The organism is Streptomyces sp. Root1310, from assembly GCF_001426425.1.
Taxonomy (GTDB): Bacteria; Actinomycetota; Actinomycetes; order Streptomycetales; family Streptomycetaceae; genus Streptomyces.
In genome coordinates this window covers 288083-403425 of record NZ_LMEQ01000032.1, presented here as the reverse complement: position 1 = coordinate 403425, position 115343 = coordinate 288083, and the positions used below count along the sequence as shown (strand labels likewise).

The 115343-nt window shown below is 72.0% G+C and carries 98 protein-coding genes and 3 pseudogenes (2 of these 101 running past the window's edge); 50 read left to right on the top strand and 51 right to left on the bottom strand.

Features of this window, described 5'->3' with window-relative positions; translation table 11 throughout:
- The 3 genes from ASD48_RS34990 to ASD48_RS34980 all read right to left on the bottom strand — a co-directional run.
- Positions 1 to 351, bottom strand: partial view of a TIGR03086 family metal-binding protein gene (locus tag ASD48_RS34990; RefSeq protein ID WP_057605886.1) — the 5' portion only. The gene continues 249 nt to the left of window position 1, outside the view; the window shows 351 of its 600 coding nt (coding positions 1-351); its start codon is at positions 349 to 351; its stop codon lies off the left edge, out of view.
- Between the two features lie 26 nt (positions 352 to 377).
- Entirely contained in the window at positions 378 to 1412 is a 1035-nt protein-coding gene (locus tag ASD48_RS34985) for a 2-dehydropantoate 2-reductase N-terminal domain-containing protein (RefSeq protein WP_057605885.1), read from the bottom strand.
- Positions 1413 to 1818: 406 nt separating this feature from the next.
- Complete coding sequence (locus ASD48_RS34980) at positions 1819 to 2367, bottom strand: DUF1697 domain-containing protein (protein WP_057605884.1); 549 nt, start codon at positions 2365 to 2367, stop codon at positions 1819 to 1821.
- 498 nt (positions 2368 to 2865) lie between these two features.
- Between ASD48_RS34980 and ASD48_RS34975 the strand changes: the two genes are divergently transcribed.
- Entirely contained in the window at positions 2866 to 5133 is a 2268-nt protein-coding gene (locus tag ASD48_RS34975) for an MMPL family transporter (protein WP_057605883.1), read from the top strand.
- 280 nt (positions 5134 to 5413) lie between these two features.
- Here ASD48_RS34975 and mgt read toward each other — a convergent pair.
- A pseudogene (gene mgt, locus ASD48_RS34970) lies at positions 5414 to 6662 on the bottom strand (macrolide-inactivating glycosyltransferase).
- A gap of 68 nt (positions 6663 to 6730) precedes the next feature.
- A complete protein-coding gene (locus tag ASD48_RS34965; protein ID WP_057606108.1) occupies positions 6731 to 7468 on the bottom strand; it encodes an SDR family oxidoreductase in 738 nt (245 codons plus the stop codon).
- 92 nt (positions 7469 to 7560) lie between these two features.
- Here ASD48_RS34965 and ASD48_RS34960 point away from each other — a divergent pair, with 92 nt between their 5' ends.
- Positions 7561 to 8424, top strand: a complete 864-nt coding sequence (locus tag ASD48_RS34960) for a LysR family transcriptional regulator (RefSeq protein ID WP_057606107.1) — start codon at positions 7561 to 7563, stop codon at positions 8422 to 8424.
- A gap of 242 nt (positions 8425 to 8666) precedes the next feature.
- On the opposite strand, the gene ASD48_RS34955 is transcribed toward ASD48_RS34960, so the two are convergent.
- Genes ASD48_RS34955 through ASD48_RS34945 form a run of 3 tightly spaced genes read right to left on the bottom strand, consistent with a single transcriptional unit; the run spans position 8667 to position 11649 of the window.
- Positions 8667 to 9368 carry a hypothetical protein gene (locus ASD48_RS34955; protein ID WP_063887535.1) on the bottom strand — a complete coding sequence of 234 codons (702 nt, stop codon included), beginning with the start codon at positions 9366 to 9368 and terminating at the stop codon, positions 8667 to 8669.
- Positions 9365 to 10960, bottom strand: coding sequence for a HAMP domain-containing sensor histidine kinase (locus ASD48_RS34950; RefSeq protein ID WP_242432822.1), 1596 nt, complete (start codon positions 10958 to 10960; stop codon positions 9365 to 9367). The genes ASD48_RS34955 and ASD48_RS34950 overlap by 4 nt, the downstream gene beginning before the upstream one ends.
- A complete protein-coding gene (locus ASD48_RS34945) occupies positions 10957 to 11649 on the bottom strand; it encodes a response regulator transcription factor (protein WP_057605879.1) in 693 nt (230 codons plus the stop codon). Before ASD48_RS34945 ends, ASD48_RS34950 begins: the two co-directional genes overlap by 4 nt.
- A gap of 140 nt (positions 11650 to 11789) precedes the next feature.
- On the opposite strand from ASD48_RS34945, the gene ASD48_RS34940 reads away from it, so the two are divergent.
- A complete protein-coding gene (locus ASD48_RS34940; protein WP_242432821.1) occupies positions 11790 to 12809 on the top strand; it encodes a DUF3152 domain-containing protein in 1020 nt (339 codons plus the stop codon).
- A gap of 114 nt (positions 12810 to 12923) precedes the next feature.
- Here ASD48_RS34940 and ASD48_RS34935 read toward each other — a convergent pair whose 3' ends face one another.
- Genes ASD48_RS34935 through ASD48_RS34925 form a run of 3 tightly spaced genes read right to left on the bottom strand, consistent with a single transcriptional unit; the run spans position 12924 to position 15933 of the window.
- Positions 12924 to 14198, bottom strand: coding sequence for an extracellular solute-binding protein (locus tag ASD48_RS34935; RefSeq protein ID WP_057605878.1), 1275 nt, complete (start codon positions 14196 to 14198; stop codon positions 12924 to 12926).
- On the bottom strand, positions 14198 to 15031 hold the full coding sequence (locus tag ASD48_RS34930) for a carbohydrate ABC transporter permease (RefSeq protein ID WP_057605877.1): 834 nt from the start codon (positions 15029 to 15031) through the stop codon (positions 14198 to 14200). The genes ASD48_RS34935 and ASD48_RS34930 overlap by 1 nt, the downstream gene beginning before the upstream one ends.
- A complete protein-coding gene (locus ASD48_RS34925; protein WP_242432820.1) occupies positions 15028 to 15933 on the bottom strand; it encodes a sugar ABC transporter permease in 906 nt (301 codons plus the stop codon). Before ASD48_RS34925 ends, ASD48_RS34930 begins: the two co-directional genes overlap by 4 nt.
- A gap of 206 nt (positions 15934 to 16139) precedes the next feature.
- Between ASD48_RS34925 and ASD48_RS34920 the strand changes: the two genes are divergently transcribed.
- Positions 16140 to 17003 (top strand): aminoglycoside phosphotransferase family protein, encoded by an 864-nt coding sequence (locus ASD48_RS34920; RefSeq protein WP_057605875.1) that lies wholly within the window; start codon positions 16140 to 16142, stop codon positions 17001 to 17003.
- A 168-nt stretch (positions 17004 to 17171) separates the two neighbouring features.
- Here the strand turns inward: ASD48_RS34920 and ASD48_RS34915 are convergent, their stop codons facing one another.
- The 4 genes from ASD48_RS34915 to ASD48_RS34900 form a co-directional block, all read right to left on the bottom strand.
- Positions 17172 to 17894 carry a 3'-5' exonuclease gene (locus ASD48_RS34915; protein WP_057605874.1) on the bottom strand — a complete coding sequence of 241 codons (723 nt, stop codon included), beginning with the start codon at positions 17892 to 17894 and terminating at the stop codon, positions 17172 to 17174.
- 109 nt (positions 17895 to 18003) lie between these two features.
- Positions 18004 to 19272 carry an SAV2148 family HEPN domain-containing protein gene (locus tag ASD48_RS34910; protein ID WP_079074162.1) on the bottom strand — a complete coding sequence of 423 codons (1269 nt, stop codon included), beginning with the start codon at positions 19270 to 19272 and terminating at the stop codon, positions 18004 to 18006.
- A 71-nt stretch (positions 19273 to 19343) separates the two neighbouring features.
- On the bottom strand, positions 19344 to 20690 hold the full coding sequence (locus ASD48_RS34905) for a copper amine oxidase (protein WP_057605872.1): 1347 nt from the start codon (positions 20688 to 20690) through the stop codon (positions 19344 to 19346).
- Positions 20691 to 20790: 100 nt separating this feature from the next.
- Positions 20791 to 21612 (bottom strand): hypothetical protein, encoded by an 822-nt coding sequence (locus ASD48_RS34900; RefSeq protein WP_057605871.1) that lies wholly within the window; start codon positions 21610 to 21612, stop codon positions 20791 to 20793.
- Between the two features lie 197 nt (positions 21613 to 21809).
- Here ASD48_RS34900 and glgX point away from each other — a divergent pair, with 197 nt between their 5' ends.
- The 4 genes from glgX (at position 21810) to ASD48_RS34880 (ending at position 29310) form a co-directional block, all read left to right on the top strand.
- The gene (gene glgX, locus ASD48_RS34895) at positions 21810 to 23918 is read left to right on the top strand and encodes a glycogen debranching protein GlgX (protein ID WP_057605870.1); all 2109 of its coding nucleotides are present in this window, start codon (positions 21810 to 21812) and stop codon (positions 23916 to 23918) included.
- 81 nt (positions 23919 to 23999) lie between these two features.
- On the top strand, positions 24000 to 26351 hold the full coding sequence (treY, locus tag ASD48_RS34890) for a malto-oligosyltrehalose synthase (RefSeq protein ID WP_057605869.1): 2352 nt from the start codon (positions 24000 to 24002) through the stop codon (positions 26349 to 26351).
- A 635-nt stretch (positions 26352 to 26986) separates the two neighbouring features.
- Positions 26987 to 27928 (top strand): nitroreductase/quinone reductase family protein, encoded by a 942-nt coding sequence (locus tag ASD48_RS34885; RefSeq protein ID WP_057605868.1) that lies wholly within the window; start codon positions 26987 to 26989, stop codon positions 27926 to 27928.
- Positions 27929 to 28059: 131 nt separating this feature from the next.
- Entirely contained in the window at positions 28060 to 29310 is a 1251-nt protein-coding gene (locus ASD48_RS34880) for a M14 family zinc carboxypeptidase (RefSeq protein WP_057605867.1), read from the top strand.
- Positions 29311 to 29467: 157 nt separating this feature from the next.
- On the opposite strand, the gene ASD48_RS34875 is transcribed toward ASD48_RS34880, so the two are convergent.
- The 3 genes from ASD48_RS34875 to ASD48_RS34865 form a co-directional block, all read right to left on the bottom strand.
- Positions 29468 to 29923, bottom strand: coding sequence for an SSI family serine proteinase inhibitor (locus tag ASD48_RS34875; RefSeq protein ID WP_057605866.1), 456 nt, complete (start codon positions 29921 to 29923; stop codon positions 29468 to 29470).
- Positions 29920 to 31248: a M14 family zinc carboxypeptidase gene (locus tag ASD48_RS34870; RefSeq protein ID WP_199876111.1), complete on the bottom strand. Its 1329-nt coding sequence runs from the start codon at positions 31246 to 31248 to the stop codon at positions 29920 to 29922. The genes ASD48_RS34875 and ASD48_RS34870 overlap by 4 nt, the downstream gene beginning before the upstream one ends.
- 582 nt (positions 31249 to 31830) lie before the next feature.
- Positions 31831 to 32382 carry a DUF1707 and FHA domain-containing protein gene (locus ASD48_RS34865; RefSeq protein WP_057605864.1) on the bottom strand — a complete coding sequence of 184 codons (552 nt, stop codon included), beginning with the start codon at positions 32380 to 32382 and terminating at the stop codon, positions 31831 to 31833.
- Between the two features lie 165 nt (positions 32383 to 32547).
- On the opposite strand from ASD48_RS34865, the gene treZ reads away from it, so the two are divergent.
- Positions 32548 to 34293: a malto-oligosyltrehalose trehalohydrolase gene (gene treZ, locus ASD48_RS34860; protein WP_057605863.1), complete on the top strand. Its 1746-nt coding sequence runs from the start codon at positions 32548 to 32550 to the stop codon at positions 34291 to 34293.
- Positions 34294 to 34412: 119 nt separating this feature from the next.
- On the opposite strand, the gene ASD48_RS34855 is transcribed toward treZ, so the two are convergent.
- The 5 genes and pseudogenes from ASD48_RS34855 to ASD48_RS34840 form a co-directional block, all read right to left on the bottom strand.
- Entirely contained in the window at positions 34413 to 35381 is a 969-nt protein-coding gene (locus ASD48_RS34855; protein ID WP_057605862.1) for an aminoglycoside phosphotransferase family protein, read from the bottom strand.
- A 49-nt stretch (positions 35382 to 35430) separates the two neighbouring features.
- Complete coding sequence (locus ASD48_RS34850; protein WP_057605861.1) at positions 35431 to 36558, bottom strand: aminopeptidase P family protein; 1128 nt, start codon at positions 36556 to 36558, stop codon at positions 35431 to 35433.
- Between the two features lie 149 nt (positions 36559 to 36707).
- Positions 36708 to 36869 (bottom strand): annotated as a pseudogene (locus ASD48_RS45805) (LysE family translocator); the annotation flags it as partial.
- Positions 36870 to 37055: 186 nt separating this feature from the next.
- On the bottom strand, positions 37056 to 37664 hold the full coding sequence (locus tag ASD48_RS34845) for a PDZ domain-containing protein (RefSeq protein WP_057605860.1): 609 nt from the start codon (positions 37662 to 37664) through the stop codon (positions 37056 to 37058).
- Between the two features lie 107 nt (positions 37665 to 37771).
- Entirely contained in the window at positions 37772 to 38638 is an 867-nt protein-coding gene (locus ASD48_RS34840) for a LysR family transcriptional regulator (RefSeq protein WP_057605859.1), read from the bottom strand.
- Positions 38639 to 38732: 94 nt separating this feature from the next.
- Here ASD48_RS34840 and ASD48_RS34835 point away from each other — a divergent pair, with 94 nt between their 5' ends.
- Positions 38733 to 39464, top strand: a complete 732-nt coding sequence (locus tag ASD48_RS34835) for a hypothetical protein (RefSeq protein ID WP_057605858.1) — start codon at positions 38733 to 38735, stop codon at positions 39462 to 39464.
- A 25-nt stretch (positions 39465 to 39489) separates the two neighbouring features.
- On the opposite strand, the gene cyc2 is transcribed toward ASD48_RS34835, so the two are convergent.
- The 4 genes from cyc2 to ASD48_RS34810 all read right to left on the bottom strand — a co-directional run bounded on the left by cyc2 (position 39490) and on the right by ASD48_RS34810 (position 46474).
- Positions 39490 to 41676 (bottom strand): germacradienol/geosmin synthase Cyc2, encoded by a 2187-nt coding sequence (gene cyc2 / locus ASD48_RS34830; protein ID WP_057605857.1) that lies wholly within the window; start codon positions 41674 to 41676, stop codon positions 39490 to 39492.
- Between the two features lie 358 nt (positions 41677 to 42034).
- Entirely contained in the window at positions 42035 to 43336 is a 1302-nt protein-coding gene (locus tag ASD48_RS34820) for a damage-control phosphatase ARMT1 family protein (protein WP_057605855.1), read from the bottom strand.
- Positions 43337 to 43414: 78 nt separating this feature from the next.
- A complete protein-coding gene (locus ASD48_RS34815; RefSeq protein WP_057605854.1) occupies positions 43415 to 44065 on the bottom strand; it encodes a ScbR family autoregulator-binding transcription factor in 651 nt (216 codons plus the stop codon).
- Between the two features lie 600 nt (positions 44066 to 44665).
- Entirely contained in the window at positions 44666 to 46474 is a 1809-nt protein-coding gene (locus ASD48_RS34810; RefSeq protein WP_057605853.1) for a S8 family serine peptidase, read from the bottom strand.
- 366 nt (positions 46475 to 46840) lie between these two features.
- On the opposite strand from ASD48_RS34810, the gene ASD48_RS34805 reads away from it, so the two are divergent.
- Positions 46841 to 47776, top strand: a complete 936-nt coding sequence (locus ASD48_RS34805; protein WP_057605852.1) for a lytic polysaccharide monooxygenase — start codon at positions 46841 to 46843, stop codon at positions 47774 to 47776.
- Positions 47777 to 47852: 76 nt separating this feature from the next.
- On the opposite strand, the gene ASD48_RS34800 is transcribed toward ASD48_RS34805, so the two are convergent.
- Complete coding sequence (locus ASD48_RS34800; protein ID WP_057606105.1) at positions 47853 to 48488, bottom strand: hypothetical protein; 636 nt, start codon at positions 48486 to 48488, stop codon at positions 47853 to 47855.
- A 687-nt stretch (positions 48489 to 49175) separates the two neighbouring features.
- Here ASD48_RS34800 and ASD48_RS34795 point away from each other — a divergent pair.
- The 8 genes from ASD48_RS34795 to ASD48_RS34760 all read left to right on the top strand — a co-directional run bounded on the left by ASD48_RS34795 (position 49176) and on the right by ASD48_RS34760 (position 57103).
- Positions 49176 to 49841, top strand: coding sequence for a DUF6230 family protein (locus ASD48_RS34795; RefSeq protein WP_057606104.1), 666 nt, complete (start codon positions 49176 to 49178; stop codon positions 49839 to 49841).
- Positions 49841 to 50302, top strand: a complete 462-nt coding sequence (locus ASD48_RS34790) for a DUF6114 domain-containing protein (protein ID WP_057605851.1) — start codon at positions 49841 to 49843, stop codon at positions 50300 to 50302. The genes ASD48_RS34795 and ASD48_RS34790 overlap by 1 nt, the downstream gene beginning before the upstream one ends.
- Before the next feature lie 407 nt (positions 50303 to 50709).
- Complete coding sequence (locus ASD48_RS34785; RefSeq protein WP_057605850.1) at positions 50710 to 51573, top strand: SAM-dependent methyltransferase; 864 nt, start codon at positions 50710 to 50712, stop codon at positions 51571 to 51573.
- A 246-nt stretch (positions 51574 to 51819) separates the two neighbouring features.
- Positions 51820 to 52836, top strand: coding sequence for a substrate-binding domain-containing protein (locus tag ASD48_RS34780; protein WP_057605849.1), 1017 nt, complete (start codon positions 51820 to 51822; stop codon positions 52834 to 52836).
- A 90-nt stretch (positions 52837 to 52926) separates the two neighbouring features.
- Positions 52927 to 55695 carry a nitrate- and nitrite sensing domain-containing protein gene (locus ASD48_RS34775; RefSeq protein ID WP_057605848.1) on the top strand — a complete coding sequence of 923 codons (2769 nt, stop codon included), beginning with the start codon at positions 52927 to 52929 and terminating at the stop codon, positions 55693 to 55695.
- Positions 55696 to 55706: 11 nt separating this feature from the next.
- Positions 55707 to 56141 (top strand): roadblock/LC7 domain-containing protein, encoded by a 435-nt coding sequence (locus ASD48_RS34770; protein ID WP_020125285.1) that lies wholly within the window; start codon positions 55707 to 55709, stop codon positions 56139 to 56141.
- A gap of 1 nt (position 56142) precedes the next feature.
- Positions 56143 to 56499 (top strand): DUF742 domain-containing protein, encoded by a 357-nt coding sequence (locus ASD48_RS34765; protein WP_057605847.1) that lies wholly within the window; start codon positions 56143 to 56145, stop codon positions 56497 to 56499.
- Positions 56486 to 57103 carry an ATP/GTP-binding protein gene (locus ASD48_RS34760; RefSeq protein ID WP_057605846.1) on the top strand — a complete coding sequence of 206 codons (618 nt, stop codon included), beginning with the start codon at positions 56486 to 56488 and terminating at the stop codon, positions 57101 to 57103. The genes ASD48_RS34765 and ASD48_RS34760 overlap by 14 nt, the downstream gene beginning before the upstream one ends.
- Positions 57104 to 57256: 153 nt before the next feature.
- On the opposite strand, the gene ASD48_RS34755 is transcribed toward ASD48_RS34760, so the two are convergent.
- Positions 57257 to 57673 carry an ankyrin repeat domain-containing protein gene (locus ASD48_RS34755; RefSeq protein ID WP_057605845.1) on the bottom strand — a complete coding sequence of 139 codons (417 nt, stop codon included), beginning with the start codon at positions 57671 to 57673 and terminating at the stop codon, positions 57257 to 57259.
- A 207-nt stretch (positions 57674 to 57880) separates the two neighbouring features.
- Here ASD48_RS34755 and ASD48_RS34750 point away from each other — a divergent pair, with 207 nt between their 5' ends.
- Positions 57881 to 59251, top strand: a complete 1371-nt coding sequence (locus ASD48_RS34750) for a glycoside hydrolase family 43 protein (protein WP_057605844.1) — start codon at positions 57881 to 57883, stop codon at positions 59249 to 59251.
- Between the two features lie 75 nt (positions 59252 to 59326).
- Here the strand turns inward: ASD48_RS34750 and ASD48_RS34745 are convergent, their stop codons facing one another.
- A complete protein-coding gene (locus ASD48_RS34745; protein WP_057605843.1) occupies positions 59327 to 61207 on the bottom strand; it encodes an aromatic amino acid lyase in 1881 nt (626 codons plus the stop codon).
- Between the two features lie 24 nt (positions 61208 to 61231).
- Positions 61232 to 62188 (bottom strand): ABC transporter substrate-binding protein, encoded by a 957-nt coding sequence (locus ASD48_RS34740; protein ID WP_057605842.1) that lies wholly within the window; start codon positions 62186 to 62188, stop codon positions 61232 to 61234.
- 401 nt (positions 62189 to 62589) lie between these two features.
- Between ASD48_RS34740 and ASD48_RS34735 the strand changes: the two genes are divergently transcribed.
- The 5 genes and pseudogenes from ASD48_RS34735 to ASD48_RS42815 form a co-directional block, all read left to right on the top strand.
- Entirely contained in the window at positions 62590 to 65916 is a 3327-nt protein-coding gene (locus ASD48_RS34735; RefSeq protein WP_057605841.1) for a HAMP domain-containing sensor histidine kinase, read from the top strand.
- The gene (locus tag ASD48_RS34730) at positions 65913 to 66389 is read left to right on the top strand and encodes a roadblock/LC7 domain-containing protein (RefSeq protein WP_020125273.1); all 477 of its coding nucleotides are present in this window, start codon (positions 65913 to 65915) and stop codon (positions 66387 to 66389) included. Before ASD48_RS34735 ends, ASD48_RS34730 begins: the two co-directional genes overlap by 4 nt.
- Before the next feature lie 31 nt (positions 66390 to 66420).
- Positions 66421 to 66864, top strand: a complete 444-nt coding sequence (locus ASD48_RS34725) for a DUF742 domain-containing protein (protein WP_057605840.1) — start codon at positions 66421 to 66423, stop codon at positions 66862 to 66864.
- Positions 66851 to 67450 carry an ATP/GTP-binding protein gene (locus tag ASD48_RS34720; RefSeq protein WP_020125271.1) on the top strand — a complete coding sequence of 200 codons (600 nt, stop codon included), beginning with the start codon at positions 66851 to 66853 and terminating at the stop codon, positions 67448 to 67450. The genes ASD48_RS34725 and ASD48_RS34720 overlap by 14 nt, the downstream gene beginning before the upstream one ends.
- 236 nt (positions 67451 to 67686) lie before the next feature.
- Positions 67687 to 67827: pseudogene (locus ASD48_RS42815) on the top strand (RidA family protein); the annotation flags it as partial.
- Here ASD48_RS42815 and ASD48_RS34715 read toward each other — a convergent pair.
- The 4 genes from ASD48_RS34715 to ASD48_RS34700 all read right to left on the bottom strand — a co-directional run bounded on the left by ASD48_RS34715 (position 67824) and on the right by ASD48_RS34700 (position 70837).
- The gene (locus ASD48_RS34715; RefSeq protein WP_057605839.1) at positions 67824 to 68492 is read right to left on the bottom strand and encodes an ABC transporter permease; all 669 of its coding nucleotides are present in this window, start codon (positions 68490 to 68492) and stop codon (positions 67824 to 67826) included. The pseudogene ASD48_RS42815 and the gene ASD48_RS34715 sit on opposite strands and share 4 nt — an antisense overlap.
- A complete protein-coding gene (locus ASD48_RS34710; RefSeq protein WP_057605838.1) occupies positions 68489 to 69205 on the bottom strand; it encodes an ABC transporter permease subunit in 717 nt (238 codons plus the stop codon). The genes ASD48_RS34715 and ASD48_RS34710 overlap by 4 nt, the downstream gene beginning before the upstream one ends.
- Entirely contained in the window at positions 69202 to 70356 is a 1155-nt protein-coding gene (locus tag ASD48_RS34705; protein WP_079074161.1) for an ABC transporter ATP-binding protein, read from the bottom strand. The genes ASD48_RS34710 and ASD48_RS34705 overlap by 4 nt, the downstream gene beginning before the upstream one ends.
- Before the next feature lie 82 nt (positions 70357 to 70438).
- Positions 70439 to 70837: a hypothetical protein gene (locus tag ASD48_RS34700; RefSeq protein WP_057605836.1), complete on the bottom strand. Its 399-nt coding sequence runs from the start codon at positions 70835 to 70837 to the stop codon at positions 70439 to 70441.
- A 136-nt stretch (positions 70838 to 70973) separates the two neighbouring features.
- Between ASD48_RS34700 and ASD48_RS34695 the strand changes: the two genes are divergently transcribed.
- Positions 70974 to 71840 carry a glycosyltransferase gene (locus ASD48_RS34695; protein WP_057606103.1) on the top strand — a complete coding sequence of 289 codons (867 nt, stop codon included), beginning with the start codon at positions 70974 to 70976 and terminating at the stop codon, positions 71838 to 71840.
- On the top strand, positions 71837 to 74092 hold the full coding sequence (locus tag ASD48_RS34690) for a glycosyltransferase family 39 protein (RefSeq protein ID WP_242432819.1): 2256 nt from the start codon (positions 71837 to 71839) through the stop codon (positions 74090 to 74092). Before ASD48_RS34695 ends, ASD48_RS34690 begins: the two co-directional genes overlap by 4 nt.
- Before the next feature lie 202 nt (positions 74093 to 74294).
- On the opposite strand, the gene ASD48_RS34685 is transcribed toward ASD48_RS34690, so the two are convergent.
- From ASD48_RS34685 to ASD48_RS34675, 3 genes are read right to left on the bottom strand one after another with little or no spacing between them, the layout of a single operon-like run.
- Complete coding sequence (locus ASD48_RS34685; protein ID WP_057605835.1) at positions 74295 to 75029, bottom strand: FAD:protein FMN transferase; 735 nt, start codon at positions 75027 to 75029, stop codon at positions 74295 to 74297.
- Position 75030: 1 nt separating this feature from the next.
- The gene (locus tag ASD48_RS34680; protein ID WP_057605834.1) at positions 75031 to 75750 is read right to left on the bottom strand and encodes an FMN-binding protein; all 720 of its coding nucleotides are present in this window, start codon (positions 75748 to 75750) and stop codon (positions 75031 to 75033) included.
- A gap of 16 nt (positions 75751 to 75766) precedes the next feature.
- Positions 75767 to 77104 carry a ferredoxin reductase family protein gene (locus tag ASD48_RS34675; RefSeq protein ID WP_057605833.1) on the bottom strand — a complete coding sequence of 446 codons (1338 nt, stop codon included), beginning with the start codon at positions 77102 to 77104 and terminating at the stop codon, positions 75767 to 75769.
- A gap of 152 nt (positions 77105 to 77256) precedes the next feature.
- On the opposite strand from ASD48_RS34675, the gene ASD48_RS34670 reads away from it, so the two are divergent.
- The 3 genes from ASD48_RS34670 (at position 77257) to ASD48_RS34660 (ending at position 81047) form a co-directional block, all read left to right on the top strand.
- The gene (locus ASD48_RS34670; protein ID WP_079074192.1) at positions 77257 to 77949 is read left to right on the top strand and encodes a response regulator transcription factor; all 693 of its coding nucleotides are present in this window, start codon (positions 77257 to 77259) and stop codon (positions 77947 to 77949) included.
- On the top strand, positions 77946 to 79415 hold the full coding sequence (locus ASD48_RS34665; protein ID WP_057605831.1) for a HAMP domain-containing sensor histidine kinase: 1470 nt from the start codon (positions 77946 to 77948) through the stop codon (positions 79413 to 79415). The genes ASD48_RS34670 and ASD48_RS34665 overlap by 4 nt, the downstream gene beginning before the upstream one ends.
- A gap of 618 nt (positions 79416 to 80033) precedes the next feature.
- Positions 80034 to 81047: a lysylphosphatidylglycerol synthase domain-containing protein gene (locus ASD48_RS34660; RefSeq protein ID WP_057605830.1), complete on the top strand. Its 1014-nt coding sequence runs from the start codon at positions 80034 to 80036 to the stop codon at positions 81045 to 81047.
- 120 nt (positions 81048 to 81167) lie between these two features.
- Here the strand turns inward: ASD48_RS34660 and msrB are convergent, their stop codons facing one another.
- The 4 genes from msrB to ASD48_RS34640 form a co-directional block, all read right to left on the bottom strand.
- Positions 81168 to 81578 carry a peptide-methionine (R)-S-oxide reductase MsrB gene (gene msrB / locus ASD48_RS34655; RefSeq protein WP_057605829.1) on the bottom strand — a complete coding sequence of 137 codons (411 nt, stop codon included), beginning with the start codon at positions 81576 to 81578 and terminating at the stop codon, positions 81168 to 81170.
- 13 nt (positions 81579 to 81591) lie between these two features.
- Positions 81592 to 82977, bottom strand: coding sequence for a UDP-N-acetylmuramate--L-alanine ligase (gene murC, locus ASD48_RS34650; RefSeq protein ID WP_057605828.1), 1386 nt, complete (start codon positions 82975 to 82977; stop codon positions 81592 to 81594).
- A gap of 244 nt (positions 82978 to 83221) precedes the next feature.
- Entirely contained in the window at positions 83222 to 83695 is a 474-nt protein-coding gene (locus ASD48_RS34645) for an indole-3-glycerol phosphate synthase (protein WP_199876109.1), read from the bottom strand.
- 190 nt (positions 83696 to 83885) lie between these two features.
- Positions 83886 to 84725 carry a pyrimidine reductase family protein gene (locus ASD48_RS34640; protein WP_057605826.1) on the bottom strand — a complete coding sequence of 280 codons (840 nt, stop codon included), beginning with the start codon at positions 84723 to 84725 and terminating at the stop codon, positions 83886 to 83888.
- A gap of 37 nt (positions 84726 to 84762) precedes the next feature.
- Here ASD48_RS34640 and zapE point away from each other — a divergent pair, with 37 nt between their 5' ends.
- The 8 genes from zapE to ASD48_RS34600 all read left to right on the top strand — a co-directional run bounded on the left by zapE (position 84763) and on the right by ASD48_RS34600 (position 92586).
- Positions 84763 to 85869, top strand: coding sequence for a cell division protein ZapE (gene zapE, locus ASD48_RS34635; protein WP_057605825.1), 1107 nt, complete (start codon positions 84763 to 84765; stop codon positions 85867 to 85869).
- A gap of 183 nt (positions 85870 to 86052) precedes the next feature.
- Positions 86053 to 86466 (top strand): hypothetical protein, encoded by a 414-nt coding sequence (locus ASD48_RS34630; protein WP_057605824.1) that lies wholly within the window; start codon positions 86053 to 86055, stop codon positions 86464 to 86466.
- A 90-nt stretch (positions 86467 to 86556) separates the two neighbouring features.
- Positions 86557 to 87138 carry a carbonic anhydrase gene (locus ASD48_RS34625; protein ID WP_057605823.1) on the top strand — a complete coding sequence of 194 codons (582 nt, stop codon included), beginning with the start codon at positions 86557 to 86559 and terminating at the stop codon, positions 87136 to 87138.
- Positions 87135 to 88637, top strand: coding sequence for a SulP family inorganic anion transporter (locus tag ASD48_RS34620; protein WP_199876107.1), 1503 nt, complete (start codon positions 87135 to 87137; stop codon positions 88635 to 88637). The genes ASD48_RS34625 and ASD48_RS34620 overlap by 4 nt, the downstream gene beginning before the upstream one ends.
- Before the next feature lie 127 nt (positions 88638 to 88764).
- Positions 88765 to 89637 carry a slipin family protein gene (locus tag ASD48_RS34615; RefSeq protein WP_057605822.1) on the top strand — a complete coding sequence of 291 codons (873 nt, stop codon included), beginning with the start codon at positions 88765 to 88767 and terminating at the stop codon, positions 89635 to 89637.
- Between the two features lie 90 nt (positions 89638 to 89727).
- On the top strand, positions 89728 to 91101 hold the full coding sequence (locus ASD48_RS34610) for an alkaline phosphatase PhoX (protein WP_057605821.1): 1374 nt from the start codon (positions 89728 to 89730) through the stop codon (positions 91099 to 91101).
- Positions 91102 to 91432: 331 nt separating this feature from the next.
- On the top strand, positions 91433 to 92287 hold the full coding sequence (locus ASD48_RS34605) for a polysaccharide deacetylase family protein (protein ID WP_057606101.1): 855 nt from the start codon (positions 91433 to 91435) through the stop codon (positions 92285 to 92287).
- Positions 92288 to 92397: 110 nt separating this feature from the next.
- Entirely contained in the window at positions 92398 to 92586 is a 189-nt protein-coding gene (locus ASD48_RS34600; protein WP_057605820.1) for a hypothetical protein, read from the top strand.
- Between the two features lie 451 nt (positions 92587 to 93037).
- Here ASD48_RS34600 and ASD48_RS34595 read toward each other — a convergent pair whose 3' ends face one another.
- A complete protein-coding gene (locus ASD48_RS34595; RefSeq protein WP_057605819.1) occupies positions 93038 to 93709 on the bottom strand; it encodes a hypothetical protein in 672 nt (223 codons plus the stop codon).
- Entirely contained in the window at positions 93706 to 94566 is an 861-nt protein-coding gene (locus tag ASD48_RS34590) for an ATP-binding cassette domain-containing protein (protein WP_057605818.1), read from the bottom strand. Before ASD48_RS34590 ends, ASD48_RS34595 begins: the two co-directional genes overlap by 4 nt.
- A 57-nt stretch (positions 94567 to 94623) precedes the next feature.
- On the opposite strand from ASD48_RS34590, the gene ASD48_RS34585 reads away from it, so the two are divergent.
- From ASD48_RS34585 to ASD48_RS34565, 5 genes are all read left to right on the top strand, one after another.
- On the top strand, positions 94624 to 95346 hold the full coding sequence (locus tag ASD48_RS34585) for a peptidyl-tRNA hydrolase (protein WP_057605817.1): 723 nt from the start codon (positions 94624 to 94626) through the stop codon (positions 95344 to 95346).
- Between the two features lie 236 nt (positions 95347 to 95582).
- Entirely contained in the window at positions 95583 to 97025 is a 1443-nt protein-coding gene (locus ASD48_RS34580) for a DUF692 domain-containing protein (RefSeq protein ID WP_057605816.1), read from the top strand.
- 273 nt (positions 97026 to 97298) lie between these two features.
- Positions 97299 to 98075, top strand: a complete 777-nt coding sequence (locus ASD48_RS34575) for a DUF4142 domain-containing protein (protein ID WP_057605815.1) — start codon at positions 97299 to 97301, stop codon at positions 98073 to 98075.
- 125 nt (positions 98076 to 98200) lie between these two features.
- The gene (locus ASD48_RS34570; RefSeq protein ID WP_057605814.1) at positions 98201 to 98977 is read left to right on the top strand and encodes a TIGR04222 domain-containing membrane protein; all 777 of its coding nucleotides are present in this window, start codon (positions 98201 to 98203) and stop codon (positions 98975 to 98977) included.
- A 131-nt stretch (positions 98978 to 99108) separates the two neighbouring features.
- A complete protein-coding gene (locus ASD48_RS34565) occupies positions 99109 to 100719 on the top strand; it encodes an alpha/beta hydrolase (RefSeq protein WP_057605813.1) in 1611 nt (536 codons plus the stop codon).
- Here the strand turns inward: ASD48_RS34565 and hemQ are convergent, their stop codons facing one another.
- Positions 100720 to 101451, bottom strand: coding sequence for a hydrogen peroxide-dependent heme synthase (gene hemQ / locus ASD48_RS34560; protein WP_057605812.1), 732 nt, complete (start codon positions 101449 to 101451; stop codon positions 100720 to 100722).
- A 5-nt stretch (positions 101452 to 101456) separates the two neighbouring features.
- Positions 101457 to 102920: a protoporphyrinogen oxidase gene (hemG, locus tag ASD48_RS34555; protein ID WP_057605811.1), complete on the bottom strand. Its 1464-nt coding sequence runs from the start codon at positions 102918 to 102920 to the stop codon at positions 101457 to 101459.
- 161 nt (positions 102921 to 103081) lie between these two features.
- Between hemG and ASD48_RS34550 the strand changes: the two genes are divergently transcribed.
- Together ASD48_RS34550 and ASD48_RS34545 are read left to right on the top strand one after the other, a co-directional pair.
- Entirely contained in the window at positions 103082 to 104143 is a 1062-nt protein-coding gene (locus ASD48_RS34550; RefSeq protein ID WP_057605810.1) for a DUF4349 domain-containing protein, read from the top strand.
- Between the two features lie 27 nt (positions 104144 to 104170).
- On the top strand, positions 104171 to 105553 hold the full coding sequence (locus ASD48_RS34545) for an FAD-dependent oxidoreductase (protein ID WP_057605809.1): 1383 nt from the start codon (positions 104171 to 104173) through the stop codon (positions 105551 to 105553).
- A gap of 346 nt (positions 105554 to 105899) precedes the next feature.
- Here the strand turns inward: ASD48_RS34545 and ASD48_RS34540 are convergent, their stop codons facing one another.
- A complete protein-coding gene (locus tag ASD48_RS34540; RefSeq protein ID WP_079074157.1) occupies positions 105900 to 106169 on the bottom strand; it encodes a hypothetical protein in 270 nt (89 codons plus the stop codon).
- Positions 106170 to 106294: 125 nt separating this feature from the next.
- Between ASD48_RS34540 and ASD48_RS34535 the strand changes: the two genes are divergently transcribed.
- On the top strand, positions 106295 to 107107 hold the full coding sequence (locus tag ASD48_RS34535; RefSeq protein WP_057605807.1) for a rhomboid family intramembrane serine protease: 813 nt from the start codon (positions 106295 to 106297) through the stop codon (positions 107105 to 107107).
- 6 nt (positions 107108 to 107113) lie between these two features.
- Here the strand turns inward: ASD48_RS34535 and hemE are convergent, their stop codons facing one another.
- On the bottom strand, positions 107114 to 108181 hold the full coding sequence (hemE, locus tag ASD48_RS34530) for a uroporphyrinogen decarboxylase (protein WP_057605806.1): 1068 nt from the start codon (positions 108179 to 108181) through the stop codon (positions 107114 to 107116).
- Positions 108182 to 108388: 207 nt separating this feature from the next.
- Here hemE and ASD48_RS34525 point away from each other — a divergent pair, with 207 nt between their 5' ends.
- The 3 genes from ASD48_RS34525 (at position 108389) to ASD48_RS34515 (ending at position 111370) form a co-directional block, all read left to right on the top strand.
- Positions 108389 to 109057 carry a DUF3000 domain-containing protein gene (locus ASD48_RS34525; protein ID WP_079074156.1) on the top strand — a complete coding sequence of 223 codons (669 nt, stop codon included), beginning with the start codon at positions 108389 to 108391 and terminating at the stop codon, positions 109055 to 109057.
- A gap of 242 nt (positions 109058 to 109299) precedes the next feature.
- Positions 109300 to 109959, top strand: a complete 660-nt coding sequence (locus tag ASD48_RS34520; protein ID WP_020125228.1) for a response regulator transcription factor — start codon at positions 109300 to 109302, stop codon at positions 109957 to 109959.
- 109 nt (positions 109960 to 110068) lie between these two features.
- Positions 110069 to 111370, top strand: coding sequence for a ribonuclease D (locus ASD48_RS34515; protein WP_079074154.1), 1302 nt, complete (start codon positions 110069 to 110071; stop codon positions 111368 to 111370).
- Positions 111371 to 111469: 99 nt separating this feature from the next.
- Here the strand turns inward: ASD48_RS34515 and ASD48_RS34510 are convergent, their stop codons facing one another.
- Genes ASD48_RS34510 through ASD48_RS34500 form a run of 3 tightly spaced genes read right to left on the bottom strand, consistent with a single transcriptional unit; the run spans position 111470 to position 114590 of the window.
- Entirely contained in the window at positions 111470 to 112300 is an 831-nt protein-coding gene (locus ASD48_RS34510; RefSeq protein ID WP_057605803.1) for a carbohydrate ABC transporter permease, read from the bottom strand.
- Complete coding sequence (locus tag ASD48_RS34505) at positions 112297 to 113271, bottom strand: sugar ABC transporter permease (protein ID WP_057605802.1); 975 nt, start codon at positions 113269 to 113271, stop codon at positions 112297 to 112299. Before ASD48_RS34505 ends, ASD48_RS34510 begins: the two co-directional genes overlap by 4 nt.
- Entirely contained in the window at positions 113271 to 114590 is a 1320-nt protein-coding gene (locus ASD48_RS34500) for an ABC transporter substrate-binding protein (RefSeq protein ID WP_057605801.1), read from the bottom strand. The genes ASD48_RS34505 and ASD48_RS34500 overlap by 1 nt, the downstream gene beginning before the upstream one ends.
- A 200-nt stretch (positions 114591 to 114790) precedes the next feature.
- Between ASD48_RS34500 and ASD48_RS34495 the strand changes: the two genes are divergently transcribed.
- Positions 114791 to 115343, top strand: partial view of a glycoside hydrolase family 2 protein gene (locus ASD48_RS34495; protein WP_057605800.1) — the 5' end (the start) only. It continues 1856 nt past the right edge of the window; the window shows 553 of its 2409 coding nt (coding positions 1-553); its start codon is at positions 114791 to 114793; the stop codon falls past the right edge of the window.

Genomic DNA, 115343 nt, shown 5'->3' with positions numbered 1-115343 from the left:
GGCCAGCTCGACGGCGGGCATCGCGGCCATTCCCAGGTCCACCTCGCCCTCCCACACGGCCGGCTCCGCCCAGGCCGCGACCGCGCGCTCCAGCTGGTCGGCGTACGCCTCGGCCCACCGCGGGTCGGCGGTGAAGTCGCGGGCGACCAGGTCGTCGGGGAGCGGCTTGCGCAGGGCGCGGTGCTCGAGGCCGTGGGAGGTGTAGAGGACCCAGTGGTTGACCAGGGTGCGGACATCCCAGCCAGGGCAGTGCGTCGGGTCGTTCAACCGGGCCGCCGGGACACCGCGGGCGACGCGCGACGCCTCGGCGGCGCATGCGGACATGTACTGGTGCGTCTCGTCGTACTTCATGCGTCCCACGCTAGGCGGCGGCAGGCTCAGGACTCTTGAACAAACGCGACAGCGCCGGCGGACCGGTCCTCGGCCAGTCGGACGAGTTCCGGCAACGGCAGGGAACCGGGCGCCCTCCGTTCCCGGGCGAACTGGTTGGCAAGCCGTTGCAGCAACTCGTTCAGCGGGGTCGGCACACCGTGCAGACGGCCGAGGAGCGCGATCTCGCCGTTGAGGTGGTCGGCCTCGATGCTGCCCGCACCGCGGCTGAGGGACTGCCAGGAGGAGCCACCGCCGCGCGGGGTGCCCTCCAGCGGGACGAGGGTGACCTTGTCACCGCGCAGGGCCTGCTGTTCCCCGGTGCTCGCCCACACGATCCCGGCGGCGCGCAGCACGGCCTCGCCCTCGGCCCGCACCCTCGCGTACAGCGCCTCCGCCTCGGGGTCGCCCACCGGGCCGCTCACCGCTTCCAGGGCGTTTCCGAGGTTGGACAGCAGCTTCGCGTACTGCCAGCGGGAGACGTCGGGCACGACCGGCGCCTCGAAGTGCGCGTTGTCCAGGTCGGCGGCGATACGGCGGGCCGTGTCGTCGGTGCCGTGCGGGTACCGGCCGAGGTGGAGGATGCCGGTGAGCGGGGTGCCGGCGGCGGAGACGACACCCGGTTCGACATGGGTGGCGGGCAGCCAGACGCAGACGCCGTAGACGTGCCGGAAGCGGCGCAGGGCGAGGCGGGGGCTCTCCACGCCGTTCTGCGCGCAGACCAGGGGCAGTCGCTCCGCGGCCGTGCCGCCGCCCTCGACCGGGGCCGGGCCCCAGACCCGGAGTGCCGCCTCGGTGTCCTGGGTCTTGACGGCGAGGAAGAGGACGTCGTCGGGGCGCAGCGCGCCGAGCGCGTCCGGTCCGTCGACGACGGGCAGCCGGTACGTCAGTTCGCCCTGCGGAACCCTGAGCCGCAGTCCGCCCTCCGTGAGCGCCGCCCGGTGCGCGCCGCGTGCGACCAGCACGACCTCGTGCCCGGCCTGCGCCAGTCGTCCGCCGACGGTGCCGCCGATCGCCCCTGCCCCGATGATGATGTAACGCATGGGACGAGCCTCGCACAGTCGTGCGTACGCCCCGTCAAGAGCATGGGTGTACGCACCGTCTAGAGCATGGGAAACGGTTTCGTACGAGGTTGCCCTTGTACCTGGGGCAGGCCCGAGGGGCCGGGCGTGGACGACTTCTCCCTGCGGCAGACGCCGTGCAGCGACCCTGGCAGCCTGGATGTCTCCGATCCGCCCACCGATCCTCGCGAACCGCTTGCCTGGGACGGCTGGGGGCTGTCGTGGTTGCGGAAACACGACGCTCGCTCACCGGGGACGATCCGGCTCTCGTGGACGCCGTGGCCGCCGACCCGCACCCACGAGAAGCCCCGCCGGCTCTACGCCGGTCCGCGGCTCGTAGTGCCCCGCGAGATCCTCTCTCCGGCACCCTTCCACGGCCCGCGCACGGTCACGCTTGCGTCATCTCCACCAGTTTGACGACGGTGTTCCAGTTCCGGGTGGTGGCGATGAGGCCCTTGTTCACTCGCGGCTTCGACAGTTGCTCGGCGAGCTTGGACCGGCCGAGGCCCTCGGGGGCGTAGAGGTACAGGACGCGGTCGCCGAGGCGGAACTCCTCGGGGAGGTGGGCGGCCCGGTCGATCCCGGCGTAGCGCTCCGCTTCGACGGGGGTGGAGAAGTACGTGGCGTGGAGCTGCTTGGCCTCCAGCTCGGCGGCCGGGAACGGGCAGTCGTCGGCAACCGCTTTCAGATAGGCGTGGTCGCGAACGATCACGCCGACGGCGAAGCCGAAGTGTTTCTCGATCGCCGCCGTGAGCTCGGCGGCGAGGTGCTCCTCGTCCCCGTGCGCGGAGGAGAAGACGGCCTGGCCGCTCTGGAGGTAGGTGCGGACGTCTCCGAGACCGAGCCCCTCGAGCAGGGTGCGCAGGTCGGCCATCGGGACCTTCCTGCTGCCGCCCACGTTGATGCCGCGCAGCAGTGCCGCGTACGTCGTCGTCATCCGCTCACCTTAAGCGGCCGTCGTGCCCCGTGGGGGTGGGCACGACGGCCGCGGCGGGGGGTGGGGCCCCGGGCGAAACTCTGGCTGATCGGCGGGACGCTGAGCAACATCTGCCGGACATCTCCACAGCCTCGCGACTTGTTCAACAAACTTTCGTAATCGCCATTCGCCCTGACTCCCGGACTGCCCGTCGGCTGCCCTGGCCACGGACTCTCACCACCGACTCTCACCAGCGGCCCGGGCCGTCGGCCCGGCGTGGCGGCCTGTCCGCCAGGCCGCCTCACGGCCGCACCCTGATCGTCATCCCCGAGATCCACGGATAGATGTAGGGGACCACTGTCCTCCCCAGCGGTGAGACGGCGGGGTCCGACGGGAGGAGTCGGGTGTCCGGCACCTCACCGGGCAGCACGACGAGATGGCTTTATCCAGCCCATACCTTCGAATCGAAAGGTGGCGGCAGGGGGCTTCCACCGCATCACACAAGAGGGCAGGCCCGTCATGGGGAACGGAGATATACGGGTGCGGGGCATCGCCGCGCGGGCAGGCGGCTGGAGCGCCCGGCACCGATGGGCCGCCGTGGGCATCTGGGTGCTGTTCGTCGTCCTGGCCATGGGGATCGGCTCGGCGGCGGGCACGGTCGAGGTCAAGGAGAGCGACCAGCTCGGGGGCGAGACCCACACAGCCGCCCGCATCATCGAGGACGCCGGCATCGAGGAACCGGCCAGCGAGACGGTCCTCATCCAGTCGAAGGACGGCTCCGTCAAGGCCACGGACCCGGAGTTCAAGGCCGCCGTCGCCTCGGTCGTCGCTGCCGTGGAGAAGACCGGCAAGGTCACCGACGTGACCTCTCCGTACGACTCGGACACGATCTCCAAGGACGGCCGCAGCGCGCTCGTCCAGTTCGACATGCGCGGCGACTCCGACACCGCGGGCGAGCGGGTCGAGCCGGTTCTCGAGGCCGTCGAGGGGGTCCAGCAGGACCACTCCTCGGTGCGGATCGAGGAGATCGGCGGCGCCAGCATGATGAAGACCTTCGACGACGCGTTCGGCGACGACTTCCAGCAGGCGGAGTACTCCGCCGTGCCGGTGGCCCTGGGCATTCTGCTGATCGCGTTCGGCGCGCTGGTGGCGGCGCTGCTGCCGGTGGCGCTCGCGGTCACCGCGATCATGGCGACGATGGGTCTGATGAGCATCGTCAGCCACTTCCAGCCGATGGACGACACGGCGAGCTCCGTGATGCTGCTGGTCGGCCTGGCCGTCGGCGTCGACTACTGCCTGTTCTACCTGCGCCGGGAGCGCGAGGAGCGGGCCGCCGGACGTGATCCGGAAACCGCTCTCAGGATCGCCGCGGCGACCAGTGGCCGTGCCGTGATCGTCTCCGGTGTCACCGTGTGCGTGGCGATGGCGGGCATGCTGTTCACCGGGCTCGCGACGTTCGAGGCGATGGGCCTGGCATCCCTGATGGTGGTCGCGGTCGCCATGGTCGGTTCGGTGACCGTGCTGCCGGCGCTGCTGTCGCTGCTCGGCCGGCGGGTGGAGAAGGGCCGGATCCCGTTCCTGCACCCCGAGAAGCGCCGCAAGAACGGCAACGGCGGGCGCGCCGCCGAGGGCAGCCGGTTCTGGAGCGCCGTCCTCAAGGTCGTCCTCGCCAAGCCCGGTGTGTCGCTGGTCGTGGCGGCCGGCGTGCTGCTCGCGATCGCCGCTCCGGCGGTCGGCATGAAGACCCAGAACCTCACCCTGGACCAGGAGTTCGGCGACTCGCTGCCCATCGTGCAGACCTACAACCGGGTCAACGACGCCTTCCCGGGCGGCTCCGAGCCGGCCGAGGTGATCGTCAAGGCGGACGACATCAACGCCGCCGAGGTGAAGAGCGCGCTCGCGGACTTCAAGGAGCAGGCGGTCAGCTCGGGCGCCTCCCGCGGTCCGGTCGAGATCAAGCTGCACGACGCACAGAACATCGCCTACGTGTACGTCCCGCTGGTCGGCGGCTCCGACCTGGACAAGGCGGGTTCGAGCCTGGACAAGCTGCGCGACGAGGTGCGGCCCGCGACGCTGGGCAAGGTCGACGGCCTCCAGGCGCCGATCACCGGTCAGGTGGCCGGTTCGAAGGACTTCAACGACCAACTGGGCGGCGCCGTCGCCCCGGTGTTCGCCTTCGTCGTGGTCTTCGCCTTCCTGCTGATGCTGCTGTCGTTCCGGTCGCTGACGGTCGCGGTCACCTCGATCGTGCTCAACCTGCTGTCGGTGGGGGCCGCTTACGGCATCCTGGTCGCGGTCTTCCAGCACGGCTGGGGCGCGTCGCTGGTGGGTGCGGAGGGCGTCGGCGCCATCGTGACCTGGCTGCCGCTGTTCCTCTTCGTGATCCTGTTCGGTCTGTCGATGGACTACCACGTGTTCGTGGTCTCGCGGATCCGTGAGGCGCGGATGCGGGGCCGTTCGACGAACGAGGCCATCAAGCACGGTGTCGTCACCACGGCCGGTGTGGTCACCAGCGCCGCGGTCATCATGGTCGCCGTGTTCGCGATCTTCGGAACGCTGTCCATGCAGTCCATGAAGCAGATGGGCGTGGGCCTGGCGGCCGCGGTGCTGATCGACGCGACGATCATCCGGGGTGTGCTGCTCCCGGCCGTCATGGCCCTGCTGGGCGAGCGCAACTGGTACCTGCCGAAGTGGCTGCACTGGCTGCCCGACCTCACGCACGACGAGTCGCCCGAGGCGGTCGCATCGGTGACCCGGGACGACGAGGGCGAGCCGCTGCGGGTCTGACGCCGACCGAGGCCCTCCGAAGGGGCCTGAACCGAGAGGCCTGAACCAAGAGGCCTGAGCCGAGGGCCCGTTGACCTCCCGGGGGAGTCAACGGGCCCTCACTCATGCTCGGTTCGGCCTCCGGTCCGGTGTCCAGCGTCCGGTGGGGTGCCTTGCGTGCGGCCCGGCGCCCTGCGTCCGGTCCGGTGTCTTGCGTCCGGTTCGGTGTCGTGCGTGCGGTCCGGCGGCTGACCAGTGCGGCGGCCGCCGAGGGGAGGTTCGGGGGCATCGGGACGGTTGTTCAGGACCGCTGCCTCATCAGCTCGGCCTCGACGAGATCCGCCGCCCGGCGGGTGCCGCCCTCGTCCGCCATCTCCGCCCGGATCTCCTTGAGCCGACGGGCCACCTCCGGGTCGTCGACCAGCGCGAGGGCGGCTTCCCGCAGGGTCTCGGCCGTCGCCTCCGGCGTGGCGATCCGCCGGGCCACACCGAGTCCCCGGAGCATGTCCGCGTTGCCGAACTGGTCGACGGCCTGCGGTACGGCGATCATCGGGGTGGCCGTGGCCAGCCCCTCCTGGCTGCCGCCCGCCCCGGCGTGCGTGACGAACAGGTCGGCCTGCTTCAGGACGGTCAACTGCGTTACCCAGGAACGTACTTCGACGTTGTCGGGTACGGCGCCCAGCGCGGCGGGGTCGACGTGTCTGCCGATCTGGAGCACGAGGTGCCAGCCCGGCAGCCCGCCGAAGGCCCGCACGCACTCCCGGTAGAAGTCCGGCCGGTCGGTGAAGGCCGAGCCGAGCGAGACGAGGACGACCTTCTCCGCCCGCCCGGGGCGCGTCCACTCCCCCTCGGCGGCACGGTCGCCCTGGCAGGAGCCGACGAACGTGTAAACGCTTTCGTCGACCCGGTCTGCGTGCGGCTGGAGGGCCCTGGGGATCAGCACGAGGGAGCGGGCCGGGCGGCCGACGAAGGAGTCGGGGTGCTCGGTGATGCCGTTCTCCTCCAGCCAGGCGTGGAACCTTGCGTAGTAAGCCTTTCCGCGGTCCGTTTCCCTCGGCTCCGCCCACATCGGGTCGGCGACCTCCTCCTCGTACCCCTCCCAGGCCACCAGGTTGGGCGAGAGGGAGATCGCCGGCACCCCCCAGCGGTGCGCGAGGACGCGGGCGGGGTAGGAGGTGATGTCGTGCAGCACCAGGTCCGGCTCGTCCCCGTCGTACGCCCCTATCAGCTGGGGCAGGGCCTGGATCGCGTCGGCCAGGAAGGGCTCGACGTTGTCGAGGAGGGTGCTTCCCCAGGCGGAGGGGTCGTCGTCGGGCCCGGGCAGCGTCGAGTGCCACGGCTTGACCTCGGCGCCGGTACCGGCGACCTTCTCGGCGAAGACGGGTGGAATCGCGTACGTCACCCGGTGCCCGCGCGCGACGAGCTCGCGGATCACCTCGAGGCTCGGGTTCACGTGGCCGTGGGCGGCGATGGAGAACATGGCGATGTGGGCGGGGCGACTGGTCATACCGCCGACGGTAAGCGAGACGATACGTCTCGTGCAACCTCAATACGTCGCGCCGCCCGTCACGCGACTCGCCCGCAACCCGGGCACGTCGCCGGGCTCGTCGGCCCGGGGTCACCAGGGGATGACGCCGTCGTCCTCGAAGAACGAGCCGGTCGGGCCTCCGTCGGGCAGCGTGGCGAGCCGGATCGCCGTGGCCGCGCCCTGCTCGGGGGTGCGGGGGCCGTGGAAGCCGGTGAAGTCGGTCGCGACCAGGCCCGGGCAGGCGGCGTTGATCAGGATGTCCGTATCGGCCAGCTGCCTGGCGTACTGCACGGTGACGGCGTTGAGGAAAGACTTCGACGGCGCGTAGGCCGCCATGACGGGGCCGATCCCCACGTCCGGGTCCGCCTGCCGGGTCAGGGAGGCGACGGCACTGGAGACGTTGACGATGCGCGGCGACGCCGAGCGCCGCAGCAGCGGCAGCATCGCGTTGGTCACCCGGATGACGCCGATGACGTTGGTCTCCACGACCGCGCGGACCACGTCGAGGTCGAGCGTGGTCGGGTCCTGCACCCACCCCGGCCCCGTGTCGCCCGAGATACCCGCATTGTTGACCAGGACGTCCAGGCGCCCCGCCTGCCGTTCGATCAGTTCCGCGGCATCGGTGACGCTCCGGTCGCCGGTCACGTCCAGCGGCACGGCGAACGCGTCCACCCCGGCGGCGAGCAACTTCTCGACAGCGGTTTCGCGCCGGGTCTCCGCGCGGGCCCCCACGCCCACGCGGTAGCCGAGGGCACCCAGCCCGGCCGCGATTTCGTAACCGATTCCCTTGTTCGCGCCGGTCACCAGCGCGATCTTCGTTTCGCTCATGCCGTCGATGGTCACGCGCGGACCGGCGGCGCATCCAACACCGATCCGGTGCCCTGTCATACCCGGCGGGTATCACTGCGTACGCTGTGGACGTGGACGCCTTGGAAACACGCGAGTTGAGGTACTTCGTGGCCGTCGCCGAGGAACTGCACTTCGGCCGCGCCGCCGAGCGTCTCGGCATGTCCCAGCCGCCGCTGTCCCGGGCGATCCAGCAGCTCGAACGACGCCTCGGCGTACGCCTGCTGGAACGCGACCGCCGCGGCGTCTCCCTGACCGGCGCCGGAGAGGTGCTGCTGCACGAGGGCCGCGCGGCTCTCGAGGCGACCAGCGCCGCCGCGCGCCGCACCCGTCGCGCCGGCGGCGCCGACCGTCCGGGCGGTCCCCGCAACCGCCTGGTGCTGGCGGTGAAGGCCGCCGCGGCGCACGAACTGCTGCGCAAGCTCCTCGCCGCCTACGCGGCCGAGCCCGACGCCGCCGAGATCGAGGTGCTGCCGAGCGGCATGTGCGAGCAGGCCGAACTGCTGCGCGACGGCCGGGCCGATGTGGCGCTCATGCACGCGCCGTTCAACTCCCTCACCGGGTTCGACAGCGAGGAGCTGATGTCGGAGGAGCAGATCGCGATCCTGCCCGCCGGTCATCCCCTCGCCACGCGCGCGGCTCTGTCCCTGGCCGACATCAGCGACATCCCCGGTCTTCCGCTCGCCCGCTGGCCCCGCCACGGCACGTACCCGCCCGGCCCGGGCCCCGAGATCCACGACCAGACGCAGCTGGCCCAGCTGATCGCCCTCGGACGCACCGTGGCCGTCCTCCCGGACTCCGCCCGCTCCTGGCTGTGGGCCGAGCACGCCGCCGTCCCCCTGACCGACGCGCCCCTCGTCGTCACCCACATCGCCTGGCCCGCGCACAGCCGCTCCGTCGCCCTCGCCGGTCTGATCCGCACGGCCACCCGGCTGTGACCTCCCCCGGGGGCGTCACCGAGGCGCGCCCGGCGAAGCCACGGAGCCCGGGCGTCAAGCGCCGGACAGGTGCTCGACCGAGGAAGTCGTGGAAGGCCCGGTCGGCGCGGGTGGTGTCGCCGGTGGCGTCGAGGTCCATGAGGAGACCACGGATGACGGCGATCCGGGGCCTGCCGGCCTACGACGGCCGGCCAATCGGCGGGCTGCCGCGCGGCCGTGTCCGCGCCGCTTTCCGGCGAGTCCTACCGGCGCGTCGAAGGCGCGGACGCGGTCGGCGACCCGGCCTGTGTGGTGAGGCCGGCCGGACAGCGCTCGTCGGTCCCCTCGACGCTCCGCCCGCGCGCGTTCGTCACCTTCACGGTCACGGTCCCGACGCCGACGCCGGTGCCGGTGTCGGCGGTGCGCTGCGCCTCCGCTGCCGTGCAGATCAGCTGCGCCACCGCGAGATCGCTCAACTCGTCGGTGACATACCGCAGGTGGATCGACACGACGTCGCTTCGCGCGTTCACCGACACGGCGGCCGACGCCGCGGCCTCGGCGGCGGAACCGCCGGACGGACCGACGGTGGGAGCCAGGCTCGCGGTAGGAGCCATGCTCGCGGTGGAAGGCACGGCGACGGTGGAGGGCACGCTCGCCGCGGGCGTCGGGCCGGAGGTCGCGGCGGCCGTCAGCGGGGGCAGCAGCGTGGTCAGTCGCTGCAGCCGTTCCGTGTCCGTCGGACCGTCGAGCAGGTTCATCACCGCCGACTCGGCGTCTACCGCGCCGGCGGGTCTGCGGGGCACCGCGACCAGGGAACCGTTTTCGACGAAATAGACCCGCAGCATCGGCACGAGCCCGCGCGCGGGTCCGCCCGCCTCCACCACGCCGGTCGCCGGAATGCCGCAGGAGACCAGCGTCCACAGGGCCGGGACGCACAGCAGTACGGCTCGGCGTACGGCCCTCATGCCCACTCCCCCCATGCCCGCTCCTCCCGCGTCCGCTCGCCCGGCGCCCGGTCCCGTGTCGGCTCGTCCGGCGCCCGGTCCCGTGTCGGCTCGTCCGGCGTCGGCTCGTCCCGCCGCAGCGGGAGGTCCACCGTGAAGGCGGCGCCGCCCTCCGGCCGGTTCGCCGCCCGGACCGTGCCGCCGTGCATCCGGACGTTCTCCTCGGTGATCGCCAGTCCCAGTCCGCTGCCCTCGGTCCGGGACCGGGCGGCGTCCGACTTGTAGAAGCGTTCGAAGACATGGGGAAGCACGTCGTCCGGGATCCCGGGCCCGCTGTCCAGCACCTCGATGACGGCCCGCCGTCCGGCGCCGGGCCCCTCGCCCGCGCCGCCGCCCTCGCGCAGGCTCAGCCGCACCGGACGGGAACCGTGCCGCAGGGCGTTGCCGACGAGGTTGGCGACGACGACGTCGAGGCGGCGCGGGTCGACGCGTGCGCGCAGCGCGTCCGGCTCCGGCAGGCGGGCCTCCACCGTGCCGGTCCAGCCGCGGGCGGCGAGGGTGCGCCGCAGGGACTCGGCGAGGTCGATCTCGTCCAGGTGCAGCACGGCCGCGCCCGCGTCGAACCGGGAGATCTCCATCAGGTCGTCCACGAGCCGGGCCAGTTTCACGGTCTCCTCGCTGATCAGGCGGACCGCGGTGGCGGTGTCCGGGTCGAGGCCGGCGGCATCCTCGTCGAGAACGTCGGTGACGGCCGACATGGCCGCCAGCGGGGTGCGCAGCTCGTGCGAGACGTCCGCGGCGAAACGCCGGGCCCTGGCCTCCATGCCGCGCAGTTCGGCGACCGACTCCTCCAGGGCGGCGGCCGTCTCGTTGAACGTGTGCGACAGCTCGGCGAGTTCGTCGGAGCCGTCGACGGCGAGGCGGGTGTCCAGTCGGCCCTCGGCGATGCTGCGGGTGGCGTGGCGCAGCGCGCGCACCGGTCGCAGCACCCCGCGGGCGGCGAGCAGCGCGAGCAGGACGGCGAGGGCCAGGGCGGGGACGGCGGCCCGCTCCACGGCGGTCACCAGGGCGTCCACGTAAGCCTGTTCGGTGGTCTGCGGCACCGTCAGGAACACCTGGAGGCCGGACAGGGGCCAGCCGCTCGACGCGGTGGAGGTGAAGCCGACCGACATGCCGACGACGAGTGCGGTGTGGTCCGCGCGGTTCACCCGCTGGAAGACGGTGGCCGACCGGGAGTCCACCGCCTCGCGCAGGGCGGGCGTCAGCTCCTCGAACGGGTCGTCGGGAACGGACGTGGCCTGCAGCCCCCGGTAGACGACCAGCACGCGCCAGGAGCCCGACGGATCGGCGCCGGCCACCTCGGCGGCGAACCGGCGCAGTTCGTCCCGGCCGGCGGGCAGGACGAGCTCGGGGGCGAGCCGGGTGACGTGGGTGCGCAGCAGCTCGATCACGGCGTCCTGGCTCTGCTGGAGCACGCCGGTGCGCGCCTCCCGGAAGGTGAGCGCGCCGGTGGTGGTGGCGGTGACGGCGGCGACCAGCGCGAACGCCACCACCAGCCGCACGCGCAGACCACGCAGTCGGTGCGTCCCGACCCGGAGTCCCAGGGGCCTCACCGGGAGGCGAACCGGTAGCCGAAGCCGCGCACGGTGTGGATGTGGCGGGGCTCGCGCGGGGGTTCGCCCAGTTTGGCGCGCAGTCGTTTGACGCAGGCGTCCACCAGGCGCGCGTCGCCGTGGTAGCTGTGCTGCCAGACCGCCTCGAGGAGTTGCTGGCGGCTGAACACCTGGCCGGGCGAGGCCGACAGGGTCAGCAGCAGGCGCAGTTCGGAGGGGGCGAGGGCGACCGGCTCCCCCTGCCGGGTGACCGAGAGTCCGGCCCGGTCCACGGCCAGGTCGCCGTAGGTGTCGATCTTCGGTATGCCGCCGTCGGCGGGCGCGCCGGCCGCCCGTCGCAGGAGGGCGCGGATCCGGGCCTGGAGCACCCGGGCCGGCACGGGCTTGACCACGTAGTCGTCGGCGCCGGCTTCGAGGCCGACAACGATGTCCTCGTCGTCGCCCCGGGCGGTCGCCATGATGATCGGCAGTGTCTGGTCCAGGTCACGCATCCTGCGGCAGACGTCCAGGCCGGTCATGCCGGGCAGCATCAGGTCCAGCACCACCACGTCGGGCCGGAAGGACCGCAGCCGGTCCAGGCCGTCCTCCCCGGTCCCGGCGGCGGCGACCTCGTGGCCCTGACGGCGCAGCGCGAGGGCGACGCCGTCCCGCACGGCGCGGTCGTCCTCGATCAGCAGAACTCGTGACATGGGCTCAGTATCCGTACACGGTGGGCCCGTTCGGAGAACTGTTACCGGATGATCACATGAAACGGAACTGAATGAGTCGTTATCATTTTGTTATCGTCTGGGCCAGATCCGATCACATGGCGATCACAATCTGAACAACCATGACCGCGCACAAAGCAACTCCCTCCTCCGCCCGTCGCCGTCGGGGCGGCCCCGCGCATGCCTCCGGCCGACGCGTGCGGAAGGGTTCGGTGTGGGGCGGAACGGCGGCACTGGCCGTGCTGGGCGCCGCCGGTTTCGCGGCCGCGGGCTGGACGTCCGCCGACGCGGGCGGGGCCTCGGCCGGGGGCCGCGCCACGGTGTCCGCCGAGCCGGGCGGAGCCGGGGGGTCCGACCACGCGCCCACCGGGCCGACGGCCGGTTCCGGGGCAACAGCAGGCACCTCGGGCAGTCCGTCGGCCGGTTCGTCGGGCAGCCCGTCCCCCGGTGCTCCGTCCGCCGGTTCGTCGGGCACTCCGTCCGGCGGTTCGTCCGGTGGCTCGTCCGACGGTGCTTCCGGCGGCGCGTCGGGCGGAGCCTCGGGCGGTGCGACCGCCGGGACGTCCGGGCCGGACATCCCGGCCTCGGGTCCGGGCACCTTCACCACGGCCCCCGGCTCCAGCGCCAAGGTGGGCAGGGGCACGGCCCTGCGCTACCGGGTCGACGTCGAGGACGGACTCTCCCTGTCCGCCGCGGTGGTGGCCCGGCAGGTGGAGATCATCCTGGGCGACCGGCGCGGCTGGACGGCGGACGGTCACTCGGCGTTCCAGCGGGTCTCCGGCGGCACCACCGACTTCGTCGTACGGGTCGCGACACCCGGCACCGTGGACAAGATCTGCGGGCAGTACGGACTGGACACCGGCGGCGAGGTCAACTGCAACGTGGCCGACAACGTCATGGTCAACCTCAGGCGCTGGCTGCTGGCCACCCCCGTCTACGCCAAGGACGTCACCGCCTATCGCGCGCTGATCGTCAATCACGAGGTCGGCCACTTCCTGGGGCACGGCCACGTCGGCTGTCCCGGTCCGGGCAGGCCCGCCCCGGCGATGATGCAGCAGATCAAGGGCATGGACGGCTGTGCCCCCAACGTCTGGCCGTACGACGAGCAGGGACGGCAGGTCACCGGTCCCGCCGTGCCCTGAACCGGCCGCTCACCCCCGTCCGCAGCGCGCCTTCACCGCCTGCGGCGCGCCTTCACCGCCGGGAGCCCGCCGCCGCGTCGGCGTCACCTCGGGGAGCCCGCCGCCGCGTCGGCGTCACCTCTGGTAGCGCGCCAGCACCAGATTGCCGTCCTCCTCGAGCCGCTCGCGCAGTTCGCCCAGCCCGATCGCCCCGCTGTAGTACTCCTGGAACGCGGGGGTGGCGACCTTGTCCTTCCACTCGGCATAACCACGGACGGACTGGGCGGGCGCCGGGCGCAGGTGTGCGGCCAGGGCGGTGCCGGTCGCCCAGTCGTCCTTCGTCGTGTGCAGGGCCGGGTCGGCGAGGGCCCGCGTGCCGGTCGGCAGCATCCAGTCGCCCAGCGCGAGGCGCACCATGTTCCTCGGCCGGAGCAGGAAGTCGATGAACGCGACCGCCTCCTTCTTGTGCGGGCTGTCCTCGGCGACGGACAGCGTCTGCGGGCTGACCCCCTGGGCCAGTCCCTCGGCGCCCGCCGGGGCGGGCAGCACCTGCCAGTCGAATCCCTCGGGCGCCTGCTGCACGATCTGCTGACGGTAGGAGAAGCCGAGCGGGACCATCGCGTACCGGCCGCCGAAGAACCCCGGCAGAGTGTCCGAGCCGCCGCTGCCCAGTGTCGTGGGCGAGGCGCTGCGGTCGGTGCCGACCTGGTCGTGGACGGTGCGCGGTACGACCTCGTCGCCGGCCTCGAAGCGGACGGTGACCTTGCCGTCCGCTCCCCGGTGGAAGAGCTGTCCGCCCGTCGACAGGGAGAGGTTGAGGGTGGCGGAGACGGGCTCCTTCAGCGGCCAGGCCACGCCGTACCTGCCGTCGCCGCTGAGCCGCTCGGTGATCCGCCGGAACTCCGCCCAGCTCCAGGGGTGCTCGGGGGTCGGGAGGCGTACCCCGGAGCGCTTCAGCCAGGTCGCGTTGGCGACGAGGACGCGCGGCTCCTGGAGGAACGGCACGCCGTAGACGCCGTCGCCGAAGGTCGTCGTCTCCCAACTGCGCCGCGGGATGTCCGACATGAGACGGGCGGGCAGCAGACCGCTCAGGTCGGCGAGGTAGCCGCCGTAGGCGAAGTCCGCGAGGTCGTCGGAGGCGTCGTGGACGATGTCGGGGGCCTCGCCGCCCTCGAAGGAGGTGAGCAGCTGATCGTGGACGCTCGACCAACTGCCCTGCACGTACTCGACCTTGACGTCGGTGTGGGTGGCGTTCCACTCCTTCACCAGGTCCTTGTTGGCCTGGACGGACTCCTCCTGCCAGGCCAGGGACTGGAAGCGGAGGGTGACGGGACCGTCGTCGCCCCCGCCGTCGGCCGTGCAGCCCGCGAGGAGCAGCAGGGCGGCCACGATCAGTGCCCGGATCCGCATCAGCTCTTCACCGCCCCGGCGAGCATGCCGCCCGTGATCCGGCGCTGGACGAGCGCGAAGACGACCAGCGAGGGGAGGGTCGCGAGGAAGGCGGCGGCGGCCAGGGGGCCCAGGTCCGCGACGCCCTCCGTGCCGATGAAGTGGGTCAGGACGACCGGCAGGGTCTGCTTCTCCGGCGTCTTCAGCAGCACCAGCGCGAAGAAGAACTCGTTCCACGCCGTGACGAACGCGAACAGCCCCGTCGCCACGAGGCCGGGAGCGAGCAGCGGCGCCGTCACCGAGACCAGTGTCCGCAGCCGCCCGGCGCCGTCGATCGCGGCCGCCTCCTCCAGCTCGACGGGAACGGCCCGGACGTATCCGACGAGCATCCACAGCGCGAAGGGCAGCGACCACACCACGTACACCATCACCAGCCCCGGCACGGAGTCGATCAGCCGCAGGTTCTTCAGCACCAGGAACAGCGGGATGATCACCAGCACGAACGGGAAGGCCTGGCTGACCACCACCCAGCCGGAGGCGGCCCGCGCGAGCCGGGTGCGCTGCCGCGCCATGACGTACGCCATCGGTGTGGCGAGGACGACGGCGATCAGGGCGGCGCTCACCGCCGCGGTCAGGGAGTTGAAGGCGGCGTGCAGCAGGGGCTGTTCGTCGAACGCCTGGCGGAAGTTGGCCAGGGTGGGGTGCTTCGGGATCCAGGTGGGGTGCAGGCTGCCCAGTTCACGCGCGGGCTTGAAGGCGACGGAGAGCAGCCAGAGGAAGGGGAAGACGAGGAAGACGAGGTAGCCGAGCAGGGCCGTGTACTGGGCGGCCCGGGCCGCGGGGCGGGTCCTCACGCGTCGTCACCTCCGCTGATCCGGCCCACCAGGAACAGGGCAAGGAACACCGAGATCACCGCGACCATCACACATCCCATCGCCGCCGCGTAGCCGAACTGGCCGTAGCGGAAGGCCTCTTCGTAGGCGAAGAGCATGGGCAGCCGGGTGCGGCCGCCGGGTCCGCCGTTGGTCAGCACATAGACCAGGGCGAAGGAGTTGAAGTTCCAGATGAAGTTGAGGGCCGTGACGGCGAGGGCGACGGGCCGCAGGGCGGGCCAGGTGACCGTCCGAAAGCGGCGCCAGGAGCCCGCGCCGTCCACCGCGGCCGCCTCGTGCAGTTCCCTCGGGGTGTTCTGGAGGCCGGCGAGCAGGGCGACCGTCGTCTGCGGCATGCCCGCCCACACGCCCACGACGATCACTGCGGGCAGGGCGGTCGCCAGCCCGCTGAGCCAGTCCCGGCCGTCGCCCCAACCCAGGTCGCGCAGGGTCTCGTTGAGGATGCCGGCGTCCGGGTTGTAGACGAGCCGCCACATGACGCCGACCACGACCTCGGGCATCGCCCAGGGGATGATCGCGAGGGCGCGGGCCAGCCAGCGCAGCCGCAGGTCCTCGTTCAGGAGCAGGGCCAGGCCGAGGGCGAGCAGGAACTGCGGGACGGTCACGCCCACCGCCCAGACCAGGCCGATCCGGAACGACTCCCAGAACAGCGTGTCGTGCAGCAGGTCGGAGAAGTTGAGGACGCCGATCCAGCGGGTGGGCGCGGTGCGGCCCGACTGGGCGTCGGTGAACGCCAGCAGGATCCCGTACAGCAGCGGACCGACGCTCAGGACCAGCACGGGGATCAGGGCGGGGAGGACGAGGAACCACGCGCCGTGGCGCGTGGTGCCGCGCGGCGGGCCGGTGCCGGACGTGCGTCGCACGGTCCGTCTCTTCTCGGTCGCCAACGACACCGGATCGGCCCCCTTCCCGCGGCTGTGACGGGCCCCGCCATGGTCGTGAAGGTGCTGTACCCCGTCAAGAGACCGTGCGCACGACCCGATCTGTGCGAATGCGACACTGGCCGTCGGATGGCCGGATCGCGACGCCGCCCGGCAGGGCCGGGCGGCGCACCACACGGAGGCGGACGATGGACGAGGCACGGGCGCGGGACGTACTGGGCGCGGCGGACGTACTGCCGGGCCCGGTGGCGGACGCGCGGCTCCTCGCCCTGGGCGAGAACGCGGTGTTCGCCGCCGGTGACCTGGTGGTGAAGGTGGGCCGTGACGCCGAACTCCTCGGCCGGGCCCGGCGCGAGCTGGAGGTCGCCGCCTGGCTGGCCGGGGCGGGTGTCCCGGCGGTGCGGGCCGCCGAGCCGGAGCCGCTGCTCGTCGAGGGGCATCCGGTGACCCTGTGGCACCGGCTGCCCGACCCCGTGCGCCCGGCCGGCCCACGGGATCTGGCCGGACTCCTGCGTCTCGTGCACGCCCTGCCCACCCCCGGCTTCGGTCTGCCCGCGCGTGATCTGCTGTCGGGCGTCGAGCGCTGGCTGCGGCTCGCGGGCGACGCGATCGACCCGGCGGACGCGGCCTATCTGCGCGAGCGCCGCGACGGCTTCGCCACGGCCGCCGCCGCGCTCACCCCGCACCTGCCGCCCGGCCCGATCCACGGCGACGCGCTGCCCCGCAATGTGCACATCGGGCCCGACGGCCCGGTCCTGGTCGACCTGGAGACCGTCTCGGCCGATCTGCGCGAGCACGACCTGGTGGTCATGGCGCTCTCCCGCGACCGGTACGGGCTGCCCGCCGCGTCCTACGACGCCTTCACCGAGGCCTACGGCTGGGATGTGCGGGAGTGGGCGGGCTGCGCGGTCCTGCGGGGCGCCCGCGAGACCGCGAGCTGCGCCTGGGTCGCTCAGCACGCGCCCGCCGACCCCAAGGCGCTGGTGGAGTTCCGGCGCCGGGTGGCGTCGCTGCGGGACGGGGACGAGGCGGTGCGGTGGTATCCGTTCTGATCCGGGTGCTGCGGGCGTGGCGGGCGGCCGCCCGGCTCGGCAAGGACGGCTCTCCGTCCGAGAGTCCCCCGTCCGAGAGTCCCCCGTCCGACAGTTCCCCGTCCGACAGTTCCCCGTCCGACGGCAGGTGAAGGCGGTCGGGCCGGGGTGGGCGGGGCCGCGGGAGCGTCAGACGGTCTTCTCCGCCGGCTCCCGCACCGGCCAGGCGCCGTCGATCACCGCGTCCGTTTCTCCCTTGCGGCGCAGGAAGCTCTGGAAGTCCGCCGCCCACTCGGCGTACCACTCGATCTGGCGGCGGTGCAGCTCCGCCGGGCCGAGGGCCGCGACCTTGGGGTGGCGGCCGGCTATCGCGCGGGCCAGGCGGGCCGCCGCGAGGGCGTCGGCCGAGGCGTCGTGCGCGGAGTCGAGGCGCACGCCGTACTCGGCGCAGACCGCCTCGAGGTTGCGCTTGCCGCGCCGGTAGCGGTCGACCGAGCGGTCGATGGTGTACGGGTCGACGACCGGCGCCGGGTCCAGGCCGCCCAGCCGGTCGCGCAGCGAGGGCAGGCCGTGGCGGCGCAGTTCGGCGGAGAGCAGGGTCAGGTCGAAGGCGGCGTTGTAGGCGACGACCGGGACACCGGTGCGCCAGTAGCCCGCGAGGACGTCGGCTATCGCGTCCGCGACCCGGTCGGCGGGGGCGCCTTCGCCGGCGGCCCGCTCGTTGCTGATCCCGTGCACCGCGACGGCGTCCGCCGGGATCTCCACGCCCGGGTCCGCCAGCCATTCGCGGTGTCCCAGGACCTGCCCGTCCCTGACCTCGATCACGGCTGCCGTGACGATGCGCGCCTCGCGCGGGTCCGTCCCGGTCGTCTCCAGGTCGAAGCCGACAAGCAGCTCCCGGTACCAGGCCATGGTGGCCCCCCTTCTTGGTGGTGCTTTCCCCCAGTGGTCTCCACCCTCGCATGCACCACTGACAATCAGAGGATCGCGTTCCGCTTGCCCGCCGGCCGAAACGGCTGATTCAGGACACCGGGCGCGAGTCGGCCCAGGCCAACTCGAACTCCTCGCGATATGCGGAGAAAAGTCCGCCGTCGTCCACCTCGCCCGACTTGACCACCCGGTTGCCGTTGCGCAGCACCAGCACCGGCGCCTCCATGCCGCGCATCCGCCGCAGGTAGGACTGGATCACCGCGATGCCGTCGGTGCCGTCGCCGTCGACCAGGTAGGCGGTGAAGCGCGGCGTCTCGTCGTACACCTGGATCTGGAAGGCGCCCGGGTCGCGCAGCCGGGCCCGGACGCGGCGCATGTGCAGGATGTTCATCTCCACCGCGCGGCTCAGCTCGCCCCGCTTCATCCCGAGTTCGCGCTCGCGGCGCTTGACCGCGCTGGAGGCCGGGTTGAGGAACAGCAGCCGGACGCGGGCGCCGGCCTCGGCGAGGCGGACCAGGCGGCGGCCGGAGAAGTTCTGCACGAGCAGGTTGAGGCCGATGCCGATGGCGTCGAGGCGGCGGGCGCCGTCGAAGATGTCCTCGGCGGGGAACCGGCGCAGCAGCCGGACCCGGTCGGAGTGGACGGCGACCACGTCCGCGTACCGGTCGCCGACGAGGTCCTCGACGGCGTCGACGCGCAGCCGGCGGGCCGAGGGCACGTCGCCGCTGGTGCCCAGCATCTCCAGCAGGCGCGCGGAGGCCCGCTCGGCCTGGCCGAGGACGGCCTCGGACAGGGCCCGGTTGCGGGAGACGACGTTGCGGGTCACCTCCAGCTCGTCCAGGGCCAGTTCGACGTCCCGGCGGTCGTCGAAGTACGGCTCGAAGCACGGCCAGTGCTGCACCATCAGCTCGCGCAGCTGCGGCAGCGTGAGGAAGGAGATGACGTTGTCGTCGGCCGGGTCCAGCAAGTAGCCCTTGCGGCGGCTGACTTCGCGTACGGCGACCGCGCGCTGCACCCACTCCTGGCCGGCCGGTCCGGCCGCGGCGACCACCCACTCGTCGCCGTGGACGGGTTCGTAGATGGGCCGCAGCACGGCGGCCACGACGGCGCGCAGCCGCTGTTCCACGAGGTTCAGCCAGATGTAGGCCCGGCCGGCCCGCTGGGCGCGGGTGCGTACCTCGCGCCAGGCTTCGGCGTCCCAGTCCAGCTCCGGTCCGATGGCGTTCGTCTCCATCGGCCGGGCCAGGGACACCGTGCCGGGCGGGACGTCTGCGGAGCCCCCCTCGTGACCCTCGTCACCAGGGGGCAGCTCCAGCCCTCCCGAGCCCACCCGCGCACCGCCTTCCGCTCCCCCGAGCATCCCCGTCCCAACGATCAAGGAAGGGTACTCCGGGAGCGGCGGGCGGTGCAGCCGGATGGACAGGTCGTTTCTCAACTACCGCTGTTCGACTGTCCGTTCTGTCCCGCCAGGGCGGAAGGAGTGAGCGGATTCATAGCGGTGACGTCCCGGGGGACGAGGGAGAAGCCCTGCCAGTGGACCGGCATGGGCTGCTGGTCCTCGTCCCGGGCGATGTGGTGGAAGCCCACGTTCACCCAGGTCACGGGGTGGGTGAGGGTCTGGCCGTTCACCCACTTGTCGACGGAGGTGCCGTGCAGGGGGCTTCCGCAGTCGCGGAGGTTGTTGCTGGCGTACTGCTCGCACTGGTTGTACTGGGTGAAGTAGACGTCGTGCTGGGTGAACTTGCGCCCGGAGTACTTGGTGGTGGCGCCGGGGACGAGCTCGTAGGAGCGGGCGTGGCCGTCCTTGTTCTTGCCGGTCGCGCTGACCACCCGCCACCAGCGCATGTTCTGGGCGTCACCGGCGAGTTCCTTGGTGACGGGCGTGCGGGTGGTCTTGGCGGTCGGGCCCTGCTGGCCGCCCGCGGGCGGGCTGACCACCGAGTCGTACTGCTCCACCTTGGTGGCCGAGGAGCCGTCGAGGCCGAAGTCCAGCCGCCAGAAGACGTTGTGGCTGTGGCTGGTGGCGTAGGACTTGGCGCCCTTGCCTATCGGCCAGCCGCGGCCGTCGCCCGCGTCGTAGTCGAACGGCGAGAGGCTGCCGGTGGCGCCGACGTTCATGTTGACGGCGCCGTCGTCGGAGAAGCGCCACTCGGTGATGTACTCGTACCAGCCGACCTTGTTGACGGTGTAGATCAGCAGGTCCTTGCCCTGGGCCTGGAAGACCTTGTTGCCGGTGTCGGACTGCATGCGGTAGGCGTGGCCGCGCGAACGGGTCGTGGTGCACAGGCCCTTGACGTTCGGGTTCTCCGAGAAGGACTCCGGGACCTTCACCGTCCTGATGGTGCCGCCGGGGCACTCGGCGGGCGCCATGTTGACCAGGCCCGAGCCGAAGTTGTAGTCGGTGATGTCGTTGTACTCGTTCTTGCCGTCGTCGTACGGCACGTGGATCTGGGCGATCTTGGCGCTGTTGAGGACCCTGATCGGCTTGGCCTCGCCGGGCGGCTGGTAGGAGACCTTCTCCAGCACCAGGCCGGACTTGGCCTCGAAGCGCCAGCACATGCGCCAGGTCGTGCCGGTGGCGAGCTTCTGTTCGATGCGGTAGGCGGCGCTGCAGTCGGCGGCCGCCGCGGGGGCCGCCTTCGGCTGGGCGGCGGCCGGACCGGCTCCGGCGGCCGCGCCGGTGGCCAGCGCGGCCACGCAGAGGCCGACTGCCGCGCCCCTGCGGGCACGGCCGGCGCCCTGCGGCCGGAGGCCGTCGATCAGATTCGGAACACGCATGAGGACATGACTCCCTTTGCCTCCCGCTCCGGGAAGCAGGTCGGAAAACGGACGTGGAGGTGGGCCTGCTACGGCTTCGGCCGGTCAGCCGGTCAGCCGGTCAGCCGGTCAGCCGGGCGACCTTGCGGGTGCTGAGGTCGATCACCAGGGACCGGGCGTCGATCCACGGGCCGTTCCTGACCTTCGGCAGCAGCCGGACGCAGCGGTGTTCCCCGCACTTGTCGAGGACGGTGGGCTCGGCGCCCGGCACCGCCCGGTAGATCATGGAGGCGAGCTGCAGCTGGTCCGGGGAGGTGAGCTGTTTGCCGGTGGCGTCCTTGAAGTCGGCCTTCAGACCCGCGCCGAGCGGGTCGGCGATCAGCAGGCTCGCCGCCTCGGTCTGCTCGGCGGTGCTGAGCGGCGGCTGGACGCCGTGCTGGGTGCCGGTGCCCTCGACCTTGCCGGTGTCGAGGTTGACGGTCTTGGTTACGAGGGCGTCGTCCTTGTAGTCGTAGAACGACACCACCGCGCGCCGGGGCGCGTCGGGGTCGTCCACCTCGTCGGCCGCGGGCTCGGCGAGGTCCACGCCGAGGCGCTGCGGGCCGCGGTCGCCGTCCACGTCCTGACTCGCGTTGAACTGCTGCCGGCTGAGCGCGAGCCTCTCGACGCGCGTGATCTCGTCGTCGGTGAGCGGGTCGCGGCCCTCGCCCTTCGTGCCCTCGGCGGGCGCCTCCTCGACGACACCGGGCTGTACCGCGGCCGCCGCGTCGCCCTGCGACTGTCCGGCCGACTGCCGGGTGCTCTGCCCGTCCTTGCCGCCTCCCGTGTCGTCCGCCCCCGCCGTACCCGGCAGGGTGATCCCCACCATCACGGCCGTCGCGGCCACCGCGATGGCCGTACCCGCCACCACCTTGCCCAGGTGGCGGCGCACTGTCGTACGCACAAATTCCCCCTACTCCCCCTGTTGCCCGGGAGTACGTTTCTGCCCCGCTGGTTCGGCACAGGACGTGGGTCACCTGTCGTCCTGTGCACTGGTCGTCGGGTAAGAGGGGCGTAAGTCACAGGTGGTTCCCTCACTTTCCTGGAGACTCGACGCCAAGGCGGCCCCGACGGGGCGAGACACCTGAAAGAGTCGTGTCCATGCAGGTCTGGCCTGGAGAGGCGTATCCACTCGGTGCCACGTACGACGGCGCCGGCACGAACTTCGCGGTCTTCACGGAGGCCGCGGACCGAGTAGAGCTGTGTCTGCTGCACGACGACGGCTCGGAGACGGCGGTGGAACTCCGCGAGAGCGACGCGTTCGTCCGGCACGCGTACCTGCCGGGCGTCATGCCCGGACAGCGGTACGGATTCCGGATGCACGGCCCCTACGAACCCGCGCGCGGGCAGCGCTGCAACTCGGCGAAGCTGCTGCTCGACCCCTACGCGAAGGCGATCAGCGGCTCGGTCCGGTGGGGCGAGGAGGTGTACGGCTACCACTTCGACGCCCCCGAACGGCGCAACGACCTCGACTCGGCGCCCCACACGATGACGTCGGTCGTGGTCAACCCCTACTTCGACTGGGGCGACGACCGCAGGCCGCGTACCGAGTACCACCACACGGTGATCTACGAGGCCCACGTGAAGGGCCTGACGATGCGCCACCCGGGGCTGCCCGAGGAGCTGCGCGGGACCTACGCGGCCCTCGCGCACCCGGCGATCATCGAGCATCTGACGGAGCTCGGGGTGACGGCCCTGGAGCTGATGCCGGTGCACCAGTTCGTCAACGACCACCGGCTGGTCGACATGGGCCTCAACAACTACTGGGGCTACAACACGATCGGTTTCTTCGCCCCGCACAACGCGTACGCCTCCTGGGGCGACCGCGGTCAGCAGGTCCTGGAGTTCAAGTCGGCGGTGCGGGCGCTGCACGAGGCGGGGATCGAGGTCATCCTCGACGTGGTGTACAACCACACCGCCGAGGGCAACCACCTGGGCCCGACGCTGTCCTTCCGGGGCATCGACAACCAGTCGTACTACCGGCTGACGGACGACCCCCGCTACTACATGGACACCACGGGCACCGGCAACTCCCTGCTCATGCGGTCCCCGCACGTCCTCCAGATGATCATGGACTCGCTGCGGTACTGGGTGCTGGAGATGCACGTCGACGGGTTCAGGTTCGACCTCGCCGCGACGCTGGCGCGTCAGTTCCACGAGGTGGACCGGCTGTCGTCGTTCTTCGACCTGGTCCAGCAGGACCCGGTGGTCTCCCAGGTGAAGCTGATCGCGGAGCCGTGGGACGTGGGCGAGGGCGGCTACCAGGTGGGGAACTTCCCCCCGCTGTGGACCGAGTGGAACGGCAAGTACCGCGACACGGTGCGGGACGTGTGGCGGGGCGAGCCACGCGCGGTCGGCGAGTTCGCCTCCCGGCTGACCGGCTCCTCCGACCTCTACCAGGACGACGGCCGGCGCCCGCTGGCCTCGATCAACTTCGTGACCTGCCACGACGGCTTCACCCTGCACGACCTGGTGTCCTACAACAACAAGCACAACCAGGCCAACGGGGAGGACAACCGGGACGGCGAGAGCCACAACCGGTCCTGGAACTGCGGCGCGGAGGGCGCGACCGAGGATCCCGGGGTCCTGGAGCTGCGGGCCCGGCAGATGCGCAACTTCCTCGCCACGCTGATGTTCTCCCAGGGTGTGCCCATGATCAGCCACGGGGACGAGTTCGGGCGCACCCAGAAGGGCAACAACAACGCCTACTGCCAGGACAGCGAACTGGCCTGGGTCCAGTGGCCCGAGGAGGGCAGCGAGCTGCTGGACTTCACGCGCGCGCTGGTGCGGCTGCGCAAGGAGCATCCCGTCTTCCGGCGGCGCCGCTTCTTCCACGGCCGGCCGGTGGAGGGCACGCACGACGAGCTGTCGGACATCGCCTGGTTCACTCCCGAGGGCAAGGAGATGGCGCCCCGGGACTGGGACCGGGCGCAGGCGTCCGCGCTGTCGGTCTTCCTCAACGGCAACGCGATCTCCGAGCCGGGCGCGCGCGGCGAACGGATCACCGACGACTCCTTCCTGCTGATGTTCAACGCCTCCGCCAAGCCGATGGAGTTCGTGGTGCCGGTCGACCACGGCCGGCAGTGGCAGGTGGTCGTGGACACCGGGAACCCGGAGGCTCCGGCGCCGGGCGCGGGCCCGAAGGTGCAGGCCGGGGCACGGCTGACGCTGGTCGACCGGAGCATGACGGTGCTCCAGCGGCCGACCTAGCCGGTTCCGTGGTGGCACGGGAGCGACCCGCCTGGAGGGGGGTGTGACACGAAACGCGGCGGGACGGGTACGTAGGTTGTCATGACCCCTGAGCGACGTGACGCCTCCGTTCCCGTGCCGCCCACGGCCACCTACCGGTTGCAGCTCCAGCCCGAGTTCCCGTTCCGGGCGGCGGCGGCGGCCGTGCCGTACCTGGCCTCGCTCGGCGTCTCGCATCTGCACCTGTCCCCCGTCCTGGAGGCCGTGCCCGGCTCCCCGCACGGCTACGACGTCGTGGACCCCACCCGCGTGCGGGCGGAGCTGGGCGGGGAGGAGGGGCTGCGGGCGCTGGCGCGCACCGCGCGGGAGCACGGTCTCGGGCTGGTGGTGGACATCGTGCCCAACCACATGGCGATGGCCCCGCGTCACAACCACGCCCTGTGGGAGGTGCTGCGCGAGGGGCCGAAGTCGCCGTACGCGCGCTGGTTCGACATCGACTGGGCGGCGCAGGGCGGTCAGGTGCTGGTCCCGGTGCTCGGCGGGCCCGTCGGCTCGGAGCTGGCACACCTGCGGGTGGACGGCGCAGTACTGCGCTACCACGACCACGTCCTCCCGCTGCGCGAGGGGACCGAGGGGCTGCCGCTGCCGCGGCTGCTGGACGCCCAGTGGTACCGGCCGGTGTGGTGGCGGCTGGCCCGCACCGAGCTGAACTACCGGCGCTTCTTCAGCATCTCCGAGCTCATCGGGGTGCGGGTGGAGGACCCGGAGGTGTTCGAGGCCACCCACGGCACGATCCTGCGGCTGCTGCGCGAGGGCGTCGTCGGCGGGCTGCGGGTGGACCACCCGGACGGCCTCGCCGACCCCGACGCCTACCTGGAGCGGCTGCGCACGGCGAGCGGCGGCCGCTGGACGGTCGTCGAGAAGATCCTGGCCGACGGGGAGCGGCTGCCGGACTCCTGGCCCGTGGCCGGCACCACCGGCTACGACGCCCTGCGCCACGTCGACGGCCTCTTCACGGACCCCGAGGGGGCCGGGGAGCTGCTGGCCCACTACCGGCGTTTCGCGGCCCCGCAGACGGACCGGGGCGGCGTATGGGCGGACACGGTGCGCCGGGCGGCGTACAAGGTGCTCACGCACGAGCTGGCGGCCGAGACGGAGCGGCTGACGCGGGCGGCGTCCCGGGTGTGCGCCGCGTCGGCCGACCCCGGCCTGCGCGACCGGGCGCCCTGGGCGCTGCGCACGGCGCTGGAGGAACTGCTCGTACGCCTGGAGGTGTACCGGCCGTACACCTCGGGCGACCCGGCCGCCGTCGTCACCGAGGAGGCGGCCGCCGAGGCGCGGCAGGCGTTCGTCGTGCCGGAGGAGGCGGGCGCCGTCGACGTGGTGCGGAAACTGGTGCTCGGCGGGGAGGGGACGGCCGGGGCGGACTTCCGGGCACGGTTCGCGCAGACGGCGTCCGCGCTGCGCGCCAAGTCGGTGGAGGACACGGCGTTCTACCGGTACGTGCCGCTGGCGGCGGCGAACGAGGTGGGCGGCGACCCCGGCACCCCGGGGATGTCCCCGGCCGGCTTCCACGCCTACTGCGCGCGCGTGCAGCGCGACTGGCCGGACGGCGGGACGGTCGTGACGACCCACGACACCAAACGCAGCGCCGACGTGCGCGCCGCGCTCGCCGTGCTCACCGAGTGCCCGGGACGCTGGGCCGACGTCCTTCAGGAGGTCACCCGCGCGGAGGAGAACGTACCGGACGGACAGCTGGCGTGGGCGGCCTGGCAGACGGTCTTCGGACTCGGCCCGGCGGCCCCGGAGCGTGTGCAGGAGGCCCTGCTCAAGCACGTGCGCGAGGCGGGCCTGTACACCAGCTGGACCGAGCAGGAGCCTGCGTACGAGAAGGCGGTGGCCGCGTTCGTGGCGGCGGGTCCGTGCGGGCCGCCGGGTGAGCGGGTGGCCGCGCTGCGCGGCGCGCTGGAGCCGTACATCCGTGCGAACGTGCTGGGTACGGCGCTGGTGCATCTCACGATGCCCGGGGTGCCGGACGTCTACCAGGGCACGGAGAGCGAGTACCGGGCGCTGGTGGACCCGGACAACCGGCGCCCGGTGCGGTTCCCGCCGGAGGATCCCGGCTCCAAGGGCACGGTGACCGCCGCGGCGCTGCGGCTGCGCCGACGACGGCCGGAGGTCTTCGGGGACGCCGCCGGGTACGAGCCGTTGCCCGCCGAGGGAGCGGCCGCGGCGCACTGCCTGGCGTTCGCGCGCTCCGGCCGGGTCGTCACGGCCGTGACACGCCTGTCGCTGCGACTCGCGGAGGCGGGCGGCTGGCGCGAGACCCGGCTGGCGCTGCCCCCGGGGACATGGGTCGACGTCCTGGACCCCGGCCGGGAGTTCACGGGCCCGGCGCGCGTGGCGGAACTGTTCGAGCGGCTGCCGGTGGCACTGCTGGAGCGGGCGGAGTGAGGCGGCGGGGTGGTCTCCGGCGTCGGTATCCGGCGTCGGTATCCGTGCCGGTATCCGGCGTCGGTATCCGTGCCGGTTCCGTGCCGGTCCCCGGCGTCGATCTGCGTGCCGGTCTCCGGTGCTGATCTCCGACGCCGGCCTTCGGTGCTGATCCCGCGTTGGTTCCGGCGTCTTCAGGTGACGGTGAGCGGGCGGGGTGAGGCGGCGGGGTGATTCTCCGGCGTCGATCTCCGTGCCGGTCTCCGGCGCGCCCATCTCCGCTGCTGATCAACGGCGTTGACAGGGTGACGGTCGGTTGCATGTAATGGAGGCGGTGTCGCGTGACGCCGGCCAAAGAGCAGTGGGCCGGCCGGCGGTCGGGCGAACACCCTTCTTCGAGGGACACGCCATGAGTTCACACTCCACGCCCGGCGACTGACCCGGCACTGACGCGCATCGGCCGCGCGCTTCCCTTCCGCACCGGCTCCTCGCGCTCTCCGTGCGTTTCCTCCGCGCGTTTCCGCCTGGGCGCCCTTCGCCTGCGCCCTTCCTTCACCGTTCCCGGCACCTTCCTGCGTGCCCAGTGCCCTGTGCCGCGTGCCATGCGCCGAGTGCCGTGCGCACGCTCACCGTGACTTCCGGAGAGACACACCCGTATGCCCACGTCGTTCAATGAATCCGTCACCGAGCAGTTCCGCGCCGACGGCGGGAAGGCCGACAGGCCCTTCGAAGGGGGGAACCTGCTCCTGCTGACGACCACCGGCGCCGAGCCGGGGACCGAGCGGACCACTCCGCTCGGCTACGTCCGCCACGGCGACTCCCTCGTGGTCGTCGGATCCGGCCCCGGGGGCCCGAGCCTTCCCGACTGGTACCGCGACCTGCTCGCCCGCCCCGTGGTGCGGGTGGAACTCGGGACCGAGACCTTCCAGGCGCTCGCGGTCCCCGCAGAGGGGGCCCGTCGCGAGGAACTCCTCGAGCACGCCGCGCGGACCGCGCCCGGATACGGCGACGATGAGGCCCGCGCCGCCCGTTCCCTGCCCGTCGTCGTGCTGGAGCCCGCCGATCCCGACGGCTGGGAAGGCCCCCGCGAAGTACGCACCCTCGCCGACAAGATCATGGAGGTGCACACCTGGCTGCGCGGTCAGTTGCGTCAGGTGGCGGCGCAGGCCGACGCCCATTTCGCCGCCCGCGCGGCCCACGAGGGGCCCGGTGAGCCGCCCGCTCCGGCCCTCGGGCTGCAGATCCGGCAGCGGTGCCTGGCGTTCTGTCAGGCACTGCGGTTCCATCACGTCAGCGAGGACGCGCACGTGTTCCCCACGATGGCCCGCCACCACCCCGACCTGGCCGGCACCTTCACCCGGCTCACCGAGGAACACCGCGCGGTCGCGCGCATCCAGGACGAACTCGTGACCCTGCTGGCGGGCGTCGCGATCGCCGACCCCGAACGCTTCCGTACCGAACTGGAGGCCATGACAAGGGAGTTGAACGACCATCTCGACTTCGAGGAGGAGACGATCGTCCCCCTCCTCGCCGGGATCCCCTGGCCACCGGCGCCGCCCGCCCGGCCGGCCGGAGCCGGGAGGGAGCACGAGGAGTGAGGGCCGGACGGCCGTACCCTCCGCCGGAGCGCGCATCCGAGCGCCCCCGGGAGCCTCCCCCAGGCGTTCTTGACAGTTGACAGAGACCATGGGGTACTGCGGATGCGAAGGCCGGGCGGACCTATACGGGGGTGAGTCTCCTGCCGGAGCTGCGCTACCCCACGGTGACCGAACTGACGTCTTCCGTCCGGGCGCTGGCCGCGTTCCAGCCCGGGATGTGCGTGCTGCGGCAGGTAGGGGTCTCCCGTGCGGGCCGCCCCCTGCACCTGCTGTCCGTGGGACACGCCCGGCGGGCCGTGCTCGTCGTCGCGGGCGCCCACGCCAACGAGCCGACCGGGGGCTCGACACTGCTTGCCCTCGCCGAACGGGTGATACAGGAGCGGGAGTTGCGGGACGGAACGTCCTGGCACTTCCTGCTGTGCGCGGACCCCGACGGGGCGAGCCTGCATGTGACCCCGGCGCCGCGCAGCCTGCTGGAGTACCACCTCGGCTTCTTCCGGCCCGCCGGTCCGGAGCAGCCGGAGTGGTCCCCCGCCGTGCTGCCGCCGGACCGGCTGCCTCCCGAGACACGCGCGCTGACCCGGGTCATCGACGAACTGCGGCCCTACCTGCAGGTGACGTTGCACGGCACCGATCTGGGCGGCAGCTGGGTGCAGCTGACCAAGGACATCCCCGGTCTCGCCGAGCCGTTCGTCAAGTCCGCGGCCCAGTTGCACATCCCGGTGGAGACGGGCGCGTCCGACGCGGCGGGCTGGCCCGCGTCCGGGCCCGGCGTGCACGTGATGCCGGCCGTCGGGACAGGGGCGGCGTACCCGAGCATGCCCGACGACGCGCGGCACAGCACCTGGTACCACGCCCATCGCTACGGCGGTCTGACCGCGGTGGTGGAGGTGCCGATGTGGGCGAGCGACATGGTGGACGACCCCGCCCCGCATCCCGCCCCGGCCGCGGCGATACGGCGGCTGGCGCGGCGGCTGCTGCGGGACACCACGGAGGTGGAGCGGGTGCTCGTGGAGGCGCTGCCGCGGCTCGAGGGCGTCGACGGGCCGCTGCTGCGGGCGGCGAAGTGGGCGCTGGAGCTGGTGCCCGGGCTGGCCGCGGACTGGACGGACACCCCGCCCGCCGACACGACGATGGCGTACGTCGGCAGCGTGGACGCCTTCGCCCGCCGGCTGCCCCTGCGGGCTGCCGCGATGCTGTGGCGGGTCCTGCAGGAGAGCGACGACCACGCCGCCCCGCGTCTGGAACAGCTCGTCGAGACCTGGAGCGACGCCTTCGCCTGTCGCTTCCGGGCCCGCTGGGTGCCCTTGGAGCACCAGGTCGAGCACCAGTCCCGCACGGTCGTCGCGGCGGCCCTGCACGCGCGCGAACGGGCGGCCTGACGGGCGGCATCAGAGGCGGCATCGGGGCGGCATCAGGGACGGCATCAGGGGTGGCGGAACGGGCCGCGACGACGGACAGGCCGGTGGCGGCGGCGGTGGCCGCGGCGGTGGCGATGGCCGCGGGCCGGCGCGTGCGCCCGCGGCCGTCCCGGCCGGGTCAGACCTCGGGCACCTCCTGGTCGTCCAGGGCGAATACCGCCCCCGTCAGCGCTTCCCGCTCGCAGTCGTTGCCGAAGGTGCGCTCGTAGTCGACCGGGCGCCCGTTCCACCGGCCCTCCGCGCGGACCGTGACCGGCGCGTAGACGAGCGGGCAGATGCGGCTGCCGTCCCCGGTGAGGGCGCCGACGTCGCCGTCGGCCCGCGCCAGGACGTCGCAGGCCTCCGCGGCGCGGGAGTGACCCTGGGGCGGGTCGCACAGCAGCAGGGTGCCTCGGGTGTCGCTGGAGCGGGAGTCGCCGCGGGTGACGGTGAGCTGGAGCCAGTTGCCGGGAAGGGCGTCGTGGGAGACCGCGACGGCCGGGGCGGCGCCGACGGCGAGCAGGAGGGCGGCCGCGGCAGGGAGCGCGCGTCGTACGGCTTTCGCCGGCCGGAGACAGGTGCGGAAGTACGTCATTCCCGATGCATCGGCACGGTCGGCTGCGCACCCCAGTCCGACTCACCCGAACGGGCACCCGCGAGCTCGGCGGCCCGGCGTCCGGCCAGCTCGAACGCGGCGAACACGACCCGCGCCTGGTACTCCGCCTGGCGCGCGACGGGAATCCAGCGCGCCCCGCACTCCTCCTGGTAGTCGGCGCACCACGCGTCGATGAGCGCGTCCAGCTCCGGCAGCGCGCCGGCCGGATCCCTTCCGGTGCCGGTGACGAGCTGGTGCAGCAGTCCCGCCGTCCGGACGGCGATCCGGCGGCCCGCGATGCGCAGGGCCGTCAGATGCGCGGTGCTGAGCGAGGGCAGCGGGCGGGCGGAGTCGGCGGTGGCGGGGTCCCAGGCGTTCGCGAGACCGGGGCAGACCAGTAAATAGTCGTCGACCGGGGCGAGCAGACGGGCCGCGTCGGGGGCACCGGCGAGGTGGGGCCGCACCCGCGCGAGGATACGTTCCAGCAACTGTGCGTCATGGCGCAGGGCAGAGCTGACCGTACGGAGTACCGCGTCCCGGTCGGCGGGCGGGGAGCCGTCCTCGACGGCGGCGACGCCCCACATGGGCGCCTCGACGACCGCGGTGACCGTGCCGTGCCGGTGCGGGTGGTACCAGGTCGACTCGACGGCGGCCTCGGTGATGGCGGCGGCCAGATCACGCGGCCGCGGTGGCGGGATCCGGTAGACGGCGGGTCCCAGGCGCGGCCAGTACAGGGTGTCGTAGGGCCCGAGTTCGCGGGGGATGCCGAGCCGGGCGGCGGCGTGGGCGACCCGCCGGGAGAGTCCGGGCAGGTCGCGGGTGAGTTCCACGAAGGCTCCGCCGACGTCGACGCCGTGCAGCGAGCACTGGAAGAAAGGTTTCAGTTCGTCCTGGAGCCGGAGCAGCGCACGGGTCTCCGGCAGCGCGGCGGCGGCCGCGCCGTCGGGCAGCCATTCGGGCTGTTCCAGGAAGCCGGGCCGGAAGAAGTGACGGAAGTAGCGGCCGAGGCTGTAGGGGCCGGTCAGCCAGCCCTCGTTGCGGCGCAGGCCGTCGGGGTCGAGGCAGAGCAGCAGGTTCCAGGTGGCGTCGGCGCCGACGGTGAGCCGCGGGTCGGCGAGGACGCGTTCGGCCAGCCGCAGGACGGTGGCGCCACCGACGGGCTCGTTGGCGTGCGGTCCGGCGACGACCAGGGCCTGGCGGGCACCCCGGCCGACGGAGAGCAGCCACAGCGGCGAGCCCGCGCGCGAGACCCCGACGCGGCGCAGCCGGACGTCTCCGGAACCACGGACGGCGAGCGCGGCCGCACGGGCCGCGAGTTCGTCCACGGTCGGATAGCGGAGGAGGGGCGGCAGGGCACACCTCCCACAGGGCGGCGCCGTCGGTTCACCTGGTGTGTCTGGTGTACGCACAGTGAGTCATGAGCCGGGGGTACGTCAACACCGCGTGAGGTATGGGGACTTGAGCGAACGGTGGCGACCCGGGCGCCCTGGAGGGTCCTGTCGGCCCGCCGGGACACCACGGTTCGGCAGGCCGGATTCGGTCCGACGGATCGTCCGCGCCGACGGGTCGACGGCGCCCCGCGCGGAGTGGCTGTCCGGTGCGGGCAGCGGGCAACAGTCGGCAGTCGGCAGTCGGCAGTCGGCAGTCGGCAGTCGGCAGTCGGCAGTCGGCAGTCGGCAGTCGGCCCAGCATGTACGAGGTCGGCGGTCGGGGCGATCCGGTGGCACGGCAGGGCGAGCCGGTGCGGCAGAGCGCCGGCCGGGAGGAATCCGGCCCCTCGGCGGAACGCGGTCGGTCCGGCCCTTCTGCGGATCGCGGTCGGTCCGGCCCGTCGGCGGAACGGACCGCTCCGCGCAGCGAGCCGCCCGGCGGAGCACGCCGGCCGACGGGTCGGTGCAGTGGGTCGGTCAGTTCACCGAGAGGCGGAACGCCATACGGCCGAAGGCGACCTGGTCGCCCTCGCGGACCACGGCCGCACCGATGACCCGACGTCCGTTGACCGTGGTGCCGTTGGTGGAGCCGAGGTCGCGCAGCACCCACATCCCGCCCTGGCGGCGCAGTTCGGCGTGCACGCGCGAGACGCTGTCGTGGGTCAGCCTGAGACCGCTCGCGGGGTCGCGGCCGATGCGCAGCGCGCTCTCGGTGCCGGGGTGCGGCAGCAGCAGCTTGGGCAGCCGTTCGGCCTGCCAGGCCCTGCGCAGCCGGACCGAGAAGCCGGAGACCGCCTCGACGGTGCCGAAGACGGCCCGCGAGAGGCGGCTCTCCCGGGGCAGGTCGGCGGTGAGGACGGCCAGTTCGTCGGAGCGTCGGGCGACGAGAGCCAGCTCCATGCGCCGGATGAACGTGTCGTGCGACAGTCGCCCCATGGCGACGCCGTCACGCAGCACCTTCAGCGCCCGGTCGCGCTCCACGTCGGACAACCGCGCGGGGTACGTGTTGAACTCGAAAGACGACGTCACGGTGCCGATTCTCGGTCAGCGCGCCCCGGGTGTCCAGAAGAAGCGAAAACGCCCGGCCCGCCCGCGTGCCGCCAATGGGAGTGTTCCAAAAGCGGATTGATCTCCGGTGGAGCACGATGGACCCGACGCGCTACATCACGGTGAGCAGACGAAGGGGAACCGTCCGTGCAGTTCGAGGTGTGGGCACCGCAGGCCGAACGTGTGACGCTCCAGTGCGACGACATCACCCGCGCGTTGGAGCGCGATCCGGAGCGGGCGGGGTGGTGGACCGGTGAGGCGGAGGCCGCGGACGGCACGCGGTACGGATTCGCGGTGGACGGCGGTCCGGTCCGCCCCGACCCCCGCTCGCGCCGTCAGCCGGACGGCCCGGACGGGCTCAGCGCGGTCGTCGACCAGGCCCGGTACGAGTGGCGTACGCAGTGGTCCGGCCGACCGCTGCCGGGCGCGGTCCTGTACGAGCTGCACGTGGGCACCTACACCCCCGAGGGCACGCTGGACGCGGCCGCGGAGCGCCTGGGGCATCTCGCCGGACTCGGCGTCACCCACGTCGAGTTGATGCCGTTGTGCGCGTTTCCCGGCCGGCACGGCTGGGGGTACGACGGGGTGTCGCCGTGGGCGGTGCACGAGCCGTACGGCGGTCCCGAGGCGCTGAAGCGGTTCGTCGACCGGGCCCACGCGCTCGGCCTGGGCGTCGTCCTGGACGTGGTGCACAACCACCTGGGCCCGTCCGGCAATTACCTGCCCGTGTTCGGCCCGTACTTCACGGAGACGCACCACACGCCATGGGGCGCCGCGATCAACCTGGACGCGCCCGGCTCGGACGAGGTGCGCGCCTATCTGCTGGGCAGCGCGCTGGCCTGGCTGCGCGACTACCGGCTCGACGGGCTGCGGCTGGACGCGGTGCACGCGCTGGCGGACACGCGCGCGTGCCACTTCCTGGAGGAGCTGTCGACGGCGGTGGACGCCCTCGCCGCGGAGACCGGCCGGCCGCTGTTCCTGATCGCCGAGTCCGACCTGAACGACCCGCGGCTGATCACGCCCCGCCGGGCGGGCGGCCTGGGCCTGCACGCGCAGTGGAACGACGACTTCCACCACGCCCTGCACACCGCGCTCACCGGCGAGTCCCAGGGCTACTACGCCGACTTCGCGCGCGCCCCGTTCGCCGCGCTCGCCAAGACCCTCACCGGCGGCTTCTTCCACGACGGCACCTACTCCGGCTTCCGCGGCCGGCACCACGGCCGCCCGCTGGACCGCACCCGTCTGCCCGCGCACCGGCTCCTCGGATACGCCCAGACCCACGACCAGATCGGCAACCGTGCCCAGGGCGACCGCCTCTCCGCCTCCCTCTCCCCCGGCCTGCTGGCCTGCGCGGCCGCGCTGACGCTGACCGCGCCGTTCACGCCGATGCTCTTCATGGGCGAGGAGTGGGCGGCGGGCACGCCCTGGCAGTACTTCACCGACCACACCGACCCGGAGCTCGCCGAGGCCGTCCGGCGGGGCAGGCGGCGGGAGTTCGCGGCGCACGGCTGGGCCGAGGAGGACGTGCCCGACCCGCAGGACCCGGCGACGCGCGAGCGATCCTGCCTGGACTGGTCGGAGCCGGAACGCGAGCCCCACGCGCGCGTGCTGGCCTGGTACCGCGAGCTGATCGCACTGCGGCACGCGACCGCGGACCTCACCGATCCGGATCTGGCCGACATCAAGGTCGCCTACGACGCGCGGGCGCGCTGGCTGGCGTTCCGGCGCGGGGACGTCCGGGTGGCCGTCAACCTCGGCAAGGAGCCGGCCGCGATCCCCCTGGGCCCGCGTCCGGCCCGCGTCCTCGTCACCTGGGACCCGGTGGACGTGCCGGGCCGGGACGGACTGCTGCACGTGCCCGGCGAGTCGTGCGTGGTGCTGGAGCAGGACTGAGGCAGACCCGGTGGAGGGGGCCGCCGTCCCCTTCGCCCGCGCCTGCTCCGCGGGCCCTCTCCCCCGTCGCCTCTCCCCCGTCCCCCTCGCCTCTCCCCCGTCCTCTCTCCCCCGTCCCCTCACTCCTCGTCTTCCGCCCCGTCCTCACCCTCCTCGCGGAACTCCGTCACCCGCTCCAGCAGGATCGCCTCCCAGGCGCGTCCCAGCCGGACCCGCGGGAGGGTGAGCGCCTCGGCGCCGTGAGGGCCCGTGGTGCGGCCGTCGAGTCGTTCCGCGAGGCGGACGACGCTGTCGCAGCGGGCGAGCCACAGGCCACGCAGGCAGGGGCGGGCTCCGTAACCGGCGAGGGTGGCGGCGCGGACGGCGGCGCCGGAGCCGACGGCGAGGGCGAGTCCGGCGATGTCCTCGGCGGGATCCCCGAGGACCGCGCCGGTCCAGTCGAGGACACCGCGCACCCGGCCGTCGGCGCTCACCACGAGGTGCTCGCCCCACAGGGCGTGGTGGACGAGGACGGCGGTGCCGGGCTGGGCGGCGAGCTGGGCCGCGCCGGGCGAGGTGAGCTGCTGGAGGCGGGCCGGGTCGAACTCGTCGGCGCGGGCGAGGCGTCCGGCGGCGGCCACCGCCATCCGCCGCAGCGCCTCCAGCGAGCGCGGGGCGGTGCGCGGCACACCCAGCGCCTCGGCCTGCCGGGGCGGCACCTCGCGCAGCCCCCGGAGCAGTCCGGCGAGGTCGGCCTCGCCGACGGCCGACACGTCGTATTCCTCGGCGGTGCCGCCGGGCAGCTTGGTGTCGAGGGTGTACATCAGCCCGGGCGACCACTCGCCGTGCGCGACACTGGTGGGTACGGCGACCGGGACGTGCGGGCGGACGAGGTCGCGCAGGCGCAGTTCGCGGCGGCGCCGCAGGGTCGTCTCACGGTCGGTCGCGAGGCGCAGCACGTGGCGGGTGCCGACCCACCAGGTGGTGGACGGGCCGCCCGCGACGACGGGCCGGACCTCGGGCCCGGAGCCGCTCGCGCCGCCCTCGTCGAGGAGCGCGCGGACCAGTCGGCGGACGGTGTCCGCGGTGGGTGTCGGTGCCTGGGTCATGGTCGCGCCGTTGCCGTTCGGATGGGTGCCGGGAACTCCTGGAGGCGGGTCAGTCCACTATGACCAGCTCGCGGGTGGTGTCGTTGAGACGGCGGCCGCCGTCCTCGGTGACGGTGACGATGTCCTCGATGCGCACACCGAACCGGCCCGGCAGATACACGCCGGGCTCCACGGAGAAGCACATGCCGGGCACGAGCGGCCGCTCCTCGCCCTCGATCATGTACGGCGGCTCGTGGGTGGTGACGCCGATGCCGTGGCCGGTGCGGTGGATGAAGTACTCGCCGTAGCCTGCGTCCGCGATGACGGCGCGGGCCGCCCGGTCGACCTCCTGGCAGGCGACGCCCGGCCGGACCGCCCGGAAGCCCGCCTCCTGGGCCTCGCGCACGAGGTCGTGGACCCGGCGCTCCTCCTCGGTGGGTTCGCCGACGTGCACGGTGCGGGAGGTGTCGGAGCCGTAGCCGTCCTTCAGGCCGCCGAAGTCCAGGACGACCATGTCTCCGTGTTCGATGACCCGGTCGCCGACCTCGTGGTGCGGGTTGGCGCCGTTCGGTCCGGAGGCGACGATGGTGAAGTCGACCTGGGAGTGCCCGAACCGGCGCAGCAGCGCGGCGAGGTCGGCGCCGACCTCGGTCTCCCTGCGCCCGGCGAAGGGAACCTTCCGGATCTCCTCGAACGTCCGGTCCGCGGCGGCGCCCGCGGCCGCCATCAGCTCCAGCTCCGCCGCGTCCTTCACGGCGCGCAGCATCGGCAGGGCCTCCGTGAGCGAGGCGTAGGAGGTGGCGGGCAGTGTCTTCTGGAGGCCCAGCAGGTGCATCGCCCAGGCGTTGTCGCTGATCCCGAAACGGCCGCTCGTGCCGAGGAGCGCGGCGGTGACGGCGTAGGGGTCCTTGCCGTCGGTCCAGTCCCGCAGGGTGAGCGCCGGGGCGCCGGCGGCCTTCGCGGCGTCGGGGGCCTCCAGCGTCGGCACGACGAGGACCGGGTCCCGGCCGGGGGCGAGGACGAGCAGGGTGAGCCGTTCGGTGGCGGCGGTGGGGGCGTATCCGGTGAGCCATACGAGGTCGGGTCCGGGCGCCACGAGGAGTCCGGAGAGTCCGGCGCCCGCGGCCTCGCGCGCGGCCCTCTCCATGCGGGCCCGGTAGTCGTCGGCGGTGAAGGGCGCGGTGGCGGTGCCGGTCATCCGGGCCTCCCAGACAGGACGTGGCGACTGACGTGTGACGGACGTGTTGATGCTGACGTGATGGCCACGGGCAGCATCCTGCCCGTACCGCGGGGGTCGCGCGAGCCGGTCGACGCGGGTTTCGGGCGGGCGACCGGCCCGGGTCGGCCGTCCAGGGCCATCCGCGGGCCGAGGAGCAGCAGGACGCCGCCGGAGACCTGTTCCAGGCGACGGCGTGCGCGGGCCCGGGACAGGACGGTCTTCATCCGGCCCACGCACCACACGTACGGACCGTGGTGGCCGATCTCGTAGACCGCCCGGAGCGCGGCGAGGACGGCGCTTCGGCCCGGGTGAGGCGGCGGCGAGGGTGCAGGCGCCCAGGAAGGCCGGAAGGGAGGTCGGCAGGGTGGTCACGTTGGGGTGGCCGGGTCCGTCTCGGCCGGTGATCCGCCCCCGGCGGCGGCGCGGCGGCCGGGCGCCGGCGGACCCGCGGTGGGGGCGGCCACGTCGCGGTCCGCTCACGTGACGACGCCGGGCATCACCGTCAGCCTTCCGTATCCGCCGCCTCGATGACGCACCGTCACCTTGATCGCCTTGCCGGGGCGGGCCTCGTCGACCGCCCGGGCGAGATCCGTCGCCGACCCGACCCTGGTGCCGCCGAACTTCAGCAGGACGTCGCCGCGGACCAGGCCCGCCGTGTAGCCGGGGCCGGGGACGTGGACGGCGACGATCTCGGCGCCCGTCTGCTCCGCGTCCACCGCCTCCAGGCCCAGGGTGGCGTCCGGCGGGCGCGGGGACGCCGTGGCGGTGCCGGGCGAACCGTCCCGCTCGGCCGGGCCCGTTCGGGCCGGGGTGGACGCCGCGGCCGCCGCGCCGGGTCCGCCCGGCCCCGTCTGCCGCTGGAGTTCGGCCAGCCTGCTCATGCCGATCACGGTCGCCCCCACGGTGCCGAGCCCGACGCCGGACAGGACCAGGACGGTCCCGGCGAACAGGCCGCACAGCGCGGTCGTCAGCCGTCGGCCGCGGCGGCGCGCGGCGTGCGGGCGCCGGCCCTGGCCGCCCGGCCCGGTGACGCCGCCGGACTCGGATCCGGGCAGGGGCTTGGGACGCAACGCTGTCTGTTCCATGGATCGCCTCCGGCTGGTGCTCTACCCGGCGCACCGGCGCACCACGAGCCACGAACGAGTGAGACTGACCCAGGGTCAGGAGCGGTACGAGCCGGCCGCGCCGCCGGTCACGGTCGGGTGGACAGCGCCTCCACCAGGGTCCGGGCCGCGCCCGACGGCGCACCCGCGTACACGAGTTCGATCCGGTGCACGACCCGAGGCCCGGTGACCGGGACGGCGGCCGCGCCCGGCACGGCGGCCGCCACCGAGCGGGGCAGCAGGGTGAGGCCGTGCCCGGCGGCCACCAGGGCGGTCAGGACGCGGAGGTCGGTGCCGTCGTAGCGCAGCGCGGGGCGGAAGCCGTGGCCGCCGTTCGCGGCCCGCAGCTGGGGCAGCGGCAGGCCGGCGTCGGGGGCGTCCAGCCAGCGCGCGTCGGCGAGGTCGCCGAGGCGCAGGCCGCCGCGCCGGGCCAGGGGGTGGCCGGCGGGCAGCAGGACACGGACCTCCTCCTCGCCGACGCCGTAGGTGGTCAGCGGCGCGACGTCGGGCAGCCGGAGCGGGTCGCTGGGCGCGGCCAGGCCGTCGACGAGGCCCACGTCGGCCGTGCCGTCGGCGACGGCGGCGCAGACGTCGGCACGGCCGAGCACCCGCAGTGTCACCCCCGCGGGCGGGAGCGCGGCGAGGGCGGCCGGGCCGAGGGCGGTCGGCGAGCCGGCCAGCGTCAGCCCGTGCGCGGGCGCCGAGGCGATCCGGACGACGTCCGCGCGGGCCGCGTCCAGACGCAGCAGCAGCGGCCCCGCGTGTTCGAGCAGCCGCTCGCCGGCCGTGGTGGGGCGGACGGGCCGGCGGGTGAGCAGCGGCGCGCCGAGGTCCTGTTCGAGGGCCGCGATGTGCTGGGAGACGGCGGACTGGGTGTAGCCGAGTTCCCGGGCGGCCTCGGAGAAGGAGGCGAGGCGCGCGACGGCGACGTAGGTGCGCAGCAGATGCGGATCCATGCGCCCAGGGTCGCAGGCCGCATCAGTTCTGCTTATCGAGGGTGCAGGAATCATCGTTGGACGTGAAGTCCGTGCCACGACCAGGATGAACGGCATGACCGACACCGCAGCTCGTATCGCCAGGGTCGCCCTGGTCGGCGACCGCTCCCCGAACGTCGTCTCGCACACCCGCCTCCCGCTCCTGGTGGACGCGCTCGCCGCCCGGGACCGGCTGGTCCTGGACGCCTACTGGATCCCGTCCGAGGAGGCGGAGGCCGAGGGCGCGGTGCGTGGCTTCGACGCGGTCTGGGTGGTGCCGGGCAGCCCCTACCGCAGCGAGGCGGGTGTCCTGTCCGCGATCCGCACGGCGCGCGAGGAGGGCATCCCGTTCCTCGGCACCTGTGGCGGCTTCCAGCACGCGCTCCTGGAGTACGCCCGTCACGTCTGCGGACTGCCGCGGGCGGCGCACGCCGAGAACGACCCCGACGCGGACGATCTGCTCATCGAGCCCCTGGCCTGTTCGCTGGTCGGCCACGAGGGGGTCGTGAGGATCGAGCCGGGGTCGCTCGCCCAGTCCGTGATCGGCTCCGAGCGCACGGTCGAACGCTACTTCTGCGCCTACGGGCCCTCCCGCCACCTGGACTCCCTGCGCGCCGGGGGTCTGCGGTTCTCCGGCCACGACGAGAACGGCCAGGTCCGCATCGCCGAACTGCCGGGGCACCCCTTCTTCCTGGCCTCCCTCTTCCAGCCGGAGCTGTCCGGCGACGGCTCGCGCCCGCACCCGATCGTCCGGGCGCTGGCGCGAGCCGCGGTCGAGCACGCCTCCCGCGAGGCGCGTCAGCCGTAGGAGGGCGCGGAGACCGGCAGGCGCGTCAGCCGTAGGAGGGCGCGGAGACCGGCAGGCGCGGGACGGGCACCGGCGGGGCGGCGTCCGGCACGAAGCCGTGGGTGCGGCGGGCCAGGTACGCGGACTTGTAGCGGTCGACCTCGCGGTGCCAGTTCAGGATGCCGGCCAGCCAGTTCTGCAGGTCGGCGACGTAGTGCCCCATCGCCTCGCGCGCTTTTGGCGAGAGGTCGAAGTCGTCGTAGAGGACGGGTAGTTCGTGCGCGACGACATGCTCGAACTGCTGCATGCGCTGGGTCATCAGATCGTGGACGATGCCGAGCGCGGCCGGGTAGTCGCAGCCGAAGAAGTGCTGCACGACGAGGATCGCGTTGTGCATCTCGCCCTCGTACTCGATCTCCTTCTGGTACGAGAAGACGTCGTTGGTGAGGCACGCGTAGTCGACGGCCGCGTTCTCCAGCGAGCGGACGACTCCGCTGCGGTAGACCTCGGGCGGCACGGCGGGGCCCTGGCCCATGCGGCACAGGCTCAGCGTGAGGTCGGAGCCGAAGGTGGCGCGGCGCATCTCCAGGTAGTCGACCGGGTCGGGGACACGGTTCTGGAGCTGGTTGGACAGCTCCCACACCCAGCTCTCGGTCATGACGTCGACCGCTTCGCGCAGGGTGCGCCGCTGGTCGGGGGTCATGCCCACGGTGGTGCGCAGCCACAGGTCGATCAGGCCGCGCTCCATGGCGTTGGCGGGGACGACGGGCGCCGCCTCGCCGTCGACGGGCATGCAGGCCGACAGCCGGGCCGTGGTCAGGCGGGCGGCCGCCAGGTCGCGGCGATTGCCGAAGACGAGCGGGTAGTAGTCGTCGCCGTAGGTGCCCCAGGCGAGCCACTGGGCGCTGAGGTCGAGCTCCTGCGCGGTGGCGTCCGGATCGAGGCCTGCCGAACACAGCGGGAGATCGTAGGCGGCGAGTTTGTCCTCGTCCCAGACGCCCTCCTCCAGGATGCCCGTCCGGTGCGCCCAGGCCGTCAGACGCGGGCGGCACGCCTCCAGGTGCGGGCTCAGCTCCACCCGGAAGGGCATGTGGAAGTCGGGCAGCAGCGACGGGCCGACCTTCTGGTGCGGCACGTGCGCGTACGCCCGCAGGCGTTCGGCGGCGGCCGAGGCGAGCAGCGCGCCGACGTCGGCGGCGGAGGTGCCGGGACCGGTCAGCCTCTGCCAGGGGGCGCCGGAGGCGGCGCCCTTGTTCATGTAGCGGCTGGAGCGCATGTGCCACTCGTGGCCGCCGGACTGCCAGTCCTGCAGGCCCTTGGTGTAGGCGGCGATCGCGAGAATCCCGTCGGGGGTGAGGCCCTTCTCCAGGGCCACCGCGGGCACTTCGGTGAACGCGGTGTGCTCGAACTGGTGGAGGCGGGAGGTGAGGATGTCGTTGACGGTGTCGGCGGCCTCCTGGGTGGTGCAGCCGAAGAACGTCTCCAGGACGAGGACGCCGTTGCTGTTCTCGCCCTCGTCCTCCACCTCGCGCTGGTAGGAGAACAGGTCGTTGCGCAGGTGCACGGCGTCGGAGAAGGTCTCCATCAGCACCCTGAGCGGCCTCGACCCGGCTACGGCGGAGGGGACTTCGGCGGTCGCGTACTCCACGAGCCCCGCCGACCACGGCGCGCCGCCCACCTTGCGCCGCATCTCGATGTACTCGACGGGGTTGGCGATCCGCCCCTCGTTGATGTTGGACAGCTCCCACATCGACTCGTTGAGCAGGTGCTCCGTGGCCACGGCGAAACGGCGTCGCCAGTCCTGCGACATGTCCGGCACCGTGCGCGTCCACAGGTCGGCGAGGCCTGCCTCGACCGGGTTCCGCGGCTCGGGCACGGGCGTCGACAGGTCCAGCGGCATGAACAGCGGCAGCCGGTCCAGGTGCGCCTTGCCGGCGGCCCGGTCCGGGGTGCGCTTGAACATGTCGAGGAAGTGGTCGTCGAAGAAGAACACCCACACGTACCAGTCGGTGATCAGCGACAGCGCGGGACCGTCGCAGTCGGGGTGGGTGTAGGCGCAGAGCAGGCCGTAGTCGTGCGCCTCCAGGTCGGCCTGCTCCCAGATCCCGGACCCCTCCAGCATGCCCATGTCGCGCGCCCACCGCGTCGAGTGGGCCCGCGCCTCCTCGACGTGCGGGTTCAGGCGCGCGGGGTGCGGCATGTAGAAGTGCGGGAGTTCGAACGGTTGCGTCATGGCCGGGCCCTACCCGGGGGCCCGCGCCACCATCCGCGGGGCGGCACATGATCACACCATCGCGTGAATCACGCCGGATGCCGTGCACCGTAAGGGACTTGGCGCATCCGTCGGCGCGACCCGCACGCCACCCGCACGCCACCTGCCCGATCGTCGTCGGTCGCGGTCGATCAGCGCCGTCGACGCGGGCGGACCACGGCCGGCGCTCCGGTCGCGTTCGCCCTGCAGTTCGGTGCCCGCCCCGGGCCCGACCCGACAACCCCGACGACCCCGCCCACCTCGACGACCGCGACGACCCCGAAGACCCCGAAGACCCCGACGACGGGTTCCGCCTCTTCGTCCGGCCGGCCCGCGGGTGTCACTCCCTCACCTGGATCAGCGCGTGCGTCCCTCCGGTGCGCCAGCGCTGCCCCTCGGCGGCGACCAGGGCGGCCTCCGTCGCGGCGTCCAGGCCGGTGATCACGTCGGACTTCAGCGTGCGCAGCGCCGCGACGGGGCCGGGGAAGCAGGCGGTGACATCGGCGAACGGGGTGGTGGGGTCCCACCTGCTGTCGCCCACCAGGCGACGGTAGTTGAGGTCGCCCTTCACGATCGTCAGGGAGGCCGCGGCGAATTCGGCTCGCAGTTCGTCCGGCATCGCGGCGTAGGGCAGTGGGGCGGCGGAGAAGGGGTGGGCCCGCACCGTGAGGGTGCCGTCGGCCATGGCCGCCCAGAGCCGCCGGCCGAAGTCGGCGGCCGCTCCCGGCGCCGCCGTCAGCTTCCGGAGCGCGTCGACGACATCGGCCGGCGTGGCGTCGGAGACGTAGTACGGGTACGGCTTGACGTGCAGGACGACGCGGCGGCACCGCCCGTGCGCGAGCAGGTGGGCGGCGAGGAGGAGATCGGGGATCAGCTCCCGGCCCGCGTTGTCGGCGACCAGGCACAGGGTGCCGTTACCGGTGCCTGCGCGGCCATCGGCAGTTGCGCCGGTACCGGTACGGGTACCGGCATCGGCATCGGCGCGGGAACCGGTTTCCGTACCCGGGTCCGTACACCTGTCCGCTGGATACGTGTCCGGGTCCGCCACCGGCAGCAGCGACCACAGCTTCTCGCTGTCGTCGGCGACCAGCCCCGGCACCGCCGCCCGCTTCTCCGCCTCGACGTCGGACAGCCGGAAGCCGAGGTCGGCACGGTTGCCCCAGAGTGACCCGTGCAGGAGTGCGCGGGCCCGTTCGTCGACCGGGCGGTCCTCGATGGTGTCGAGCACGGCCAGTTCCTCGCCGGTCTCGGGCGCGTCGAGCTCGGCGAGCTTGAAGGGGCGGAACGGATCGATGCCCTGCCAGGGCCCGGGACCGAAGTAGCCCACAGCGTCGAGGAGTTGACGGTAGAAGTAGCTCTCCGACCACAGCCAGGGCACGTCGAACCAGGATCGGCCGGCGTACGTGTCGAGTCCCCAGTTCCGCCACCGGTCGCGGTCGGGCGCGCCCGAGGAGAGCGGTTCGATCACGCCCTTGGTGCAGTTGTCCAGCAGCGCGTCCAGTCTCCGGTGGATGTCGGGACCGTAGGGGAACGCCTCCCGCACCGTCTGGATGATCGCCGGATGCCGTTCGGCCAGGACGCCGTGGGGGAACGAGCCGGGTTCGTCGCCGAGGATCACCGGCGGCGCGGGGGTGTCGGACATGCGGCTCACCGTATCCCGGAGGCACACCGCTCGGGCCGACCGTCACCCGCACCACGGCCCGCGCGGGCCCCGAGCCCCTCACACGACGGCCATGATCTCCCGCTCCAGCCGCGCCGCGAGGCTGAGGTAGCGCGGCCGGCGCGGTACCGGTACCAGGCCGCGGATGAGGACGTGCCACATCTCGGCCATCCTGCGGGGCAGCCGGCCGGCGGGTTCACGGGAGCGGCCGACGACCCGGGTGCCGACGAAGAAGCAGACCAGGGAGTGCGCCACGGCGTCGACGTCGACGTCCGGATGGATGTCGGACTCCTTGAGCGCACCGCCGAGCCGCCGGGAGATCAGGTCCAGCAACTCCGCGAAGGGATGCGGCAAGGGTGGCCGTACCGCCACTCCCCCCGTGGCGAGGCGCAGTCCGGCCCGGGTGATCGGGCCTTCGACCGACAACCGCGTCAGGGCGAACGTCAGGCGCATCAGGGCTTCGAGCGAGGCGTAGCCACGATCGTCGATCTCGCCGGCGATCCGGCGCGAGGCCGAGGACTGCAACTCCATGATGGCGTGCGCCAGATCCTCCTTCGCCGCGAAGTGGAAGTAGAGGGCGCCCTTGGTGACATGGGCGTGCTCGACGATGTCACTGAGGCTTGTCGACTCGTAGCCGTGCCGGTCGAACAGATCGGCGGCGGCCGTGATGATCGTCGTGCGGGTCTGTTCGGCGCGTAACTGCCTCGCCATCGACTGGTACTCTCCCGGGCCGGTAACGAACGGGTCATGCCGTTTTTTCTTACTCCCCGTACACAATAGCTCACAGTACGCCTGTAGTGGCCACGGGAGTACAGACCGCCGACGCCCCCTGCCCTCCACCGACTTGCACGCCACCGCGGGCCTGCCACGGAAGCCTCCCACAGAGAACATACCGGGGGCATAATCGAGCCTCGCTCGAAAGAGACGGGCTGTGCGGTTTCCGCTTGTGAGCACCTTGCGGACAGGGCACCGGAACACCCGAGCGACACGTGTCACCGCATATCGAGGTTCCCACGGAGCCCTGTGGATCACACCTCTCGGGCGGCATTCATGTGCGAGGCGGCCGGTTTGTTTTCCGGGGAAACGGCTGGAAACACACAGGCAACTCGTAACCGCCGAAGGGAACTTGCCGATGACGCCGGAGCCGACCCACGGCACCGCACGGAAACAGGCCGAAACAGGCTGCACCGGAAACAGGCCGGACAGGCTGCGCCGGAAACAGGCCGAAAAAGGCAGCGGGCGGGCCGGCCGGTGTCCATCCACACCGGCCGGCCCGCCCTGCTCGTGGGAACCGGCGAGAAGCGAGTTGCCTCAGAACGTCAACTGCCAGCTGTTGAGCTTGCCGGTGTCCTGCGCCGCGGTGTCCTGGACACGCAGCTTCCAGGTGCCGTTGGCGGTCTCACCGGAAGCGTTCACCGAGTAGGTCGTGCTGACGTTGTCGGCGGAGTCCGAGGAACTGGCCGCCTTCAGCCGGTAGGCCGTGCCGTCGGGCGCGACGAGGTCGATCACCAGGTCGCCGCGGTAGGTGTGGGTGATGTCGACACCGACCTTGAGGGCGCTCGGGGCGTTGCCGGTGCGGCCGCTGACGGTGATCGAGGACTCGATGGCGGAACCGTTGTCCGGGATCGGGACCACGGTCGTGCTGGTGAAGGTGGTGCCCCCCGTGGAGCCGCCGGAGCCGCTCACCGCCTGCACCGTCCTGGCCGCGTCCGCCAGACCCGCGCCGCAGCCACCGGAGCAGGCGCCGGGCAGGGCCCGGGCGTTGTTCTTGATGGCCGTCTCGATCTGTGCGGGGGTCAGCGCGGAGTTCGCCGACTTGACCAGCGCGACCAGGCCCGCGATGTGCGGGGTGGCCATGCTGGTGCCCTGGTAGTAGGCGTACGACTCGTTCGACGGCGTCTTGGTCCCGGAGTTCAGGGTGGACAGGATGCCGTTCGCGGTGCCGGTGCTGGTCTGGCCGCCGGGCGCCGAGATGTCCACGAGGGAGCCGTAGTTGGAGTAGGACGCCTTGGCGCCGGTGCGGTTGGTCGCCGCGACCGAGATGACGTTGTTGCAGTTGCCCGGCGAGTGGTTCGCGACGTTGTCGCTCTCGTTTCCGGCGGCCACCACGACGGTCGTGCCGCGGTTCACGGCGGCGGTGATGGCGCTCTGCGTCGCCGAGGTGCAGGCCCCGTCGCCGCCCAGGCTCATGTTGATGACCTTGGCGACGTTGGAGTTGGCGGGAACACCGGAAACGGTGCCGCCGGACGCCCAGGTGATCGCGTCGATGATGTCGGAGTCGTAACCGCCGCACTTGCCGAGCACCCGGACCGGGGAGATCTTCGCGCCGTACGCGATGCCCGCGACACCCTTGCTGTTGTTCGTGACGGCGGCGATGGTGCCCGCCACGTGGGTGCCGTGCCAGGAGGAGTTGCTCGCCGGGACGCCGGAGCCGCACTCGTTGGCGGCGTAGTAGTCGCCCGGGTCGGCCGGGTTGCTGTCGCGGCCGTCACCGTCGACGGAGACCGCGGTGTCGGCGATGAAGTCGTAGCCGCCGACGATGTTCGCGGCAAGGTCCGTGTGCGCGACGTAACCGGTGTCGATGACGGCCACGGTGACGCCGGTGCCCGTCGAAGTGGCCCAGGCGCCCGGCACGTTCATACCGGCGGTGGACTCGAACAGGTCCCACTGCTTGCCGTACTCGGTGTCGTTCGGGTCGGCCTTCGGCTTGTTCAGCCGGTCCGGGACCACATAGGCGACCTGCGGGTCCTCCCGGTACCGGGCGACCACGTCGGCGACGTCCGCCTCCGTGAGGCCGTCACCCAGGTCGACCAGGGCGGCGCCGGTGCCCAGACGGCGCTGGAAGTCGACGTCCTCGCCGGTCTCCTCGCCCTTGGCGGCGGCGTCGGCCTCGGCGGCCGGGTTCGACCTGGCTTCGGCGGCACCGGACTTGTAACCGACGATGAGGCGCTCGGCCGGGGTGCCGGGCGCGGCCTCGGTCTGGGCGGCGGGGGCGGCGGAACCCTGGGAAACGGTTTCCTGGGCGGCGACGGCCGAGGCCGTCGACGCGGCGGTGAGCAGGGCCGCGGAGGTCGCGGCGACGGATATCAGCTTCCGTCTCAGGGCGGGTGAGGTGCGCAAGGGCGTGCCTTTCGTAACCGACTCCGGGCAGGGCGGAGCGGCGGTCGATTCGCTTCGGCGGGGAAGCGGCGGGGGGTGCATCGAAGAGCAGCGCGAAAGGCCGGCCAGGCGCGGGGACCGACCCCGTCGGGGTTACCTGTGGGTCGGCTGTGCAGGAACGATAGGCAAAGGATCAGCCATCCGGATACAGGGGAAACCCTCGATCCGGCCAAAATCCAACCCTCGACGAACAAGATCAGCCATCGAGCGCCCGATTTGATCGTGTGCGTAGGGCGCGACCGCCACCGGACGGCGCGCTGAACGCGCCGGACCGCATTCCCGTACTCACAGCAGACCGTTCCCGCGCCGGCCGAGGAGACGTCCCCGATGCCCCGCACGACCGCACACCGCACCGCAGCTCTGGCGACCGCCGCCGTGAGCCCGCTCCTGCTGGGCCTGTGGGCCGCCGGACCGGCCCAGGCGCACGGCGCCCCCACCGATCCGGTCAGCCGCGTGTACGCCTGCTCCCCCGAGGGCGGGGCCGACGCGAGGACCGCGGCCTGCCGGGCGGCCGTCGACGCGGGCGGCACCTCCTTCGCCGCGTGGGACAACCTCCGGGTGGCGAACGTGAACGGCCGCGACCGGCAGACCATTCCCGACGGGCGGCTGTGCAGCGGCGGCCTGTCCGCGTACAAGGGACTCGACCTCGCCCGCGCCGACTGGCCGTCGACCCGGCTCACCCCGGGCGGGACGCTGCGCATGACGTACGCCTCGACGATCGCGCACACCGGCACGTTCAAGCTGTACCTGACGAAGCCGGGGTACGACCCGTCGAAACCGCTCACCTGGTCCGACCTGCCGACGCGTCCGTTCGCCGAGGTCAAGGACCCGGCACTGACGGACGGCGCCTACCACCTCACGGCGAAGCTGCCGGCCGACCGGACGGGTCGTCAGGTGCTGTACACGATCTGGCAGAACAGCAGCACGCCGGACACCTACTACTCGTGCTCGGACGTCGTGTTCCCGGAAGCGGTTTCACCAAGCGAGCCGGAGAGCGCCCCGACGACGAAGGCGCCCGCTTCGGCCAGGCCCTCGGCATCCGCGAGCACGGCGCCGAGCTCACCGTCGGCCGCTCCGTCGGTGGCGGCCGCGTCCGGCGCCGCACCCGCCGAGGACGCCGCGGCCGGTCCCGAGAGCACCCCCGTGGCGTCCACGACCGGGACCGGCTCCGGGCCGTCCGCGCCCATGCTGGCGGGCGGCGCCGCGGCGGTGTTGCTGCTCACGGGCGGCGCCGCCCTCGTCGCGCGTCTGCGTCGACGCTGAACTCCGTTCGCACGGACCCCGGTTGTGCGTCGGCCGATCAGCCGCGCGGACGGTGTTCAGCGGTGGGTGACGGTGTTCAGTTGACGGTGACAGCCGCGCCCGCGTCGGTCACCGGGGCGTACTTGGCGGTGAAGAATCCGTTGGCGAAGCAGAGCGACGAGCCGGACGACTTGGTGAACTGCTGGCTGGTGAAGGTGATGCTGTTGTCGGCGTTGCTCGCCGCGCCGGTCAGGCTGGGCGCCTGGTAGACGCAGTTGATGCTGCCCAGCAGGGTGCGCAGCACGACCGTGGTCTGGATGGTGGAGCCGCTCGGCGGGGTCACGCTGACGGTGCCGTCGGAGGAGACGCTCGTGGTGTAGGAGAGGTTGTTGACCGTGATGCTGGTGACGCCGAGCACGCCGACGACGTTGGCGGTGCAGTTGCTGAAGGTGTGCGCGGTGAGCGACTCGGTGGCGGTGCCGGGCGCGGTGGGGTTGTCGGTGACGGTGGCACTGAACCCGGACGTGGCACAGGAGACACCGCTGGTGCCGGTCGCGCTGGAGTACAGCGTGGCGGTCGTGCCGCTGGCCAGGGAGGCGTTGAGGACGTCACCGACGGCGACGTCGCCGTTGGCGGTCGTCAGCACCGCACCGGCGGCGGAGGCCGGCGTGACGGCGGTGAGCGAGAGGGCGGCGACGGTGCCTGCGAGGGCGAGGAGGGAGCGGGAGCGCAGCATGCGGGTGCCTCTTTCTCAAGTGGGGGTTGGTTCGGGGGGTTTGGCTGGTGGGGGGTGAACCGGGCGCGTCGCTGGTCGCGACAGAGGGGGACGCTGATCGGCATCCGCCGTCGCCGGCCCGTGACGCCTTCTCCGTACGTGACGGACCGGCAACGGCGGCCGGCCGGTGACCGGTCGGAGGCACTGGCGAGTGACTCCGGCCGGGCCGGGCGGTGAGGGGCGACCGGTCACGGGCCCGCGGGGGGAAGCGGCCGTACCGGTGCCGTGGAGGGATCGAGCTCGGGACCGAGTGGCCCGTACTGGCTGAAAAGCGTCCGGGAGCGCGGCGGTGTCGCCGCGCTGCGGATCCGGCGCCACGGATCCCGGCTGAGCCAGGGAGAGTTGTAGACCTGATGCTCAGTCAACGTCAAGGCTCTGCAACAAAGTTGATGGCTCGACAGATATATGCGGAAGAGCCCGCGGGCAGGCGATCAGCGGGCGGCACATAATGAACACTCTTTTTCCACATCTCCCTTGACCGGCTGGTGTAACCATCGGTAACTTCCTCGTCGGCTACTGCTGCGTAACCCAGAAAGCCCTTGCGGTTTCCGGGAGCCGCGAGGGACATGCGCGGCAGCCGCTGTCCGCGCCAGGACAACGTGCCACTGAAGCCCAACCCGCATGACCAAGCGCATGGGAGCAGACATGGCCTCGTCCCCGGACGTCAATGCGTCCGCCGACCACACCCCTGAAAACCCCGAAAGCGGTTCCGCAACGAGACGCGGCCGGGTCCGGTTGCGCCGGGCCGCCGTCATGGCGGTGCCCGCCACCTTCATCGCCGCGGGGCTCGCGGTCCTCACCGCGCAGGGCGCCCTGGGTGTCCAGTTCGCGATCTCCGGGATGCCCTTCGTCGTCACCGCCGACCGGCTCGACGGCGAGGGCTTCGCCCAGTTCGGCGGCCTGGACAACATGATCGAGAACAGCCCCAACCAGGGCGACACCGGCGGCCAGGTCCTGGTCGTCACCTCGGTCGTGAAGAACGGCAAGATCACCAACATGTGCCAGAGCGTCGACCTCGGCGGCATCCAGCTCATCCTCAGGGCCGGCGGCGGATCCACCCCGGTGAGCGTGAAGAACCTGGCCATCGACTCCGACGAGATCTCGGGCGACGCCGAGTTCAACAACATCGAGATCGGCCGCGACTCCAGCACCTTCGACAAGGTCCCGATCCAGGGTCCCGCGGGCGTCTACGGCCAGCAGGCCGACACGGTCGTCATCAAGAACCTGTATCAGCACAACTACGCGGCAACCGCGGCCGTCTTCAAGCTCCCCGGCCTGAAGATGAGCTTCTCGAGCGAGGGCTGCAAGTAATGACCTCCACCCAGTGGCGGGACCGCTTCCGGGAGTGGAGGGGCCACCGGCCCTTCGCGGGCGGCGTGCTGCTCGTCCTGGGCGGCGCCGAGATACTCGTGACCATGAAGGCGCCGCTGCCGGTGATCCTTCATGTGGGTATGCAGGGCCTGGCGGGTTACCTCCTGCCCACCCTGATGGTGGTCTGCGGTCTGCTGATCCTCTTCAACCCGACCCAGCGGCTGTTCTACTCGATCATCGCCATCCTGCTCTCCCTGGGCACCTGGCTCACGTCCAACATCGGCGGCTTCGTCATCGGCCTTCTGATGGGCGCGGTGGGCAGCAGCCTGGCCTTCGGCTGGCTGCCCGACCAGGAACCGCGCCAGAGCCGCCGGCAGCGGCGCAAGGAGACGCGGACGGAACGGACGGCCGAGCCGGTCCGGCAGGACGGCCCGCTGCCCGGGGCGGGGAAGCCCGCCTGAGCCACGGACCTTCGCGGACCTGACACGCGGACGCGCCACGCGGCCGTACGTCACTTCACCGGCGGCGCCGGGACGGCCTGCGCACAGCGGGCCGGGCCCGGCCCCGCCGGTTTCGTCACCCCGCCACCGCCACCCGGCATGCGAAAGGGCGGGGCCCCGGTGTGCCGTCGCGGAAGTCCCTGCCGGGGCGGCCGGCGTCCGGGCCGGATTCGCGACGGCGTTCCGTGGCGCTTTCGCCGTGCCGTTCGCCGTGCCGTTCGCGGCAGGGGTTCCCGTGCCGTGTTCGCCGGCCTCTTCGGGCCGGACCTCACGATGACGACGACGGCCACGATCGGCAGAGGCCGCAACCGGGCGCGGAAACGCGCTTTCCGGCGCGGCCGTCCGTCGGAGGTGGAAGGTTGGGGCGCATGGACGGCGACGCGACGGACAGCGGCGAAACGACCGGCGCCGGGTCCGGACCCGAGCCCGGGCCCGAACACGACGCGGTCGACACCGGGACGGCGCACTCCGCTCGGATCGACGACTACGTCATCGGCGGCAAGGACCACTTCCCGGCGGACCGCGAGGCCGGGGACGCGATGGTCCGGGAGTGGCCCGCGCTCCCCGTCCACATGCGGGCCAACCGCGACTTCATGAACCGCGCCGTGCGTCACCTCGCCCGGGAGGCCGGGATACGTCAGTTCCTCGACATCGGCAGCGGCATCCCCACCTCCCCCGACCTCCACGAGATCACCCAGGCGGCAGCACCCGACGCCCGGGTGGTCTACGTCGACAACGACCCGCTCGTCCTGGACCTGTCCCGGGACCTGATGAGCGGCACGCCCGAGGGCCGCACGGCCTACCTGCGGGCCGACATGCGCGACCCGGCGGGCATCCTGGCCGCACCGGAGTTGCGTACGGCGCTGGATCCGGGCCTGCCCGTCGCCCTCACCGTGATCGCGATCGTCCACTTCCTGCTCGACGAGCACGACGCCGTCGGCATCGTCCGCCGCCTGCTCGACCCCCTGCCCCCGGGCAGCCACCTGGCGATGTCCATCGGCACCGCGGACTTCGCGCCCGAGGAGGTCGGCCGCGTCGCCCGCGCGTACGCGGCCCGCGGTATGCCGATGCGGTTGCGCACCAGGGCGGAGGCGGCGGAGTTCTTCACCGGGCTCGACCTGGTCGACCCCGGGATCGTCCAGGTCCACCGCTGGCGTCCCGACGGCGCCGGCACGGAGGTCGTGCGGGACGCGGACATCGCGATGTACGGGGCGGTGGCCCACAAGCACTGAACCCGGCACCCGGATTGACGATCAGTCAATTCAGCTGCGGATATGCTCCCTTCCGTCCTCGCCGCACCGTCCCGGATCACGATGCGGCGGCAGCACCTCACCCCGTGTGGTCGCTCACTTGACTCCCAGCGGTCACACACGGTTGGCTCCGAGCCAACGAATGCCTCTCGCCGGTGCACACCCCCTCGCTCCGGCGCCGCTCGCCCCGTCCTCCCTGCTCTGCCGCACAGCGAGGTGCAGCCCCCCATGAACACTCCCCTTCCCGCTCCCTCCGCTCCCCTCCCCCTCGGCTCCGTACGCCTCACCGCGCTGGCCGCCGCCTGCTGTCTCCTCCTGCTGACCGGCTGCTCCGGCACCACGTCGTCCGGTGCGGACCTGGACACGGCCGGCGGCTCGGCCGACCGCGTCAAGATCACCCTGGTCACCCACGGCGCCGAGGGCGACGACTTCTGGGAGCTGGTGCGCAAGGGCGCCGAAGCCGCGGCCGCCAAGGACGGTGTCGACCTGACCTACGCCAGCGACCCCGACGCCGCCGGACAGGCGGAGCTGGTGCGGGACGCGATCGCCGACCGGGTCGACGGCATCGCGGTGACCCTCGCCAAACCGCAGGCCATGAAGGCTCCGGTGGCCCGGGCCAAGGCCGCCCGCATCCCCGTGGTCGGACTCAACTCGGGCATCGACGCCTGGCGTTCGGCGGGACTTCTGGAGTACTTCGGCCAGGACGAGAGCGTCGCGGGCCGTGCCGTCGGCGACAAACTCGACGGCCTCGGCGCCCGGCACGCCCTGTGCGTCATCCACGAACGGGGCAACATCGCCCTGGAGGCGCGCTGCGCGGGCGTGAAGAAGACGTTCACCGGCGAGACCGAGATGCTCTACGTCGACGGAACGGACATGGACGCCATGACCGCCGCCGTGACGGCACGGCTGCGGCAGGAACCCGACATCGACGAAGTCATCACCAACGGGGCGCAGTTCGCCCTCGCCGCGGTGCAGGCGACCGGGAAGGCCGGCAGCGAGGCCAAGGTCGCCACCTTCGACCTCAACAAGGACCTGGTCACGGCCGTCCGGGACGGCAGCGTTCAGTTCGCGGTGGATCAACAGCCCTATCTGCAGGGTTACTTGGCAGTCGACGGGCTCTGGCTCTACAAGACCAACGGCAACCTCAGCGGTGGCGGCGTGTCGCCCGTGCTGACGGGCCCGGCCTTCGTCACGAAGACCAACGTCGCCGAAGTCGCCCGCTTCGCCGCCGCCGGCACCCGCTGACCGGACCGCCCCCCTACTCGCCCGGTTCTCCCCCCTCTCCCTCCCCTTCCTCGCTCCCCCTCCCCCCCCGCTGATCGCTCTAGGACGACTATGTCTCCACGGACAGGTGCCCGGCGCCGACGTCTCGGCTCCATACGTCTCTCGCTGATCCTGCTGGCCCTGGTGCCCAGCGTCACCCTCGCCGCCATGTGGGGTGTGACGACGACCCAGATGTTCGCGGAGGGGCTGCGGCTGCGCGCGCAGACCGAACTGAGCCGGTCGACCGGGGCCATGGGCACCGAGGCGACGCTCATGCTCCAGCAGGAGCGCAGCCTGTCCGCCGTGTGGCTGGCCTCGCGGCCCGCCGGCTCCCGGGCCGCGCTGGAGGCACAGCGCGCGAGGACGGACGCGGCGGTCGCCAGGCTCGTCGCCCGGTCGGACGACATCCAGCAGGCGTCCGACCGGGTCAGGGACCGGATGTACTCGGTGGTCGCCTCCGTGGGCAGCCTGGAGTACTACCGGGGCCAGGTGGACGACCCCGTCGACATCACCGCCGCCCAGGCCCTGGACCAGTACACGTCGATCATCGACGACCAGATCCACGCCTTCCAAGAGCTGTCCCAGGTCGACGACGGCGACCTCACCTCGCAGGCCGGACCCCTCGTCGCCCTGGAGCACGCGGCCGAACTGGTCTCCGAGGAGGACCTCCAGCTCACGCTGGCCGGGCCCCGGCAGCGGATGGACGAGAAGACGTGGGCGCAGTTCGCCCAGTTGGTGAACACCCGGCGCTGGCTCGTGCAGGACCAGATCGTCCCCTCGCTCACCGGCACCGCGAAGGCACAGACCGAGAAGATCCTGACGAGCTACCAGTGGCAGATCCTGGAGTCCGTGGAGGACAAGGTGCTCGCGGCCCGCGCGAAACCGGGGGAAAACGGTGACATCGCGTTGCCGGACGTGCAGAAGCAGTGGCGTGCCGCACTCATCGAGGTCTCCGACCAGTACTCGGGGCTGATCCGGCTGCAGACCACGGCGCTGCTCCGGCACAGCGCGGACGAGGCACGCGAGCTGCTCATCACGGCCGCCTCGCTCAGCGCCGGCGGTCTCGTCGCCCTGCTGCTGTGCGTCGGCATGTCCTGGCGTATCACCCGCTCCCTGTCCCGGCGGCTGCACGGGCTGCGGATGGCCACGCTGAGCCTGGCGCACGAACGGCTCCCGGACGTCGTGGCCCGGCTGGACCGGGGCGAGACGGTCGACGTGGACTCGGCGGCGCCTCCGCTGGACTACGGCGGCGACGAACTCGGCCAGGTGGCGGCGGCGTTCAACACGGCGCAGCGCACCGCCGTGCACACCGCGGTCGAACTCGCCGACACCCGGCGCGGTTTCCAGAAGGTCATCCTGGGCATCGCCCGGCAGAGCCAGAACCTGGTCAACCTCCAGCTCAGCAAGCTCGACGCACTGGAGCGGCGCCACCAGGACCCGGACGTCCTCAGCGGGCTCTACGAACTGGACTCCACCGCAAGCCAGTTGCGCCGCTACGAGGAGAACCTCGTCATCATCAGCGGCGGCCGGCCGGGGCGCAGCTGGACGGAACCGGTGGCGCTGATCGACATCCTGCGCAGCGCCGTCGGGGAGGTCGCCGAGTACCGGCGGGCCGAGGTGCACACCGAGGAGGACGTGTACATCGCGCCTCCCGCCGTGGCGGACGTGATCCATCTGCTCGCCGAGCTCATCGACAACGCGACGGCCTACTCGCCGGCCCCCAGCCCGGTCGGCGTACGGGCCGCGCTGGTGGCCAGGGGCCTGGCCGTCGAGGTCGAGGACCGCGGCCTCGGCATGTCCGAGGAGGACTACGCCTCGTTCAACGCGCAGTTGGCCGTCCCACCCCAGTTCGACGTGGTGGCGCTCGCCGACGACCTGCGGTTGGGCATGTTCGTGATCGCCCAGCTGGCGACCCGGCACGGGATCGCCGTCACCCTGCGTTCGTCACCGTACGGCGGCACCACGGCCATCGTGCTGGTCCCGCACGACATCGTGGTCCGCGAAGCCCCCGGCCCGTCCGTCCCGGCGGCGCAGGACCCGGGCGAGCCGACGGACGCCGGGCCCCCCTCCCCGGACACGGACCTCGCGTCACCCGCGCGGGACACGTCGGACGCGGCGCGGGAGCAGGGCCGGCCGGGCACCGAACCGGCGGCGTCACCCTCCCCGGCAAAGGGCGCCTCCCTTCCGGCGCCCGGTTCGTCGGCCCCGTCGCCCCGGTCGGCCCTGTCGGCCGGCCGGTGGGACCCGGCACCGAGCCGACCGGCCTCGGAGGACCCCGCGCCGGAGTCGCCCGACCCGGCCGACCCCCCGTCCTCGACGGATGTCGCGCCCTCGACGGGCATCGCGTCCTCGACAGACGTCTCGTCCTCGACAGACGTCTCGTCCTCGACGGACCCCTCGTCCCTCCTCCCGCCGGACGAGGTGACGCCCGCGGCGCGTGCGTCCGCCTCCGGGCCCGGAGCGCCGGACGTCAGCGATGGCGGGGGTCTCCGGGCGGGCGAAGCGGCGACCGCCACGGCCCGGACGCCGGGTACGGCCGCCCGGCCCGGGGGTCTCACCCCCTTGCCCCGCAGGGTCCCGCAGACCAGTCTCGCCACCGAGTTGCGCGAGGACGCCACGTCCGCGACGTCAGCCGAGGAAGACGGTTACCCGGACGACTTCACGGCGGAGCGCGCGGCCTCTTCCCTCGCCGGTTTCCAGCGGGGCACGCTGCGAGCACACGCCGACGCCGACCTGTGGCCCGACGATCCGCAGGAACCGTCCACCGAGGAGGCCCCCGGCCCGCCGGTCACCGCCGCAATCACCTCCCAGACCCCGACACCGCCCGCCGACCGCTCATGAAGGACTTCGCGATGACACGCTCCATCCCCGGCACGAACACCCAGCTCGACCAGCTCCTCACCGGTCTCGTGGACCGGGTCGCCGACGTGAACCAGGCCGTCGTGCTCTCCGAGGACGGGCTGGTGGTGAGCAAGTCCACCGGCTTCCTGCGCGAGGACGCCGAACGGCTCGCGGCGACCGCGTCCGGCCTGATGAGTCTCAGCAAGGGCGTCAGCATGGATTTCCGCGGCGGCCCGGTGCGGCAGGCGCTGATCGAGATGGCCAACAGCTACCTGATCCTCACCTCGGCCGGCCCGGGGGCCCATCTCGTCGTCCTGGCGGGAAAGAACGCGGACGTGGGCGTGGTGGCGTACCAGATGAACATGCTGGTGAAGAAGATCGGCGAGCACCTCAGCGCGGCACCGCGGGCCCATGTCGGTCCCGCCGTCCGCACCAACGGCGGGTGAGGTGAGCGGAGGCGGCGAAGCGGGCAGACTCGTCAGGCCGTTCACCCTCACCGGTGGCCGGACCCGGCCCAGCCGTGCCGACTTCACGCTCATCACGACGGTGACCGCGGTCGACCCGCCGCCCGAGCGGGCCGCGCGGCCGCAGCCGGAGCACACCCGGATCCTGCGGCTGTGTGCCCGGCCGCTCGCCGTGGCGGAGCTCGCGGCCCATCTCGACCTGCCGGTGAGCGTGGTCGTCATCATGCTCTGCGACCTGCTGGAGGCGGGCCTGATCACGGCCCGGCCGCCGCGTCCCGTCACCGGCACACCGGATCTCGATCTGCTGGAGAAAGTGAGGGACGGCCTTGGCCGGATCTGATTCCACCGCTTCCACCGTCCTCGACGCCGGGCCGGCCGGTGCTCCCGACACGGTGAAGATCCTCATCGCCGGCGGCTTCGGCGTCGGCAAGACCACCATGGTCGGGGCGGTCAGTGAGATCGCGCCGCTGCGCACGGAGGAGCCGCTGACCGTCGCAGGCCTGGAGGTGGACGACCTCTTGGGCATCGAGGAGAAGCGGTCCACCACCGTGGCCCTGGACTTCGGGCGGATCACCATCGGCGAGGAGCTGGTGCTGTATCTGTTCGGCACGCCCGGCCAGCAGCGGTTCTGGTTCATGTGGAACGACCTGGCGATCGGCGCGCTGGGGGCGGTGGTGCTCATCGATGTGCGGAGGCCGGAGTCCAGCTTCGCCGCGCTCGACTTCTTCGAGCGCCGGGGCATCCCTTTCGTTGTCGCGGTAAACGGTTTCCACGGGTTGCACCCGTATCCGACGGAGGAGATCAAGGAATCGCTGGCGTTGCCGACCCATGTTCCCGTGTTGCTGTGCGACGCGCGGGAGCGTGACTCGTGCCGGGACGTGCTGATCGCTCTGATCGACCGGCTGATCGAGGACGTCACCCTCCAGCCGAGCCCGGCACACTGAGCGACCGCCCTGCGCCCGACCGCCCGACTGCCCGGCCGCCCGGCTGTCTGGCCGCCCGGCTGTCTGGCCGTCTGGCTGTCTGGCCGTCTGGCCACCCGGCCACCCAGCCGCCCGGCCAGCGGGTATCCAGGACCCGGGGACTCCGGGAATCCGTCAGTGGGCACCTGCGGCACGCAGTACGGCAACCGTTTCCGGATGCGGTCCCGCGGTTGCCCATTGCAGTGGGGTCAGCCCGGTGCCGTGGTCCTCGCGCAGATTGGGGTCGGCGCCGTGGGCGAGCAGGGTGCGGACCGCGTCGAGGTGGCCCCAGCAGGCCGCCGCGCACAGCGGGGTCCCCTCGGCGCCCAGACCTGCGCTCTCGACGTCCGGCGGCGCACCGGCTTCGAGCAGCCTGCGCGCGGCATCGGCGGACCCGTGAACGCAGGCCGCGTACAGGGGAGTTGTTCCTTCGACATCCGCTGCCGAGGGGTCGGCGCCGGCCCGCAGCAGCCGGCCGACCTGAGAACCGCCCTCGAACATCACCGCCGACATCAGACGCTTCGTCAGTTTCTTCTGCCGTCTCCTGTTCACGGTCGCCGAGAGTAGCCCGGACCGGCGCCGAGATCGCCCCAATTTTCCTGGGCCGTCCACAGGTGCGAGGCGGGAAACCGCCAAGCGTGTCCCAGTGATTGACCCGTGCCCCGCACACCCCTACTTTCTGACCGACTCACCGAACCTGGTTCGGTATCTCGAACCACCGGTCGGCATCAAAGGGCACCCCGCATCCCTGGAGCGCATATGACCCCCAACCCCTCCCGCCGCCTCGTCCTGGGCGCGGCCGCCTCCGTCCCCCTGGCCCTCACCCTCGGCGTCCCGTCCGCCCACGCGGCCGACTCGGCCTACGTCATGGGCTACTTCACCGAATCGACCAGCCTCGGCGCCGGCACCGACTACGGCCTCCACCTCGCCGTCAGCACGGACGGGTTGCAGTGGATGCCGCTCAACCAGAACAACCCCGTGGTCACGCCCACCGAGGGCGCGCTGGGGCTGCGCGACCCGTTCATCCTGCGCAAGCAGGACGGCACCTACGTGGTGATCGCCACCGACCTCAAGGGCACCGACTGGAGTTACGTCAGCCAGTACGTGCACGTGTGGAACTCGACCGACCTGCGCACCTTCACCGGATACCACCGGCTGAAGCTGCACGACATGAACACCCACAGCTGGGCGCCGGAGGCGTTCTGGGACGCGGGCCGGGGACAGTACGCGCTGATCTACTCCGCGGTGAACAGCAGCGGCCACAACGTGATCATGGTCAACTACACCACCGACTTCGTCACCGCCTCCGCCCCCCAGGTCTTCTTCGACCCCGGCTACGACGTGATCGACGGCGACATGGCCGTGGGGGTGAACGGCGTCAACTACCTCTACTTCAAGAAGGACCAGACGCTGGTGGGCGCGCGGTCCAGCTCCCTCGACCCCGGCAGCTTCACGGTCTTCAACACCGGGGTCGCCCACGGCGGCACCGAGGCGCCGACCCTCGTCAAGTCGCTGACCTCCGGCACCTGGTGGCTCTGGGGGGACACCTACACGCCCAACGGCGTCTTCTACGCCTGGCAGTCCACCGATCTCGCGGCGGGAACCTGGACCGCGCTCGACCAGAGGACGTACACCCAGCCGGTGAACTCCAAGCACTGCGGTGTCACGACGATCACCGGCACGCAGTACAGCAACCTCGTCGCCAAGTGGGGCGCCCCGGCCTGGAACCGGCTCAAGTCCTACAACTACCCGGACCGCTACGTCCGCCACGCCAACTACGTCGGCCGCATCGACACGTACCCCTTCGACCTGTACACCGACTCGCAGTGGAAGCTCGTCCCCGGCCTGGCCGACAGCTCCGGGGTCTCCTTCCAGTCGGTGAACTACCCGACCCGGTACCTGCGGCACTACAACTACCAGCTCCAACTCGGCGTCAACGACGGCACATCGGCCTTCGCCGGAGACGCGACCTTCTACCGTACGGCGGGGCTGGCGGACGCCGGATGGGCGTCGTTCCGCTCCTACAACAACCCGACGCGCTACATCCGGCACGCGAACTACGTACTGCGCATCGACCCGGTCTCGACCGCCACCGAGAAGCAGGACGCGACGTTCTACGTGGGCTACTGAGCGAGGCCTGTCATCGGAGCCGGCCGTCGGTCCGTCCGTCCCCGGGTCCACGGCCGGGGCGTCCATCCCCGGGGCTCACAACTCGGCCAGCTCCGGCAGCAGTTCGGCGGCCGCCGTCACATCGCCGGTCAGCGGACGGTCTTCCGTTCCCGCGGGAAGCACGGCCGCCGCGGCGAGGACGGCGGCCGGTGCCCGAAGCGACTCCGCCCGCGCCGGGCGCATCCTCAAAGCCCTTACGGCAGCGACGAGTTCACATGCGAGGACGGTGGCGTAGGCGTCCGTCGCCCGCGAGGTCTGGCGGGCGGCCTGTCCGGCGAAGCTGGCGGCCTCCTCCAGACCCCGCGACAGGACGGCGTGGCCCGCCGAGGCCGGAGTCACCCCCGAACGCAGTTCCGCCAGCGCGGAGTTGGCGGTGTACTCCAGGATCATCGTGCCGGAACTGGCCGCCGGTCCCCCGCCGAGGAACGGGGGCAGTCCGGTGAGCCCTGGATCGCCGAGCGCCGCCAGGCGAGCGGCGGAGAGCTGCGCGGTCTGCAGCAGGGCGAGGTTCGCGGCGTCCAGGGCGAGGCCCAGGGGCGCGGCGAAGAAGCCGCCGTGGTGATAGGCCGCGGTGCCGTCGGGATCCATGAGGGGGTTCTCCGACGGGCAGTTGATCTCCACCTCGACGACTTCCCGAAGTCGCTCGGCGGCGTCCAGGGCACAGCCGTGCGCCTGCGGGAAGGCACGGAACCCGAAGGGGTCCTGGATACGTCCGCCCCGGCGGCGCTGCGGCCGGTCGGGCAGCCCGAGCAGCCGCCGCACCTCACCGGCCGCGCGGGCCGCGCCGGGATAGGGCCGCAGGGCGTGGACGGGCGCGGCGTACGCCTCCGGCGAGCCGGACACCGCGGCGAGGGAAAGGGCGGCGACGGCATGCGTGGCCCGCAGCAACACGTCGAGCTCACGCTGGGCTAGCGCCGCCTGCCCGAGCGCGAGGGCGTTGCTGCTGAGCAGGGCCAGCGCGTCACCGGGCTGAAGGACGACCGGAACCGGAAGCCCGGCGGGGTGGGCTGCGGTCGCGACGGTGGAGACGGGAGCGGCCGCCGCCCCGGGGGCGGAAACGGGAACGTAGACGGTTTCGGCGGCGGGTCCGGGCAGAGTGACGAGCCGAACGGCGGGGGCGACGGCGTACCGAGCAGCGCCGGCGAGTTCGCCACCGGCGACTGCGGCGGGGGCAGTGGCGGGTGCGGCGGCTGTGGGGGTGGGGGCGGCAGTGGCGGCTGCGGTGATGGCGGGGGCTGCCGTGGCGGCTGCGGTGATGGCGGGGGCTGCCGTGGCGGCTGTCACCGATGCGACGGGCTCACCGTCCGGGTCGGCGCACTCCACCCGGCCGGTCGGCTCGCCGTCCGGCTCGAGGGTTTTCCCCGGCCGGGCCGGTTCCCCGCTCGACCAGGGCCGTTCGCCGATCAGTGTCAAGCCGGTCTGGGCGAGCGCGGTCAGGTCGCCGGTGCCTACAGCGCCGTACTCGTTGACCGCCGGGTGGACGCCGAGACGGAGCGCGTCGACGAGGGCGTCGATGAGCGCGGGCTGGATGCCCGAGCCGCCGGCGAGGAGCTGGTTGGCACGCACCGCGAGCATGGCGCGGACCTGGCGGGCGGGGAGCAGAGCGCCCGCTCCGCCCGCGTGGCTGCGCAGCAGGCGCAGGCCGTGCGCGGCCTGGTCGCCCTCGTCGACCGGCACCGAGCGCTGTGCGCCGACGCCGGTGCCACGGCCGTACAGCCGTCCGGCGGCGGCGAGCGTCTGCGCCGTGCGCCAGGACAGGACGGCGCGCTCACGGGCCTCGGGGGCCACCGCGGGGACGGCCGCACCGTCGACGAGCGCGATCAGCTCGCCGACGGTGAGGGTGGTTCCGTTCAGGACGGTCCGGGCGCCCCCGCGGTGCGGAGGAACCCGGGCCGGTCCGTTTGCTGTTGTTTCCAACGGTTCACGTGATCCGATGGAACCTCAGCCGAGGCCGGCCGACTTCAGCCAGGCCTTGGCGACGTCCAGCGGGTCCTTGCTCTCCAGCTGCACCTGGGAGTCCAGGTCCAGCAGGGCCTTGGTGTCGAGCTTGGCGGAGACGGCGTTGAGCGCGTCGATGCCCTCCTGGGAGAGCCCGCTCTTGTAGACCAGCGGGGTCACGTTCGCGAATCCGAAGAGGTTCTTCGGGTCCTGGAGGACGACGAACTTCTCCTTGGTGATGGTCGGGTCCGTGGTGAAGATGTCCGCGGCCTGCACGGTGTTCTTCTTCAGCGCGGCCTGGGTCAGCGGACCGCCCGCGTCGAGGGCCTTGAAGGACTTGAACTTCAGCCCGTACACCGACTCCAGGCCGAGGATGCCCTGCTGGCGGGTCTGGAACTCGGGCGAACCGCCGAGGACCAGCTCCGGCGCGATGTCCTTGAGGTCGGCGAGCGTGGACGTCGCGGTGAGGTTGTACTTCTTCGCGGTCGCCGCGTTGACCGTGACGGAGTCCTTGTCCTCGGCCGGCGACGACTCCAGCAGCGTCAGCTTGGAGTCGAGCTTGGCCTTCGCCGCGACGTTCACGGTCGCGAGCGAGGTCTGCTCGGCCTTCGCGTCCAGGTAGGCCAGCAGCGAGCCGTTGTACTCCGGCAGGACGGTGATGGAACCGTTCTTGAGCAGGCCGTACGTGGTCTCACGGCTGCCGATGTTGGGCTTGTAGGACACCTTGATGCCCTTGGCCTTCAGGGCCTCGCCGTAGATGTCGGCGATCAGGATGCTCTCGGCGAAGTTGTTGGAGCCGACGACCACGGTGTCGCCGGCCGCCTTGTCGCCGGCGAGCGGGTCGGAGGTGTCGTCGGACGAGGAGCATCCCGCCAGCAGGACCGTCACCGCCGCGAGGGCGACGGCCGCCGCACCTGGGTGGTTCCTGAGAGACCTGCTGCTGTGGGCGTTGGTAGTCACGGTTCCCGTTCCGAGCTGGGGGGTTGATGAGAACTCAAACACTCTGGCCTGATCCAATCCACCCGCTTCTTGATCAGTCAAGAGCAGCCGGGTTACCGATTGGCTTCGATCCGTGATCACTTACGACGGATCGGTAGATCACCTGTGTACCCCTTTGCAGGCCCCTGAACGGCCCTGGTTCACCGCTTCGTAATGGATTCTTGACGTAGGGCGACGCGCTCGACCGTTCGAATAGGCGATAGTCTCGCCGGAGTTGGTGTTCGCCACAGCAGTCGGCGTCGACCACGGCGGCGTACGGGGGCCGCTTCCGTATCATTCATATTCGGACACGTGTGTGCAGAAAGTCGGCATGCATGCAAAAGCCCCTCGCACGCCCGCAGCACCCCCTTGAAGGAGGCCCGGTGTCCACGAAAGAGGTGGACGCGCCCGCCCGGTCGGCATCTTCGCCACCCACGTCCGTACGCCGGGGTCTGCGGGGATTCGCCGACCGATGGCCCTTCCAGCGCAAGTTGAACGTACTCGTCGGTATCCCGCTGACGGTGATCGCGCTGCTGCTGACGTACCTCATCGTCGACCTGGTGCAGGAGTCCAACCGCGCGGAGGACGCCGCCCAACTGGTGCGTGACAGCGCCCAGGTCGCCCAGCTCGTGGCCGATCTGCAGGACGAACACCAGCAGGCGATCCTGCTCTCCGTGCGGCACGAGGCGTCCTTCGACGGCGGCACCCCCTCCACCGACGGCTACCGGCAGGCCCAGGCCGCCGTGGACACGCAGGTGCGAAAGGTGGTCGACGCCTTCGGCGACCGGCTGCCGGACACCGAGGTGCAGGCACTCAAGGAGGTCCAGGGCCTGGCCGGCCTGCGGTCCACCATCGAACAGGGGTACCTGCCCGCCGACAACATCGACCCCGCGTACTCGGGTGCGGCCGACGGTCTCATCGACGGCCTGGGCCTGGACCGCAACACCGGCCTCGCCACGACCTTCACCGGCAACCTCCTCGACTCGCTGCTGCGCGCCGACGCCGCGCACGGCGCCTTCGAGACGGGCGTGTTCTCCGCCCGGACCGGTGACAGCAACGCGCTCATCGAGTTCACCGGCGCGGTCGGCTCCTACGAACTGTTCACCTACCAGGCCGAGCGGTTCGAGCGCTTCGCGAGCGAGGCGCAGAACGAGGAGTTCGGCGGCATCGAGCACAACTCCTCGCAGGCCGCCATCGGCCAGCACTACGCCGAACTGGCCGTGGACCCAAGCGCGTTGCAGGCCGAGTCCAAGGCCGACATCCGTACGGCGTTCCGCGCGGCCATCGCCTCCTACCCCGACTACAGCACCCAGGCCCGGACCCGGCTGAAGATCACCGCGTCGCTCATCGACCAGATCGCCGACCGGGCCGACGACACCGCCTCCAGCGCCCAGTGGCGCGCGGGCCTGCTGCTGAGCCTGGCACTGTTCAGCTTCGCCCTGTGGATCGCCTTCTCCATCCTGGTACGCCGCTCCGTGGTCCGCCCGGTGCTGGCGCTCACGGGGGCTGCCCAGGAGGTCGCCGACGTCGCGGGCCGCGAACTCGCCCGCGTCGCCGACGACGACGCCGAGGAGTCCGGGCCCCCGCGGCTGCGGGAGCTTCCGGTCACCGCGGACGACGAGATCGGTGAACTCGCCGAGGCATTCAACAACGTGCAGACCACCGCGGCCGCACTGCTGGAACGCCAGGTGCTCAGCCGGCGCAACGTCGCCGAGATGTTCGGCAACGTCGGTCGCCGCGTCAGCAACCTGACGACTCGTCAACTTGCGCTGATCGACGCGGTGGAGCGCGGCGAGACCGACCCGGCGCTGCTCGAACGCCTCTACTCCATCGACCACATCGCCGTCCGCCTGCGCCGCAACGCCGACAGCCTGATGCTGCTGGCCGGCATCCGCGAGACCGTCCTGGACGCCGGGCCGACCGAGCTCACCAACGTCGTACGCGCCGCGCTGGGACAGATCGAGGGTTTCCAGCGGGTTCAGCTGCGCGCCGCGACCGAGGCCCTGGTGGAGCCCGACATCATCGGCGACCTCACGCTGATGATCGCCGAACTCCTCGAGAACGCCGTGTCGTTCTCGCCGGAGGGCAGCCCCGTCGAGGTGGTGGTCGGCGCCGACGCCGACGGCGCCTCGATCACCGTCGCCGACCACGGTCTGGGCATGAGCGCCGAGCGCCTGGCCGAGGAGAACTCGCGCCTGGTGCGCCGTGAACGCCTCGACGTCGTCCCGACGAAGGTGCTCGGCCTGTTCGTGGTCGGCGCGCTGGCCCGCCGCTGGGACGTCGACGTCACCCTGTCCCGCACCCCGGGCGGCGGCGTGACGGCCGAGGTGATGATCCCCTCGACCCTGCTCCTGACGATGAGCGAGCTGGGCCCTGTGGGCAGGCCGGCCCACACCGGCACCTCCCCGGCCACGGCGGCGCTCGCCGCCCCGTCGGCCCCCGCGGCCGGCCCCTCGCCGTCGTCCTCGATCCCGTCCGCGGTTCCGTCCTGGGCCACGAACGAGGACGATCCGACCGCGCTCCCGCGCCGGGTCCCCCGCCGTGACCCGTCCCCGGGCGAACGAGAGGCCGAAGCCCCGCTCGCACCGGTGGCAGACACCGACGACCCGACGAACGACACCGCAACCGCAACCGCAACGACGGTGGCTGGCCCCTCCGCGGAAACCGATGAAACCGGTATCTCGAGCCGTCCGGCGGGAACCGGTTACTCCAGCCTTAAGTCCGGAACCGGTTCGGCTGCCTCCGGGAACGCCGAGGTAACCGCTTCCTCCGACCGTGCCGTCGAAACCGGTGTCGTTGCCGATACGGCGAAGCCGGCGTCCCTCGCCGTCTCCGCCCCGCCCGAGGCTCCGGCCGGCACCGCTGCCGACCCGGACACCACGGCCGGGCCCGCGACGCGCGCCTACCCGGCCGGTGTCGGGATCCCGGCGCCCCGCACGGCCGAGGCGACGCCCCACGCCCGCGCGGAGCACGAACCCGGGGACCACGTCGGCACGGCGGAGCGCACGACCTCCGCCGGCACTGCGGAGCCGTCGCATGGCCACGCGGCCGAGTCCCGGCCCGCCACCCATGCGACGGAGCCCGCGCCGCACTCCCACTCGTCCGGCCCCGAGAGCGGCCCCGCCCGCTCCACGGGCGGCCCCGACGGCACCGGCGACTCCGGCCACAGGACGGAGCACCTCGCCACCGGGCGTGGCGCCGAACCGCCCGCGCACGACCGCGCCGCCGACCCTGCCGGTCCGACGGGTCCGACGGGTCCCCTCTCCGGTTCCGGCCGGGCCGGGGCCGATCCGTTCGCCGTCGGTCCCGACGGATCCCGTCCGCTCCGGCGACGGGTGCGCGGGGCGACGCTGCGGACGACCGCCGACGCCGCCGCCCAGCAGGCCGCGCGACAGGCCGCCCGCCCCGCCGACGCGGACGCCGTGCGCGACGCGCTGGAGGAGTTCGAGGCGGCCGTGGCCCGCGCCCACCGGGACACCGGCGAACACCCTCGCCCCGCCGAGCCCCACCCCCTCGCCCCCACCACCGAAGACCCGATCGACCGCCGGAACGACCGCCGGCACGATCACCGTCCCGACGTTTCGCCCGACCGGACCGACCGGACAGCGCCGTCCGACGCGTCCGGGCGGACCGAGCCGATCAACGACCGGATCAGCGGCCGGGACACCACGCACCACCAGAACCACCTTCCGGAAGGAGCCGAGCAGTGAGCACGTCGACAGGTGAGACTCCCGCCGGAGACGCCAAGCCGACCGATCTGCGGGCCGCCGCAGCCGACTTCACCTGGCTGCTCAACCGTTTCGCCACCGAGACGGCGGGAGTCGTGGACGCCATCGCGGTGTCCTCCGACGGACTGCTGATCGCGGTGTCGGAGCTGCGCGAGCACGCCGACTCCGAACGGCTGGCCGCGATCGTGTCGGGCATCACCAGCCTGGCCGCGGGCGCCTCCGGCAACTACGGCCTGGGCGGCCTGAACAAGGTCATCATCGACCTGGAGGGCGGCCACGTCCTGGTCTCCGCGATCGGTAGTGGCGCCGTGCTCGGCGTCGTCACCGACAAGGAGGCCAAGCTGGGCAACATCGCCTACGAGATGACGGTGTTCGCCAACCGCGCCGGCACGGCGCTCAGCCCGCAGCTCGTCCTGGAACTGAAGAACAGCGTCGGCGCCACGCGTACGCGCTGAGCGCGTGCCACCGTAGAGAGAGCGAACACCGATGGCGGACGGCCGCACACCGCGGGGGGCCGGCGAGGACGGCGTCGCCCCCGTCGGCCCCGCACCCGCCGTCCGGCCCTTCCTGGTCACGGCCGGCCGGGTCGCGGGCGGCGCGGGCGAGACGTCGTCCGGCCGGACGATGCCCGTGGAGACCCAGCTGGTGGCCACCACCGGCGGGCTCGACGCGCTCGGGCGGCTCTCCTTCGAACAGCACGACATCGTCGCCGCCTGCCGCGTCCCGCAGTCCATCGCGGAGATCGCGGCCAGGCTGCGGCTGCACCTGAACGTGGTGCGGGTCCTCGCCGAGGACCTCCGGACGGCGGGGCAGTTGTCGGTGCACGTGCCCGACTCCGGCGTCACCCACGACGCATCCGTTCTGCGCAGGGTTATCGATGGCCTGCGGGCCATCCCCGACTCCCGGGGGGTACTCCGTGACACCGACTGAACCGCTGGTCCGCACCTCGGCCGGCCAGGCCGCCGTACGGCCGCCGCTGCCGGTGAAACTGGTGATCGCGGGCGGCTTCGGCGTGGGCAAGACCACCGCCGTGGGCTCGATCTCCGAGATCGAGCCGCTGACCACCGAGGCGGCCATCACCGAGGTGGCGGCAGGTGTGGACGACCTCAGCCACACCCCGCGCAAGACCACCACCACGGTCGCGATGGACTTCGGCTGCATCACCATCGACCCGACGCTGAAGCTGTATCTGTTCGGTACGCCCGGTCAGGAGCGGTTCGGGTTCATGTGGGACGACATCGTGGAGGGCGCGGTCGGCGGGCTCGTCATCGTGGACACCCGCCGTCTCGACGACTGTTACGCCGCGGTCGACTACTTCGAGCACAAGCAGATCCCGTTCGCCGTTGCCGTAAACGCTTTCGACGGCCAGATCGCGCACACGCTGGACGAGGTCCGCTGGGCCCTCGACGTGTCCGAAGGCGTCCCGCTGCTCGTGTTCGACGCCCGCGAGCGCGGCTCGGTACGAGACGCCCTGCTGGTCGTGCTGGAACAGGCGCTGGCCCGATCGGGCGGCTGACGGCGCACACCGGACGGCCGGAGCGTCGGAGTCTGAAACGACTGGAAACAGCTAGCAACAGCCAGAGCCAGAGCCCCCAGAAACAGCCAGGAACAGCTGGGAACAGCTAGGCGCGGTTGGGGCCAGCGGAAATCAGCTGGAGCCGGTCAGAAACAACAGGAACGGTCGGATACAGCAAGGACAGTGCGGCGGGGCCAGAACTGCGGTGCGGGGGAACGGCCTTCCCCCGCACCGTCCTGCACGCCCGTTTCAGCGAGCGGTCGCCCGCGCAGACCCTGAGCGGGGTGGCCTCGCTCGCCCTGCCGGGCATGCTCTTCGAGGTCGACGCGATCGCCGTACGGCCGTCATCCCGGGACCGGGGCCGGGACCAGTCCTAGTTGCTGCGGCGTACCCCCGGCGAGACCGTCAGCTTGGCCGCCGCCCAGAACACCGCGAGCGTCGCGAGGGCCATGCCGGCGACCAGGGTGGCGCCGCCCACCACCTTCTCGTAGTCGTGCTGGTAGAGACCGTCGACGATGTAGCGGCCGAGGCCACCGAGGCTGACATACGCGGCGATGGTCGCCGTCGAGACGATCTGGATGGCGGCCGAACGCAGACCGCCGAAGATCAGCGGGAGCGCGACAGGCAGTTCGACGCGCAGCAGGATGCCGGACTCCCCCATGCCCATGCCCCGCGCGGCGTCCACGGGCGACGGATCGACGGAGCGCACCGCCTCGTAGGTGGTGACCAGGATCGGCGGGACGGCGAGGACGACCAGCGGGATCATCACGGGCAGCATGCCGAACCCGAGCACGATGGTCGTCACCACCAGCAGGCCGAAGGTGGGCAGCGCCCGGCCGGCTGTGGCAACCAGGGACAGGACGTTTCCACCCCGCCCGTAGTGACCGGTCACCAGGCCGATCGGCAGCCCGATCGCGGCGGCGAGAGCAAGCGCTTCCAAGGAGTACTGGACGTGTTCCCACACGCGGGTGGGGATTCCGTCGTAACCGTGCCAGTGTGCGCTGTCGCTGAAGAAGGCGTTTACGAAATTGATGACGTTCACCGGGCTGCGTCCTCCAGGGCGGGCACGGCCGGATCGGGCCGGACCCCGGCGGGCTTGGACTGTCCGCCGCGCGCGCCGCTCGGCATCCAGGGGGTGAGCAGGATGCGTACGACGACCAGCAGGGCGTCCGCGAGCACCGCCAGAGCGGCACTGGTGATCACGGAGTTCCAGGCGAGTTCGGGCCGGTTGTAGATCTGCGCGTCGTGCAGCAGGTTGCCGAGCGCACCCTGGTTGCCGATCAGCATCCCGACGCTGACGAGGCTGATGCTGGACACGGTGGCCACCCGGAGGCCGGCGATGATGGCCGGTACCGCGATCGGCAACTGGACCTGGACGTAACGGCGTACGGGTCCGAAACCCATGGCGGTCGCGGCGGCGAGGGTCTCCTGCGGCACCGACCGGACGCCGTCGACGATCGCCGGGACGAGCACCACCAGGCTGTAGACGGTGAGCGGGATCATCACCGTCAGTTCGGTCTGCCCCGTGTAGTCGATGAGGACGACGAAGAAGGCCAGGGACGGGATGGCGTAGAGCACGGTCGTCACCCACAGCACGGGCGGGTACAGCCAGCGCAGCCGCACACACAGCTGGGCCAGCGGGAGCGCGAGCAGCAGCCCGCCCAGCACCGGCAGCAGGGCCTCGCGCAGATGGAGTCCGATGAGGCCGAGCCAGTCGTGCTGGAGGTCGCTGGGGATGTCGAAGAAGCGGTTCACCGGATGACCTTCTGGGCGGTCTCCTCGGGCGACGACCGCACCTCACGGCCTGCCGCGTGGGCGCCGCGGATGGCCTCGCCGATGACGGTCTGGGAAACCACACCGGCGGCCCGGCCCTCGGCGTCCACGGCGACCGCCCAGCCGGTGGGCGACAGGACCGCACAGTCCAGGGCCGCGCGCAGCGAGTCCCGCTCGGCGACGAACGGCCGCCCGTACGGCAGCAGTCGGTCGGCGTCGACCCGTCCGGCCGTCAGCGCTCCGGGCTCGCTCCAGCCGAGCGGACGGCCGTCCAGGCCGGTGACGAGGAGGTAGGGGGCGTCGGTCGCGCCACGTGCGGCGATCTGCTCGGCCGTGGAGTCGATCGCGACGATCGGCGTGGTGAGCAGCTCCAGGCCGGCGGAGGAGAAGAACGACAGGCGCCGGATGCCCCGGTCGGCGCCGAGGAAGTCCTCGACGAAGGCGTCGGCGGGGTCGGACAGCAGCTCCGCCGGCGGCGCGAACTGGGCGAGCCGGCCGCCGGTGCGCAGCACCGCCACCATGGTGCCGAGCTTCACCGCCTCGTCGATGTCATGCGTCACGAAGACGATGGTTTTGCCCAACTCGGCCTGAATACGCAACAGTTCGTCCTGCAGACCCTTGCGGACGACGGGGTCGACGGCGGAGAACGGCTCGTCCATGAGCAGGACCGGCGGATCGGCGGCGAGCGCGCGGGCCACACCGACGCGCTGCTGCTGGCCGCCGGAGAGCTGGTAGGGGTAGCGCTTGGCGAACGAGGCGTCGAGTCCCACCCGTTCCATCAGCTCGCGTGCCCTCGCGCGGGCCTTGTCCTTGCTCCAGCCGAGCATCCGGGGCACGGTGGCGATGTTGTCGACGATCGTCCGGTGCTGGAAGAGCCCGGCGTTCTGGATGACGTAACCCATGCCCCGGCGCAGGGTGTTGACCGGCTGCTGACGGCTGTCGACACCGTCGATGAGGATCGTGCCCTCGCTGGGCTCGACCATCCGGTTGATCATCCGCAGAGTGGTCGTCTTGCCGCAGCCCGAGGGGCCGACGAGGACGGTGATCGCACGGTCCGGTATGTCGAGGGAAAGCCGGTCGACCGCCACCGTGCCGTCCGGGTATCGCTTGGTGACTGAATCTATCCGTATCAAAGCGCCGAATACCCTTCGGGTCTGGCAATTTCTGCCCGCTCTCGATACGAGTTCGGGCCGTTGCGGGGAGAGTCTAGACCGCTTACCAGATCAGCAGTCCGCCACCGGCCCCCAGCGCATACCGCGCGCTCGCCTCGATGCCGTCCAGGCGGCAGGAGATGTGGTGACGGTGGCTCTCGACCGTCCGGTCGGGCGGGCGGGTCTCGATGGCGAGACGCTCCGAGTAAGCGCGTACCAGAGCGATTTCCGTCAGGAAGGCGGGGATCTCGTCCGGAGCGACGACATCGCCGTTGTGCACGCACACCAACGCCGGCAGGAACCGGGCACCGATCCGGCGGATGGCCCGTGACCCCCAGACCGTCCTGCGCCACGACTCCGGCCCGGCCAGGTCCATGCCGTCGGGTCGTCCGTCCCGTTCCCCGGTCAGGATGTCGAGGTCACCGTGGTCCCTCACCAGGAAGACCTCACTCGTCAGGCTCATGGCGTCAGTGGATCACGCCACCCGCACCCGGGTGAAAGGGGTTTCCACTGTGCGCAAGCTGTGAGTCCGCTGATTCTCACTCTTCCCTCAGGACCGGCTCAGGGATCCCCCAGACATGGCCCCGATCGTCATGGCCATGAACGAAACGAACGCGGGAGGCGTCCGGCAGCGGTCGGTCGAGATCGTGGTGCCGGTGTACAACGAGGCGCACGTCCTCGCCGACAGCATCGGCCGTCTCCACACCCATCTCGAAGAGTCCTTCCCGTTCCCGTTCCGCATCACGATCGCGGACAGCGCCGGCACGGACGCCACCTGGTACGCGGCGACCGACCTGACACTGCGTCTCCCGCACGTGCACGCCGTGCGCCTGAAGGAGAAGGGCCGGGGCCGGGGCCGCGCCCTGAAACACGTGTGGAACCGCTCCGGCGCGGACGTCGTCGCCTGCATGGACGTGGACCTGTCGACGAGCCTGGAGGCGTTCCTCCCCCTGGTCGCCCCTCTGCTGTCCGGCCACAGCGACCTCGCCGTCGGCAGCCGACTGCACCGCCAGGCGGCCGCGGTCCGGGGCGCCAAGCGGAAGTTCGTCTCCCGCTCCTACAACCTCCCGCTCAAGGCCGGCCTCGGCGCCCGGTTCTCGGACGCCCAGTGCGGCTTCAAGGCGGTCCGCGCCGACGTGTTCCGCGCGCTCGCCCCGCACATCGAGGACACCGCCTGGTTCTTCGACACCGAACTGCTGGTCCTGGCCCAGCGCAACGGCCTCCGCGTCCACGAGGTGCCGGTCGACCGGACCGACGACCCCGACAGCCGGGTCGACATCGTCCGCACGGCCGTCGACGACCTCAAGGGCATGCGCCGGATGCTCCGCTCCACCCTCACCGGCCGCACCCGTGTCCCCGCCGTACCCCGCCGCACGAGCACCCCCCAGGTGCCGGCGGCACGCGTGACCACCCCCGCCGCCGTCCTGCCCACCGGGGCGAACACCCACCTGGAGTACGCGTCATGACGACACTCGCCCCGCCGCCCGCCCCCGTCCGCGAGGACGGCGCCCGCCACCGGTCGGTCCCGCCCGCCGACGGCGGACCCGCCTCCCGCGCCCGGCGTCTGTTCACCGGTGCGCCCGAGGACCCGCGCTGGGCCCGCCCGGCCCTGTGGGCGATCCTCGTCCTGGCCACCGCCCTCTACGCCTGGAACCTCTCCTCGATCACCGGCAACACCTTCTACGACGCGGCCGTCTACAGCGGCACCAAGAGCTGGAAGGCGTTCTTCTTCGGCGCCTTGGACGCGGGCAGCTTCATCACGGTCGACAAGCCGCCGTTCGCCCTGTGGGTGATGGGCCTGTCCGCCCGCGCCTTCGGGTACGGCACCTGGCAGCTGATGCTGCCGATGGTGGCCGTGGGAACCGGTTCCGTCGCGCTTCTGTACCGGCTGGTCAAGCGGGACTTCGGCGTGGTGGCGGCGACGATTTCCGCGCTGTCGCTGACGCTCACGCCGATCACGGTCGCCATCACCCGGGACACCAATCCCGATCCGATCCTGGTCTTCCTGATGCTGCTGGCCGCGGCCGCACTGCTGAAGTCCGTGCGCACCGGCCGGCTGATACCCCTGGTGTGGTCGGCTGCAGCCATCGGTTTCGCGTTCAACACGAAGATGATGCAGGCGTACGTCGTGTTGCCCGTGTTCTTCCTGGTGTACCTGTGGGCCGCGAACGCCTCGTTGGGCAAGCGCGTACGCAACCTTGCCGTCGGTACGGTCGCGCTGATCGTCTCCAGTGCCTGGTGGATGGTGGTCGTCGATCTGATCCCGGCCTCGTCCCGCCCCTACATCGGCGGTTCCACGGACAACACGGTCTGGGACCTCGTCATCGGCTACAACGGTTTCGGCCGTATCTTCGGGGCGAGTTCCTCGGTGGGCTCGCAGGGCAACGGCGCCGGCTTCGGCGGCGAGGCGGGCCTGTACCGGATGTTCAACGACACGATGGGCGGCCAGATCTCCTGGCTGATCCCCTTCGCGGCGATCGCGCTGGTGGCGGGTCTCGTGCTGCGCGGCCGGGCGCCCCGTACGGACGCCAGGCGCGCAGCGCTGATGCTGTGGGGCGGCTGGTTCGTCCTGCACTACCTGACCTTCGCCCTCGCCGAGGGCACCTTCCACCCGTACTACGTCACCGCCATGGCCCCCGGTATCGCGGCCCTGACCGGCGCGGGCGGCGTGATGCTCTACAACGCTTTCCGTAACGGCTGCGCGGCGGTGGGGGTCCCCCCGGCCGAGCGAAGCCGAGACCGGGGGATGGGCTGGGCGCTGCCGGTCGCGGTGGCGGCTAGCTCGGTGTGGGCGGTCGTCCTGCTCCACCGGGTCTCCGGCTCCGGAACGCTGTACACGGTCGCCGAAGTCGTGGCCGGTGTGGCAGGGGCGGCCTCGGTGATCGGACTGCTGGTCGCGCGTTTCACGAAGCGGCAACGGCTGATGGGCGTCGCGGCGCTGGCGGCGGTCGTGGCGCTGCTCGCCGGCCCGGCCGCCTACTCGGTCTCGGCCGCGACCTCCAGCACCAACGGCACCAACCCGACGGCCGGTCCGAGCACCGGCGGTATGGGGGGCATGGGCGGTGGCGGCGGCCAGCGGCCGAGCGGGACCGACGGCGGACCGGGAACCAACTCCAGTGATGCGCCCAGCGGTTCCGGCGACGGCCAGGCAATGGGCCAACCCCCGTCGAACAGCGGCACCTCCACGGCCGACGGCGGCTCGACGGGGTCGGGGACGACCGAATCCGGCACGGCGGAGTCCGGCACGGCGGAGTCCGGCACGGCGGAGTCCGGCTCGACCGAGTCGGGTACGGCGGAGTCCGGCGCCGCCGACGGTCGCACCGGTGGCGGGATGGGCGGTACCCAGGTGTCGTCCGCGATGATCACGTACCTGGAGAAGAACCAGGACGGCGCCACCTGGCTGGTGGCGGTGGCCACAGACCAGACGGCCTCCTCGATCATCCTGGCGTCGGGTGAGCCGGTCATCTCGATGGGCGGCTGGTCCGGCAGCGACGACGCGATGACGCTGGCCAAGCTGAAGAGCCTCGTGAAGGCGGGCAAGCTGCACTACCTCGTCGTCGGCGACAGCGGCCAGGGCTCCTCGAACTCCGAGATCTCCACCTGGGTCAAGGCGAACGGAACGGCCGTGTCCGACTACAGCGGTCTCTACCGCCTGGCGACTCATGAGCGCACAGGGTTCGCCGTACGCGTCCGGACCGCCCGCCTCCTCATGCCCTGAAACCGCCGTGAAAGCGCTTCAGAGCGAGTTGCCGCGGCAGCGAGCGCGAACAGAGCGAGCTGCGACCGGAAGTGTCCCGGTCAGCGACACCGGCAACTACGACGCGCCGGTGGCCGTCGTCCCCGACCCGACGTCCAGGCGAGGACCGTCGCGCCCCAGCCGAGCAGCCAGAGGGCGGCTCCCAGAGCCGCCGCCTCGATGCTCACGCGGCCGCTGCCCCCGCCGTCGGGAACCCGCCGGTGCGCAGCACGCGTCCGCCGGGCAGTACGGCGTACACCTCGCACCCGTCCCGCGCGGCCGCCCACTCGACGCCGTCCGCGCCCAGCGCGAAGGCGGCCGTGGCGACGGTGTCCGCCTCGGTCAGCGTCGGGGCCACGACAGTGAGGCTGTCGACACCGGTCACCGGCCGGCCGGTACGGCCGTCGCGGATGTGGTCGCCGCGCTCGTAGCGGGCGGAGGTGGCGACGGCTGCGTCGGTGAGGTCGAGGACGGTGCACAGCCGGTCGGCGATCTCGGGATGCCGTACGCCGACCCGCCAGGGGCCGCCAGAAACGACCACGTCACCCCCGGCGTTGAGACAGAACCGGCGGAGCCCGGCCCCGGTCAGCCGCTCCGCCGCCCGCTGCACGGCCCAGCCCTTGACCACCGCGCAGGGGTCCAGGCCGCGGCCGGGCAGCCGGATGTCGAAGGCGCCGCCGGTGGCCACCCGGTAGTGCTCGCAGATGTCGAGCACCTCCACGAGGTCGGCGCTCAGCTCGTCGGACGCCAGCTCGCCCCGGCCGTACCGGGAGACCTCGCTTTCGGCCCTGAACGGGCTGAACCGTGCGTCGACCTCGCGCAGCCACGCGAACACGGCGTCCCCGGTCCCGTCCGGGACGACGGTGTCGTCGACCCGAAGCGAGACCGGGAACCCCATGACGTGTTCGACGCGGTGCACGTCAGGCGCCCTTCGCGTCGATCGCGGCCTGCAGCGACTCCTTGTAACCGTCGCTCGTGACGGTGGCGCCGGAAACGGTGTCGATGTCCGCACTCTGCGCTGCAAGCGTTTCCGCAACCAGCTTCGGCACCGCCGCGGTCGTCTGCGGATGATTCGGCTGCTTCAGCATCCGCACAGCCGTCATCTTGTCGCCCTCGAAGGTCACCTGGACCTGGACGTCACCCTTCTCCGTGGCCACGGTCGAGCCCGCCACGGTCCGGGACGCCGAGGCGGCGGCCGAGCCCGAGGCCGATGCTGAGGGGGACGCAGTGGCGGCGGCCGCCTCGGCGTCGATCGCGGCCTGCAGCGACTCCTTGTAACCGTCGCTCGTGACGGTGGCGCCGGAAACGGTGTCGATGTCCGCACTCTGCGCGGCAAGCGTTTCCGCAACCAGCTTCGGCACCGCCGCGGTCGTCTGCGGATGATTCGGCTGCTTCAGCATCCGCACAGCCGTCATCTTGTCGCCGTCGTAGGTGATCCGGACCTGGACGTCACCCTTCTCCGTGGCCACGGTCGTACCGGTGAACGTGGTCGATCCCGAGCCCGAGGACGACGTGGAGGAGGACACGGAGGGCGTCGAGGCGGCCTCGGTGGTGGATGTCGTACCGGTCGACGGCTCGTAGCGCCAGACCGGGATCAGACCCGCCACGGAAAGGACCAGGACAGGGATTACTCGCTTCACGGTGTTCTCGTATCTCTCATCCGGCCAGGCTGAAGCGTTCGAAGTGGATCTGCGGCCTGGGCACGTCCAGCTCGCGCAGGGTGCCGAGGACCGCGTTCATCATCGGCGGCGGCCCGCACAGGAAGACGTCCCGCTCCGCGATGTCCGGTACGAGCGCGGCGAGTTCACGCGGCGCCAGTCGGTCCGGCACCGGCGGCCCGGTGACCAGGTGCAGCTCGGCCCCCTTGGCCAGGGCGAGTTCGCTCAGCTCGTCGTAGAGCACGGCGTCCCGCTCGCCGGCCACCCGGTAGATGACCACCGCGTGCCCGTCGATCTCCTCGAGGAGCGCCCGGATCGGGGTGACGCCGACGCCGCCGGCGATGAGCAGGGCCTCGGGCCGGGTGCGGTGCATGGCGGTGAAGGCACCGTAGGGGCCCTCCGCGAAGACGCGGGTGCCGGGCTCGAGGTGGCGCAGTCCGGCGGAGCCGTCGCCGGCCGCCTTCGCGGTGAGGCGCAGCCTGGTGCCGTCGGGCGCGGCCGAGAGGGAGAAGGGGTTCGCCTGCCACCAGCGGTCCTTGGTCAGGAACCGCCACAGGAAGAACTGGCCGGCCCGGGCGGGCAGGCGGTCCAGGTCACGACCGGTGATGTAAACGCTTACGACGTTGTCGGCCTCGGGGACGACGGCCTCGACGCGCAACTGGTGGCGCCAGTTCCGCCACAGAGGCAGGACCAGCCGGCCCAGGAACACCGAGCCGAGGGCGACGCCCCACACCGCGTACCAGTACGCCGTGGCGGCGGACGACGCAGTGAAGGTCGTCCCGACCGCGACCTGGTGCGTGAAGGCCAGCACCACGGCGACGTATGTGTACAGGTGGACGAAGTGCCAGGTCTCGTAGGCGAGGCGTCGGCGGGCCCAGCGGCCGGAGACGGCGCCGACGACCAGGATCAGCACCATCGCGACGGCGGCGCGCAGCACGCCCTCGACGGTCTCGGCCAGGTCGACGAGCTGGCTCACCGGGTCCAGCGACGACGATTCGGCGTAGCCGAAGGTGATGAACACCACATGGCCGACCAACGTCCACAACAGGCTGAAACCGGTCCAGCGGTGCCAGTTGGTCAGCCGGTCCATGCCGATGCGGCGGTCCAGCCAGGGCAGCCGGGCCACCAGCAGCAGCTGGAACGCCATCAGCAGGGCGCTGTACAGGCCGGCGAAGCGGCCGATCACGACGAGCGCGTTGGAGGCGAAGCCGGCCTGGACGGCGAAGAGGGTCACGACGGCCGCGTTCGCGGCCAGCACGGCGTACAGGCCGGTGCGGGCCACTACTTTGGGACGTATCGCCGTGGGGGGTACGGGAGGCGATTGGACGGTCGTCACGGACGGAAACTCCTAGATCGGGTCCTCAGAACACAGAGCTTGTCCGTGCTTCGCTGTCGATTTCCTGTCGTCCAACTTTCAAGATCTTATCGATCCGCGCGCACAGGAGACGCGGGTCTGGCGCCGCGGGGTGTGTGGCGCAGTATGAGCGGGTGGAAAAAGTACGACTCCTCGTCGTGGACGACGACCCGCCGATCGCCGATCTCGTGGCGACGGTCGCCCGCTACGAAGGCTGGGACGCGGTCACCGCGAACTCGGGTGCGGAGGCGCTGCGCCGCGCCGCCGACTTCCACCCCGACATCGTGGTGCTCGACCTGATGCTGCCCGACATCGACGGCTTCGGCGTGCTCGACCGGCTGCGGCACAGCGGGACGATGGTGCCGGTGGTGTTCCTGACGGCACGCGACGGGGTCGCCGACCGCGTCGCGGGGCTGACCCGGGGCGGGGACGACTATCTGGTGAAACCGTTTGCCGTGGAGGAGCTGATGGCCCGGCTGCGGACCGTGCTGCGGCGCAGCGCCGGTCCCGGTGCCCAGCGCTCCGTGCTGCGGGTGTCGGACCTGACCATGGACGAGGACACCCGGGAGGTCCGGCGCGGCGGGAAACTACTGACGCTCACCCCCACCGAGTACGAGGTGCTGCGCTATCTGATGCGGAAGTCGCCGACCGTGCTCACCAAGGCGCAGATCCTCGACCATGTGTGGGAATACGGTTTCGGCGGCCGTTCCAACGTCGTCGAACTGGTCGTCAGCCGACTGCGCCGCAAGCTCGCCACGACGGGCGACGACCCGCTGATCCAGACGGTACGCGGTTTCGGGTACGTGATACGGCAGGCTGCCGAGTGATCGGCAGCTTCCGGCACGCGTACCGCAGACTGCGGCTCGGCACCCGGCTGGCACTCGGCCTGGGCGCGCTGTCGCTGGTGGTGTTCGCGGTGGTCGGCGCCACGCTGACCATGTACATGCGGGACTACCTGAACCATCAGCTGCGGGACCAGATCAAACTGGTCCAGGTCGTGCAGACCAAGGACGCCAAGGCGCACGGCATCGTGGAACGCAAGCCGTACTACGGCTGGTACACCGCCGTGTACGACGTCTCGGCGGGGTCGGCCGTGCTGCGCAAGCCCGCGGACGTGCCTTCGGACACCACGGCGCTCACCGCCCTCGCCCGGCGGATGGAGGATGTCGACGCCGACGTCACCCGCACGGTACGGATCGACGGCGAGGGCACCTATCTGCTGCGCGCCTGCGAGGTCTCGCCCGGGGTCGTGCTGGTCAGTGCCGCGCCGACTGAGGACATCGACGGCACCGTGCGCCAGCTGATCACCGTGCAGGTGGTCGCCTTCGGCCTCGCCCTGCTGGCGCTCGTGGTGTTCGGCCGACGGATGCTGAAACAAGGTCTGAAACCGTTGAGCGACATGGCGCACACCGCGCACGGCATCGCCTCGCACGACCTGACCGAGTCGGCGTCCCGGCTGCATCTGCGCGCGGACGCCCCCGGCGGCGGTCCGGAGGTCGAGGAGCTGCGCACCGCCTTCAACACGATGTTGCAGCACATCGACGACTCTCTCGCCGTGCGGGCGGAAGCCGAACAGCGCCTGCGCCGCTTCGTCGCCGACGCCTCGCACGAACTGCGCACGCCGCTGATGTCGGTACGCGGTTACGCGGACCTTTTCCAGTACGCGGCCGCCAACGCGCCCGAGGAACGTGACAAGCACCTGGCCCGACTCCGTGCCGAGGCCGCCCGGATGGGCTTCCTCCTCGACGATCTGCTGCTGCTCGCCCGCCTGGACGCGGCCGAGGTGGAGACGCCCCTGCGGATGGAGGACGGCGACCTCGTGGACCTGGTCGAGCAGGCGGCCGACGCGTTCCGCGCGAGCCATCCCGGCCATCCGCTGACGGTGTCCCCCGGCCCGGTCGCCGTACCGCTGCGGATGGATCCGCACCGCATCCGCCAGGTCCTGGACAACCTCCTCACCAACGCGGCCGTGCACACCCCCGCCGGCACCGCGGTCCGCGTCGAGGTCGCCGTCTCGCCGGACACGGCACGCGTCCACGTAACCGACAAGGGCCCCGGCATCCCGCCGGGCGACCGCGACCGTGTCTTCGACCGGTTCTACCGGGTCGACAAGGCCCGAAGCCGTGACCGTGGCGGCAGCGGCCTCGGCCTGTCGGTCGCCCGGTCCCTGGCGCGGGCGCACGGGGGCACGCTGGAGCTGGGCGACGCGGAGGGGATCACGGTGTTCACGGTGACGCTGCCGAGGGGACCGGTCACGGCCGAGCGGGGCGCCGGTGGACCAGCAACGCGGTAACGCGGTAACGCGGTAACGCAAAGAATCGGGATCCGGGAGGCTCTGCGCACGGCACGGCACGGCACGGCACGGCAGGTACGACACGAAACAGCACGACCCCACCCGACCCGCGCCCGCGGCAGCCGCAACCGCAACCGCAACCGCAACCGCAACCGCAACCGCAACCGCAACCGAACGATCACCCGTTGTGGAGAGGCCCGCCGCGGGAACGCGCACGCTTCCGCAGAGCTGAGCTGCTCCTTCGGTGCGGCGGGAACAACTTTCCGTCGTTCCCGTAGGCGACCGACGGGCACACCCGGAGGGCCGCCCGTACTGCGCGCCGGTGAACCTCGGGGCGTGCCCGGGATGAACCCCGGGGGGTACGGGCAGAAATCCCACAGCCTCACCGCACCTCCCCCCGCCTCACGGCACCGCACAGCACCGCACAGCACCTCGCCTCCCGGCACCAGCCGCACGGCACCCCGCATCACCGCACTGCGGTCGCCCTTCGGCCCGCGCTCCGTCGGCTCACGGACACCGCACCGTCACACCGGAGGGGAACGACTTCCCCGTCCCCTCCCCAGGCCCGATCCGTCGCGCCGCCGCGCGCGGTCACGACGCGGAAGGACGACGTGCGCCGTGTCCCTGCTGCCCCTCGACGACCCCGCGTCCCCGCCACCGCCCCGGCCCCCGCTCGCGGAAGACCGCCGCCGCCCCCTGGCCGCCACCGCCACCCGCCGGGCCCTCACCCTGTCCCCGATCCTGCTGCTCGCGGTGTGGGCGGTGGTCGACTGGCACGCCGTGCGGGACGGCACCGCCCTGCTCGCCACCGCCGACCCCTGGTGGCTGCTGGCCGGACTCCTCTTCACCTACCTGGGCTCGGTCGCCGCGGCCTGCGTCCGCCAGGGGGCCATCCCGGACCGGCTGCCACCCGGTCTGCTGGTGGCCTCCCAGATCGCCGCGGGCGCCGCGAACCACATACTGCCCGCGAGCATCGGCGCCCACGCGGTCACGGTCCGCTTCCTGCAACGCCAGGGGGTCGCCCTCCCCCGCGCCACCGCCTCGATCGCCCTGTACTCCCTGGTCAGAGCCGTGGCCAAGACACCGGTTGTGCTGATTTTCCTGCTCGCCGCGCCCAGCGCCGTACCTCCCGCCAGGCTTCTTCCGGAGGGACGGACGCTGCTGCTGGCCGCCGCGGGCCTCCTGCTGGCCCCCGCGGCGACCGCGGCGCTGCTCGTCGTCGTACGGCCGCTGCGCGGTCCCGCCCTGAACTTCGTCCGGACGGCCCTCACGGATGCCCGGCATCTGCACACGCGCCCAGCCCGCTTCCTCCCTCTGTGGGGCGGTGCGGTCGCGGCGCCGCTGATCCAGGCGAGCGTGGTGGCCTCGGTGGGAACGGCGCTGGGCCTGCCCCTGTCCTGGCCTCAGCTGCTCTTCGCGTTCCTCGCGGCGAGCACCGCGGCCGGTGCCGTCCCCGCACCCGGCGGTATCGGCCCGGTCGACGCGGCCCTCGTCCTCACCCTGGCCGGGTACGGCACCCCGCTGGCCCTCGCCACGGCGACGGTCATCGGCTACCGGGTGCTGACGGTGTGGCTGCCCCTGCTGCCCGGGATGCTGGTGCTCTCGGCGCTGGTACAGCGCAAGCAGCTGTGACCCGGCACCTCTCGCCGGCCGGCCTCCCCGGCACCCTTCCCCGGCCACCTCACGGCCAGGCCACACCACCACGCATCACCCTCGGGCCTTGCCGCCAGACCTCACCGTCAGACCTCGCCGTCAGACCTCGCCGTCCGTCGCCAGCCGCAGCGAGATGCTGTTGATGCAGTACCGCTGGTCGGTCGGGGTCGCATACCCCTCGCCCGCGAACACGTGTCCGAGGTGCGAACCGCACCGGGCGCAGCGCACCTCGGTGCGCAGCATCCCGTGCGAGCGGTCCTCGATCAGCTCGACGGCGTCGGTGTCCTTCGGGTCGAAGAAGGACGGCCAGCCGCAGTGGGAGTCGAACTTGGTCCGCGAGGTGAACAGTTCGGCACCGCAGGCGCGACAGGAGTAGACGCCCTCGGCCTTGGTGTCGGTGTACTCACCGGTGAACGCGGGCTCGGTCGCGGCCTGCCGCAGCACGGCGTACTCGGCCGGCGTCAGCTCCGTCCGCCACTGCTCGTCCGGCTTTTCGACGTCGTACGACATGAGCCTCAGCCCCTTACTGGGAAAGACGGTCCAGAATGCGCGGGCCCAGGTCCGTCACGTCGCCCGCGCCCATGGTGAGAACGAGATCACCCGCCTTCGCCATTCCCGCCACGACCTCCGGTGCCCGGTCCTTGTCGTGCACCGCGGTCACGTCCGCGCCCGCCGCCCGGGCCGCGTCGATGATCAGCTCGCTGGTCACGCCCGGGATCGGGTCCTCGCGGGCGGGGTAGATGTCGAGGACGACGGAAGCGTCCGCGAGGGCCAGCGCCTGCCCCATCTCCTTGCCGAGTTCCTGCGTCCTGGAGAACAGGTGCGGCTGGAAGAGGACGAGGATGCGGGCGTCGCCGACCGCCGCGCGCATCGCCTCCAGGTCGGCCGTCATCTCCGTCGGGTGGTGCGCGTAGGAGTCGATGACCTGGACGCCCGCCGCCTCGCCCTTGAGCTGGAGCCGGCGCTTGACGCCCGTGTACGCGGCCAGGGCGGGGGCCAGTTCCGCGGCCGGGACGCCGAGGGCGACGCCCGCGGCCAGCGCGGCGACGGCGTTGTGCGCGTAGTGGCGTCCGGGCACGGAGACCGTGAAGGTGAGCTGCTGCCCGTCGAGCAGCACGGTCACCTCGCTCTTCAGCCCCTGGGGGACGACGGACAGCACCCGCACGTCGGCGTCCTCGGCCTCCCCGTACGTCACCACCCGTACGCCCTCGACCCGCCGGGTCAGCTCCCGCGCGCCCTCGTGGTCGGCGGCGATCACCAGGGTGCCGCCGGGCACGATCTTCCGGGCGAAGGTCTCGAAGGACGCGTAGATCTCGTCCATCGAGGCGTAGTTCGCGTGGTGGTCCAGCTCGACGTTGAGGACGATGGCGACCTCGGGCGCGTACTTGTGGAAGCTGCGGTCCGATTCGTCCGCCTCGGCGACGAAGATCTCGCCGTCGCCGTGCAGCGCGTTGGAACCGGGCGCGTCCAGGTCGCCGCCGATCGCGTACGAAGGGGCGAGGCCCAGCTCGGACAGCGACACCGCGAGCATGGAGGTGGTGGTCGTCTTGCCGTGGGTGCCCGCGACGGCGATCGGACGCGTCCCGTCCATCAGCCGGGCGAGCGCGTCCGAACGGTGGACCACCGGGATCCCCAGCTCGGCCGCGCGGGCGAGTTCCGGGTTGTCCGCGCGGATCGCCGACGACACGACGACACAGCTGGCGTCGTCGGCCAGGTGGTCGGCGGCGTGGCCGATGTGCACGGTCGCGCCGAGCGCCCGCAGCGCCGCCGCGGTCTCGGACTCCTTGGCGTCACTGCCGGCCACCTTCGCGCCGCGCTGAGCCAGGATCTTCGCGATCCCCGACATCCCCGCCCCACCGATGCCGATGAAGTGCGGTCGGTCCATGGCGGTAGGAAGGCCGGGTGCCATGCGTGTTCTCCCAGGGTGCGCTACGACGGTTCGGTGCGCCCCCACCCTATTGCGCGAGGCCCACCGCACCCACCCAGGGGCGCGGGGCCGTATCGACGGACGAGCGCGCGGCGGGGGCGCGAGCGGTCACGGGCGGTCACGGTGCACCCGTCCCGCACCGGCACCGGGATCACACCGGCACCCGCACCCGCACATCACAGGAGTCCGCCGTCGCGGGCCCTCGCAGCCCCTCGCAGGCGTCCGCTCACGCCTTGCTGTGGGAGAAGAGTTTCAGCACCGGGACCCCCACCTTGTGCCGCGCCCGGGAGGCCCAGTCCCGGTGGAAGAACTCCTCGACGTAGTGGGGGTCGGTCAGCACGATCACCTCGTCCGCCCCCGCCTCCGCCACCAGGGATTTCAGCGCGTCCAGCGGATGGTCCTCGACGAGGCGCCCGACCGCGTCGTGGCCCGCCGCGTGCAGGGCCTGCAAGGACACCTCCAGGGCCCGCACGCCGAACCCCTTCGCCTCGTCGCCCTCGGGCGTCTCGCCCTCGCGTGCCGCCTCGTCCAGCTCACCGAGAGCCACGTCGTCGATGGCCCGCAGCAAGCGGTCCGCCTGGTCGCCGCGCGGCTGGAGCAGCACCTGGAAGGTGACCGGCTCGTCCCCGTGCAAGGTGCTGACGAACTCCACGTCGGCGGACGTCAGGGCCTTCTCGATCATCAAAACGCTTGTGAACACCAGCGCCCCATTCTCCTTCGAGGACCCCCGTGGCCCTCTCTCCTCCGTGGGCCGTTGGCGGCCCTGCGGAAACCATCCTTCCCCGTGTGCGTACGGGGACTGCGAGATTCAGTGTGCCCGCCGGACGCCAAACGGAACGGTTGATTCCGCCCTTTCGGGACCGACGGTGACGATCGAACTCCTATCCGCATCACGGCCGTCGATACCTACTGAACAGGAAACCTTCCTCCTCCAGGAGGGAGACCAGCGCGAATCGCCGCGGAACCGCGACCGACGGCCCGCCCGCGATCCGCTGCGCGTCGCCGACGGCGAGCATCGGGGAGACGGTCAGACAGAGCTCGTCGAGCACCCCGGCGGCCACGAACTGGCCCAGCAGGCGGGGCCCGCCCTCCGTCAGCAGCCGGGTGTGCCCGAGCTCGGCGAGCGCCCCTACCGCCCGGGCCGGCTCCACGCCCGTGCCGTCACCGGCGATCACCACGCGCGCGCCCGCCTTCTCCGCGGCCGCGACCCTCCCGGGGGCCGCCGCGGCGCCGGTCAGGATCAGGGTGGGGACCAGCGGCGAGGTGAAGAGCGGGAGCGAGAAGTCCAGGTCGAGGCTCGCGGTGACCACCGCGACGGCCGGGGCGGGTCCCTGCCCGGCCGCCTCGCGCCGCGCGGCGAACTCGGCACGCGCGCGTGCCGGACGGTATCCCTCCAGACGTACCGTTTCCGCGCCCACGACCACCACGTCCGCGAGCCCGCGCAGCGTCCCGAAGATCCGCATGTCGGTGGCGGTGGAGATGGGCTGGGAGCGCCCGTCGTGCTGGGCGGCCCCGTCGAGCGTGGACACCATGTTGGCCCGCAGCCAGGGTCCCGGCCCGCCGGGACCGGGCTCGGGGTAGGCGTAGGCGTCGGCGAGTTCGCCGAGGCTCCACTCGCGGTCCTCCGCCGCGCCACCCCCTTCGCCACCGCCCTCGCCGGGGGCCCCGAGCGGCGTGCCGCCGGAGTCGGTCGTCACTGTCTGGTCGGTCACAGGGAACAGCCGTCGCATGCCAGGCAGTCTGGCACGCCCCGTAGCATGGGGAACCGTGTCGTCCTCCTCCCCCGCCCCCGGCCTCAGCCCGATAGCCGACGCGGCCCCGGTGTCCCTCTGCACCCGCCAGCCGCATGTCCCCGCGGACCGGCTGGTCGCCGAGATGGTGCCGCCGCCACGCTTCGACTCGGTCCGATTCAGCACCTACATCCCGGATCCCAACCAGCCCAGCCAGACCGAGGCGGTCGGCGTCCTGGAGGGGTTCGCGACCGGACTCGGCGGAGCGCACGCCACCGGCGGCGCGAAGCGGGGGTTCCTCGGTTTCGGCAGGCCGAAGGCGCCCAAGGTCCCCGCCGGACCCCGCGGCGTCTACCTGGACGGCGGCTACGGCGTCGGCAAGACGCACCTGCTCGCGTCCCTGTGGCACGCCACCCCGGCGGAGCCCGCCCTCAAGGCCTTCGGCACCTTCGTCGAGCTGACGAACCTGGTCGGCGCCCTCGGCTTCCAGCAGACGGTACGAACCCTCTCCGGGCACCGGCTGCTGTGCATCGACGAGTTCGAACTGGACGACCCGGGCGACACCGTCCTCGTGTCGACACTGCTCGGCAAGCTGGTCGAGGCGGGCGTCGCGCTCGCCGCCACCTCCAACACGCTCCCGGGCAAGCTCGGCGAGGGCCGGTTCGCTTCCGCCGACTTCCTGCGGGAGATCCAGGGCCTGTCGGCGCACTTCCGCGCGCTGCGCATCGACGGCGAGGACTACCGCCACCGCGGCCTGCCCGAGGCGCCGGCGCCGTACTCCGACGAGCAGGTGACGAAGGCGGCCTACGCCACCGAGGGCGCCTCGCTCGACGACTTCCCGCATCTGCTGGAGCACCTCGCCAAGGTCCACCCCAGCCGCTACGGCGCGCTGACCGATGGCCTGAAGGCGGTCTGCCTGACGGACGTGGGGGCGGTGCCCGACCAGTCCACGGCCCTTCGGCTGGTGGTCCTGGCCGACCGGCTCTACGACCGCGAGGTCCCGGTCCTCGCCTCCGGGCTCCCCTTCGACCGGTTGTTCAGCGAGGAGATGCTGAACGGCGGTTACCGCAAGAAGTACTTCCGCGCGATCTCCCGGCTCACCGCGCTGGCCCGCGACGCCAAACGACTCGTCGAGCCCCAATAAACGATCTTGGCCGTCGGGTCAAGAGTCGGTTCGCGCCAAGAATCCCTCCGTTTTGAGGCGCACTTCATCTCGCAACGTCGAGTTAACCCTGCAAACAACCTTGCAGGGTTAACGTGTTTCTTGACCAGTGATTGACCAACCGTTGGTCTGGACTAGAAACGCGAACCGACCGGAGGGGGGCGCATGTTCCGAGGTGCGACGACCCGGACCGTCCTCTCGGTCCTCGCCGCCGTCCTGCTCGCCCTCCCTTTCTTCGCACCCGCGCCACCCTTCGCACACGCGCACACGATGCGTCAGGTCGAGGCCAAGACCCAGCCCGGATTCAAACACTCCGGCAAAGCGATGCGCGACGAGGTCGTCACGTTCCGCGACTGCGACCGCTCCGGCGGCCCCGCCGATCCGCTGCGCACCCGCGACCGCCACCGCGCCGCCACCTCCGCCCCGGCCGCCTCGACTCCCCAGGAGCCCGAGCGCGCGCTGCTGGCGCAGGATCCCGCGGCCGCGCATCAGCCACCCCGGCCCGGCGACCCCTATCACCGCTCGTCGAGATCCTCGGCGGCCCACTCTCCGGCGGCCCTGCAGGTCTTCCGCTGCTGAGAGAGCAGAGCAGAACAGCAGTCCCCCACCTGTCCTGTGTCCTGCACGTCCGACGCGCCCCCACGGCGCGCCAGGAGGAGTCACCACGTCATGCAGCCCCTCATCGACAACGCCCGTACGTTCGGACAGCGCCCTGAGGAGTTCGCCAAACTCGCAGACGGCCAGTCCCCCCAGGTCCTGTTCATCACCTGCTCCGACTCGCGGGTCGTTCCCGCCCTGATCACGGGCGCCCGTCCCGGCGAGCTGTTCGAGCTGCGCACCGCGGGCAACATCGTTCCCCCCTACGGCTCCGACCGCCCCACCGGCGAGGCGGCCACCATCGAGTACGCCGTGGAGGTGCTCGGCGTCCAGGACGTCGTCGTCTGCGGCCACTCGCACTGCGGTGCCGTCGGCGCGCTGGTGCGCGGCGACGACCTCGACGGCGTCCCCGCCGTACGCGACTGGCTCGCGCACGCCGCGGACGAACCGGGCGCCGCCGACCCCGACGACCCCACGGTCATGCGGGCGGTGCAGAACCACGTGCTCGCCCAGCTGCTGCGGCTGCGCTCCTACCCGTGCGTGGAGAAGCGGCTGGCCGACGGACGGCTGCGGGTGCGCGGCTGGTACTACGAGGTGCACACCGGTGCCGTGCGCGAACACCGTGTGGACACCGACGGTTTCGAGGCCCTGTGAGCGCCGCGACGGGCCAGGGGCCCGCCGGGCGAATATCCCGGTTCCCCCACCTCAAGCAGGACTTCGCCGCTTCTCTCGTCGTCTTCCTGGTCGCGCTGCCGCTGTGTGTGGGCGTGGCCGTGGCCTCCGGCGTGCCGGCCGAGCTGGGGCTCGTCACCGGCATCGTCGGCGGCCTCGTCACCGGTCTGCTGCGAGGCAGTTCCCTCCAGGTGTCCGGTCCGGCGGCCGGACTGACCGTGCTGGTCTTCGAGGCGGTGCAGGAGTTCGGCCTGCCCGCCCTCGGAGTGATCGTCCTCGCCACGGGCGTCCTCCAGCTCGTCATGGGCGCCCTGAAGCTGGGCCGCTACTTCCGGGCCATCTCGGTCTCGGTCGTCGAGGGCATGCTGGCCGGAATCGGCCTGGTGCTGATCGCCGGTCAGCTGTACGCGATGGCGGGCGCCAAGGCGCCGTCGTCCGGCCTCGGGAAGATCGCCGGACTGCCCGGGGCCGTCGTGGACGCGGTCGGCAGTACCTCCGCGCTGGCCTCGCTCGCGATCGGCGCCGGCACCATCGCGGTGCTCGTGTTGTGGAAGCGGTTGCCGGCGACGGCGCGTACGGTGCCCGGCCCGCTCGCCGCGGTGGGCCTGGCCACGCTCGCCGCCCTGCTGCTGAACCTGCCGGTGGCCACGGTCGAGGTGCAGGGCCTGCTCGGTTCCGTCCAGCCGCCGTCGCTGAGCTCCTTCGGCGAGCTGGCGCACGTCGGCCTGCTCGGCACGATCGTCGCGTTCACCCTGATCGCGTCCGCCGAGTCGCTGTTCAGCGCGGCCGCGGTGGACCGGCTGCACGACGGTCCGCGCACCGAGTACGACAAGGAGCTGATGGCCCAGGGCGCGGGCAACGCGATCTGCGGGGCGCTCGGCGCGCTGCCGATGACCGCGGTGATCGTGCGCAGCGCGGCCAACGTGCAGGCGGGCGCGCGGACGAAGGCGTCGCGCGTCCTGCACGGCGTGTGGCTGCTGCTGTTCGCGGCCCTGCTGCCGGACGTGCTGGCGTACATACCCATCCCGGCGCTGGCCGGCGTCCTCGTCCACGCGGGCACCAAACTGGTACCGGTGCGGACGATCGCGGGCCTGTGGCGCGAGCACCGCGGCGAGGCGCTGATCCTGGTCGTCACGGCCGTGTCGATCGTCGCGGTCAGCATGTTCGAGGGTGTTCTCATCGGTCTCGCGCTGGCCGTCGCCAAGACGGCCTGGGAGGCCTCGCACATCAGGCTGGAGGTCGTCGACAAGGGCGCCGGCCCCGTCCAGGCGTACCTCTCGGGGAACGCGACGTTCCTGCGGCTGCCGAAGATCCTCGACAACCTGGAGGCCCTCCCGCAGGACCGCCCCGTCGAATTGGACCTCTCCGGTCTGCACCACCTCGACCACGCCTGCCGTACGGCACTGGAGAGCTGGGCCGAACGGCACAGCGCGGCCGGCACGGAGCCGGTGAAGGTCACCGAACCGGTGGCGACCGGGTAGCCCGCCCCACGCGCCGTCCGGCCCGGGACTCGGGGCGTGGCCCCGGGCCGGACAGCGGGCATATCGTTAAAGAACAGGCAGAAGCAGACGGAAACGCTCTTACGGGCCTCTCGCCGAGGAGGTCGTCATGCTCCAGGAGCTGCTGGGCGCGGCCGCGGCGGTCGCCGCCGGAGGCCTCGTGTACCTCGGGGCCGCGGCGCGGATCGTCAAGCAGTACGAACGCGGCGTCGTCCTCCGGCTCGGCCGGCTGCGCGGCGACGTCCGCCCCCCGGGGTTCACCCTCGTCGTCCCGGCCGTGGACCGGCTGCGCAAGGTCAACATGCAGATCGTGACGATGCCCATCCCCGCCCAGGAGGGCATCACCCGCGACAACGTCACCGTGCGGGTCGACGCGGTGGTGTACTTCCGGGTGGTGGACGCCGCCGCCGCGATCATCAACGTCGAGGACTACCGCTTCGCCGTCTCGCAGATGGCCCAGACCTCGCTGCGTTCGATCATCGGCAAGAGCGAGCTGGACGACCTGCTGTCGAACCGGGAGAAGCTCAACGAGGGCCTGGAGCTGATGATCGACAGCCCCGCCATCGGCTGGGGCGTGCAGATCGACCGGGTGGAGATCAAGGACGTGTCCCTGCCGGACACCATGAAGCGCTCGATGGCCCGGCAGGCCGAGGCCGACCGCGAGCGGCGGGCCCGGATCATCAACGCCGACGCCGAACTCCAGGCGTCGAAGAAACTCGCCGAGGCCGCGAAGGAGATGTCCGAGCAGCCCGCGGCGCTCCAGCTGAGGCTGCTCCAGACGGTGGTGGCGGTCGCCGCGGAGAAGAACTCCACCCTCGTCCTGCCGTTCCCGGTGGAACTGCTGCGCTTCCTGGAAAAGGCCCAGCAACCGCTTCCACAACAGCCCCCGCAGGAAGCACCGCACCGGTCACCGCAAGAGCCCCCGCAACAGCCGCTGCTGCCGCCTGGACCGCCGCCCTCTCCGAAGGACGTGGCCGAGTGACACGAGCTACGCGCGTGGTTCCCGGGGCGCACTCCGGGTGATAGACACAGCGGGATCACAGTTCCTGTCCGCCAGCAGGAAGGTTTTCCCATGTCTGCGACACGACGTCAGATCCTCGCCGGTACCGGTGCCCTGGGAGTGGGCGCGAGCATCGCGTTCACCGGCGCCCTCTCCGACCTCTTCGCGGGCACGGCCGCCGCGCAGAGCCTCGGCCAGGACGGCTACGGCCCCCTCGTACCCGACAAGGACGGCCTGCTCGACCTTCCCGCGCACTTCCGCTACCGCGTCCTCTCCCGCGAGGGCGAACCGCTGCGCTCCGGCGAGGGCCCTGTGCCCTCGAACCACGACGGCATGACGGCGCTGCCCGGCCGCGGCGGCCGCGTCCACCTGGTCCGCAACCACGAGAACCGCCCCACGGCGAAGTTCCCCGTCCCCACGGTCGAAGGTCTGACCTACGACCCGGCGGGCAAGGGCGGCTGTACCGCCCTGACGCTGGACTCCCGGAACAACGTGCTCGCCGAGCGGGTGGCCATCGCCGGTACGGCCGTCAACTGCGCGGGCGGACCCACCCCGTGGCACACCTGGCTGACCTGCGAGGAGACCGAGGACAAAGCCGGCACAAACGGTTACACGAAGGATCACGGCTTCATCTTCGAGGTCGACCCGTCCGACCCGCGCCGCAGCGGGGCCGTCCCGCTGACCGCGATGGGCCGCTTCCAGCACGAGGCGATCGCCGTCGACCCGCGTCTCGGAATCGTTTACGAAACCGAGGACGCGTTCCTGGAGCCGTTCGGCCTTTTCTACCGCTTTCTCCCGAAGAAACCGCTGGGCGGGGCGGGCTCGCTGCGCGCGGGCGGCCGTCTCCAGGCGATGCGCGTCCCCGGCGTGCCGGACCTGTCCTCGATCCAGGAGACGGGCGCCTCCTTCGACGGTATCGAGTGGGTCGACGTACCGGACCCCCTCGCCGTCGAAACCCCGGTCCGTCTGCAGGACTTCGGCCCCAAGGGCATCACCCACGCCCAGAAGCTCGAGGGCTGTTACTGGGGCGGGCACTGCGTGTACTTCGTGTCGTCGTTCGCGCGCGGCTCGGACGGCTCGGCGGCCGACCACTTCGGCCAGATCTGGCGGTACGACCCCAAGCTCCGCCGCCTCACCCTGGTCATCGCCTTCGGCCCGGACACGGACATCCAGCTCCCGGGCGAGTCCCCGGACAACATCTGCCTCGCGCCCAGCGGCGGCCTGATGGTCTGCGAGGACGGCAACGGCGCCCAGCACGTCTTCGGCGTGACCAGGGGCGGCGAGGTGTACGCGATGGCGCGGGGCCGCCAGAACATCGGAACGCCGCAGGCCCCCGAGTGGGGCGAGTTCGCCGGCGTCACCTTCTCCCCCGACGGCGACACGATGTACGTCAACTGCTACACCCCAGGGACGACCTTCGCCGTCACGGGGCCCTGGCGGCGCTAGTCCGGATCCGCGAGGCGGGGCCCCGACACGGCGGGGCCCCCCGGCGCGTCCGGCGCGTGCCGTTTCCGGCGCGCGTACCGCTTCCGGGGCGTCCGGCGCGTGCGGCGTCCGGGGCCCCCGGCGGGGCAGCTCCCGGCCCGCTCGACCGCGCCGCGACGTCACGGGGAAGCGCCGGGGAGGCGAAGGCTTCGCGGCTCCGCCCGCCCGGGGGCGTCCCGGGGACCGAGAGCCGGGGCGCTTCCCGAAGGATCGAGAGCCCGGGCGGGTGAACGACCGGAGGCGCGGTCACCCATCGCAACAAATGCCGGCACAACCCTCATAACTTCATATGATGATCCTTCCCGTACGCCGCCTCGCCGCCCTCTGCGCTCTCGGGGCCGCCCTCGCCCCCCTCAGCGCCTGCGGCAGCCCCCACGCTCCACGTGCCCTGCGCCCGGCGGCCCCCGCGCACACTTCCCTCGCCCCCGCCCGGCCCCCCACGCTGGCCCCCGGTCCGGCCGGTCTCACCCCCGTGTTCAGCAACGCGCCCCGCACCGCCGACAAGAGGGTCGCCCTCACCTTCGACGCCGACATGACGGCCGACCAGGGGGCCCGCGCGGCGGCCGGCGAGCACTTCGACAACCCGGGGCTGATCGCGGCACTGCGCGCGCTGAAGGTGCCGGCCACGGTGTTCATGACCGGCCGCTGGGCCGAGGAGTACCCGGACCAGGCCCGCTCCCTCGGCCACGACCCCGGCTTCGAGGTCGCCAACCACTCCTACAGCCACTACGCCTTCACCGACGACTGCTACGGCCTGCCGACCGTCCCCGAGGACAGGATGCGCGCCGACGTGGAGCGGGCGTTCACGGCCTTCCGCAGGGCCGGGGTGCCGGACGCGATGCCCTACTTCCGATTTCCCGGCGGTTGCTACGACCGGCGGGCGCTGCGCGCGGTGAGCGGCATGGGCGTGACGGCCGTGCAGTGGGACGTGGTGAGCGGGGACGCGTTCGCGACCGACGCGGACGCGGTGGCCCGGCAGGTGCTGGAGGGGGTCCGGCCCGGCTCCGTCGTCGTCATGCACTGCACGCGCAGCGCCGCCCCGACGACCGAGCAGGCGGTGCGGACGATCGTCCCGGAACTGCGCCGTAAGGGGTACCGGTTCGTGAAGGTGTCCGAGCTGATCGGGGCGGCGAGCGGACGGCGGTGAACCCCGTACGCCTCACCGGCCCGACCCCGCCGGTCACCTGGACCTCGCCCGCCTCGCACGTCGGTCCGCCTGCGAGGCGTACGCCGTCGTCGCTTACGTACGCTGGAGGTATGAGCGACGACAGTGACCGCGAGTACTGCCTGATCGACGCCACCACGCCGCCCAGGGCCGAGGGGCCGCCGTACGCGGAGTGCGTGCTGTGCCGGAAGCCGACGGAGTATCCGGAGTCGTACAAGGGGATCACGCTGTGCCCGGTGTGCGAGTGGCAGGAGGCCCAGCGGACGGCGTGCTCGGGGTGACCGGCTGCTCGGAGTGCCCGTGTGCTCGCTCGCGAGACCCGTTTTCTCCGCACAACCGGTTGCTTTCCGGGCGAGCAACCGGTTGCCCGCCCGGGTCAGGGGCGTCGCGTGCTCCGGAAGGCGGCCGCTCGCCGGCGGGTGGGCCGCCGACGAGCGCCGCGCCCGGTCGCTGATTCGAGATCGCTTACCGACGTGCGATCGCCTCGCGCACGCGTAACCGGTTACCGTCGCGTGAGTGTCTGTTCGGCGCGTAACCGCTTCCCGGCGCCTGATCGTCTCATCGACGCGCAATCGGTTACTGGCGCCCGTTCGTTCGCCAACCCCTGCAATCGGTTACCGGCGCCCGTGCGCTGACCCACCCCCGTAATCGGTTACCGATGCACACATCACCGACGCCCGTTCGTTTGTTGCCGCGCAAGCCGCGTAACCGCTTCCCCCGGACCTCCCCGCCTCACGGTGCTCGACGTGACGTGAGCGCGCACGCCACAGCCGTCGCCACCGCGCTCAGCAGGGCTGCCGCGGCCAGGGGCAGGAGCGGCACATGGACGGTCGCCGACCGGGAGCCGCTGACCAGGCCGCTCACCGCCGCCTGCGCCGGGGAACCGGTCACCACCAGCGCCAGCAGGGCCGCCAGCAGCAGGGCGGGGACCGCGCGGCCGGGCGAGCGCAGCACGGGCCAGGCGGTGAGCGCGCCCACGGCCGCGCCGAGCAGGGCGCAGGTCAGGACGGCGAGCAGTCCGGCCCCGGCGGCCTCCAGGACCGGAACGCGCTTGTCGTGGTCGTTGCCGACCGGGTCGCTGATGAGCGTGACCGTCGTCGTCGCCGCCGTACCGAACACGACGGCCGTGGTCAGCGCGACCAGGACACAGGCCAGGTGCGCGCGCCCGGGCCCGACCGCAGCCGCGACGACGGTGCGGGCGGCCGGGGGCTCGTTGGTGACACAGATCCGGACCAGCCAGGCGGCGACGGGCAGCAGGAACGCTGCCGCATAGCCGAGCGAGTCCAGCAGCGGCTGGCCTCCCTGCACGCCGACGCCCAGGAAGACGGCGTACAGGAGGAACGGGGGCAGCCAGCGCTGCGAGCGCAGGAGCAGGGCGGTCTGATAGCGCAGGAGGGCGGTCATCGGTGGCGGCTCCCGTCCGGACGGACGCTCACCACGTGCCACGGTGGGCGGGCGGTCAGCAGGGCGCGGAGCAGGACGTCGGAGTGGGAGGCGGGGACGGTGAGCCGGTGGGTGCGGTCGGCAGTCTCCTCGGTGGTGGTGGCCAGCCGGAGTGCTTCCGGTGGGAGCGGGGCGGTCGGGCCGTGCACCTCGATGGTCGTGTGCGGGCCGTCTTGGGCGGCGGTCGGCTCCGCTTCGGCACGGCGGTGGAGAGTGCCGTCGCGGACCGTGTACTCGGCGTCGGCCCGGCCCGCGAGGCGGCGGGGGTCGTGGTCCACGAAGACGACGGCCGATCCGGCGGCCGTCCGCTCGGCGACGGCACGTTCGAGTTCGGCGCGCGCGTCGGTGTCGAGTCCGGTCCAGGCCTCGTCCAGGATCGGCAACTCCGGTTCGGCGAGGAGTGCTTGTGCCACGGCGACCTTCTGGCTGCTGCCCTTGGAGAGGCGGCTCATCGGGGTGTGGGCGTGGGCGGTGGCGCCGAAGCGGTCCAGCCAGTCGCCCGCGGCCCGCTCGGCGGCCGCACGGGACAGGCCGTGGACCGCGCCGAGGTGGGTGAGGTAGCCGAGGGCGGTGAACGGGAGGGCGGCGGGGAAACGTTCGGGAACGTAGGCGGTTCGGGGGGCGCCGGTGACCTTGCCCTCGGTCGGGGCGTCGATGCGGGCGAGGAGGCGGAGCAGGGTGGACTTCCCGGTGCCGTTGGGGCCGTCGACGCGGGTGAGGGTGGCGGACGCCGGGTTCAGGTGCACGTCGCGGAACACCCAGGGGCCGCGCATGCCGTAGCGGCGCCCCACGGCCTCCAGCCGTAGCTCACGTGGCATGCGGACCGTCCTTTCCCTCGCGGTTGCCTGGATCTTCCACCTGGCAGACTGGAGGACGTGACCAGTGATCCGGCCGTTCCCGGCGACAGCCCCTTCCGTTCCGAACGTTCGACCCGGGACGAGGCTCCGCAGTTCGTCCTGCCTTTGGTGGTCCGTATCGAGCGTGCCGACCCGCCGGCCCGCACGGACGCGCTGGAGACGGCAGCGCGAGCCGTACTGACCCTCCTCGCCGACGAGCGGGCGCTGGGCGAGGGCGAGTGGGCGGCGGACGTGCGTGACTGGCAGGACGCCCGGATCCGCAAGGTGGTGCGGCGGGCGCGGGGCGCCGAGTGGCGGCGGGCGGAGGCGCTGCCCGGCATCACGGTCATGGGCAAGGCGGCGGAAGTAAGGGTTTTCCCGCCTGTTCCGCTGGACGGCTGGCCCAAGGACCTGGCGAAGCTGCAGGTTTCCGGAACCGATCTCGAGGATCCTGAGCCGCCGGTCGACATCGACGCGACGGCTCCCGTGATCTGGCAGAACCCCGAGGTCGGCATGTCCGCGGGCAAGGCGATGGCGCAGGCCGGGCACGGCGCGCAGCTCGCCTGGTGGGAGCTGTCGGACGCGGAGCGGACCGCCTGGCGCGAGGCGGGTTTTCCGCTCGCCGTGCGGACCGCGGATCCGCGACGGTGGCGTGAGCTGACGGAGAGCGGACTGCCGCTGGTGCGGGACGCCGGGTTCACCGAGATCGCCCCGGGCAGTTGCACGGTGGTCGCCGACCACCCGGCCCTACGGGCCCGCTGATCCATGGCTCCCTGGCTCCGGAGCCCGGCGCCCGCATTCGGTAGTCGGTAGTCCCGGAGCTCACCGCAGGCCATCCCCCGCCCCGCCCCGCCCCGCCAGTCGGCGCCCCCGTGGCTCCCCGGTCCTCCCGCCCGAACCTCAAATGTTGCTCTGAAGGAGGGTGGCGGGCGGTTCGGGCGTCGATGGCGGGGCCATACCACCGTCACCACGCAGGGGGCACTAAGGAGGCGGGGACCATGAGGCGACTGGGGACGGGGATCGGCTGGCGGCCGGAGATCGCGGACGCCGTCGAGCGCATGCCGGGCATCGACTGGGTCGAGGCCGTCGCCGAGAACCTCTGCCCCGGGCATCTGCCCGACTCCCTGCTCCGGCTGCGCGAGCGCGGGGTCACCGTGATCCCGCACGGCGTCTCGCTCGGGCTGGGAGATGCGGAGCGACCCGACGCGGGACGGCTGGCCGCGCTCGCCGAGCGGGCCGAGGCACTGGGTTCGCCGCTGGTCACCGAGCACATCGCGTTCGTCCGCGCGGGCGGCCCCCTGACGGCGTCCCCGCGGCTCGAGGCGGGGCACCTGCTGCCGGTGCCGCGCACCCGCGACGCCCTCGACGTGCTGTGCGAGAACGTGCGCATCGCGCAGGAGGCGCTGCCCGTGCCGCTCGCCGTCGAGAACATCGCCGCGCTCATCGCGTGGCCCGGCGAGGAGATGACCGAGGGACAGTTCCTGTACGAGCTGGCCGACCGCACGGGCGTACGGCTGCTCATCGACGTGGCCAACCTGCACACCAACCACGTCAACCGGGGCGAGGACCCTGCCAAGGCGCTCGCCGAACTGCCCCTGGAGGCCATCGCCTACGTCCATGTGGCGGGCGGCTTCGAGCGGGACGGCGTCTGGCACGACAGTCACGCCCACCCGGTGCCCCGGCCGGTCCTCGACATCCTCACCGACCTCGCGTCCCGGGTGTCGCCGCCGGGGGTGCTGCTGGAGCGGGACGAGAACTTCCCCGAACCGGCTGAGCTGGAGCGGGAGTTGGGCACGATCAGGGCGGCCGTCGAGGCGGGCGAGCGGGAAGGTGCCCCCGCGCGAGCTTCTTCGGCCACGGGGGAGCACGCCCCGACGCCGGGAACGGGCGTCGGGACCAGGACCGCGACCGGGATCGGCACCAGGACCATGCCCAGGACCGCGACCGCGATGGGTATCGGGACCAGGACAGCATCGGGGGACGGAGGCGCCCCGCCGATCTCGGAGCCGGGCCCGGCCGCCCTCGACGAGGCCACTCGTCAGCGCCTCGGGCTCGCGCAGGCGGCGCTGCTGTCCGCACTGGTCGCCGGGACGCCGGTTCCCGAGGGTTTCGACCGGGTGCGGCTCGGCGTACAGGCCCGGGCGCTGGCGGCGAAGCGGGCGGACGTGGTCGCGAAGGTGGCCCCGGAGCTGCCGCTCATTCTCGGAAGCGGTTACCGCAACGCGTTCATCGCCTACGCCCAAAGCCACCCGATGCACGGCGGCTACCGGCAGGACGCCCTCGACTTCGCCGAGCAGACGCTCCTGGGGGGACGGCTGACCGAGGGCCGGGCCCGCCGCGAACTGCGGCGCTGGTGGCTGGACCGCTCGGGCCCCGCGCCGAGGCCGAAGTCACGGTTGGGACGGGCGGGACGGGTGGGCCGGACGTGGATTCGACGGTGAGGAAGCCTGGGCCGTGGGCCACCCGAGTGTGCCGGGGTTAACACCGCACGGCCCGCGACGCGCACCGCAATCGCTCCCACAACGTTCCCGCACTGCTTTCACTGCATTTCTCCCGTTTCAAGGACTGGTTCACCCCTTCCGTTTCGCCCGAGATACTCCCATTGCAACCGTTTACCCCCGTACGGCAGTTGGCGGCGCAGGCGCAGTAATATGCCAGCCAGTCCCGCAAACCGAAGCGCACTAGCGTGCAGTGCCGCGAGCAGGAGGCACCCCATGCGGCCGCGACCGCCCGTCCAGGGCAGAGGCATCTTCAGCGGAACCGGGCTCATCATCACGGGCCTGGCGGCGACCCTGGCGGCGCTGGTGTTCCCGATCTGGTCGTACGCCGACCGTTCGGGCACCGGAGTGGACGTACTGAACGCGCAGACGGTGTCGACGCAGTACGGACCGCTGTCCGCGCTGGACCGGGAGTTCGTCACGAAGGTCCGGCTGGCGGGTCTTTGGGAGCTGCCCGCCGGTCAGCAGGCGCAGACGAAGGGCACGACGGAGGCCGTACGGACGGCGGGCCGGCACCTGGTCGAGGGGCACACCTTCCTGGACGAGCGCGTGCGTACCGTCGCCTCCCGGCTGGGCCTGGCGCTGCCGAACGAGCCCAACGAGCAGCAGCAGGGCTGGCTGGGCGAGCTCGACGCGGCGCAGGGCGAGCAGTACGACTGGAAGTTCGCCAACATCCTGCGTCTCGCGCACGGACGGGTTTTCTCCGTCGTCGCCCAGGTGCGGGCCAGTACCCGCAACTCGCTGGTGCGTGAGCTCGCCGACGACGCCAACACCACCGTGCTGGACCACATCAAGATCCTGGAGGCCACCGGGTTCGTCGACTTCGACGCCCTCGCCCGGGACATGGCCGCCGGCAGCACGCCGCCGATCACCCGCTCCCCCGGCCCGCCGGGCCCGACGGCCGACCCCGGGTCGGCCGTGCCGGTGACCCCGTCGGCGTCCCCCACCTACACGCTCCCGCCGGCCGCGGCCAGCCCGCCGCCCGGCGACTGACACCGGTTGCGAGACCGTTTCCTAGGGCCGGACGGGGCAAGCGGAACGTCACATACCCACAACGCTCGGTCCGTATGGTGAACAAGGCATGGTGTTTCTCGGTGCGCATGGCATAGAAACGCGGCATGGTCTGGGTGCTTCTCCTGCTGCTGGCATGGGCCGTCGCGGGTGCGGCGTGCACACGGCTGTGCCTGGCCGCCGTACGGGCGGCGGCCGTCGACGAGAACGCCGGCGGGGAACACGATCTGACGCTCTACGAGGCGGCCTTCCTGTCCGGTGGTCCGGGCAGGGTCGCCGACCTGACCATGGTCTCGATGGCGCGGCAGCGGCGGCTGGTGCTCGCCCGCACGGGCTGGGCGACCGTGGTGGACCCGCGCGGGCGGGACGAGATGGAGCGGTCGGTCATAGGGGCCATCGGGCCCGAGGGGCAGTCCCGTATCGCCCCGGCGCGGGCGGCTGCGGCCGCCGCGGACGCGGTGGGCGGCCTCGCCGACCGGTTGGTCCGCGCCGGTCTCGCGGTGCCCGACGGGGCCCGCACGACGGTCGCGGCCGGGGTGCGGCAGGTACGGGTCGCCGCCGTGGCCGTCCTCGCGCTGGGCGCCACCGCCCTGCTGGTCCCCGCCACCCCGGACATACCCCGCAACCTCGTCGCGCTCTGGTTCGCGCTGCCCCTGGCGCTCACGCTGAGCTGCCTCGCCATAGCGCGGGTGGAGGTGCATCCCTACTCGCGCTGGGCCTCTCCGGCCGGGCAGCGGCTGCTGGGCGCGCTGGCGCGGCACGCCGGCGGCACGGGGGACGACCATACCTATCTGACCTCCGTCGCCGTACGCGGGATCCGCGCGGTGGGCGAGCCGGACCTGCGGGCGGCCTTCGCCCATCGTGAGCAGTACGGGCGGGACTGAGGCGGGGCGCGCTCGACCACCGGGGGGCGCACAAGGGGCATTGGCGCCGACACCCGTCGATGGTGCTTGCCTTCCCCCACGGTCGAACCAACCATCCCTTTTGTCGCCGCCGTGCACCGAAGGGACACCCGATGAGAGCCGCCGCCCTCCACTCGGCCGCAGGAGCGCTCCTGCTGACCGCCCTCTCCGCCGTCCCGGCGGGCGGCGCCCCGAACACCGGCGGTCCGTCCGGCTCGCCCGGTGTCGCGCTGACCGCCGCGCGGGCCGCGGCGAAGGGCGTCGACTTCGGGAAGTGCTCCGCGGCGCAGGACCTGCCCGGCAGCATGCAGTGCGGCACGGTCTCCGTCCCGCTCGACTACGCGGCCCCGAACGGCAAGCAGATCGAGCTCACCGTCAGCCGGGTGCGGGCCACCCACCGGGACCCGCACAACAGCAAGCACCGGGTGCCCCGGCAGGGCGCGCTGGTCTTCAACCCGGGCGGTCCCGGCGGCTCGGGCCTGTACTTCCCGCTGATCGGGCTGCTGCCGGAGTGGAAGCGCATCGGGGCCGCCTACGACCTCGTCGGCTACGAGCCGCGCGGGGTGGGCCGTTCGGCGCCCCTGTCCTGTCAGGATCCCAAGCGCTTCTTCAAGGGCCCCGCCCCGGCCCCGGACCACCCCTCGGAGTCGTACAAGCGGGAACGCATCGCGCAGGCCAAGGCGTACGCACAGGGCTGTGCGAAGCGGTCGGGCAGCGCCCTGCGGCACTACAACTCGCTCAACAACGCCCGCGACCTCGACGTGCTGCGCGCCGCGCTCGGCGAGGAGCGGCTGACGTTCATGGGCGCGTCGTACGGCACCTACTTCGGTGCGGTCTACGCGACGCTGTTCCCCTCCCACGTACGGCGGATGGTGTTCGACGCGGCCGTGAACCCGGACCCGGCGCAGATCTGGTACCGCAACAACCTCGACCAGTCGGCGGCGTTCGAGAGCCGCTGGACGGACTTCCGGGAGTGGATCGCGCGGCACGACGACGTGTACGGCCTGGGCGCGACGGCGGAGGCGGTGCTGTCCAGCTACGAGCGGGCGCGCGCCCGGCTGGCCGCGGAGCCGGCCGGCGGGAAGGTGGGGCCGGGACAGCTCCAGGGAGCGTTCCTCCAGGCCGGGTACTACGACGACTACTGGCCCGCCCGGGCGCAGGCGCTGTCGGAGTATCTGAAGGGTGATCCGAAGCAGCTGATCGCGCAGGCCGGGCCGGTGCGGGAGGCCGCCGCGGAGGCGGAGAACGCCAATGCCGTGTACACGGCCGTGGAGTGCAACGACGCGTCCTGGCCGACGGACTGGAGGGTCTGGGACCGCGACAACACGCGGCTGGCGCGCGTCGCGCCGTTCGAGACGTGGGACAACGTGTGGGCGAACCTGCCGTGCGCGTACTGGCCGGCGCCCCGGCAGCAGCCGGTCGACGTGCGGACCGGTCCGGGCGAGCTGCCGCCGACGCTGATCCTGGCCGCCGAGCGGGACGCAGCGGCGCCCTACGCGGGGGCGCTGGAGATGCACCGGCGGCTGACGGGCTCGGTGCTGGTGACCGAGCGGGACGCGGGCACGCACGGCATCGCGGGCGGCCCGAACCGGTGCGTCAACGGTCACCTGGAGGCGTACCTGCTGGAGGGCAGGCTCCCGGTGCGGCGCGCGGCCTGCGCACCGCGCCGGGAACCAGAGCCGGCGGTCGCTCCCGCGGAACGCGCCGCCCGGCCGGGGCGCTGATCAGGCGAGGCCCGCGACCAGCTCCGTGAGGTCCTTGCGACGGCCCGTGTAGAACGGGACCTCCTCGCGGACGTGCATGCGGGCCTCCGAGGCGCGCAGGTGGCGCATGAGGTCGACGATGCGGTACAGCTCGTCGGCCTCGAAGGCCAGGATCCACTCGTAGTCGCCCAGCGAGAACGAGGCGACGGTGTTGGCGCGGACGTCCGGGTAGCCGCGGGCCATCTTGCCGTGGTCGGCGAGCATGCGGCGGCGGTCCTCGTCGGGCAGCAGGTACCAGTCGTAGGAGCGCACGAAGGGGTAGACGCTCACGTAGTCGCGGGGCGTCTCGTCGGCGAGGAACGCCGGGATGTGCGAGCGGTTGAACTCGGCGGGGCGGTGCAGCGCCATGTTCGACCAGACCGGGTCCAGAGCGCGGCCCAGCTTCGTACGGCGGAAGAGGTTGTACGCCTCCTGGAGCTGGTCGGCGGTCTCGGCGTGCCACCAGATCATGACGTCGGCGTCGGCGCGCAGGCCGGACACGTCATAGGTGCCGCGGATCGTCACGTCCTTGGCGGCGAGCTGGTCGAACAGCTCCTGGACCTCGTCGGCGTAACCGGCGCGGTCCTCGGGCAGCACGTCCTTCAGCCTGAAGACGGACCACAGCGTGTAGCGGATGACCTCGTTGAGGTCCTTGGCCAGCTTGCCCTTGTTCGGGACCCTGCCGGACTCGGTGGTGGGGGCGTCGTCACTCATGGCTCTCATTCTCCCGCTCCGCCGTGCAGACTCTGCACCGGGTTGGCCGCGAGCTCCCGTGCGGCGCTCAGGTCTCCGCCGAGCTGGTCGACCGCCGCGTACGCGCTCGCGATGCAGGCCGGGATGCCCACGCCGTCGTAGGGGGCGCCGCAGACCGCGAGGCCGGGGAGTTCGGCGACGTGCTCGCGGATGCGGGCCACGCGCGCGTGGTGGCCGACCGGGTACTGCGGCAGTCCGTCGGTCCAGCGGGTGACGCGGGTTTCGAGGGGCGTGGCGTCCAGGCCGGTGGCCGCGCGCAGGTCGTGCCGGGAGACGTCGACGAGGCCGGCGTCCTCGCGGCCCAGGATCTCCGTCTCTCCGTAGCGCCCCACGGAGGTGCGCAGCACGACCGTGTCCGGGTCCTCGTCGGCGATCCAGCCCCATTTCCGGGAGGAGAAGGTGGACGCCTTGATGGTGCGTCCGTCGACCGGCGGGACGAGGAAACCGCTGCCGTCGGGCAGGGCGTCGGCGGTGTCGGCGCGCCGGTAGGCGAGGGTGACCAGGGCCATGGAGGCGTATTCCACCGTGCGCAGTGCGGTGGCGGCCCCCGGGGACTCGGCGGCCAGGAGCGCGGCGGCGGCCGGCGCGGGCACGGCGACGACCACGGCGTCGGCGGGCAGCACCCGCTCCCCCGCCGTGACGTGCCAGCCTCCGCCGGGTGCGCGGCGCAGTCCGGTGACGGGCACGCGCGTGCGGATCTCGCCGCCGCGCGCCTCCACGGACCGGGCGACCGCGAGCGGCAGGGAGCCGACGCCGCCTTCGAGGCCCATGAACACCGGGCCGGTCTGCTGGCCGGCGGCGGCCTTCGCCTGGATCGCGCGGACGGCCTCCGTCAGCGAGGTGTGGGTGAGTGCCGCCCGGTAGAGCTGCGGGACGGCGGAGCGCATCGAGATCCGGTAGGCGTCACCGGCGTACACCCCGCCGAGGAGCGGTTCGACGATGCGGTCGACGACCTCGCGGCCGAGGCGGGCCGCCACGTACTCCCCGACGGCGACGTCGTCCCCGACCTCGGTGCGGGGCAGGTCGGCGTCGCGCTCGATCCGGGCGAGCCCCTCGTCGGAGAGAACTCCGGCGAGGGCGGCCGCCGTGCCGGGCACGCCCATGACGTGGCCCTTGGGCATGGGGCGCAGCGCGCCGCGGGTCCAGATCGAGGCCGTCGCGGTGGCCGGCGGCTGAAGGCGCTCGGAGAGGCCCACCTCGCGCGCGAGGTCGACCGCCTCGGGCCGGCGGGCCAGCATCGACTCGGCGCCGAAGTCCGCGCGCACGCCCGCGATCTCGCCGGGCAGCAGCTTGCCCCCCACCCGCTCGGAGGCCTCGAGGACGGTCACCCGCGCCCCGCGCGCCAGCAGCCGGTGGGCCGCCGCCAGCCCGGCGATCCCGGCTCCGACGACGATGACGTGCTGCCCCGTGCCCGTACCCGTTGAGCTCATGCGTCCACTCTCTCAGACCCCACTGACACCGCCGTCGCGGCACCCGGTGTCCTCCCCGCGTCCCGACCGTGACCTGTTCGGAACCTGTCCGCGCCAACGTCCCGGCCCGCCCGGGCGTCGAAGGAGCGTCACAGCAGTCACCGTCCCGGGGGTACACCCATATGCGCACACGACGTTCCGCAGGACGCTCCGTACGGCGTTCCGCACGGCCCTCCCACGCCCTGGCCGGCATCCTGCTGGCCGCGGCCCTGGCACTCAGCGGATGCAGCGGCGCCGCCGACTCGGGCGCGAGCAGCACGGCCGACAAGGCCGCCGTCGGGGAGGCCGGCGCCGGTGACGTGGACGCGGCGCAGGACGCGAAGGAGGGCGCGGGCGCGAGCGGCTCGAAGGCCACCTCCGCACCCGGCCTCACCGTCAACCGCATCATCCGCACCGCCTCCCTGACCGTGCAGGTCAAGGACGTGCCCAAGGCCCTGGACGAGGCTCGCGCGACCACCGAGAACGCGGGCGGTTACATCGGCGACGAGACGACGGTCCGGGACGGCGAGGGCGCCGAGCGGACCCGGGTGGTGCTGCGGGTGCCCGTCGAGAAGTACGACGACGTGCTCGCCGCTCTGCAGGGCGCGGGCAAGCTCCTGGAGCGCACGGCGAAGGCCCAGGACGTCACCGACCAGGTGGTCGACGTCGAAAGCCGCATCGCCTCGCAGCGCGCCAGCGTCGCCCGGGTCCGCGAGCTGATGGACCGGGCCACGAAGCTGAGCGACGTGGTCACCCTGGAGGGCGAGTTGAGCAGCCGGGAGTCCGACCTCGAGGCCCTGCTCGCCCAGCAGGCGTCTCTGAAGGACCGCACGAGCCTGGCGACCGTCACGCTGACCCTGTCGGAGAAGCCGGTCGTGCCGGCCGCCGAGGACGACGATCCCGGGTTCGTGGACGCACTGGCGGGCGGCTGGGACGCGTTCGTGACGACGCTGCGCTGGATCGCCGTCGTGTTCGGCGCGGCGCTGCCGTTCCTCGCCGTGGGCGTGCTGCTCGTGCTGGCGTGGCTCCGGCTGGTGCGACCGCGCCGGAGGGCGGCGGAGGCGAGCCGGGCCCGGTTGAGCGTGCCCGGGCAGAGCGGATCCGCGCGGCCGGAGGCCGGGCAGGCGGAGGCCGCGCCGACCGCAGCCGGGCGGGCCGGGGCCGGGCGGGCCGAGGCGGGGGCGGGCGAGCCCGAGCAGCGCTGAACTGCGAGCCCCCCGTAGCGTGTTCGTATGAGCATCGAGCGACTGGTGGTGATCGGCGGGGACGCCGCGGGCATGTCCGCGGCGTCCCAGGCCCGCCGTCTGAAGGGGCCCGGGGAGCTGGAGATCGTGGCCTTCGAGCGCGGCCACTTCACGTCCTTCTCGGCGTGCGGCATCCCGTACTGGGTGGGCGGTGACGTCACCGGGCGGGACGATCTGATCGCCCGCACCCCCGAGGAACACCGCGCGCGGGGGATCGACCTGCGGCTGCGCACGGAGGTCACGGAGATCGACGTCGCGGGGCGGCGGGTACGCGCGCGTGCGGTGGATTCCGGGGCGGAGTCCTGGACGTCGTACGACAAGCTCGTCATCGCGACCGGGGCCCGCCCGATCCGGCCGGACCTGCCGGGCGTGGACGCCGAGGGCGTGCACGGGGTGCAGACCCTGGACGACGGGCAGGCGCTGATCGACACGCTGGCACGCGCGCGGGGGAAGCGGGCCGTGGTCGTGGGGGCGGGCTACATCGGCGTGGAGATGGCCGAGGCGCTCATCAAGCGCGGCTTCGAGGTGACGGTCGTCAACCGGGGCAGCGAGCCGATGTCGACCCTCGACCCGGACATGGGACGGCTGGTGCGCCGGGCCATGGAGGGCCTGGGCATCACCATGGTGAACGACACCGAGGTCACCGCACTGCGCACCGCCGGGGACGGTCACGTACGGGCGGTGGTCACCCAGGACGCCGAGTATCCGGCGGACGTGGTGGTGCTGGGCATCGGGGTCCGTCCGGAGACCGGGCTCGCCCAGGCCGCCGGTCTGCCCCTGGGCGCGCACGGCGGGCTCCTCACAGACCTGGCGATGCGGGTGCGCGGGCCCCTGGCCGACGGAACCGTCTGGGCCGGCGGTGACTGCGTCGAGGTCCTGGACCTGGTCTCCGGCCAGGAGCGCCACATCGCCCTGGGCACCCACGCGAACAAGCACGGCCAGGTCATCGGCACCAACGTCGGGGGCGGGTACGCCACGTTCCCCGGCGTGGTCGGCACGGCCGTCAGCAAGGTGTGCGATCTGGAGATCGCCCGCACGGGGCTCCGTGAGAAGGACGCCCGTCGCGTCGGCCTCCGGTTCGAAGCGGTCACCATCGAGTCGACCAGCCGGGCCGGTTACTACCCCGGTGCCTCCCCCATGACGGTCAAAATGCTCGCCGAGCGAAGGACGGGCCGTCTGCTGGGCCTCCAGATCGTGGGGCGGGAGGGCGCGGGCAAACGCGTCGACATCGCGGCGGTGGCGTTGACGGCCGGGATGACGGTGGAACAGATGACGGCCCTGGACCTCGGGTACGCGCCGCCGTTCTCACCGGTGTGGGATCCCGTACTGGTGGCGGCCAGGAAGGCCTCGGCGAAGGTGCGCGGCGGCTAGCCCGGCCCCGGCGTCGGGGTGAGCGGGCCGAGCGGCGCGGGGGGCTGCGCCACCAGCCCCCGCGCACTCCGACCTCGGGTGCCCGGCCTCGCACGCCGGGACCCCGCAAAGTTGCTCAAGCGGTTCCCACCACGTTGCTCAAGCGGACCTCGCAAAGTTGCTCAAGCGGTTCCACAACGTTGCCCGAAGCGGACCCCGCAATGTTGCTCAAGCGGTTCCACAACGTTGCCCAAAGCGGACCCCGCAATGTTGCTCAAGCGGTTCCACAACGTTGCCCAAAGCGGACCCCGCAGAGTTGCTCAAGCGGTTCCATGACGTTGCCCAAAGCGGACCCCGCAAAAGTTGCTCAAGCGGTTCCACTCAGTCGCGGCAGCGCGGAGACCGCCGCCGCGGCCGGCTGCTCGGTGGGCTTCGCGTGCGCCGCGGGGGCCGGCCGCGACCGCAGACGGCTGCTGACGGCCTCGTCCAGCGTCACCGGCCGCTGCATCTGCGCGGCGAGCCGCCCGGCCTCCTGGCCGAGCCGCGCCACGTCCTCCCAGGGCAGCCGGATCACCAGGGAGATCTCCGCCTCTCCGTCGGGAGTGGCGTGCATGGGGGGAGTAACTCGGTCGTTCATCGCCTGATCCTCACGTCGTCCCCGCGGCCCGCCTTCCTCGTGCCGCGAGCAGTTGACGGTTCATACGCGCCCGTGGGGATCCCCGTTCACCGGTTCGCCGAACGGATCGGGGGCAGAACTCCCTTGTGGTCATCCCCGTCCATGACGTGAATCCCGTGCGCCGCACTCCGGTGGTGACGTACGCCCTCATCGCGGCGAACGTCTTCGTCTTCCTGTTCATGCCCGGCCTGTCCGGCTCCACGGCGGGCGACAGCAGCCTGGCCCAGACGTGTCATCTGCACGCTTTTCTGGAGCATTACGCCGCCGTACCAAGGGAGTTGATTCACCATCAGCTCCCCCAGCTCGTCCCCACCGGCGACGTGCGCGGCGCGGGCTGTGTGCTGGCCCCGCCGGGCTACGACAAGTCGCCCGCGCTGAGCGTGCTGAGCGCGATGTTCCTGCACGGCGGCTGGCTGCACCTGCTGGGCAACATGCTGTTCCTGCTGATCTTCGGCAACAACATCGAGGACCGCATGGGGCACGTTCGCTTCGCCCTCTTCTACGCCGCCTGCGGCTACGCGGCGTCGTACGGTTTCGCCCTGCTCAACGCCGACTCGACCGATCCGCTGATCGGCGCGTCGGGGGCGATCGCGGGGGTACTGGGCGCCTATCTGGTGCTGTACCCGAAGGCCAGGGTGTGGGTGCTCGTCCCGTTCCTGGTGTTTCTGCCGCTGCGGCTTCCCGCCTGGCTGGTGCTGGGCTTCTGGTTCGTGCTCCAGGCGGTGTACTCCTCCGGGGAGGGCGTGTCCGGCGCCGGCACCGTGGCGTACGCGGCGCACGTCGTCGGCTTCCTCGCCGGCATGGTGCTCGCCTGGCCGCTCAAGCCGGGCACGCCCCCGCCGCCGGAGCCGCGCGGCCTGCTGTTCGGCAGACGGGCGCGCCCCCGGCACACCTGGTGACAGGGGTCAGCGGGCGGTCTGCGTGTGGACGTACTCGACGAGGCGGGTGAGCGCGTCCGGGTCGGTGGACGGCATGACGCCGTGTCCGAGGTTGAAGACGTGGCCCTCGAGGCCGGCGGCCGCGTCGAGGACCTCGCGGGTCTTGGTCTCGACGGCCTCGGTGCCGGCGAACAGGACGGTCGGGTCGAGGTTGCCCTGGAGGGCCTTGCCGGGTCCGACGCGGCGGACGGCCTCGTCGAGCGGGACGCGCCAGTCGACGCCGACGACGTCCGCCCCGGCCTCGCCCATCAGCCGGAGCAGTTCGCCGGTGCCCACTCCGAAGTGGATGCGCGGGACGCCGTACCCCTCGACCGCGCGGAAGACCTTCGCGGAGGCGGGCAGCACGGAGCGGCGGTAGTCGGCCGGGGCGAGCGCGCCGGCCCAGGAGTCGAAGAGCTGGACGGCGCTGGCGCCGGCCTCGATCTGCACCTTCAGGAAGGCGGAGGTGATCTCCGCGAGACGGTCGAGCAGGTCGGCCCAGAGCTCGGGGTCGCCGTACATCATCGCCTTGGCGTTCTCGTACGTGCGGGACGGACCGCCCTCGACGAGGTAGCTCGCGAGGGTGAAAGGAGCGCCCGCGAAACCGATGAGCGGGGTGGCGCCGAGTTCGGCGGTCAGCAGGCCGATGGCCTCGGTGACGTAGGAGACGTCCTCGGGGGTGAGGTCGCGCAGCTGGGCGAGGTCGGCGCGGGTGCGGATCGGGCGCTCGACGACCGGTCCGACGCCCGGCTTGATGTCGAGGTCGATACCGATGGCCTTGAGCGGGACGACGATGTCGCTGAAGTAGATCGCCGCGTCCACGTCGTGGCGGCGCACCGGCTGGAGGGTGATCTCGGTGACCAGCTCGGGCCGCATGCAGGACTCGAGCATCGGAACGCCCTCGCGGACCTTGCGGTACTCCGGCAGGGACCGCCCGGCCTGCCGCATGAACCACACGGGCGTGTGCGGCACCGGTTCACGCCTGCACGCCTTCAGGAAGGCACTGTCGTAGGTCGCTGTCGGCTTCCGGCCCGCCGGGCTCTCGTTCGCACTCACGACGGCAAGTCTCGCACGGCGCCGGAGGCGGTGAGGCCGCCCCCTGCCGCTCCCGAGCCGGGCTCGAGTGCCGCCGTGCCCCGCCCCCGTCGAGCGCCTCGGCCGTGCGCGGCCCGTGCGCCTGTTCGCCCAGCGCGCACCCGCCCGCGAGCCCCGCACGGGTGTCTTGCCCTGCGCGAAGGCCCCGTTCCCCTTAACCTTCCCCGCATGGCTGCGGCTCAGGGACGACTGTCGGACGGCGCTGGCGGGATGGATGACGCGAACGAGGGGGACCCGGATGGGACCAGGTCGGCTCCACCGCCGTTCCGGGCGGCCGTCGACCAACTGAGGGCGGCCCGGCTGCGGCCGCAGATCGAGGCGGAGCCGACACCGGCCCCGAAGCGGCTCGCCCCGTTCGCGTACGCGCTGGAGGCGACGGTCGTGGACGGCGACCAGGACCTGGCCGACGGCCGGCTGGTGCTGCTGCACGACCCGGCCGGGCACGACGCCTGGCGCGGAACGTTCCGGCTGGTGACCCTCGTGCGGGCCGAACTGGAGCCGGAGATGGCCGCCGACCCGCTGCTGCCGGAGGTGTGCTGGTCGTGGCTGACCGGCGCGCTCCAGGCGCGCGGGCTGGCCTGCGGCGAGCCGAGCGGGACGGTCACGCGCGCGAGTTCGCACTACTTCGGCGGGCTGGCGGAGCGCCCGGCGACCTCACAGATCGAGATCAGGGCCTCCTGGACACCGCGTGAGGGGCTGGGCGGGGTCCCGGAGGCGGGGGCGCACCTGGCGGCCTGGTGCGATCTGCTGGCGCAGGTGGCGGGGCTGCCGCCGGCCGGCCCGGGGGACGCTTCGGTGGTGACGCTGCCGCAGCGCAGGGGGCCCCAGTCACGTTGACCATCTCTTTGTCGATACGGCCATTTTCGATCCCGTAAGACACCCAGTTAAACCGACTCGATCTTCGGATGATCGATCGCGTGTCCGAATTGCACGTATTGTTACTCACTAGATCGTGATCATTCTCTAAAGGACCCCGGGTTCGCTGCCGAAGACGACTGTGACCTTGAAAGCACGGTTCGTCCCGGCTTCCTCCCCACAAGCCCCGCGAGCCGGCTCCCGTCCCCCACCCAGGAGGCCTGGTGTCCGTTCTCCTCGAGCAGCCCGCAAGCCTGGTCGCCTACCGCCCGAACAAGCCCACCGCCATGGTGGTCGTGGCCGACCCGCGCGTCCGCTCCACCGTCACCCGCCATCTGTGGGCGCTCGGTGTGCGCGACGTCATCGAGGCCTCGTCCATCGCGGAGGCTCGTCCCCGCATCGGCAACCCCCGTGACATCTGCGTCGCCGACGTCCACCTGCCCGACGGCTCCGGCCTCACCCTGCTGTCGGAGACCCGCGCCGCGGGCTGGCCCAACGGGCTCGCCCTCTCCGCCGCCGACGACATCGGCGCCGTGCGCAACGCCCTCGCGGGCGGCGTCAAGGGCTACGTCGTCACCGGCACCCGCACCAACCTCGGCCTCCCCAGCCGACCCGGTGCCGCCCCCATGGGCTCCGCCGCCCGCCTGCACCGCCGCCCCCCGGGTGCCCCGAGTCACCCGGGCGGCTACCGCGAGCTCTCCGGCCGTGAGGTCGAGGTGCTGCGACTGGTCGCGGAAGGCCAGTCCAACAAGGCGATCGGCGTCTCGATGGGGCTGTCCGCGCTGACCGTCAAGAGCCACCTCGCCCGCATCGCCCGGAAGCTCGGCACGGGCGACCGCGCCGGCATGGTCGCGGTGGCCCTGCGGACCGGCATCATCCACTGAGACCCGCCCGGCACCCGGGGGTCTCCCCCGGGAACGCCCGTGACCCCCGGCCCGGCTTCTCCCGTCTCTGCCCGGTTTCTTCCCGACCCCTTCCCCTTCGTTCACCGTCCTGACTGGTTTACGACCCTCCGRCGCCCAAGAAACCGCAGCAGCCAGTTCACTGCGAACCACCGGAGGCGCCCCTCCGGACGACGGCGGATCAGCTGATTCCGGGGCGCCGACACCTTTGCTCGAACCGCGCGAGGGCATTCCTCCGGTGATCGCCGACGAGTCCGCCCTCGCCGAGGTGATCGCCGCCTTCGCCGCGGGCACCGGCCCCGTCGCCGTGGACGCCGAGCGCGCCTCCGGCTACCGCTACGGACAGCGCGCCTATCTGGTGCAGCTGCGCCGCGAGGGCGCCGGCACCGCGCTGATCGACCCCGTGGGCTGCCCCGACCTCTCCGCGCTCGGCGAGGCCCTGTCCGGCGTGGAATGGGTCCTGCACGCGGCCACCCAGGACCTGCCGTGTCTGCGCGAGATAGGCATGGTGCCGACGCGGCTGTTCGACACCGAGCTGGCCGGACGGCTCGCCGGATTCCCGCGGGTCGGCCTCGGCGCGATGGTCGAGGGAGTACTGGGCTTCGTCCTCGAGAAGGGCCACTCCGCGGTGGACTGGTCCACCCGGCCGCTGCCCGACCCCTGGCTGCGGTACGCGGCTCTCGACGTCGAGCTCCTCGTCGACCTGCGCGACGCGCTGGAGAAGGAACTGGACCGGCAGGGCAAGCTGGACTGGGCCCGGCAGGAGTTCGACGCCATCGCCTCCGCCCCGCCGGCCGAGCCCCGCAAGGACCCGTGGCGCCGGACGTCCGGCATGCACAAGGTGCGCCGGCGGCGGCAGCTGGGGGTCGTGCGGGAGCTGTGGCAGACGCGGGACCGGATCGCGCAGCGGCGGGACGTGTCCCCGGGCAAGGTGCTGTCGGACGCGGCCATCGTGGAGGCGGCGCTGTCGCTCCCGGCGGACGTGCAGGCGCTGGGCGCGCTGAACGGGTTCGGGCACCGGATGGGCCGGCGGCAGCTGGAGCAGTGGCAGGCGGCGGTCGACCGGGCGAAGGCGCTGAGCGAGGCGCAGCTGCCGCAGCCGGGGCAGCCGGTGGCGGGCCCGCCACCGCCGCGGGCCTGGGCCGACAAGGACCCCGTGGCCGCGGCGCGGCTGTCCGCGGCGCGGACCGCCGTCTCCGCGCTGGCCGAGGAACTGAACATGCCGCAGGAGAACCTGATCGCCCCGGACGCGGTGCGCCGGGTCTGCTGGGAGCCTCCGGCGGCCGAGGAGGAAGCGGTCGCCGGTGCGCTCGCTTCGTACGGGGCGCGGCCGTGGCAGGTGGAGCAGGTCGCTCCGGTGCTCGCCGCGGCGCTGGCCGGCCAGGGCGCCTGACCGCCGCGGACCGGTCCGGGGCGCCTGGGTACGAGCCGCAGGAGACGCACGAGGTGTACCGGGCACGGGAGCCGCGAGAGGCCCACGAGCCGCAAGCGGTTACCTCGTCGCTCCTCTCATGAAACCGTTGTAGATGTATTTCTGGAGTGCGAGGAAGACGATCAGTGTCGGCAGGATGACCAGCACGGCTCCTGCCGAGATCGTTTCCCAGTGGGCCGCGTAGGGGCCCTTGAAGCGGAACAGGGACGTCGAGATCACGCCAAGATCTTGTGAGGGCATGTAGAGGAAGGGGATGTAGAAGTCGTTGTAGACGGCGATCCCCTTCACGATCACGACCGTCGCTATCGCCGGTTTCAGCAACGGAAAGATAATTTTCCGGTAGATCGTGAAGGCGTTGGCGCCGTCGAGGCGGGCGGCCTCGTCCAGGGAGATCGGGATCGAGCGCACGAACTGCAGGAAAATGTAGATCGAGACGATGTCCGTACCCATGTAGAGGGCGATCGGGGCCCAGCGGGTGTCGAACATGCCGAGGCTGTGGACGATCTGGAAGGTGGCCACCTGGGTGGTCACCCCGGGGACCAGCGCGGCGATCAGGAACAGGGCGATCACCAGTTTCCGGAAACGGAAGGTGAACCGGTCGATCGCGTACGCCGTCATCGACCCGATGAGAACGGTTCCGCCGACCGAGACGACGAGGATGAAGGCGGTGTTGCCGAAGGCCGTGAGCATGCCGCCGTCCCGGAACGCCGTCACGTAGTTGTGGAAGTTGAACGGGTCGTGCGGCAGGGTGAGCGCCGCGCTGCCGTTCGCCGTCTCCTTCTCGGTCTTCAGCGAGGTCAGCAGTACGACGCCCAGCGGGAGCAGGACGACCAGCGTCGCGGCGATCAGCGACAGGTACACGAGGGCACGGGCCACGGCACGGCGTGTCATACGAGGTCCACCCTGTCGTCGGGGACAAGACGTCGCTGCACCCAGGTCACCAGCAGGATGATCAGCAGCAGCACGACCGCCGCCGCCGAGGCGAGCCCCGTCTTGTTGAACTGGAAGGCCAGCTTCACGGTCTGGATCACGAAGGTCTCGGTACCGGTCGCCCCGCCGGTCATGATGTACGGGATCTCGAAGGCCGAGAGGGAACCCGAGACGGAAAGGATCACCGTCAGGGTCAGCACCGGCTTGATGCCGGGCAGGATGATGTAGCGGAACTGGTGCCAGCGGCCGGCGCCGTCCAGTTCGGCCGCCTCGTACAGCTCCCCCGGGACGGACTGGATCGCGCCGAGGAACAGGACGAAGTTCATCCCGAGGTAGCGCCAGATCGAGACGCCGGCCAGCGAGGTGTTCGCCGAGGCCGGGGTGCCCAGCCAGGCGTGGTCGGTGTGCTGCCCGAAGAGGCCGAGGACCGTGTCGAAGGTGCCGCCGTCCTGGAAGAAGTAGAGGAAGACGAAACCGATTGCCACGCCGTTCACCAGGGACGGGAAGAAGAGCACGCCCTTGAAGAAGTTCCGGAAACGGATGCTGAAACTCAGGATTGTCGCGAAGTAGAGCGCGGCAATGATCTGGATCACCGAGGCAACCAGGTAGTAGCCGCTTACCCAGAACACCTGGAAGAGGTCCTCCCTGGTGAAGATCTCCTTGTAGTTCTCGGCGCCCGTGTAGTGCAGTTCGGGGCTCACGCCGTCCCAGTCGGTGAAGCTGTAGGCGACCATGTTGGCGATCGGCGCGTAGGTGAAGGTGATCAGCAGGACGAGCGGGGCGAGCAGGAACAGCCAGGGGGTCAGCAGCCGCCAGGTGCGCGCCCGGCGTGGGGCCGGGGCGGGTGCGGCGCGTTTCGAAACCGGTTTCGCGGCCTCGGAGTCCGTCTGCTCGGCGCGGTGCGCCGGGGGGTGCGTGTGCGCGTGCGCCATCAGTCGCTCACGGTCGCTTGCGTCTCGGTCCACTTCTTGCCGAGTCCGCCGAGGAAGTCGTCCAGACTGCCCTTCTTGGCGCCGCGCGCCAGGTCGACCAGGTCCTGGCGGTACTCGGGCTTGTAGATACCGACCTCGGACTCGTCGTCGATCAGCTTGACCTTCGCGCCCGCCGCGTCGTCCAGCTCGATGAGCTTGACGCCCGCCTCCTCGTACGGCTTCAGCACCTCGGGCATGGGCGCGTCCTTGAGCGGGGAGATCGCCAGGTTGTCCTTGTCGTAGCCGGACTTGTCGGTGAACCAGTCGATCCAGGCGCGGGCCGCCTCCTTGTGCGGGGAGTGGACGTTGACGGCCTGGTTGTAGTCGGGGCCGACCGTCGCGCAGAAGGTGCCGTCCGTCTGGGCGGGGAACGGCATGAAACCGATGTCGTCCGGGTTCACGCCGGCCTTCTTCGCGGCGTCCTGGAACTGGATGATCGCCCAGGTGCCGAGCCACTGGGTGGCGATCTCGCCCTTGGCCGTGCGGGGTTTGGACTCTTCCCAGTTGCTGGTCGTCGGGTCCTTCTCGGCGAGGCCCTGCTTGACGATGTCGTACAGCAGGGTGTCCCCGACGCGCAGGTCGGAGTTCTCGGCCCAGGGGTCGCCCTCGGCGAGTTTCGTGGTCGCCTGCGGGTCGCAGTGGACGGAGCCGTCGACATACGTCCACGAGGTCAGGGGCCACTGCGCGGCGAAGTTGGTGTAGTAGGGGATCGCGTCGGTCTTCGCCTTGATCGCCTTCAGGTCGGCGAGGAACTCGGCCGGGGTGGTGGGCCATTCGGTGACCCCCGCCTCCTTCCAGACCCGCTTGTTGTAGACGAAGCCGGGCATCACACCGACCGGGCTCTGGCCGTAGACCTTGCCGTCGACGGTGGTGAAGTCGGTGAAGCGGTACTTCTTGCCGCGTTCGGCGGCGGTGCCGAGGGAGGCGAAGAACTTCGGGTAGTCGTTCTTCTTGATGACCGCGGGGATCAGCAGGACATCGCCGTAGTCGTCCGTGTTCATCCGGATCTTGATCTCGGCCTCGTAGTTGGTGAGGGCCTGGAACTTCACCTTGACCCTGGGATAGGTCCTGTTGAACTCGGCGGCGTACTTCTTCATCGTGCCGTCCTGCACGAGGTCGGTGCGCACGGTGAGGACCGTGATGGTTCCGCTGACTGCGGCGGGGTCGTCGGGCGCCTCGGCGTCCGCGCCTTTCGCGCTGCCTCCGGTGCCGGTGCAGCCCGGGAGCAGCAGAGCGGCTCCGGCGACCGTGGCGAGGACCGTGACGGTACGGCGGTTCATGTGCATCACTTCCGTTCTCGGGATGTTCTCGGGACGGACGAGCACGTGCGGGTTGCTCGAACACGAGCGGGTTGTCGAACACGAGCGGGTTGGCTGATTCGGCACTCTGGCAGCGCTTTCCTCAACCGGTAAAGTCCGATTCCCGCCAACGATGAAGAAGTGGCGCTCAGTTGTGGGCTTGACCGGTTTAGGGAGTGCGCATGCTGGAGGCCTCACCGCTCGACGACGGATGGCACCTGCGGCACGAGGGAAAGCCGTTCCCGGCCGTGGTGCCGGGCTGTGTGCACACCGATCTGCTCGCCGCCGGGGTGATCCCGGACCCCTTCGTCGGCCTGGGCGAGAAGGAGGTCGCGTGGGTGGGGCGGCGTGAGTGGACGTACGAGCGGGAGCTGCCGGCCGGCCCGTCCGGGCACGAGCAGACCGACCTGGTCTTCGACGGACTGGACACGGTCGCGGAGATCACCCTGAACGGTCAGCCGCTCGGCCGGGTGCGGAACATGCACCGCTCGTACCGCTTCGACGTGACGGGGCTCGAGGGGCCGCTGGCGGTCCGTTTCGTCTCGGCCTACGCCGAGGCGGAGGCCGTGCGCGGCAAGGTCGGCGACCGCCCCTCCTCCTACACCGAGCCGTACCAGTACCTCCGCAAGATGGCCTGCTCGTTCGGCTGGGACTGGGGGCCCACTCTGGTGACGGCCGGGATCTGGCGGCCGGTGCGGGTGGAGCGCTGGTCGACGGCGCGGCTCGCCCGGGTGC

What these genes read in the sequence shown, in the direction of transcription:
- ASD48_RS34985 (WP_057605885.1), bottom strand. Translation starts at nt 1,412, where the DNA reads ATGCGTTACATCATCATCGGGGCAGGGGCGATCGGCGGCACCGTCGGC.
- ASD48_RS34980 (WP_057605884.1), bottom strand. Translation starts at nt 2,367, where the DNA reads ATGACGACGACGTACGCGGCACTGCTGCGCGGCATCAACGTGGGCGGC.
- ASD48_RS34975 (WP_057605883.1), top strand. Translation starts at nt 2,866, where the DNA reads ATGGGGAACGGAGATATACGGGTGCGGGGCATCGCCGCGCGGGCAGGC.
- ASD48_RS34965 (WP_057606108.1), bottom strand. Translation starts at nt 7,468, where the DNA reads ATGAGCGAAACGAAGATCGCGCTGGTGACCGGCGCGAACAAGGGAATC.
- ASD48_RS34955 (WP_063887535.1), bottom strand. Translation starts at nt 9,368, where the DNA reads ATGAGGGCCGTACGCCGAGCCGTACTGCTGTGCGTCCCGGCCCTGTGG.
- ASD48_RS34945 (WP_057605879.1), bottom strand. Translation starts at nt 11,649, where the DNA reads ATGTCACGAGTTCTGCTGATCGAGGACGACCGCGCCGTGCGGGACGGC.
- ASD48_RS34940 (WP_242432821.1), top strand. Translation starts at nt 11,790, where the DNA reads ATGACCGCGCACAAAGCAACTCCCTCCTCCGCCCGTCGCCGTCGGGGC.
- ASD48_RS34935 (WP_057605878.1), bottom strand. Translation starts at nt 14,198, where the DNA reads ATGCGGATCCGGGCACTGATCGTGGCCGCCCTGCTGCTCCTCGCGGGC.
- ASD48_RS34920 (WP_057605875.1), top strand. Translation starts at nt 16,140, where the DNA reads ATGGACGAGGCACGGGCGCGGGACGTACTGGGCGCGGCGGACGTACTG.
- ASD48_RS34915 (WP_057605874.1), bottom strand. Translation starts at nt 17,894, where the DNA reads ATGGCCTGGTACCGGGAGCTGCTTGTCGGCTTCGACCTGGAGACGACC.
- ASD48_RS34910 (WP_079074162.1), bottom strand. Translation starts at nt 19,272, where the DNA reads ATGCTCGGGGGAGCGGAAGGCGGTGCGCGGGTGGGCTCGGGAGGGCTG.
- ASD48_RS34905 (WP_057605872.1), bottom strand. Translation starts at nt 20,690, where the DNA reads ATGCGTGTTCCGAATCTGATCGACGGCCTCCGGCCGCAGGGCGCCGGC.
- glgX (WP_057605870.1), top strand. Translation starts at nt 21,810, where the DNA reads ATGCAGGTCTGGCCTGGAGAGGCGTATCCACTCGGTGCCACGTACGAC.
- treY (WP_057605869.1), top strand. Translation starts at nt 24,000, where the DNA reads ATGACCCCTGAGCGACGTGACGCCTCCGTTCCCGTGCCGCCCACGGCC.
- ASD48_RS34885 (WP_057605868.1), top strand. Translation starts at nt 26,987, where the DNA reads ATGCCCACGTCGTTCAATGAATCCGTCACCGAGCAGTTCCGCGCCGAC.
- ASD48_RS34875 (WP_057605866.1), bottom strand. Translation starts at nt 29,923, where the DNA reads ATGACGTACTTCCGCACCTGTCTCCGGCCGGCGAAAGCCGTACGACGC.
- ASD48_RS34855 (WP_057605862.1), bottom strand. Translation starts at nt 35,381, where the DNA reads ATGACCCAGGCACCGACACCCACCGCGGACACCGTCCGCCGACTGGTC.
- ASD48_RS34850 (WP_057605861.1), bottom strand. Translation starts at nt 36,558, where the DNA reads ATGACCGGCACCGCCACCGCGCCCTTCACCGCCGACGACTACCGGGCC.
- ASD48_RS34845 (WP_057605860.1), bottom strand. Translation starts at nt 37,664, where the DNA reads ATGGAACAGACAGCGTTGCGTCCCAAGCCCCTGCCCGGATCCGAGTCC.
- ASD48_RS34840 (WP_057605859.1), bottom strand. Translation starts at nt 38,638, where the DNA reads ATGGATCCGCATCTGCTGCGCACCTACGTCGCCGTCGCGCGCCTCGCC.
- ASD48_RS34835 (WP_057605858.1), top strand. Translation starts at nt 38,733, where the DNA reads ATGACCGACACCGCAGCTCGTATCGCCAGGGTCGCCCTGGTCGGCGAC.
- cyc2 (WP_057605857.1), bottom strand. Translation starts at nt 41,676, where the DNA reads ATGACGCAACCGTTCGAACTCCCGCACTTCTACATGCCGCACCCCGCG.
- ASD48_RS34820 (WP_057605855.1), bottom strand. Translation starts at nt 43,336, where the DNA reads ATGTCCGACACCCCCGCGCCGCCGGTGATCCTCGGCGACGAACCCGGC.
- ASD48_RS34815 (WP_057605854.1), bottom strand. Translation starts at nt 44,065, where the DNA reads ATGGCGAGGCAGTTACGCGCCGAACAGACCCGCACGACGATCATCACG.
- ASD48_RS34805 (WP_057605852.1), top strand. Translation starts at nt 46,841, where the DNA reads ATGCCCCGCACGACCGCACACCGCACCGCAGCTCTGGCGACCGCCGCC.
- ASD48_RS34795 (WP_057606104.1), top strand. Translation starts at nt 49,176, where the DNA reads ATGGCCTCGTCCCCGGACGTCAATGCGTCCGCCGACCACACCCCTGAA.
- ASD48_RS34790 (WP_057605851.1), top strand. Translation starts at nt 49,841, where the DNA reads ATGACCTCCACCCAGTGGCGGGACCGCTTCCGGGAGTGGAGGGGCCAC.
- ASD48_RS34785 (WP_057605850.1), top strand. Translation starts at nt 50,710, where the DNA reads ATGGACGGCGACGCGACGGACAGCGGCGAAACGACCGGCGCCGGGTCC.
- ASD48_RS34780 (WP_057605849.1), top strand. Translation starts at nt 51,820, where the DNA reads ATGAACACTCCCCTTCCCGCTCCCTCCGCTCCCCTCCCCCTCGGCTCC.
- ASD48_RS34775 (WP_057605848.1), top strand. Translation starts at nt 52,927, where the DNA reads ATGTCTCCACGGACAGGTGCCCGGCGCCGACGTCTCGGCTCCATACGT.
- ASD48_RS34770 (WP_020125285.1), top strand. Translation starts at nt 55,707, where the DNA reads ATGACACGCTCCATCCCCGGCACGAACACCCAGCTCGACCAGCTCCTC.
- ASD48_RS34750 (WP_057605844.1), top strand. Translation starts at nt 57,881, where the DNA reads ATGACCCCCAACCCCTCCCGCCGCCTCGTCCTGGGCGCGGCCGCCTCC.
- ASD48_RS34725 (WP_057605840.1), top strand. Translation starts at nt 66,421, where the DNA reads ATGGCGGACGGCCGCACACCGCGGGGGGCCGGCGAGGACGGCGTCGCC.
- ASD48_RS34700 (WP_057605836.1), bottom strand. Translation starts at nt 70,837, where the DNA reads ATGAGCCTGACGAGTGAGGTCTTCCTGGTGAGGGACCACGGTGACCTC.
- ASD48_RS34695 (WP_057606103.1), top strand. Translation starts at nt 70,974, where the DNA reads ATGAACGAAACGAACGCGGGAGGCGTCCGGCAGCGGTCGGTCGAGATC.
- ASD48_RS34690 (WP_242432819.1), top strand. Translation starts at nt 71,837, where the DNA reads ATGACGACACTCGCCCCGCCGCCCGCCCCCGTCCGCGAGGACGGCGCC.
- msrB (WP_057605829.1), bottom strand. Translation starts at nt 81,578, where the DNA reads ATGTCGTACGACGTCGAAAAGCCGGACGAGCAGTGGCGGACGGAGCTG.
- murC (WP_057605828.1), bottom strand. Translation starts at nt 82,977, where the DNA reads ATGGCACCCGGCCTTCCTACCGCCATGGACCGACCGCACTTCATCGGC.
- ASD48_RS34640 (WP_057605826.1), bottom strand. Translation starts at nt 84,725, where the DNA reads ATGCGACGGCTGTTCCCTGTGACCGACCAGACAGTGACGACCGACTCC.
- ASD48_RS34630 (WP_057605824.1), top strand. Translation starts at nt 86,053, where the DNA reads ATGTTCCGAGGTGCGACGACCCGGACCGTCCTCTCGGTCCTCGCCGCC.
- ASD48_RS34625 (WP_057605823.1), top strand. Translation starts at nt 86,557, where the DNA reads ATGCAGCCCCTCATCGACAACGCCCGTACGTTCGGACAGCGCCCTGAG.
- ASD48_RS34615 (WP_057605822.1), top strand. Translation starts at nt 88,765, where the DNA reads ATGCTCCAGGAGCTGCTGGGCGCGGCCGCGGCGGTCGCCGCCGGAGGC.
- ASD48_RS34610 (WP_057605821.1), top strand. Translation starts at nt 89,728, where the DNA reads ATGTCTGCGACACGACGTCAGATCCTCGCCGGTACCGGTGCCCTGGGA.
- ASD48_RS34605 (WP_057606101.1), top strand. Translation starts at nt 91,433, where the DNA reads ATGATCCTTCCCGTACGCCGCCTCGCCGCCCTCTGCGCTCTCGGGGCC.
- ASD48_RS34600 (WP_057605820.1), top strand. Translation starts at nt 92,398, where the DNA reads ATGAGCGACGACAGTGACCGCGAGTACTGCCTGATCGACGCCACCACG.
- ASD48_RS34595 (WP_057605819.1), bottom strand. Translation starts at nt 93,709, where the DNA reads ATGACCGCCCTCCTGCGCTATCAGACCGCCCTGCTCCTGCGCTCGCAG.
- ASD48_RS34590 (WP_057605818.1), bottom strand. Translation starts at nt 94,566, where the DNA reads ATGCCACGTGAGCTACGGCTGGAGGCCGTGGGGCGCCGCTACGGCATG.
- ASD48_RS34580 (WP_057605816.1), top strand. Translation starts at nt 95,583, where the DNA reads ATGAGGCGACTGGGGACGGGGATCGGCTGGCGGCCGGAGATCGCGGAC.
- ASD48_RS34575 (WP_057605815.1), top strand. Translation starts at nt 97,299, where the DNA reads ATGCGGCCGCGACCGCCCGTCCAGGGCAGAGGCATCTTCAGCGGAACC.
- ASD48_RS34570 (WP_057605814.1), top strand. Translation starts at nt 98,201, where the DNA reads ATGGTCTGGGTGCTTCTCCTGCTGCTGGCATGGGCCGTCGCGGGTGCG.
- ASD48_RS34565 (WP_057605813.1), top strand. Translation starts at nt 99,109, where the DNA reads ATGAGAGCCGCCGCCCTCCACTCGGCCGCAGGAGCGCTCCTGCTGACC.
- hemQ (WP_057605812.1), bottom strand. Translation starts at nt 101,451, where the DNA reads ATGAGTGACGACGCCCCCACCACCGAGTCCGGCAGGGTCCCGAACAAG.
- hemG (WP_057605811.1), bottom strand. Translation starts at nt 102,920, where the DNA reads ATGAGCTCAACGGGTACGGGCACGGGGCAGCACGTCATCGTCGTCGGA.
- ASD48_RS34550 (WP_057605810.1), top strand. Translation starts at nt 103,082, where the DNA reads ATGCGCACACGACGTTCCGCAGGACGCTCCGTACGGCGTTCCGCACGG.
- ASD48_RS34545 (WP_057605809.1), top strand. Translation starts at nt 104,171, where the DNA reads ATGAGCATCGAGCGACTGGTGGTGATCGGCGGGGACGCCGCGGGCATG.
- ASD48_RS34540 (WP_079074157.1), bottom strand. Translation starts at nt 106,169, where the DNA reads ATGAACGACCGAGTTACTCCCCCCATGCACGCCACTCCCGACGGAGAG.
- ASD48_RS34525 (WP_079074156.1), top strand. Translation starts at nt 108,389, where the DNA reads ATGGCTGCGGCTCAGGGACGACTGTCGGACGGCGCTGGCGGGATGGAT.
- ASD48_RS34510 (WP_057605803.1), bottom strand. Translation starts at nt 112,300, where the DNA reads ATGACACGCCGTGCCGTGGCCCGTGCCCTCGTGTACCTGTCGCTGATC.
- ASD48_RS34505 (WP_057605802.1), bottom strand. Translation starts at nt 113,271, where the DNA reads ATGGCGCACGCGCACACGCACCCCCCGGCGCACCGCGCCGAGCAGACG.
- ASD48_RS34500 (WP_057605801.1), bottom strand. Translation starts at nt 114,590, where the DNA reads ATGAACCGCCGTACCGTCACGGTCCTCGCCACGGTCGCCGGAGCCGCT.